General features: G+C 73.1%; 63 protein-coding genes (1 of these 63 running past the window's edge). 24 read left to right on the top strand and 39 right to left on the bottom strand.

Going from position 1 to position 115,343, the window contains the following annotated elements; all coding sequences use genetic code 11:
* The 3 genes from BM339_RS31375 to BM339_RS31365 form a co-directional block, all read right to left on the bottom strand.
* A protein-coding gene (locus BM339_RS31375) for an ABC transporter substrate-binding protein (protein ID WP_075023213.1) crosses the window boundary here: on the bottom strand, positions 1-133 show its beginning. 1,460 nt of this gene lie to the left of the window's left edge; 133 of the gene's 1,593 nt are visible here — the first part of the coding sequence; it begins with the start codon at positions 131-133; the stop codon falls past the left edge of the window.
* A gap of 118 nt (positions 134-251) precedes the next feature.
* The gene (locus BM339_RS31370) at positions 252-1,532 is read right to left on the bottom strand and encodes a serine hydroxymethyltransferase (protein WP_075023212.1); all 1,281 of its coding nucleotides are present in this window, start codon (positions 1,530-1,532) and stop codon (positions 252-254) included.
* Positions 1,529-2,302, bottom strand: a complete 774-nt coding sequence (locus BM339_RS31365) for a TetR/AcrR family transcriptional regulator (RefSeq protein ID WP_177287829.1) — start codon at positions 2,300-2,302, stop codon at positions 1,529-1,531. The genes BM339_RS31370 and BM339_RS31365 overlap by 4 nt, the downstream gene beginning before the upstream one ends.
* Before the next feature lie 356 nt (positions 2,303-2,658).
* On the opposite strand from BM339_RS31365, the gene BM339_RS31360 reads away from it, so the two are divergent.
* Together BM339_RS31360 and BM339_RS31355 are read left to right on the top strand one after the other, a co-directional pair.
* Positions 2,659-4,374, top strand: a complete 1,716-nt coding sequence (locus BM339_RS31360; protein WP_256255537.1) for an ABC transporter ATP-binding protein — start codon at positions 2,659-2,661, stop codon at positions 4,372-4,374.
* On the top strand, positions 4,371-6,113 hold the full coding sequence (locus BM339_RS31355) for an ABC transporter ATP-binding protein (RefSeq protein ID WP_021592491.1): 1,743 nt from the start codon (positions 4,371-4,373) through the stop codon (positions 6,111-6,113). The genes BM339_RS31360 and BM339_RS31355 overlap by 4 nt, the downstream gene beginning before the upstream one ends.
* Before the next feature lie 14 nt (positions 6,114-6,127).
* Here BM339_RS31355 and BM339_RS31350 read toward each other — a convergent pair whose 3' ends face one another.
* The 5 genes from BM339_RS31350 to BM339_RS31325 all read right to left on the bottom strand — a co-directional run bounded on the left by BM339_RS31350 (position 6,128) and on the right by BM339_RS31325 (position 10,884).
* Complete coding sequence (locus BM339_RS31350; RefSeq protein WP_021592490.1) at positions 6,128-6,850, bottom strand: class I SAM-dependent methyltransferase; 723 nt, start codon at positions 6,848-6,850, stop codon at positions 6,128-6,130.
* Between the two features lie 4 nt (positions 6,851-6,854).
* The gene (locus BM339_RS31345; RefSeq protein WP_021592489.1) at positions 6,855-7,838 is read right to left on the bottom strand and encodes an ABC transporter substrate-binding protein; all 984 of its coding nucleotides are present in this window, start codon (positions 7,836-7,838) and stop codon (positions 6,855-6,857) included.
* Positions 7,839-7,869: 31 nt separating this feature from the next.
* On the bottom strand, positions 7,870-8,679 hold the full coding sequence (locus BM339_RS31340) for an ABC transporter ATP-binding protein (RefSeq protein ID WP_075023317.1): 810 nt from the start codon (positions 8,677-8,679) through the stop codon (positions 7,870-7,872).
* Between the two features lie 7 nt (positions 8,680-8,686).
* Positions 8,687-9,793, bottom strand: coding sequence for a FecCD family ABC transporter permease (locus tag BM339_RS31335; RefSeq protein WP_075023210.1), 1,107 nt, complete (start codon positions 9,791-9,793; stop codon positions 8,687-8,689).
* A gap of 488 nt (positions 9,794-10,281) precedes the next feature.
* Positions 10,282-10,884: a TetR/AcrR family transcriptional regulator gene (locus BM339_RS31325; RefSeq protein ID WP_024933960.1), complete on the bottom strand. Its 603-nt coding sequence runs from the start codon at positions 10,882-10,884 to the stop codon at positions 10,282-10,284.
* Positions 10,885-11,004: 120 nt separating this feature from the next.
* Between BM339_RS31325 and BM339_RS31320 the strand changes: the two genes are divergently transcribed.
* The 3 genes from BM339_RS31320 (at position 11,005) to BM339_RS31310 (ending at position 14,378) form a co-directional block, all read left to right on the top strand.
* The gene (locus BM339_RS31320; protein ID WP_200871666.1) at positions 11,005-11,976 is read left to right on the top strand and encodes an ABC transporter ATP-binding protein; all 972 of its coding nucleotides are present in this window, start codon (positions 11,005-11,007) and stop codon (positions 11,974-11,976) included.
* The gene (locus BM339_RS31315; protein ID WP_021592484.1) at positions 11,976-12,758 is read left to right on the top strand and encodes an ABC transporter permease; all 783 of its coding nucleotides are present in this window, start codon (positions 11,976-11,978) and stop codon (positions 12,756-12,758) included. Before BM339_RS31320 ends, BM339_RS31315 begins: the two co-directional genes overlap by 1 nt.
* A gap of 237 nt (positions 12,759-12,995) precedes the next feature.
* Positions 12,996-14,378 carry a tannase/feruloyl esterase family alpha/beta hydrolase gene (locus BM339_RS31310; RefSeq protein ID WP_021592483.1) on the top strand — a complete coding sequence of 461 codons (1,383 nt, stop codon included), beginning with the start codon at positions 12,996-12,998 and terminating at the stop codon, positions 14,376-14,378.
* A 15-nt stretch (positions 14,379-14,393) separates the two neighbouring features.
* Here the strand turns inward: BM339_RS31310 and BM339_RS31305 are convergent, their stop codons facing one another.
* Positions 14,394-15,530: a Clp protease N-terminal domain-containing protein gene (locus BM339_RS31305; protein ID WP_075023208.1), complete on the bottom strand. Its 1,137-nt coding sequence runs from the start codon at positions 15,528-15,530 to the stop codon at positions 14,394-14,396.
* 257 nt (positions 15,531-15,787) lie between these two features.
* On the opposite strand from BM339_RS31305, the gene BM339_RS31300 reads away from it, so the two are divergent.
* A complete protein-coding gene (locus tag BM339_RS31300; RefSeq protein ID WP_218163810.1) occupies positions 15,788-17,098 on the top strand; it encodes a sensor histidine kinase in 1,311 nt (436 codons plus the stop codon).
* A 5-nt stretch (positions 17,099-17,103) separates the two neighbouring features.
* A complete protein-coding gene (locus BM339_RS31295; RefSeq protein WP_024933959.1) occupies positions 17,104-17,757 on the top strand; it encodes a response regulator in 654 nt (217 codons plus the stop codon).
* 7 nt (positions 17,758-17,764) lie between these two features.
* On the opposite strand, the gene BM339_RS31290 is transcribed toward BM339_RS31295, so the two are convergent.
* Together BM339_RS31290 and BM339_RS31285 are read right to left on the bottom strand one after the other, a co-directional pair.
* Positions 17,765-18,748: a sigma-70 family RNA polymerase sigma factor gene (locus BM339_RS31290; protein ID WP_021592479.1), complete on the bottom strand. Its 984-nt coding sequence runs from the start codon at positions 18,746-18,748 to the stop codon at positions 17,765-17,767.
* Positions 18,749-18,778: 30 nt separating this feature from the next.
* On the bottom strand, positions 18,779-19,672 hold the full coding sequence (locus BM339_RS31285) for an alpha/beta hydrolase (protein WP_021592478.1): 894 nt from the start codon (positions 19,670-19,672) through the stop codon (positions 18,779-18,781).
* A gap of 358 nt (positions 19,673-20,030) precedes the next feature.
* Between BM339_RS31285 and BM339_RS31280 the strand changes: the two genes are divergently transcribed.
* Positions 20,031-20,423, top strand: a complete 393-nt coding sequence (locus tag BM339_RS31280) for an STAS domain-containing protein (RefSeq protein ID WP_075023206.1) — start codon at positions 20,031-20,033, stop codon at positions 20,421-20,423.
* Between the two features lie 244 nt (positions 20,424-20,667).
* Positions 20,668-21,399, top strand: a complete 732-nt coding sequence (locus BM339_RS31275) for a GAF and ANTAR domain-containing protein (protein WP_021592476.1) — start codon at positions 20,668-20,670, stop codon at positions 21,397-21,399.
* Positions 21,400-21,407: 8 nt separating this feature from the next.
* On the opposite strand, the gene BM339_RS31270 is transcribed toward BM339_RS31275, so the two are convergent.
* From BM339_RS31270 to BM339_RS31235, 8 genes are all read right to left on the bottom strand, one after another.
* Positions 21,408-22,118, bottom strand: a complete 711-nt coding sequence (locus BM339_RS31270; RefSeq protein WP_075023205.1) for a GntR family transcriptional regulator — start codon at positions 22,116-22,118, stop codon at positions 21,408-21,410.
* 1 nt (position 22,119) lies between these two features.
* Positions 22,120-23,046, bottom strand: a complete 927-nt coding sequence (locus tag BM339_RS31265; protein ID WP_075023204.1) for an NAD(P)-dependent oxidoreductase — start codon at positions 23,044-23,046, stop codon at positions 22,120-22,122.
* A complete protein-coding gene (gene pcaC, locus BM339_RS31260; RefSeq protein ID WP_021592473.1) occupies positions 23,039-23,434 on the bottom strand; it encodes a 4-carboxymuconolactone decarboxylase in 396 nt (131 codons plus the stop codon). Before pcaC ends, BM339_RS31265 begins: the two co-directional genes overlap by 8 nt.
* A gap of 46 nt (positions 23,435-23,480) precedes the next feature.
* On the bottom strand, positions 23,481-23,876 hold the full coding sequence (locus BM339_RS31255; protein WP_021592472.1) for a cupin domain-containing protein: 396 nt from the start codon (positions 23,874-23,876) through the stop codon (positions 23,481-23,483).
* Positions 23,873-24,790 carry an NAD(P)-dependent oxidoreductase gene (locus tag BM339_RS31250; RefSeq protein ID WP_021592471.1) on the bottom strand — a complete coding sequence of 306 codons (918 nt, stop codon included), beginning with the start codon at positions 24,788-24,790 and terminating at the stop codon, positions 23,873-23,875. The genes BM339_RS31255 and BM339_RS31250 overlap by 4 nt, the downstream gene beginning before the upstream one ends.
* Before the next feature lie 64 nt (positions 24,791-24,854).
* Positions 24,855-25,673, bottom strand: coding sequence for an SDR family NAD(P)-dependent oxidoreductase (locus BM339_RS31245; protein WP_021592470.1), 819 nt, complete (start codon positions 25,671-25,673; stop codon positions 24,855-24,857).
* Between the two features lie 65 nt (positions 25,674-25,738).
* On the bottom strand, positions 25,739-26,533 hold the full coding sequence (locus BM339_RS31240) for an N-acyl homoserine lactonase family protein (protein WP_075023203.1): 795 nt from the start codon (positions 26,531-26,533) through the stop codon (positions 25,739-25,741).
* Positions 26,530-27,306, bottom strand: coding sequence for a carboxymuconolactone decarboxylase family protein (locus tag BM339_RS31235; RefSeq protein ID WP_021592468.1), 777 nt, complete (start codon positions 27,304-27,306; stop codon positions 26,530-26,532). The genes BM339_RS31240 and BM339_RS31235 overlap by 4 nt, the downstream gene beginning before the upstream one ends.
* 501 nt (positions 27,307-27,807) lie before the next feature.
* Here BM339_RS31235 and BM339_RS31230 point away from each other — a divergent pair.
* From BM339_RS31230 to BM339_RS31210, 5 genes are all read left to right on the top strand, one after another.
* Complete coding sequence (locus tag BM339_RS31230; RefSeq protein ID WP_075023202.1) at positions 27,808-29,031, top strand: ABC transporter substrate-binding protein; 1,224 nt, start codon at positions 27,808-27,810, stop codon at positions 29,029-29,031.
* Between the two features lie 98 nt (positions 29,032-29,129).
* Complete coding sequence (locus BM339_RS31225; RefSeq protein WP_021592465.1) at positions 29,130-30,002, top strand: branched-chain amino acid ABC transporter permease; 873 nt, start codon at positions 29,130-29,132, stop codon at positions 30,000-30,002.
* A complete protein-coding gene (locus BM339_RS31220; RefSeq protein ID WP_075023201.1) occupies positions 30,002-31,861 on the top strand; it encodes a branched-chain amino acid ABC transporter ATP-binding protein/permease in 1,860 nt (619 codons plus the stop codon). The genes BM339_RS31225 and BM339_RS31220 overlap by 1 nt, the downstream gene beginning before the upstream one ends.
* A complete protein-coding gene (locus BM339_RS31215) occupies positions 31,858-32,547 on the top strand; it encodes an ABC transporter ATP-binding protein (RefSeq protein ID WP_021592463.1) in 690 nt (229 codons plus the stop codon). The genes BM339_RS31220 and BM339_RS31215 overlap by 4 nt, the downstream gene beginning before the upstream one ends.
* Positions 32,548-32,592: 45 nt before the next feature.
* Complete coding sequence (locus BM339_RS31210) at positions 32,593-33,828, top strand: amidase (RefSeq protein WP_075023200.1); 1,236 nt, start codon at positions 32,593-32,595, stop codon at positions 33,826-33,828.
* 56 nt (positions 33,829-33,884) lie between these two features.
* On the opposite strand, the gene BM339_RS31205 is transcribed toward BM339_RS31210, so the two are convergent.
* Both BM339_RS31205 and BM339_RS31200 read right to left on the bottom strand, forming a co-directional pair.
* Complete coding sequence (locus BM339_RS31205; protein WP_075023199.1) at positions 33,885-34,331, bottom strand: Zn-ribbon domain-containing OB-fold protein; 447 nt, start codon at positions 34,329-34,331, stop codon at positions 33,885-33,887.
* Positions 34,328-35,467, bottom strand: a complete 1,140-nt coding sequence (locus BM339_RS31200) for a thiolase C-terminal domain-containing protein (protein WP_024933956.1) — start codon at positions 35,465-35,467, stop codon at positions 34,328-34,330. Before BM339_RS31200 ends, BM339_RS31205 begins: the two co-directional genes overlap by 4 nt.
* 274 nt (positions 35,468-35,741) lie before the next feature.
* Between BM339_RS31200 and BM339_RS31195 the strand changes: the two genes are divergently transcribed.
* The 4 genes from BM339_RS31195 to BM339_RS31180 all read left to right on the top strand — a co-directional run bounded on the left by BM339_RS31195 (position 35,742) and on the right by BM339_RS31180 (position 41,263).
* A complete protein-coding gene (locus BM339_RS31195; protein WP_021592459.1) occupies positions 35,742-36,521 on the top strand; it encodes a GntR family transcriptional regulator in 780 nt (259 codons plus the stop codon).
* A 274-nt stretch (positions 36,522-36,795) separates the two neighbouring features.
* Entirely contained in the window at positions 36,796-37,608 is an 813-nt protein-coding gene (locus BM339_RS31190; RefSeq protein WP_075023198.1) for an enoyl-CoA hydratase/isomerase family protein, read from the top strand.
* Positions 37,605-40,001 carry a CaiB/BaiF CoA-transferase family protein gene (locus BM339_RS31185; protein WP_075023197.1) on the top strand — a complete coding sequence of 799 codons (2,397 nt, stop codon included), beginning with the start codon at positions 37,605-37,607 and terminating at the stop codon, positions 39,999-40,001. Before BM339_RS31190 ends, BM339_RS31185 begins: the two co-directional genes overlap by 4 nt.
* Positions 39,998-41,263 carry a PrpF domain-containing protein gene (locus BM339_RS31180; RefSeq protein WP_075023196.1) on the top strand — a complete coding sequence of 422 codons (1,266 nt, stop codon included), beginning with the start codon at positions 39,998-40,000 and terminating at the stop codon, positions 41,261-41,263. Before BM339_RS31185 ends, BM339_RS31180 begins: the two co-directional genes overlap by 4 nt.
* Positions 41,264-41,311: 48 nt before the next feature.
* On the opposite strand, the gene msrA is transcribed toward BM339_RS31180, so the two are convergent.
* Both msrA and msrB read right to left on the bottom strand, forming a co-directional pair.
* Positions 41,312-41,818 (bottom strand): peptide-methionine (S)-S-oxide reductase MsrA, encoded by a 507-nt coding sequence (msrA, locus tag BM339_RS31175; protein WP_021592455.1) that lies wholly within the window; start codon positions 41,816-41,818, stop codon positions 41,312-41,314.
* 9 nt (positions 41,819-41,827) lie between these two features.
* On the bottom strand, positions 41,828-42,295 hold the full coding sequence (msrB, locus tag BM339_RS31170; protein WP_021592454.1) for a peptide-methionine (R)-S-oxide reductase MsrB: 468 nt from the start codon (positions 42,293-42,295) through the stop codon (positions 41,828-41,830).
* Between the two features lie 569 nt (positions 42,296-42,864).
* Between msrB and BM339_RS31165 the strand changes: the two genes are divergently transcribed.
* Both BM339_RS31165 and BM339_RS31160 read left to right on the top strand, forming a co-directional pair.
* Complete coding sequence (locus BM339_RS31165; protein WP_075023195.1) at positions 42,865-43,782, top strand: NADP-dependent oxidoreductase; 918 nt, start codon at positions 42,865-42,867, stop codon at positions 43,780-43,782.
* Positions 43,783-43,907: 125 nt separating this feature from the next.
* Positions 43,908-44,537 carry a TetR/AcrR family transcriptional regulator gene (locus BM339_RS31160; protein WP_075023316.1) on the top strand — a complete coding sequence of 210 codons (630 nt, stop codon included), beginning with the start codon at positions 43,908-43,910 and terminating at the stop codon, positions 44,535-44,537.
* A gap of 65 nt (positions 44,538-44,602) precedes the next feature.
* On the opposite strand, the gene BM339_RS31155 is transcribed toward BM339_RS31160, so the two are convergent.
* Positions 44,603-46,894, bottom strand: a complete 2,292-nt coding sequence (locus BM339_RS31155; protein ID WP_075023194.1) for an aminotransferase class I/II-fold pyridoxal phosphate-dependent enzyme — start codon at positions 46,892-46,894, stop codon at positions 44,603-44,605.
* 268 nt (positions 46,895-47,162) lie between these two features.
* On the opposite strand from BM339_RS31155, the gene BM339_RS31150 reads away from it, so the two are divergent.
* Positions 47,163-47,564 (top strand): cold-shock protein, encoded by a 402-nt coding sequence (locus tag BM339_RS31150; RefSeq protein ID WP_143118679.1) that lies wholly within the window; start codon positions 47,163-47,165, stop codon positions 47,562-47,564.
* Between the two features lie 61 nt (positions 47,565-47,625).
* Here BM339_RS31150 and BM339_RS31145 read toward each other — a convergent pair whose 3' ends face one another.
* The 11 genes from BM339_RS31145 to BM339_RS31095 form a co-directional block, all read right to left on the bottom strand.
* Complete coding sequence (locus tag BM339_RS31145; RefSeq protein ID WP_021592449.1) at positions 47,626-48,582, bottom strand: ParB/RepB/Spo0J family partition protein; 957 nt, start codon at positions 48,580-48,582, stop codon at positions 47,626-47,628.
* Between the two features lie 573 nt (positions 48,583-49,155).
* Entirely contained in the window at positions 49,156-50,373 is a 1,218-nt protein-coding gene (locus BM339_RS31140; protein WP_075023192.1) for an MFS transporter, read from the bottom strand.
* 156 nt (positions 50,374-50,529) lie between these two features.
* Positions 50,530-51,864 (bottom strand): cation:proton antiporter, encoded by a 1,335-nt coding sequence (locus BM339_RS31135; protein ID WP_075023191.1) that lies wholly within the window; start codon positions 51,862-51,864, stop codon positions 50,530-50,532.
* A 55-nt stretch (positions 51,865-51,919) separates the two neighbouring features.
* On the bottom strand, positions 51,920-53,389 hold the full coding sequence (locus BM339_RS31130) for a tryptophan 7-halogenase (protein ID WP_075023190.1): 1,470 nt from the start codon (positions 53,387-53,389) through the stop codon (positions 51,920-51,922).
* 12 nt (positions 53,390-53,401) lie between these two features.
* Complete coding sequence (locus BM339_RS31125; RefSeq protein WP_075023189.1) at positions 53,402-56,038, bottom strand: amino acid adenylation domain-containing protein; 2,637 nt, start codon at positions 56,036-56,038, stop codon at positions 53,402-53,404.
* Positions 56,035-57,111: an alpha-hydroxy acid oxidase gene (locus tag BM339_RS31120; protein WP_075023188.1), complete on the bottom strand. Its 1,077-nt coding sequence runs from the start codon at positions 57,109-57,111 to the stop codon at positions 56,035-56,037. The genes BM339_RS31125 and BM339_RS31120 overlap by 4 nt, the downstream gene beginning before the upstream one ends.
* Positions 57,112-57,125: 14 nt before the next feature.
* Positions 57,126-58,199: a 4-hydroxyphenylpyruvate dioxygenase gene (gene hppD, locus BM339_RS31115; protein ID WP_075023187.1), complete on the bottom strand. Its 1,074-nt coding sequence runs from the start codon at positions 58,197-58,199 to the stop codon at positions 57,126-57,128.
* A gap of 58 nt (positions 58,200-58,257) precedes the next feature.
* Positions 58,258-59,589: a (3,5-dihydroxyphenyl)acetyl-CoA 1,2-dioxygenase DpgC gene (gene dpgC, locus BM339_RS31110; protein WP_075023186.1), complete on the bottom strand. Its 1,332-nt coding sequence runs from the start codon at positions 59,587-59,589 to the stop codon at positions 58,258-58,260.
* Complete coding sequence (gene dpgB / locus BM339_RS31105) at positions 59,586-60,290, bottom strand: enoyl-CoA-hydratase DpgB (protein ID WP_075023185.1); 705 nt, start codon at positions 60,288-60,290, stop codon at positions 59,586-59,588. Before dpgB ends, dpgC begins: the two co-directional genes overlap by 4 nt.
* A 13-nt stretch (positions 60,291-60,303) precedes the next feature.
* A complete protein-coding gene (gene dpgA / locus BM339_RS31100; RefSeq protein WP_075023184.1) occupies positions 60,304-61,440 on the bottom strand; it encodes a 3,5-dihydroxyphenylacetyl-CoA synthase DpgA in 1,137 nt (378 codons plus the stop codon).
* A gap of 155 nt (positions 61,441-61,595) precedes the next feature.
* Positions 61,596-63,179, bottom strand: coding sequence for an MBL fold metallo-hydrolase (locus BM339_RS31095; protein ID WP_021598978.1), 1,584 nt, complete (start codon positions 63,177-63,179; stop codon positions 61,596-61,598).
* Between the two features lie 206 nt (positions 63,180-63,385).
* Here BM339_RS31095 and BM339_RS31090 point away from each other — a divergent pair, with 206 nt between their 5' ends.
* The 3 genes from BM339_RS31090 to BM339_RS31080 are packed head-to-tail and all read left to right on the top strand — an operon-like array spanning position 63,386 to position 67,225.
* Positions 63,386-64,234: an alpha/beta fold hydrolase gene (locus BM339_RS31090; RefSeq protein ID WP_024933946.1), complete on the top strand. Its 849-nt coding sequence runs from the start codon at positions 63,386-63,388 to the stop codon at positions 64,232-64,234.
* Positions 64,231-66,174 carry an ABC transporter ATP-binding protein gene (locus tag BM339_RS31085; RefSeq protein ID WP_075023183.1) on the top strand — a complete coding sequence of 648 codons (1,944 nt, stop codon included), beginning with the start codon at positions 64,231-64,233 and terminating at the stop codon, positions 66,172-66,174. The genes BM339_RS31090 and BM339_RS31085 overlap by 4 nt, the downstream gene beginning before the upstream one ends.
* A gap of 13 nt (positions 66,175-66,187) precedes the next feature.
* Positions 66,188-67,225 (top strand): hypothetical protein, encoded by a 1,038-nt coding sequence (locus BM339_RS31080; protein WP_075023182.1) that lies wholly within the window; start codon positions 66,188-66,190, stop codon positions 67,223-67,225.
* 24 nt (positions 67,226-67,249) lie between these two features.
* Here BM339_RS31080 and BM339_RS31075 read toward each other — a convergent pair whose 3' ends face one another.
* The 4 genes from BM339_RS31075 to BM339_RS31060 are packed head-to-tail and all read right to left on the bottom strand — an operon-like array spanning position 67,250 to position 115,333.
* A complete protein-coding gene (locus tag BM339_RS31075) occupies positions 67,250-68,266 on the bottom strand; it encodes a methyltransferase (RefSeq protein WP_021593731.1) in 1,017 nt (338 codons plus the stop codon).
* Positions 68,263-91,047 carry a non-ribosomal peptide synthetase gene (locus BM339_RS31070; RefSeq protein ID WP_075023181.1) on the bottom strand — a complete coding sequence of 7,595 codons (22,785 nt, stop codon included), beginning with the start codon at positions 91,045-91,047 and terminating at the stop codon, positions 68,263-68,265. The genes BM339_RS31075 and BM339_RS31070 overlap by 4 nt, the downstream gene beginning before the upstream one ends.
* Positions 91,044-110,756, bottom strand: a complete 19,713-nt coding sequence (locus tag BM339_RS31065; RefSeq protein ID WP_083598171.1) for a non-ribosomal peptide synthetase — start codon at positions 110,754-110,756, stop codon at positions 91,044-91,046. The genes BM339_RS31070 and BM339_RS31065 overlap by 4 nt, the downstream gene beginning before the upstream one ends.
* Positions 110,753-115,333 carry a non-ribosomal peptide synthetase gene (locus BM339_RS31060; protein WP_256255554.1) on the bottom strand — a complete coding sequence of 1,527 codons (4,581 nt, stop codon included), beginning with the start codon at positions 115,331-115,333 and terminating at the stop codon, positions 110,753-110,755. Before BM339_RS31060 ends, BM339_RS31065 begins: the two co-directional genes overlap by 4 nt.
* Positions 115,334-115,343: the final 10 nt, after the last annotated feature.

Raw genomic sequence — 115,343 nt, 5'->3', positions numbered from 1 at the left:
CCGGGGCGCCCCCGGAGCCGCAGGCGGCCAGGGCCGGGGCGGTGAGCGCGCCCGCTCCGGCCAGCGCGCCGGAGCGCAGCAGCGTCCGCCGTGTCAGCGCCCGCCGCGTCAGGGGGAGGCTGGTCTGGGGCATGGGGGTCCTCTCGGCTCGGTCTGCTCGGTCGGGAGGCGGGGGGCACCGGCCACGCCGGGACGCGCGGGAGGGGAAGGGACGCGGGACCCGGCCGGGAGCGGACCGGCCCGCGGAAGGCTCAGGGGTAGAGGGGGTGCGCGGCGGCGAGTTCCGCGGTGCGCCGCCGCAGCTTCGGGACGTCCGCCGCGGTGAACCCGGGGGCGAGGGTCTCGGCGATGATGTCGGCGACGGCGGCGAACGCCTCGGCCCCGAAGCCGCGGGTGGCGAGCGCGGAGGTGCCGATGCGCAGCCCGGACGGGGTCCGCGCGGGCCGCGGGTCGAACGGGACGGCGTTGCGGTTGACGGTCACGCCGGCCCGCTCCAGCCGCTCCTCGGCGGCGAGCCCGCCGGCGGGGCCGCCGGCGGCGGCGCAGTCGCGCAGGTCGAGCAGGACCAGGTGGACGTCGGTGCCGCCGGTGGCGACCCGGACGCCGGCTCCGGCCAGGTCGGGGGCCGACAGCCGGGCCGCGATGATCCGGGCGCCCTCGACGGCGCGCCGCTGCCGGTCCGCGAACCCGGGGGCGGCGGCGAGCCGCAGCCCGACCGCCTTGGCGGCGATCGCCTGGTTGAGGGCGCCGCCCTGCTGGCCGGGGAAGACGGCGGCGTCCACCGAGCGGGCGTGCTCGGCGCGGCACAGGATGAGCCCGCCGCGCGCGCCGCCGAGCGTCTTGTGGGTGGTGGCGGTGACGACGTCGGCGTGCGGGACGGGCGAGGGGTGCAGCCCGGCGGCGACGAGCCCGGCGAAGTGCGCCATGTCCACCAGGAGCCGGGCTCCGGCGGCGTCGGCGATCCGGCGGAACGCGGCGAAGTCGAGGTGCCGGGGGTAGGCCGACCATCCGGCGATGACGACGCCGGGCCGGTGCTCGCGGGCGAGCGCGGCGACCTCGTCCATGTCGACCAGGCCGGTCTCCCGGGACACGTGGTAGGCGACCGCCTCGTACAGCCTGCCGGAGAAGTTCATCCGGGTGCCGTGGGTGAGGTGGCCGCCGTGCGCCAGGTCGAGGCCGAGGATCCGGCCGCCCGGGGCGAGCAGTGCGGACAGCGCGGCGGCGTTGGCCTGGGCGCCCGAGTGGGGCTGGACGTTGGCGTGCTCGGCGCCGAAGAGGCGGCGGGCGCGGTCGATGGCGATCTGCTCGATCACGTCGACGTGCTCGCAGCCGCCGTAGTAGCGCCGCCCCGGGTAGCCCTCGGAGTACTTGTTGGTGAGCACCGACCCCTGGGCCTGCAGAACGGCGCGGGGCGCGAAGTTCTCCGAGGCGATCATCTCCAGCGTGGCGGCCTGCCGCTCCTCCTCGGCCGCGATGACGGCGTGCACGCGCGGGTCGGCCTGGTCGAGGGTCCAGGTCAGCGGGCCGCTCATCCCGCCGCCCCGCTCTGCTCGATACGGGCCTGGACGCCGTCCAGCGCCCGGTCGATGGTGTAGGCGTAGAACTGCTCGGTGAACGCCGCGCGCGCCTCGTCGCTGCTGTTCAGCCGGTCGAGCGAGCCCGCGAACAGGCACAGCCCGGTGCCGTCGCAGTCGTCCGGCCCGGGGCAGCGGTCGCCGTCGCGGACCATGAGCAGCAGGTCGCGGTCGTCGGGGTGGGCGTCCAGGCGGACCCGGTCGTCCTCCAGCGCGAGCGGCATCAGCGCGCTGTTGAACAGGACGCCGTAGGCGGCGGTGGCCTCGTCGCCGAGCCCGCCGGCGTGCAGCAGCCGGACGCCCCGGTCGATGATCGGCAGCGCGGACGGGACGGTCGGCCCGTAGAGGGCGAGCCGGCGCGCGACGCCCCGGTGGGCGGTCAGCACCGGCCGGATGCCGAGCAGCAGGTCGCGGAACCAGTCGCGCCAGTGCAGGCCGGGCGCGGGCACGGGGAACAGGGCGACGACGCGCTCCACGACCTCGTGGACGACCGCCTCGCGGCTGCCGATGTGGTGGTAGACGACCTGCGGCCAGGAGTCCAGCCGGGCGGTGAGGTCCCGGATCGTCCAGCCCTCGATCCCGGACTCGGCGGTCAGCGCGACGGCGGCGTCGACGATGGCGTCCGGGCGGATCGCCGGACGGCGGTCCGCCGAACGGCGCGGTCCCGGCCGGGCCGGGGGCCTGGCCGGCGGTCTCGGCCCGCCGGCGTGCGGAGGTGAGGTGGCCAAGGCCCGCTCCCTGGTGCTCGTGCGGGTCCGGACACCGGGCTCCCGCGGTTTTCCGATCAATGGTTCGCCCCAACCCCTGGCGGGCGAATTTAGGTAAGGCTAACCTAATTGATCAGCGTTCAACAAGGGCCGATGATCATTCCGGATCTCCGCGGGCAGCGGACGTTCCGGGGTGGCCGGCGGCGTTCGCGCCCGCCCACCGGCCCCCGAGCAGAAGGGACAGCGCCTTGGCGACGTCCACGACGGATACGGCACCCCGCACAGGGGGCCCGGACGGTACCGGCCGGGACGCTCCGGCCCAGGCCGAGGCCGGAGCGAAACGCTCGGGGCCCGGCCTCGGAGCGATCCTGGCACCCGTGCGCGGTCGTGTCACGGCCGCGGCGCTCCTCCGGGTCATCGGCGCCCTCGCCACGCTGGTGCCCTATGTCGCGGTGGCCGAAATCGGCCGCGTCCTGCTGCGGCCGGGCCCCGCCGACGAATCCGCCGTGTGGCGGTGGGTGGCCATCGCGGTCGGCGGCCTGCTGGCCGGCACGGCGTGCAGCGGAATCGCCTACACCCTCACCCACATCGCCGACGCGGACGCCGGCCTGCACCTGCGCCGCCGCGTCGCGGCCAGGCTCGGCCGGGTGCCGATGGGCTGGTTCACCGACCGGGGCTCGGGGCGGGTGAAGCGGGTCCTGCAGGACGACGTGCACGCCGTCCACCACCTGGTGGCGCACGCGCTCAACGACCTCGTCGGCGCCGTCGTCACGCCGGTCGCGATCCTCGCCTACCTGTTCTGGGTCGACTGGCGGCTCGCGCTGGTGTGCATCGCGCCACTGCTGCTGTACGTGGTCGCCTACGGCTGGATGATGCGGGACGCCGCCGCCCAGATGGCCAAGTGGAGCGAGGCGCTGAGCCGCCTCAACGCCGCCGTCGTCGAGTTCGTCGCCGGGATCGCCGTCGTCAAGACGTTCGGCCAGACCCACCGCGCCCAGGACCGCTACCGCCGCGCGGGCGACGACCTCGCCGACTTCTTCGGCCGCTGGGTGGGCCCCATGCTGCGCGTCGAGGCGGTCTCCTCGCTGATCATCGCGCCGCCGGTGATGCTGCTGGTCGCCGCCGGCGCGAGCGCCTGGTTCGTCGGCGAGGGCTGGATCGGGCCGGCGGAGGCGCTGCCGTTCCTCATGCTGGCGGTCGGCCTCGGCACCCCGGTGATGACGCTCGGCTTCGGCGCCCAGGCGATGCGCACCGCGACCGAGGCCGCCGGCCGGCTCGGCGAGCTGCTGAGCACCGCCGTCCTCACCTCCCCCGAGGAGCCGCGCGCCCCCCAGGGGTCGCGCGTGGAGTTCGACGGGGTCGGCTTCTCCTACGACGGCCGCACCACCGTGCTGGACGGCATCGACCTGGTGCTGGAACCCGGCACGGTCACCGCGCTGGTCGGGGCGTCCGGCTCGGGCAAGTCCACGCTCGCGCGGCTCCTCCCCCGCTTCTGGGACCCCGGCACCGGGCACGTGCGCATCGGCGGGGTCAACGTGCGGGACATGGCGGAGACCGACCTGTACCGGCAGGTCGGCTTCGTCTTCCAGGAGACGTCGCTGCTGCGCGCGAGCGTGCGCGACAACATCCGGCTCGCCCGTCCCGACGCCGCCGGCACCGAGGTCGAGGCCGCCGCCCGCGCCGCCCAGATCCACGACCGGATCGCCCGCCTGCCGCGCGGCTACGACGCCGTCGTCCACGAGGACGCGGAGCTGTCCGGCGGCGAGGCGCAGCGGGTCGCCATCGCCCGCGCCCTGCTCGCGGACGCGCCCGTCCTGGTGCTGGACGAGGCGACCGCCTTCGCCGACCCCGAGTGCGAGGCCGCCGTGCAGGACGCCCTGTCCGAGCTGGTCGCGGGGCGCACCCTGCTGGTCATCGCGCACCGCCTGCACACGATCACCGGCGCCGACCAGATCGTCGTCATGGACGGCGGCCGGATCGCCGAGACCGGAAGGCACGCCGATCTGCTGAGGGCCGGCGGGGTCTACACCCGGCTCTGGAACGCCCAGTCCGCCGCATCCCCCGAGACCACCGGCACCGAGGAGACCCGATGATCCGCCGACTCGCCCGCCTGATCGACCCGGCCGACCGCGGCCGCTTCCGCCGCTACCTCGCGGCCATGGCCGGATACGGCGTCCTGCAAGGCATCGCCATCATCCTGCTCGTGCCGGCGCTGCGGCCGCTGCTGCGCGGCGACGCCGGCGACGCCGTCCCGTGGCTGTGGGCGCTCGCCGGTGCCACCGCCCTCGCCTGCGCCGCGTACTACGTCCAGGCGATGATGGGCTTCACCATCGCGCTCGCGCTGCTGCGCGGCCTGCACCACCGGGTCGGCGACCACCTGGCCGCGCTGCCCCTCGGCTGGTTCTCCACCGACCGGACCGGGCGGCTCACCCACTCGCTGTCGCAGGGCACGTCCATGATCACCGGGGTGCCCGCGCACCTGCTGACGCCGCTCGTCACCGGCGTCGTCACCCCGGTCACGGTCGCGCTCGGCATGTTCTTCTTCGACTGGCGGCCCGCGCTGGCGATCCTCGCCTGCTCCCCGGCGCTGCTGGTGGTCTACCGGTGGGCCGGGACGCTCGCCGACCGGTCCGCCCACGCCGTGGACGCCTCCGCCGTCGAGTCGTCCTCGCGGGTCGTGGAGTTCGCGCGGGCCCAGCCGGTGCTGCGCGCCTTCGGCCGCACCGCCGAAGGGCACCGGCTCCTGGACGAGGCCCTGGTCTCCCAGCGCGACGCCGGACGCGCCATGATCCGTACCGGCGTGCCGGGCATCGCCGGCTTCGCCATCGCCGTCCAGGGCGTCTTCACCCTCGTCATCGCCCTCGGCGCCGCCCTCGCGCTGAGCGGGTCGCTCGCCATCGCCGAGCTGATCGCGCTGCTGGTCATGGCCACCCGGTTCACCGGCCCGCTGATCGAGGTCGCCGACCTCGGCGCCGCGCTGCGGCTCGCCGCGCACGACATCGAGCGCATCGACGACGTCCTCGCGGTCTCACCGCTCCCCGAGCCCGCGGACCCGAAGAGCACGGCCCGGGACGGCCTCGGCGTCGAGTTCGACCGGGTGACCTTCGGCTACGGCGACGAACCCGTCCTGCACGAGGTGTCCTTCACCGTGCCGCCCCGCACCATGACCGCGCTCGTCGGGCCGTCGGGCTCCGGCAAGACCACCATCGCCCGCCTGGTCGCCCGTTTCTGGGACACCGGCTCCGGAACCGTCCGCGTCGGCGGCGAGGACGTCCGCGACCTCGCCACCGACGACCTCATGGGACGCCTCTCCCTGGTGTTCCAGGACGTCTACCTGTTCGACGACACCATCGAGGCCAACATCCGCATCGGCCGCCCCGGCGCCACCCCGGACGACGTCCGCGAGGCGGCCCGGCTCGCCCGGGTCGACGAGATCGTCGACCGTCTCCCCGACGGCTGGGACACCCGCGTCGGCGAAGGCGGCGCGGTGCTGTCGGGCGGCGAGCGCCAGCGCGTCTCCATCGCCCGCGCGCTGCTCAAGAACGCGCCCGTCGTCCTGCTCGACGAGGCGACCGCCGCGCTCGACCCCGAGAACGAGGCCGCCGTCCAGGACGCCCTCACCGCCCTCACCGCCGACCGGACGCTCATCGTCATCGCCCACCGGCTCCAGACCATCACCGGAGCCGACCAGATCATCGTCCTGGAGGAAGGCCGCGTCACCCAGCGGGGACGTCACCCGGAACTCGTGGAGACCCCCGGAAGGTACGCCGACTTCTGGCACGAACGCACCCACGCCCAAGGCTGGCGCCTCACCACGACTCCTGGACACTGAGGGGAAGGAGCCGATCATGCGGTGCCGGGGTTCCGCGCGGTGATCAGGTGTTGCAGGGTGCGGCGATGGTCGGGCGCGACGCCGTGGACACCGTCGAGTTCGAAGAGTTCGGTCAGCGGTGCGACCTCGACGTCCACGAAGCCGGCGCCGGTGATGCGTTCCTGCCAGGCGGTGATGGTCTCCGCCTCGGCGAGCACCAGTGCGCGGCGGGCCTCCTCGTCGTAGGCGCGGGCCCTGGGGTCGGTGTCGGGGTGCCGCATCCCGCCGGCGTGCCAGGGGGCGTCGACGACGGCCAGCCGGCCGCCCGGTCGCAGCAGGCGGCGCCAGTTGCCCAGTGCGGTGTCGACGCCGGGCAGCGTCCACAGGAGGTAGCGGCTGACGAGCGCGTCGAAGGGGGCGCCCGGCACCGCGGGGTCGACGGCGTCGCCCTGGACGAAGGTGATGTCGAGGCCGCGGGCCCGCGCGTTGTCGCGCGCGTAGGCGACCATGGCGGGGGCGAGGTCGATCCCGGTCACCCGGGGGCCGAGGGCGGCGATGGTCAGCGCGGCGTGGCCGGTGCCGGTGCCGACGTCGAGCACGGTGGCGGTGCCGTCGGGCAGTGCGCTCCGCCAGACCCGCATCCAGGCGGCGCTGTAGTCGGGGTGCCCCAGCCGCTGCTCCTGGAATCGCTGGTAGGCGGGTGCGTGCTGGTCCCAGTACCGGGTGATCCGGTCCTGGACCGCCGGGTTGTACGGCATGGCGTCACCTCTCCTTGAGGTAGGCCGCGAGACGCTCCAGGCCGTCAAGGACCAGGGGCGTGGGCGGTTCGGTGAAATTGAACAGCTGCACGGTCATCGCGTCGTTCTTGACCGCGCGCAGATCTCCGGCGCCGGGGATGTCGAGCAGTGCCTGCTTGATCTCCTGGTCGGTGCCGTCGGTGTGCAGCAGGACGATGACGTCCGGGTCGCGTCCCAGCAGCTCCTCCATCGAGACCTCGAAGACGCGCTTGTCGACGTCGGCGAACACGTTCCGGGCGCCGAGGGTCTCCAGTTGCGGCGTGGCCATGCTCTGGCCTCCGTACGCCCCGACGGTCCCCTCGCCTCGGTAGGGCCACAGCACGGCGACCTTGCGGCTCTTCTGGGCGGGCAGGCCCGCTTCGACCGTCTCGATGCGCCGCCGGAGTTCCGTGACGGCCTGCTCGGCCTTGGCCTCGCGGCCGAAGACCTTCCCGTACAACCGCATCTGGCTGTAGATCGTCTCGTAGCCGGGGTCGCTGATCCCTTCCGGGCAGAAGCTGGGCTCCAGGAGCACCGGGATGCCCGCCGCGGCGAGCGACTCCCGCGTGACGCCCTCCGGGAGGCCGAGCAGCAGGTCGGGCTCCTCGGCGATGATCGACTCGGTGGAGATCCTCAGGTGCCCGTCCGAGCCGAGCCGGTCGGTGAGGGACGGCACCTTGCGGACCGCCGCGAGGGTCTGCTCGGAGTAGTACTCCGCCGGGAACTTCCCGGCCCGCGAGGCCAGCCGGTCCAGCACGCCGAGCGAGGACAGGTACTGCAGCGGAGCACTGTTGACGATCATGACGCGCGAGGGCGCCCTGTCCAGCGTGACGTCCACCCCGCAGTTCTCGACGGTGACGGGATGGCCGCCCGCGCTCCCCCGGCCGCCCTCCGCCGGGCCGGTCGAGCCGCATCCGGCGAGCGCGGCGGCCAGCAGGCCGGTCCCCAGCCAGGCGAGGTGGCGCTTCATCTGACGTTCGCTCCCTGTGTCGGTATGGCTTTCAGGTCGTGGTGGACGACGTGGGGGTGCTCTCTTGCGGCGGGGCCGTCGCGTCGTCGAGGGGGTGGAAGAGGAACTGGATGCCCCGGGACGTCTCCAGCCGTTCGACGCCGACGCCGTAGACGTCCTGGAGCAGCTCGGGTGTGAGCACGTCGGCGCAGGGTCCGTGCGCGACGGCCTCCCCGTCCTGGAGCACCAGGACGTCGTCGCAGTACCGGGCGGCGAGGTTGAGGTCGTGGAGCACGATGACCGTGGTGACGCCCAGTCCGCGGATCATGCCGAGCAGCTCGTGCTGGAACCGGATGTCGAGGTGGTTGGTCGGCTCGTCGAGCACCAGGTGCGAGGGCCGCTGCGCCAGCGCCCGGGCGATCATCACGCGCTGCTTCTCACCGCCCGACAGCCGGACGAAGACCCGGTCCGCCAGGTGCCGCGCGCCGACCCTGCGCAGTGCCGCCGCCGCGATCCGGTGGTCGTCCGCGCTGTCGCGGGAGAGCGTCGCCTGATGCGGGGCCCGGCCGAGCAGGACCATGTCGGCCACGGTCATCGGCAGGTCGCCCGGCGCCTCCTGCAGCACGACGGCGACCTGCCGGGCGAGCGCCCGGTGGCCGATGGAGTTCAGCGGACGCCCGTCCAGCAGGACCTGCCCGCCGGCGGGCGTCACGATCCCGGTGAGCATCCGCACGACCGTGGTCTTGCCGCTGCCGTTGGGGCCCAGGAGCCCGAGGACCCGGCCGGACTCGGCCCGCACGTCGACGCCGCGCACCACCGTCGCGGCGCCGTAGGCGTAGCTGAGCCCGCGTCCCTCGATCATGAACGCCTCACTCGCTTCCGGCGTGCAGGCGGCGGACCAGGACGAGCAGGAACGGCGCACCGACCAGCGCGGTGATGATGCCGATGGGCAGCTCCTGCGGGCTCAGCACCATGCGGGCGGCCAGGTCTGCCCACAACAGGAAGGTCGCGCCCATCAGCGCGGCGACGGGAACGACCCGGCGATGCGCGGCCCCCACGACCCGCCGGGCCAGGTGCGGAACCACCAGCCCGACGAAACCGATGCTGCCCGACGCCGACACCAGCACCCCCACCGCCAAGGACACCAGGACCAGCAGCACCAGGCGGAACCGCGCCGGCGAGATCCCCAGGGTGTGCGCGGTCTCGTCCCCGATCGCCAGCGCGTCCAGCCGGCGCCCCCACAGGGCGAGCGTCAGCGTCACCAGGGCGACGGCGACCAGGACCACGGCCAGCGGCACCGACCAGTGCGCGAGCGCCAGCGTGCCCAGCAGCCAGAACAGCACCGACCGCGAGCCCTCGGCCGAGTCCGAGGCGAAGATCAAGAAGCTGGTCAGCGCGTAGAGCGCGTACCCGACGGCCACCCCGGTCATCAGCAGCCGGGTCGAGGTGACCCGCCCCGCCGTACGCGCGATCACGAAGACCAGCAGCGAGGCGGCCAGCGCGCCCAGAAACGCGGCGATCTGCAGCGCGTGCTCACCCCACCCGGCACCGAAGCCGAACAGGATCGCCGCCGCCGCGCCCGTCGACCCGCCGGAGTTGACCCCCAGCAGGTACGGGTCGGCGAGCATGTTGCGCACCATCGCCTGCAGAGCCGTCCCGGTGACGGCGAGCCCGGCGCCGACCGCCGCACCCAGCAGCACCCGCGGCAGCCGGACCCGCCACACGATCGAGTCGTGCGCCGCCCGCCAGGTGACGTCGGCCGGGCTGCCGATCACGTGGTGGCCGACGATGTCGAAGACGGTCGTCGGCGGCACCGACACCGCGCCCATCCCCACCGCGGCGACGGCCGTCCCGCAGAACAGCGCCGAGAGCCCGGCCAGGAGCAGCAGGTACCGGCGCCGCCGGGAGGATGCCCCCAGGTCGTCGAGGTCGTGCTCCGGTCCCGCGACGGCCAGGACCACCGGTGACGAGCCCATGCATCCCCTCGGCTACTGCAACTTATATGCAACAACTAAGATCATGCAGGAGTGTCCTGTCAAGCGACAGGAAACGAGTGGAGCCGGGAGCATGCTCAAGGCCGAGATCGCCGGATGACCCCGCAACGCGTTGACACGCTGACCCGGCAACCACCGCCCCCTGATCAGCGCGCAAACGGTCCAGGTACGCGGGGGCGGCGCCCGTCAGTCTGGCGAAGGCTCGTTCTTAGACCGCGGTGCCGGACCCGGCGGCGGTGAAATGTTGGGCGGCGACATGGGTTCCGAGCCCGCCGCGCTGAAAACCGCGCAGGATCGCCTGAACTGTCGGCACGACCAGAGAGATCAGTGCGCCCAGGAGGGCCGGGCCGAGCTGCTCCGGGGGCGTGGTTCGTTTGGGGAGGCCATGGCCGCGCACCCGCCTCACCCTGCCCGAGGGCCGTCCCGGTCAACGCGGTCGGCCGGGGGGCTGCGGCTCAGGCCTCCCCGAGTCAGGTGGCGGGTTGGACGCCGAGGCTTCGCAGCACGAAGGTGGTGACGCGGTCGACGGTCTCGTCCAGGTCGCGGGTGCCCTGTCCGAGCGGGTAGCGCTCGGCCCCGAGGCACGCGTGGACCAGGTGGGCGGTGCCGGCGGGATCGCACGGGGCGAACTCGCCCGCCCTGACGCCGTCTCCGATGATCTCGGCGAGGAGCCGGCCGAGCGGGCCGACATGGGCGTGCATCTGCCGGTAGCCGTCCGGCCCGAGCAGGGTCGCGAGCTCGGGCCCGGCGGGCTGGGGGTAGGCGGCGAAGTCGGCGAGCTGCTGCCGGACGTAGACCGTGATGCGTTCGGTGGGCCCGGTCGCGTCCTGGAGCGCGCGGTTCAGCTCCCTGGTGAAACGCGTCGTCTCGTACTCGGCGTGCGCGATCAGGAGTGCGCGGACGTCGGCGAAGTAGTTGTAGACGACGCTGCGATTGACGCCTGACCTCGCGGCGACCTCGGCCATCGACAGCCTGTCCACGCCGTCGGTGGTCATGATCTCGCGGACGGCCACCAGGATGCGCTCCCGCATGGCGGCGCGGTGCTGATCGAGGGATCCGGTGATGCGGGGCACGCCCTGCATGCTAGGCGATCACCTTTCTGTCTCGTCCTGACCAGCCAGGACGAGGGCGCACTCCTGAGAACGGTCTGATACTACGTGACGTAGTACCAAATTGTCTGTATGGTGCGGTGCGTGTCGACCGAGATCAGGACGGGCCCGGTGGATCCGGCCGCCGGTGTCGAGGCGGTGTGCACGGCGAGCGGTCTCAGCCGCGGCTACCCGGACGCCGGAAGGCTCGCCGTGGACGGCGTCTCCTTCAGCGTCCGGCCCGGCGAGGTGTTCGGGGTGCTGGGCCGCAACGGCGCAGGGAAGACGACGCTCGTGCGGATGCTGGCCGGGCTGCTGCGCCCGGACGCCGGGTCCGTGCGCATCGGCGGGTCGGACGTGACCGGGCAGGCAGCGCGCGCCGCCGCGCATGTGGCCTACCTGCCGCAGAGCGAGTCGGCGCTGACCGACATGACCGTGCGCACGGCAGTGCGGACGACGGCACGGCTCCGCGGCCTCCCCCGCGCTCATGCCCGCCGCGAGTCCGCCGAACTGCTCACCGAACTCGGTCTCGAAGACCTCGCGGACGTCCGCATCGAGCGGCTCTCGGGAGGTCAGCGCAGGCTCGCGGCGGTGGCCACCGCGCTGACCGGGCAGCGACCCGTCCTGGTGCTGGACGAGCCGACCACCGGCCTCGACCTCGACGCCCGCCGGACCGTCTGGCAGGCGCTGGACCGGCGACGCGCCGGCGGGACGGCCATCGTCCTGGTCACGCACAACGTCCTCGAAGCCGAGACCCTCCTGGACCGCGTCCTGGTCCTGCACAAGGGACGAACCGTCGCCTTCGACACCCCCGGGCGGCTCAAGGACCGGTTCGGCGGCCTCGTCCGGCTTCACCTGGTCTGGCGCCATGCCCCGCCGCTCGCCCCCGGCGATCTCGGCGGCGAGATCCATGAGCGCGGGAACCGCTGGTCGGCGCGGCTTCCGGTCCGGGACGCGCAACGGGCGCTGACGCAGATCCTGTCCGGGCCCGCGTACGCGGCGCTCGACGACTTCAGCCTCGCGCCGCCCAGCCTGGAGGACGTCCTTCTCTCCTGCGACACCGGCGAGGTTTCCTGATGGCGTCCACGTCACTCCGGACCTTCGCACCCGGGACCTTCACGCCGGTGGCCGCGACCATCGCCGCCGTCCACACCGCGCAGTCCGGCCGCGCCCGCGCGGGCGGCGGCGCCGTGGTCATCGTCGCGACCGTCCAGTCGCTGGCGATCCTCGCGCTCCTGCGCGGCGTCGGCGGGTCCGCCGAGCAGGCGTCCCGCGCCGCGGTCGTGTCCGGGGCGGTCCTCACGGTCGTGGCGTTCATCGCCTGGAACCTGCTGGCCCAGCGGCTCTCGGCGCTCAAATCGGCCGGCGGCCTGGACTTCTACGGGACGCTGCCGGTCCGGCCCACCGCCGTCGTCCTCGGCTTCTGCACCTGCTACGCGACGTTCGCCGTCCCCGGAGTCGTGGTGACCGCGGTCGCGGGAACCGCCCTGTTCGGACTCCCCGTCGCCCCCCTGTGGGTGCTGCTCCCGGCCGTGCTCACCTCGGCGATCACCTTCGGCGGCCTCGGCGCGCTCAGCGGCCTCGCCCCGGCGCGTCCGGAGACCGCCACGCTCGCGGGGCAGTTCGGCCTGACCGCCGTGATGTTCGTCGGCTTGATCCCGCCGCAGTCGCTGCCGGACTGGTCGTCACCGATCCGAGCCGCCGTGCCGATCGCCTACGACATCGACGCGTTCGCGTCCGCCCTGACCCCGCACCCCGACTGGACGGCGATCGCGCTGCGCCTCACCGGTTCGGCCGTGTTCGGCGCCTGCTGCCTCGCCCTCGCCGCCCGCGCGTACCGCACCGCCATGAACCGCTGACATGGCCGGGTCGGCGGGTCAGGTGATCGGCCACATATTCAGGCTCCCGATATGAGGCGCAGCACACCGCAGGTGGGAGGTGGACCGGTCCCCGGCCCGGGATCATGAAGTGGCAACCACAGGACGGCGGTGAAGAGTGGCTCCCGCCACGTGGCCGCCCACGCCGCCGGTCGAGCAGCATGGCGTCCGCCACGGGCTTGATCGATGAGTCCGGTTTCCCACCCCCGGGAGCTGCACATGCCCATGCTTCGCAGATCATCCGTCTTCTCGGCCCTGCTGGGGCCGCTCCTCGCGACCCCTCTGGTGATGGCCGCGCCGGCCGCGCAGGCCGACGCCCGCTGCGCCCACATGAACAAGGTCCGCGTCCCCGGCGCGGTGCATCAGGTCGCCGCCTGCCTGGACGACCTGACCACCGCCGGCACCGTCGCCTCGGGCCACACCGACAAGACCGACTGGCAGGGCCTGCACTCGGTGGCCACCCGGAACCCGAGCGGAGTGCCGGGGATCCAGATCGACGGCTACTTCCGCGACGACTCCTCGTTCAACACCACCCACGGCTGGAACCACGACTCCCAGTTCGTCATCCGCCTTCCGAAGAAGTGGAACGGCGGACTGGTCGTCTCCGGGGCGCCGGGAAACCGCCGGCAGTACGCCAACGACTTCACCATCTCCGACTGGGTGCTGTCCAAGGGGTACGCCTTCGCCTCGACCGACAAGGGCAACAACACCGCGCAGTTCTACAAGGACGGCAAGCGTCCCGGCGACGCCTACCGGGAGTGGTACTTCCGGATGACCCAGGTCACCGTCGCCGCCAAGGCGACCGTCCATCGCCACTACGGCAAGGCCCCGCGCAGGACGTACGCGGCGGGCATCTCCAACGGCGGGCAACTGGTGCGCTGGGCGCTGGAGAACCACCCCGAGCTGTACGACGGCGGCATCGATTCCGAGGGGACACTGTGGCCGCGCAAGGGGCGGAACGCGCTGACCTACCTGCCGGTGGCGCTGCGCAACTACCCCAAGTACAAGGCGACCGGCGATCCCAAGGCGCACGCCGCGATGCTGAAGGCCGGCTTCGCCCCGGGCTCGGAGTTCCTGTGGGACTTCAACTACACGGCCATCTGGGACGGCACACAGCGAAGGGCCCGAGAGGAGCTCGACCCCACCTACGACGGCGACCTGGACGCGGGCATCCCGTACTGCGAGAGCGGCACACCCAACTGCGACGCCGACTACGAGTACTTCTCGCGTCCCCGCAAGGTGCACGACGCGGTGAAGCGGATCTCGCTCACCGGCCGCATCCGCAAGCCGCTGATCACAGTGCACGGGACGTTGGACAGCCTGCTGCCGATCAAGGTCCACGGCGACGTGTACGCCTCGCTGGTCCGTTCGCACGGGGCGGGCCCCCTGCACCGCTACTACCGGATCGGGGGCGCCTCGCACCTGGACATCGAATACGACATGTTCCCGGACAGAATGCGGCCGCTGCTCCCCTGCATGCGGACGGCCTTCGAGGCCCTCGAACGCTGGGTGGGTCCGGGCGGCGGTCAGGCGCCCCCGCCCAGCGCCACCATCCCGCGCCAGACCTCCGGTGACGTGGTCAACGCCTGCGCCATCGGCTGATCGGCTTTCACGGATTCAGCCGAGTGCTCGGCGGAGCTCCTCGACGTCCACGCCTACGGCGGACAGCACAGCGTGGCACGGGTCGTCGGGCTCCGCCAGCACCGCGGACAGAAGGTGCGTGGTACCGGTCGACGGGCTCTTGCGCTCATTGGCGAGCAGGCGTGCGCGGGTCACCGCCTTCTCGGCGCCACCTTCCATGTCCGGAATGAGCGACCCTGCCTGCGGCCGGTCGCCCGCCGGGATCAGCTCGGCGACGGCGCCCAGCACCGCGGACGGGGTGGCCCCTCGGGTGCGCAGCAGTTCGGCGGCGCCGTTGACCTGGGCGACCCCGTCGCGGAAGCGGTGGCCGGCGATGGCGATCTGGTCGTCCAGGACGAGGATGGAGAGCAGGAGATGCGCCGTGGTCACGCTGGAGTGTCCGAGCCGGACGGCCTGACGCTGTGCCTCCGAGCGCACCGTGGGCACGACGGGCGACCCGTGGCCACCGCTGGTGAGCCACCTGCCGATGCGGCCGCCCCATCCCCGGCTTGGAGCGTGGTCGAGCATGCCCAGGTTCCGGAGCCCGTCGAGGCTGAGCATGTTCGGCTTGCCGTTCTGGCGCACGGTCGGAAGCACGGCGAGCCTGGCGATGAGTTCGTCCCGGTCCAGCCGCCGTTCGAGCAGCGCCTCACTCGCCCGGTTGCCGGGGTCGTGCAGCAGTCCCATGAGCAGGTGGGTCTCGTTCGCCCAGGCGACGCCGAGTTCGTGAGCGGACACGAGCATCCGGCCGAGCGCGGCGGCCAGCGCGCCGGAGGGCAGCGGAGGCCGGCTCTCCGGCGCGGCCGATGTGTCGGTCGGCTTCGCCTTCCGGAAGGCGACCCACCCGGCCTCGTGCAACAGCGCGGTGACCGCGGACGCGGTCGACGGGTCGCCGCCGCCGTCGTCTTCGCTCAGCCAGACCGTCTCGTCCTTGGCCAGGATGACCCCGCGCAGTCCGCCGTTGTCGCGAGACAGCAGATCCACTGCCGCGGATTCGCCCCTGAGCAGTGCGAAGAGCAGGTGCTGGGTTCCCACGGTATCGCCGGTCTGGGCGGCTTTCCGGTACGCCTGGGCCAGCGCACCCACGACCTCCAGGGAGGCGTCGGTGGTGCGGGTCTGCGATGCGTTCATCATGCGATCTCCTTCCTTGATCATCACGAGGTAGCCTATGAACGCGCCATTTCGCGGGACATCTGCCGATCAGCCGGACTTCGTGGCCGATCGGCCATCATGAGGGAGCCGACCGGCGTAGCACGCGAGCCGCGTCCCGGACGAAGGTAAGGTGTTCGCAGATTTCTCCGCTGGTCGAACGGGCCCGCTCCCTCCGCGCGGACGTCGTCCGCGAGGCGCGGGAGGCGCGGGCCGCCGTGCGCTCCGCGCCGCGTCATGTGGTGGCCGGCGAGCTCGCGATGTCCCTGACGGCGCTCGCCCTTGGATTCCTGCCGCTCTGGGCGTCACCGCCGTCGCCGGGCCTCGTGGCCGCCACCGCGGCGAGCGCCTGCTGGGCGGCTCTCCTGGTCCCCGCGCGCAGGCGCTGGCCGGCCGCGACCCTGGTGGCCACCGCACCGGTGCTGGGCGGCACCAACGTCGGGGCGATAGCGGTCCTGCCCGTCATCGCCTACTCGACGGCACGGCGCATCCGTCCCGCCCGGCGCCTGTGGACGATGGTGCTGGTGACCGCGGGTGCCGGCCTCCCCCTCAGCGTCGCGTCGGAGATGAGCTCCTCGGTCGGGCTCGGCGAGGCGCTCGCCGGTCACGTGCTGAGCGCCGCGTTCCTCCTCCCGCTGCCGGCCTGGTCCGGGAGCCTGATGGGACAGCGCCGTCCCCTGGTCCGGTTGCTGCGCGAACGCAACGAGTACCTGGAGCGGGCGCAGGCGCTCAGCGGGGAAAAGGCGCGCATGAAGGAACGCGCGCGGATCGCCACCGAAATGCACGACATGCTCGGACACCGGCTCACCCTGATATCGATTCACACCGGGGCGCTGGAGATCACCATGGCCGAGAAGGCCCCGGAGGTGAGCGACCAGGCCGTGGTCCTGCGCACCACGGCGGCGACGGCGATGGCCGAGCTGCGCGAGATCCTCGGGGTTCTCCGCGACCCCATGGAGGGCGCCACCGAGACCGCCGGAGAACACAAGGGAACCCGCACCGATATCGCCGACCTCGTGACCGAATCCCGGCGAGCCGGAATCGACGTCGACCTGGCGTGGGCCGGCGAGGACCTCGGCGACGCGGACCCGCGGACGCGCCAAGCCGTTCACCGTGTCGTCCGCGAAGGCCTGACCAATGTGCACAAGCACGCTCCCGCCACACGCACCAGGGTCGAGGTCGCCAACGACGCCGGCCGTGTCCGCGTACGCGTGATCAACGGCCCGGTACGGGGCACGCCGCAGCGTGGCCCCGGCACCCGCCAGGGACTGGTCGGCCTGGACGAGCGGATCGCCCTGCTCCACGGAGCCCTCACCGCCGGTCCCACGCCCGAGGGCGGATTCGTGGTCGCGGCCGACCTCCCTCTGCGTCCGCCCGTCCCCATGCCCGGCGACCCCGCCATGCTGCGCGATGTACCCGAACCGCCCAAGCCGCTCGACGGCGAGGTGCTCACGATGCCCCGGGCGCTGGGCGCCGGATGCCTCGGGCTGCTGGTACTCGTCCCGGTCGTCCTCGGCACCGCCGCGCTGATCGTCGCCCGAGCCCTAGAATGACGCGCGTGATCCGGACCCTGATCGCCGAGGACGAGGCGCTCATGCGAGCCGGCATGCGCCTCATCCTCGACCACGCCGACGACATCGAGGTCTCGGCCGAGGTGACCGACGGCCCCTCCGCCGTCCATGCCTGCCGCGAGCAGCAGATCGACGTCGCCCTGCTGGACGTCAACATGCCCGGCGGCGACGGCCTCGCGGCCATCCCGGGCATCGTGCGCGAATCCCCCGAGACCAACATCGTCATGGTCACCGCCTTCAGCGACGACCACAACGTCGCCCAGGCTCTCCGGGCCGGGGCCGTGGGATTCCTCCTCAAGGACACCGGCCCCACCGAGCTGATCCAGGCCGTGCGCGTGGCCGCCACCGGGGAGTCGATCCTGGCCCCGCAGATCACTCGCCGGCTGATCGAACGCCACCTGCTCTCCGACGACGGCGCCGCGACGGCCAAACGCCGGATCGAGCGGCTCACCGACACCGAACGCGACGTCCTCCGCCTGGTCACCGCGGGCCTGTCGAACGCGGAGATCGGCCAGCGACTCCACATGGCCACGGGCACCGTGAAAGCGCATGTCAGCCGCATCCTCACCAAACTCGACTGCGCCAACCGGACCCAGGCCGCCATCCTGGCCCACGACGCCGGTCTGCCGACCGCCCAATGACCCTTCGTCAGGTCAGGGGCGGTTCCCATGCGGGCGGGAGGCCGAATCCGGCGAGCAGATCGGGGCCTCCGGAGAAGACGGTGATGCGGGCGATGCCATGGGGGGTCGTGGCCAGGACGCCGAGGCCGAACGCGCGGTGGATCCCGTCGGCGGAGCGGAGGTAGGCGGCAGCGGCGGGCTGACCGTTGGCGAGGACGGGGGTCATCCGCCAGTCGCCGGGCGATCCGCTCACCTTGGCGAGGTAGCGCAGGCAGGTCGCGATGCCGGAGAACCAGGTACGGGTGCCGACCATCTCGATGGCGGCGTCGGTGCGCAGCGCCCGTTCCAGGGCCCGGGTGTCGGCGTTCTGGAAGCCGGCGATGTACTGCTCCAGGAGCGCGCGGGCGTGTGGAGCGGTGGGTTCGGTCAGCCGCTCGCGTTCGGGAGCGGCCTCGTCGAGACGGGCACGGGCCCGCTGCAGCGCGCTCTTGACCGCCGGGACCGTGGTGTCGAGCATGGCCGCGACCTCGGCGGCGGGGAAGCCCAGCACTTCGCGCAGGAGGAGCACGGCGCGCTGCCGCGGCGGCAGGTACTGCAATCCGGCGATGAGCGCGAGCCGCAGGCTCTCGCGTGCGGCGGCGATCGCTGCGGGGTCGTCCTCCTCCGGAGTTACCAGTGCGTCCGGGATGGGCCGTAGCCAGGCCACGTCCGGGTCCGCCCCGTGTTCGGGCAGGGCGTCCGGGTCGTCGGCCGGAGCCCCCAGGCCGGACGGCAACGCCCGCCTGCCGCGGTCGCGCAGGGCGGTCAGGCACGCGTTGGTGGCGATGCGGTACAGCCAGACCCGCAGCGATGACCGTCCCTCGAAGGTGCCGTAGGAGCGCCAGGCCCGCAGGTAGGTCTCCTGGACGAGGTCTTCGGCCTCGTCCGCCGATCCGAGCATCCGGTAGCAGTGCGCCAGCAGCTCGCGCCGGAACGGCTCAGTGCCGCGGGCGAACTCGTGCTCGTCGGGCACCCGCCCCTCCCCTTCTTCGCCATGAGCCGGTCACAGCCCGAGTCTGGGACGAACCCATCCGGCCATCCTGCCGATAGCGTCGTCGGCCTCCGGAGCCCTACCCGCGGCCATCTGGAAGGTGTGCTGCATATCGGGAAAGACGTCCAGCCTCACGTCGACGCCGGCCTTGCGGGCGTGCTCGTCGAGCATGCGGGCGTCGTCCAGCAGCGTCTCGTCCCCTGCCACCTGGATGTAGACCGGTCCGAGGCCGGCCAGATCGGCGTGCAGCGGGCTCGCGAGCGGGTCCCGGGGATCGCCGCCCTCACCCAGGAAGGTGGCCGCGAGCATCCGCACGGTCTCGGGGTAGAAGAAGGGATCCTTGTCGCGGTTGGTCTCGTAGGACTTTCCTGCGGCTTCCATGTCCGTCCACGGCGAGAACGGCATCGCGGCGGCGGGCAGCGGCAGGCCCCGCTCCCGCGCCCGGAGCTGAGCGGTGATCGACAGCCCGCCTCCGGAGGAGTCGCCGGTGAAGGCGATGTGAGCGGGGTCGATCCCCTGATCGAGCAGCCATTGGTAGGCGTCGACCGCATCGTCCACCTGCGCCGGATGGGTGTGGGCGGGAGCCAGGCGGTAGTCGAAGACCAGCGCCCGCATCCCTGCCGCCTTGGCCAGATGACCGAACATCTTGCGATGCGTGTAGATCGAGCCGCTGACGAAGCCGCCGCCGTGCATGCACAACAGGACCCGGTCCTGGACGCCGTGCTTGGGCACCAGCCACATCGCGGGCATGCCGTCCGCCTCGGCCTCGGTGTAGTCCACTCCCCGCGGTTCGGCGGTGAGGTCACCCCAAGCCTCGTCGTCGGGCTGCCCGGCGTCCGGCCGGGTCATCGCCTGCCGTGCCGCCGCCCAGTGCCGCCTGACCGCTTCGGACTGCCTGCTCGTCATCCCCCCTCCTCCGTCCTGGCCGCGAGCACCTGGCGTTCGCCGGTCATGATGATCCCTCCGGTTCTCGGGACGTGCCCTTCACCCATGCAGACCACCGCCCGCCGGAAAGGAATCGCGCTCCCTTGCCGAACTTCTCGGGGCGGCCCGCCCGACAGCGGCGCAGGGCCTGTGACGTTGGTTTCAGCGTTCAGCGGGTGACAAGGGCATACGGCGGCGGGGAGCCTCCGGAGATCGTCCACCGTTTGAGCTCCGTCCACCAGGGGAGGACACTGGAACCAGATACCGGCTCCTTGGTGTCATCAGGGTCCAGAAGCGTGGCCCACCTTTACCTCGATTTCGAGTGAGGTGGCCCGTGTCCATGCCCTTCAGAACGCCGACCGGAATCACCGTCGAGCTCACCGGCCAACACGCGGTCCTGCGGTTGCCGAGCCAGGTCGATTTCGCCAATTACGACGATCTGCATACCTGCGCGCAGCGGTTGCTGGACGACGGCGTCCCCGCCATGATCTTCGATCTCACCAGCTGCGAGTACTGCGACTCCAGCGTCGTGGACGCGATCCTGCGCGCACACCGCCGCGCCGGCGAGCTGAACACGCCCCTGACCCTGCGGCTGCCGCCTTCCGGGATCGTGCGCCGTGTCTGCGCGATCACGGGCGTGACCCGCATCGTGCCCTTCGAGGAGTCCGCGGCCTCCGTCCACCGAGAATCGCGCTTCCGCCTCGGATCACCCGAACGCCGCTTCCGCCGCTGACCGCCTCCCCCGGCGCCGGCGCGCCGGTCAGCCCTCCAAGACGCTGAAGGCGGGGACGCCTGCCGCTGGTTCGGACAGGCATCCCCTTGCACCGGCGGACGCCGCGGCACTATCGCCGGGGCTGTCGATCCCCTAACCGAGATAACGAACTTCACACACGACGCACTCGCCAGGACGAGTGATCGTTAAAGTTGGGCGAGCAGGACGGATCGGTGGTGCATGGCTTCTCAGAGCGGGTGATTGCATGGGAAGGGACTTGTCCGGTGGGCGTGAACCCGAGCATCTGGCGAACGCGCTGGCGCAACTGGCGCGCAACCTGCTGAGGCAGCCGACGGTCCAGGCCACGTTGCGAGAGATCGTCTCGGCATCGATCAAGTTGGTGGACGGCTGTACCGACGCGAGTGTCATGGTGGTGCACCGCGGAGGGACGCACGTCCTGGCGGCCTCCAGTTCGCTGGCCCGTGACTGTGACGAGATGCAGGCGCGGTTGGGCGAGGGGCCGTGTTTCGCGGCCGCGCGGGACAACGTCCAGTCGGTGCGGATCACCGACATGACCCGCGCCGACGAACGCTGGCCGCGTTTCGTGCGCGGGGCGCGGGAGCTGGGGATGGGGTCGATGCTGGCGTTCCTGCTGTTCACCGACATCGATGACCCCAAGCAGCCGAACCTGGGATCGCTGAATCTGTACACGCGCGAGTCCGGCGCGCTCACCGACCGCTCCGAGCAGATCGGGTGGCTGCTGGCCTCCCACGCCGCCGTCGCGCTGGCAGGGGCCAACAGCGAGGAGAACCTGCACGCCGCCATCTCCTCGAACCGGCGCATCGGCGAGGCCACCGGCATCCTGATGGAACGCCACAGGATCACCGGCGACGACGCCTTCGCACTGCTGTCGCGCGCGTCCCAGAACCACAACATCAAGCTCCGCCACGTGGCCGAACGGCTCATCGAGACCAGGCAGCTGCCCGACGCCCGCTGACCCGGGCGTCAGGGCGCGAGGTCGCCGCTCAGAGCCTTGACGCCCCTTGCCGCCGCCTCGTGCAGGTGCGTGTCGCACAGCTTGGTCGCGCGCTCGGCGTCGCGGGACGCGATGGCCTCGACGAGAGCGCGGATCTCCGCCACGACCTGGGGTGGACGTCCCGGCTGGGAGAGCGAGGTGGCGCGCAGGAGCCGCACCCTCGCCTGCACCCGGCCGAGGATGTCCTGCAACGTGGGACTCGCGGCCCCGTCGAGAAGGACGCGGTAGAAGTCGTCCTTGGCCTGGAGCAGCGCGAGCATGTCCCCGCCCTCGGCCACCACCGCCTCCACGCCGTCGACGGTCGCCCGCAGTGCCTCCACCGTGTCCGCCGGGGCGCGTTCGATGAACCGCCTCACCGCCAGCGTTTCGAGGGACGCCCGTACCGCGTACAGGTCCTTCGCCTCCTCCGGAGAGGGGGCGTAGACCACGGCGCCCTTCTTCGGGACCACCACGACGAGCCCTTCGGCGGTGAGCTCCCGGAGCACCTCCCGGATGGTCGTCCGGGAGACGCCCATCCGCTCGATGAGCTCCCGTTCGACGAGACGCTCGCCCGGCTTGAGGTCGAAGTTCAGGATCGCGTCCCGCAGCCCGCCCAGGACCTGCTCGCGCAGCGGGGCGGCGACGCGGCCCACGTGGATTCCGCTCAGCGCGCCGGTCAGCGAGTTCTCGCCGCTCGCCATGTCATGATCCCGCGGTGGCCGGACCCCGCGAGCCGTGCTCGGCCTCCAGCCAGCGCACGATCTCGGTGTGGTCCGCGTCCGCGGGGAGGACGCCGGCGGCCCGGGACCACAGGTCGGCGGCCGCCTCCCCGAGGCGGGCCGGCCATCCGGTGGCCTCCGCGAGCCCGACGGCGATGCGCATGTCCTTGAGCATGAGGCGCAGCCCGAAGCCGGAGTCGAAGCCGCGGTCGAGCACGAAGCGCGGCCACTTGGCCTCCGTGGAGGCGCTGCGGCCGCTCGACACGTTGATCGCGTCGAGCATCACGGCGGGATCCAGCCCGAACTCCCGGCCCGCCATGATCGCCTCCGAGCTGGCCAGCAGATGGGTCGCCGACAGGAGGTTGTTGAGCGCCTTGAGGGCGTGCCCCGCGCCGACCGGCCCGACGTGCATGACCTTGCCGCCCAGGACTTCCAGCAGGCCCCGCAGCCGCGCGACCGGTTCCGGTTCCCCGCCGGACATGACCGTCAAGGTGCCCTTCCGGGCGCCCGCCACGCCGCCGGACACCGGCGCGTCCACCAGCGGGACGCCCCGGGCGGCGGTCTGCGCGGCCAGTTCCCGGGTCCGCAGCGGTTCCGAGGAGCTCATGTCGACCAGGACGGCGCCCTCCGCCATCCGGTCGAGCAGGCCGTCCCCGATGACCACCGAGTGGACGATCGCCGAGTTCGGCAGCATCGTGACGACGGCGTCGGCGCCGTCCGCCACCTCCGCCGCCTCGGTGACCGGCGCCGCGGTGGCCTCGGCGAACCTCGCGCGGACGGCGGGGTCCGCGTCGTATCCGCGCACGGCGTAGCCGGCGTCGGCGAGGCGCCCGGCCATCGGGAACCCCATGTTGCCCAGCCCGACGAAGCCCACGACGGAACCGGGACCGATGGCCCGCTGGTCAGTCATGCGAGCGCACCTCGGCCAGCACCGTGTCGGCGACGCGGAAGGCTTCCAGGGCCGCCGGGGCTCCGCAGTAGACCATCGTCTGCAGCAGCGCCTCCTGGATCTCCTCCTCCGTGCAGCCGTTGGTGATCGCGCCGCGCACGTGGACGGCGAGTTCGTGCATCCGGCCGAGCGCGGTGAGCATGGCCAGGTTCAGGAGGCTGCGCGTCTTGCGGTCGAGGCCGTCGCGCGTCCAGATCTCGCCCCAGCAGTACTCGGTGACGAGGTCCTGGGCGGGACGCGCGAAGTCGGTCGCCTTCGCCAGGGACCGGTCGACGTGCTCGGCGCCCAGAACCTTCCGCCGGACCGCCAGCCCCTCGTCGAAACGATCGGTGGCCTGGTGCTTCGTCATGCGTGTACCCCATCTCGAGTCGTGTCCGTTGCCGCGCCCGCCCGGGTCACGGCGCGTCGCCCGCGGCGCTGTACTCGTCGTCGCCGACGGGCTCCAGCCAGCTGGTCGTCCCTAGGGAGACGGCCAGGTGCAGCAGGTAGCTTCCGGGCGCGCCGCCGTGCCAGTGGACCTCGCCGGGCGGAACCCACACGGTGTCGCCGGCCTGGAGCCGCTGCGGCGCCTCGCCCCGCGTGCGGACGAGGCCGCCGCCGGCGGTGACGTGCAGGATCTGGCCGTGCTCATGGCTGTGCCAGTGCGTGCGCGCGCCCGGGGCGAAGAAGACGTTGTTGACCGTGGTGCCGTCGGTCGTGGGCAAGACGGGGTCCAGCCAGACGGTCCCGGTGAAGGTCTCCGAGCGCCGCACGGACACTCCGTCCGCCGCCCGGCCGCGAATGATCTTCATGCCGAGCCCCTTCCGCCGTCCGGGCCGTCGTGGAGCCTGACCCCGCCCGCGATGTCGCCGATCGCGTCCACCACGCGGTTGCTGATCATGTCGGCGTAGCCGGTGCTGCCGGCCAGGCCGAAACTCGCCAGCGGCCCGGGGGCGTTGAGGCTGGGGACGCCCAGCTCGTGCAGGCGGTCGACGTACAGGACGACGTCCTTCATCATCAGCGCGCCGGTGAGGCCGCCTTCGAGGTAGTCGCCCTCGACGATGCGGGGGAAGCGGTTGAGCGTCGCGAAGTTGACGCCGCTGCCGGTGTTGAACACCTTGAGCAGCGTCCGCATGTCCAGCCCCGCCTTGCGGCCGGCCACCATCACCTCGGCGGTCGCCGCGAGGGCCACCGCGTTGAGGAAGTTGTTGAGCAGCTTGGCGGTGTGGCCGGCGCCGCTGCCGCCCATCGGGAACACCTCGGAGGCGAACAGGCCGAGCAGCCACCCGATCGACTCCAGGGCGTCCGCCGGGCCGCCCACCATGATCGTCAGGGTGCCCTTCTCGGCGGCGGCGGCACCGCCGGTGATGCCCGCGTCCAGGTAGGCGACGTCGCGCTCGGCGAAGGCCGCGTGCAGCCGGGCGGTCGAGGACGGGGCGGCGGTGCTGAGGTCCACCACGACCTGGCCGGCCCGGCTCGACGCCAGGAGCCCGTCGTCGGCGAGGACCACCGCCTCGACGGCCCTGCTGTCGGGGAGCGACAGCAGGACGACATCGCCGCCGTCGGCGACCTCGGCGACGCTCGCCGCCGCGGACGCGCCCGCCGCCGCGGCGCGCGAGGCGTCCAGGTCGAACCCGAGCACGGGATGCCCGGCGTCGACGATGCGCCGCGTGATGCGGCCGCCCATGTTCCCGAGTCCGATGAACCCGATCCGCGATCCGGTCACGTTCCCGCCTCCTCTCGTCCACGCGGAAGGCACGCGCCCTCCGCCGGAAACCGCCGTTCGCCCGTCATGAGACGTCCCCGGGATCCCAGGCCCCGGCGCCCCCGGACGGCCGGACCGTGTTCACCACGGACGCGCCGCCGTCCGCGGAGACGATCTCGCCGGTGACGTAGCCGGCGTCGTCGCTCAGCAGGAAGGCGACCACCCCGGCGATCTCATCGGGCGTCCCGACGCGGCGCATCGGGGTGGTGGTGCCGCGCCGCTCCATGTCCCCGCCGCCTCCCCTGGCGTCCCCGCCCCCGGCGAACAGCCCGGTCGGGACGAGGCCGGGGGCGACCGCGTTCACCCGCACGCCGAGCGGCCCGCCGTACAGGGCGCACCCGTGGACCAGACCCCCGACACCGTGCTTGGAGGTCTGGTAGGGCAGCAGGTCGGAGCTGCCGCGCAGCCCGGCGATCGACCCGGTGACGACCACCGCGCCACCGCCGCCCTGCTCCTCGTACCGGCGGAAGGCTGCGCGCAGGCCGAGGAAGGGGCCGCGCAGATTGACCCCGATCACATGATCGAACTCCTCGACCGTGAGATCGGGGAGCCGCGTGAACGTCCCGAAGATCCCCGCGTTGAGGTGGTGCAGGTCGATCCGCCCGAAACGGTCCACCGCGGCGCCGACGTAGCGGTCGACGTCCTCCTCCCGCGACACGTCCGCCTGGACCGCGAACGCGTCACCGGACAGGGCCTCGGCGACGGCCCGCGCCGCCGCGCCGTCGATGTCCACCACGACGACCCGCGCGCCCTCGGCCGCCAGGCGCCGGGCGCTGGCCGCGCCGATCCCCCCGCCCGCGCCGGTGACGACCGCGACCTTGCCGCCGAGTCCGCTCAGAGCCATGGTCTCGCTTCCTTCGTGTCGGCCGGTGCCGCTCGCGCGGCCCGGTGCGTCGTTCTCTGGAGGGGTCAGCCGATGCGGACGGCCGTTCCCGGGTCAAAGCCGTCGTGGACGGGGAAGCGCCGCAGCACGTCCGGGTCGTGCCCTGGGACGAGGACCCGTCCCGGTGCCGCGACGATCTCGTTGAGGAGGTCGAAGCCGCGGTACATCGCCTCGACGTCGGCGACGAACGTGAACGGCCGGTCCCGCTCGATCTCCTCGTAGTAGTGGACGGAGTCGGAGGCCAGGACCGCCTGCCCGCCGGCCGTGTCCACGAGGACGATCGCCTGGCCCGGTGTGTGGCCTCCCACGGGAACCACCTCGATCCCCGGGGCCACGGTGTACGGCTCGTCGATCAGGGTCATCCGGCCCTGCCCTCGCACCTCGGCCAGGTGGGAGGTCTCCCGCTCCTCCGCCGACACCGCGAACTGCGCGCGCCGGGCGTAGGGGCCGGTCCAGAACTCGAACTCCCGGCGGGCCATGGTCACCTCGGCGGCGGGGAACCGCGCGAGGTTGCCGATGTGGTCGTAGTGCGCGTGGGTGACGATCACCTGCGGCACCGTCGCGGCGTCCACCCCGGCCCGCGCCAGCGCCTCGACGGGGTCGACCACGGTGGTGCGTCCCCTGCGGGCGCCGCCCTCCGGGCCGAAGCCGGTGTCGATCACGACGGTGCGGGCGGCGTTGCGGGCGACCCAGCAGTAGTAGTCCATGCCGAGCGGTTCGTCCGGCTCGCCATAGATGGCGTAGTTGAGGTAGATCTCGGCTTTCGTTCCGGTCCGCGTTCCGTACCGGAGCGCGGTCACCTCGTACGTGGCGCCGTTCACGCCCGCTCGCCCTGCCCGTTCTCCAGGTCCTTCATCTCCTCGACCACGATCGGCGCGGCGGACGTGGCCGCGTGGATCCCGATGACGCTGGCGATCTCCATGACCTCGAGGATCTCCTGCGCCGTCGCGCCGTGGCCCAGGGCGTTCTCGATGTGCAGCTTGAGGCCCTTGACGTACAGGTGCGTCGCGGCGGTGTCGAAGGCGATGTAGATGAGCTCCTTGACCTTCGGTTCGAGCGGGCCGGTCCGCCACGGGACCGAGGAGAACTCTGTGTAGGCCTCGAACATCTCGGGATCCAGTTCGAGCATCTCGTCCCAGAAGGAGTGCCAGTAGCCGCGCGTCCTGGTGAACTCGGCCTTCAACTCCTCCTGGCGGGCGGTCAGCGGCGCCGGGCCGTCGCGCAGGCCGCGTTCCTGGAGCACCTCCACCAGGACCGGCACGCCGATGTTCATCGCGTGGATGCCCAGCGTGGAGGTCAGTTCGAGCACCTCCATGATCTCCTGTGGGGTCGCGCCGAGCCGGAGCGCCGCCCGGACGTGCTGCCGGACGCCCGGGAGGTACATGTGCGTCGCGGCGGCGTCGACGGCGATGTAGACGAACTCCTTGACCTTGTCGTCCAGGTGGTTCTTCCGCCACGGGACGGCGGAGAAGCCGGTGTAGGCCCGCACGAACTCGGGGTCGAGTTCCAGCATGGCCTGCCAGGTGTCCCCCCAGGTACCGCGAACCCGGATGAACTCGGCCTTGATCTCTTCCTGCACAGCGCTGAGCGCCATGGGCGTCACTCCTTCGGGATCGCGGCGCCGGGACGGCGTCGGCCGCCGGCGGCGGGCCGCCCTCCGGATCCGACTCGACGTCTGACAATACGATCGTCAGACATTAGATGGCAAGAGTGCCTCCACCCTCACCGCCGGATCCCGGCCGGGAGAGGGGCTCGGCGATGGCCCGGAGATCACCCGCGGTCGCGCGGCAATACCCTGGCCAGGGTCGTGACGGGGCCGATGGCCGATCTCGTGAACCGACTATTGCCGCCGCGTTGAGCGCGGGCTACACTGCACCGTAAATTGTCAGACAAGCCGACAGTCCAACGAAACGCTCGGGGGCGACGCGGTCGTCGCGCGGTCGGGCAGGGCCGGAACCCGGTCCACCGGCCGATGGACGCCGGCGCCCTTCCCGCTCATGCCGGGCAGGACACCTCCGGTGGGGCGACGCAACAGGTCGTACCAGATCGGCAACTCCACGAACTCCCCCGTCAAACGCGCTAACAGGAGACGACCATGTCGTACGAACCCCGGGCCCGCACGTCCCGCCGCCGTTCCCCGAACCGCCCGAGGTCCCGCGCCCTGCTCGGTGCCGGTGCGACCGGCCTGGCACTCGCGCTCCTGGCGAGCGCCTGCGGCTCCGGTGGCGAGGCCGGGGCGTCCGGGTCGGACGGCCCGATCGACCTCGGCATCTCCGTTCCGCTGAGCGGCGCCGTCGGGTCGAGCTGCGCCCCGATGAACAAGGCCATGCTCGCCTGGTTCAAGCACGTGAACGACGGCGGCGGCGTCAACGGCCGGAAGATCAAGATCGACAACCGGGACGACGGCTACGACGCCGCGCGGGCGGTCACGAACACCAAGGCGTTCATCGCCAAGAAGGTCGACGCCGTCACCGGCCAGTGCGGGAGCCTCCAGCCTCCCGCCCAGGTCCCGCTGCTCGGCGCCGCCAAGATCCCCTTCCTGTTCGTGTTCGGCGCGTCCACGAAGCTGCTGGACCCGCTGAACCCCATGTACTTCAACCTGATGCCGACCTACGGCGAGCAGCTGGTCTCCGCGGTCCCGTGGGTCTTCCAGAACGACGGCACCGGCACCGTGGCGATCATGAGCACGACCACGCCCGACTCCGAGCACACGGCGGCGCAGGTGTCGGACGCGGTGAAGAAGGCGGGCGGCACCGTCGCGGGGACGTACACCGCCCCGCCGGGGACCGCCGACTTCTCCCCCTACGTGCTCAAGATGAAGGGGCTGCGCCCCGACTACATCGTGCTCAACCAGATCCCGCAGGACGCGGCGCGCTTCACCAAGGCGATGACGGCGCAGAAGCTCGCGCCGAACCGCAAGCTGCTCGGCAGCTCCGCGGTCTCGCAGGACACCTTCCTGTCCACCGTGGACCCGGCGGTCATGCCGAAGCTGGTCGTCACCTCCGACACCCTCGACCCGGCCTCGGCGAAGAACACCGAGTGCACCAAGGTCCTCCAGGCGGCGGGGCTCAAGGTGGAGGGCGTCACGCTCCGCGGCTGCGGGACGGCGCAGGTCGTCGTCGAGGCGCTCAAGCGCGTCGGGCCGAACGTGACGGGCACCGCCATCGTCTCGCAGCTGGAGTCCTGGAAGAGCGTCAAGGCGTCCGAGATCTATCCCGAGCTGACCTTCTCCAAGACCGACCACGTCGGCGTCAGCTCGCTCTACGTCCTCGGCGTCAAGAACGGCGAGTTCGAGCGGATCGGCCAGCTCGGCGGATGACCGCGCGCGGACCGCGGCGGCCGCGGCCGCCATTCTCCGCACGCGCCTCCCGCGCGTGCCGTCGGGTGTCCCCAGTCCCAAGGAATCGGTGAGTCGTCGTGCTCGCACTGTCGGTGGTCATCAGCGGAATCGCGTTCGGCCTGGTCATCGGACTGCTGTCGTTCGTCCTCGTCTTCCTTTACAAGACGACGGGTGTCGCGAATTTCGCCGCCGGAAACATCGGAATGTTCGAGACGTTCATTGTGTATCGGATCTATACCGCCCAAGGGAACGTCTACGTGGCGGCAGGGCTCGGGATCGCGCTGAGCGTGCTGTTCGGCGCCCTGCTCTACCTGGTCGTGCTGCGGCCGTTCAGCAGCGCGGGCAACGCCAACATCCTGGTCCGGACGGTGGCGCTCTACCTGCTGCTCGCGGCGATGGCGAACGTGTTCTTCGGCAAGCACCAGCCGTACACCTTCCCGACGCTGCTCCCCAAGGGCGGGACCTCGCTCGGCGGGGTGGTCGTCGCCTGGTCCGACCTGATCAGCGTCGGCCTGGTCGTGGTCATCGGCACGCTGTTCGTGGCGATGTTCCGCTTCACGAACCTCGGGCTGCAGTTCCTCGCCGTCGCGCAGCAGGCGCCGATCGCGCGGCTGCTCGGCGTCCGGGCCGGGCGGCTGTCCGCCGTCGCCTACATGATCGCCGGGCCGCTGACCCTGCTCATCGGCCTGCTCATGGCGCCCAAGCAGCTCCTGTTCTCCCAGATGATGGACCCGATCCTGCTGTACGCCTTCGCGGCGGCGGTCGTCGGCGGCTTCACCAGCCTGCTCGGCACCTTCGTCGGCGGGATCATCATCGGCGTGGTGACCAGCCTGGTCTCCACCTACGCCGGCGGCGACCTGACACTCGCCAGCGCGCTGGCGATCATGCTGCTCACCCTGGCCGTCCGGCCGAACGGCCTGTTCGGCACCCCCCAGGTTGCGAGGCTCTGATGCTGGCACGCGCACGCGAGAACGTCGGATGGCCCCTCCTGGCCATCCTGGTCCTGCTGGCCCTCACGCCCCTCGCCGTCACGGAGGTGAGCACCCGCTCCGTCCTCGTGGTGGCCATGATCTACGCGACCGGGGCGGTCGGGCTGGACGTGCTGACCGGCTACTCCGGGCAGTTCTCCTTCGGGCAGTTCGTCTACTTCGCCGTCGGCGCGTACGTGATGAGCTCGCTCCGTGAGCACGGCGGCCTGCCGTGGGCGGCCGCGCTGGTGATCGCCGTCGCCGCGGCGGGCCTGCTGGCCGCGCTGGTGGCCTCGGCCCTGGTGCGGCTGAAGTTCTTCGGCTCCGCCGTCGGCACCTTCTTCCTGGGCGCCGTGACGCTCGACCTGCTGAGCGGGAAGCGGCTGGCGGACTGGACGGGCGGTTCGAACGGGATCGTGGCGCCGCCGGTGTCGATCGGCGGCCTCGATCTGAGCTCCGGGACGGGCCTGTACTTCGGCGCGCTCACCGCGCTGGTCCTGGCCGCGCTGGTCTGCCTCCGCTACACCCGGACCCGGGCCGGCGTCGCGGCTCGGGTGATCAAGCAGAACGAGGTCGTCGCCGCGGTGATGGGGATCCGCGTCGTCCGGGAGAAGGTGCGGGCGCACGTCCTCGCCGGCTCGGTCGCGGGGCTCGGCGGCTGCATGCTCTCGATCAACCTGGGCTACCTGTCCCCCGAGACCTTCGGCGTGACCCAGTCGATCATGCTGTTCGCCATCGTCGTCGTCGGCGGGCTCGGCAGCATCGGCGGCCCCATCCTGGGCTCGGTGTTCTTCTTCGTCTCCACGTACGCGCTGTCCACAAGGTACGAGGGAGTGTCGGAGCTCTTCTTCGCGGTGATCCTGCTGGCGATCGTGGTCTTCTTCCACGGCGGGTTCTACGACCTCGGCGAGCGGCTGGCGCGCCTCCTCCGGTCCCGGTCCGGCGGCGTGCTGAGCCGTCCCGGCCGGGGCGGTTCGGGCGGGTCCGGGCCGGCGGCCCCGGTGATCGAACCGAAGCTGCCGGTGTCCACCGGTCCGCGCGCCGCGGGCACCGTCCGCGGCGGGAGCGACGACGTGCTGCTGCGGATCGAGGACCTCACCGTGCGATTCGGCGGCGTCAAGGCCCTGGACGGCGTCTCGCTCGACGTGCGCCGCGGTGAGGTGCACGCCATCATCGGGCCCAACGGGGCGGGCAAGACCACGCTGCTCAACGCCATCAGCGGGATCCAGGCGCTGTCGTCCGGGACGGTGGCCCTCAACGGCCGCGACCTCGGCGGCCTGTCGGTCTCGTCCCGGCGCAAGCTGGGCATCTCCCGCACCTTCCAGCACCCCTCGCTGGTCGGTGACCTCGACGTGCTGCGCAACGTCACGATCGGCTCGTTCGAGAGCCACGACGGCACCATCTGGACGGAGCTGGCCGGCACCGTGAGGCAGCGCCGCCGCCGGCGGCGGGCGCACGCGCGGGCCGTGGCCGCGCTGGAGACGCTGGAGTTCCCGCGAGAGCGGTGGCCGGCCCTCGCCGGCGACATCACGATGGGCGAGCAGAAGCACGTCGACATCGCCCGCGCGATGGGCGCCGAGCCGACGCTGCTGCTGCTCGACGAGCCGACGGCCGGCCTCGGGACGGAGGAGATGGCCTCGGTCGCCAAGGCGATCGAGGCGGTCCGCGACGCGGGCGTGTCCATCCTCGTGATCGCGCACCATGTCGGGTTCGTCCGGCAGGTGGCCGACCGGTGCACCGTCCTGGACTTCGGGAAGGTGCTGCTCTGCGAGACGCCCGACCAGGTGCTCCAGGATCCGCAGGTCAGGGAGGTCTTCATGGGGACGGGAGACAAGGCGTGACATCGTCGGGACTGCGCATCGAGGACCTGTACGTCAGGATCTCGGGCGCGCGCATCATCGAGGGGCTGACGCTGTCGGTGCCGGTCGGCGACATCGTCGGCCTGGCCGGCCGCAACGGCGCGGGCAAGACGACCACGCTGCGCGCCGTCTCCGGGCTGACCGGCCGCAGCGGCGGGTCCGTCCGGCTCGACGGCGCGCCGCTGCCCGGCAGGCCGGAGGCGGTCGCCCGCAGCGGCGTCGCCCACGTCCCCGAGGGCCGGGGCATCTTCGCCGACCTGACCGTGGACGAGAACATCCGGCTCGGCATGCTCGCCGGGCGCGGCCGGGACGACGGCCTCCGGCGCAGGCTGGAGGAGGCGTTCCCCGCCGTCGCCCGGCTGCGGGGCCAGAAGGCCGGACGGCTGAGCGGCGGCGAGCAGCAGATGCTGGCGCTCGTCCGCGGCCTGATCAGCCGGCCGCGGATCCTGCTGGTCGACGAGATGAGCCTCGGGCTGTCGCCGCGGGCGCTGCGCACCGCGATCGAGACGGTGGTCGCGTTCGGGCGGACGGAAGGGGTCGGCATGCTGATCGTCGACCAGAACAGCCGGATGCTGCACGAGCACTGCGACCGGATGTTCCTGCTCAAGGACGGGCGCGTCGAGCCGTGGGACGAGGCGGCCGAGTCCGCCTCGGCGTACTTCGACTGACGCGTACCTCGACGGACGCGTACATCAACTGACAGGGCGGCGCCGATGGATGACCGGGACACCTCCGATCCCGGAGGGCGGGTGACGCGGCCGGTGACCCGGTCGCTGGCGGTCGTCCGCCGCCTGGAACCGAGGGTCCGGGCGTGGACGCACCTCGACGAGCGCGCCTGCCTGGAGCGGGCCGGGCAGGCCGACCGGGAGGCCCCCGGCCCGCTGACCGGCCTGGTGGCCGGCGTGAAGGACCTGGTGGACACCGCCGGCATGCCGACCTCGTACGGGTCGGCGGTCTACGCGGACCACCGCCCTCGCGCCGACGCCGCCGTCGTCCGGCTGCTCAAGGACGCCGGGGGCTTCGTCCTCGGGAAGACGGTGACGACCGAGTTCGCGCTCATGACCCCCGGTCCCACGACGAACCCGTGGCGGGAGACGCGCACGCCCGGGGGCTCCTCCAGCGGCTCGGCCGCGGCCGTCGCGTGCGGCATGGCGGACGTGGCCGTCGGCACCCAGACCTACGGCTCGCTGATCAGGCCCGCGAGTTTCTGCGGGGTGTGGGCGTTCAAACCGTCCCGCGGGCGGGTCCCGGTCACCGGGGTCAGACCGATGGCGCCGAGCTTCGACCAGATCGGCTGGTTCGCCCGCTCGCCGGCGCTCATCGAGACCGTGCACCGCGCGGTCGCCGGCGCGGCGCCCGTCCGGCCCCTCTCCGCGCCGCCGCGCCTCGGGTTCCTGGACGTGTCGGCCTGGCTCGGGCTGGAGCCGGAGGTGCCGGCGAGCCTGGCGACGCTGCGGAAGGCGGCGGCGCGGCGCGGCGCGACCGTCGTCGAGCTGGACCTCGCGGACCTGCTCCGCCGGACGGGCGAGGCGCACCACACGGCCGCGTCCAGCGAGATCGCGGAGAGCCTGCGGCCGGAGCTGGAGCGCCACGGGGACCGGCTCTCCGCACCGCTGCGGGGCTTCGTGGCCGAGGGCGCGCGCGTCACCCCGGCGGACCGCGACGCGGCGCACGCGGTGCTGCGGGACCTCGGGGCGCGGCTGGCCGCGGCGCTGGAGACGGTCGACGCCCTGCTGCTCCCGTCCGCCGTCGGGGAGGCACCCCGCGGCCTCGCCTCGACGGGCGACCCGGTGTTCTGCTCGCCGTGGACGGCCGTCGGCTTCCCCGCGCTGAACGTTCCCGGGGCGACCGGCGCGACGGGCCTGCCGATCGGCGCGCAGCTGGTCGCCGGGCCGGAGCGGGACGACTTGCTGCTGGGATGCGCGTACTGGCTCGCCGGGGAGAGGTGACCGTGCGGGACGTGGAACGACCGCCGAACGGTCCCGTCCGGCGGTCGTGGCTCATTTCAGGTCGCCGGCTCCGGGTCGTCGACCTCCCAGCGGACGAACGTCACGTCCTCGTTCACCGGGTCGAACACGGCGCGGACCCGCCGGCCGACGCGCAGCGCGTCCGGGTCGCCCACCATCGTCCCGTACATCTTCCGGCCGGCGTCGAGCTCGATGAGGCCGACCGCATAGGGGACGTCAGCGGCGAAGGCGGGATCGAGCGCCCGGTGGTAGACGGCGAAGCTCCACAGCCTCCCCCGGGCGGGGAACTCGTGCCACGCGCGTCCGGTATGCCGGCATTCGGGGCAGACGGGCTCGGGCGGCCACTGGAGGTAGGAGCAGTGCGTGCAGCGGGGCAGGACGAGCCGCGACTCGCGGGCGGCGGCCCAGAACGGCGCCGTGAGCGGATCGTCGACGTCCGGGAGGGGTTTGGCGCTGCCGGGCAGCGGTTCGGTGGCCTCGCTCATGCGGTCTCCCTGGTGGACAGAAGGGTGGCCGCGCCCTTCCAGAAATCGTGGGTCTGCGCGTGCAGGGCCAGCTCGGGGCCGTCCAGCTGGCGGTCCCCGCACTCCCCCCGAAGCTGGCGGACGGCCTCGTACAGATGCATCCAGTTGTGGGTGTAGCTCTCCGAGAGCTGCCCGCCGTGCGTGTTGACGGGCAGGGACCCGCCGGGCCTGGTGCGTCCCTCGGCGAGGAACGGGCCGGCCTCGCCGATGCCGCAGAAGCCGTACCACTCCAGCATCTGCAGCACCCACACCGAGGTGCCGTCCTGGAGATACGCCGCGTCGATGTCGCCCGCGGTGACGCCGGCCTCGGCGTACAGCCGGCCGGCGATGTCGCCGAGCCAGGGGCGCATCAGCTTGTCCTCGTTCTGCTCGTTCCGGATGGCCGACTGCTGGGCCATCGCGAGCAGGTGCACGGGGGCGGCACGGCAATCCCTGGCCCGCTCCGCGGACGTGACGACGACCGCGGCGCCGCCGTCGGAGATGAGGGTGAGATCGGGACGCCGGAGCGGCGCCACGATGTATGGGTGCCGGAGGTAGTCGTCGATCGTCATCGGCTCGCGGAAGACCGCCAGCGGGTTCAGCCGCGCCCATTCGCGCTGCGCGACCGACACCCAGCCGAGCTGCTCCTCCGTGGTGCCGTACAGGTGCATGTGCCGCCGGACGGCCATCGCGGCGGGGCCGGCCACGTGCACCAGGCCGGCGAGGCGGAGCCAGTCGCTCGACCCGCCGATCGGGCGGGAGAAGCCGATCCGCGCGCTGCGCGCGTTGGTCCCGAAGGTGAGCAGCACGGTGGTGGCGAGCCCGGACCGGATCGCCATCGACGCCAGGTGGAGGGAGAAGGAGCCCATCCCGTAGTCGAGGGTGGTGCTGAAGGCGGGGTTGACGCCGAGCAGCGGTCCCATGGTCTCGTCGGTTCCGTGCGCCGTGAGCGGCGCCTTGCACGTGATCAGCCCGTCCACCGCCGACATGTCGAGCCCCGCGTCGGCGAGCGCGAGCACGGCCGCGCGCACGGCGATCTCCTCGGGCGACTCGCCCGGGATCTCGCCCTGCTCCGTGGCACCGACCCCCACGATCGCGCTGCGTGCGCGTTGTCCCACCCGCCGTCTCCCAACCTTTCCCGGCAGGCCGACCGGCCATGCCCACCACAAATCGTCTGACAATCAGACATTATGTGGTCCATCGTGGAGAGCGCAACAGGCGGGGTTCCGGGAGCGCCGCAGACCGCGCGTTCAAAGGTGAGACGGGCGCCTCTACGGGCCACCCGGACAGGTCCGATTCGGCTATCGTCCAGGAGTGAGTTGGTCTGGCCGTCCGACAGCGGGGACTGGAGCCCACGCGACGGCGGCCCCTTTGCTCAGGAGGAGTTCGGTCATGGCGGAGCGGAACAAGCCGGAGGGCGCGGGTTCGCCGTCCACGACCGGCATGGGGCTGCGCGCACCCATCGGCCGGGTGGCGGCACCGCTGCGCGACCAGGTGCTCCAGGTCGTCCGGGAGGCGATCCTCGACTTCCGGCTGCGGCCGGGGCAGCGGCTCATCGAGCGGGAGCTGATGGAGCAGCTCAGCGTGTCCCGCGCGACCGTGCGCGAGGTGCTCGCCCAGCTCGCGTCCGAGGGGCTGGTCACCAACATCCCCCAGCGCGGCGCCATCGTCAGCGTCCTGACGACCGACGAGGCCGCCGACATCTACGAGATGCGCGTCGCCCTGGAGTCCCTGGCCGTCCGCCGGTTCGTGGAGCGGGCCACCGAGGAGCACATGTCCCGGCTGCGCGCGGCGCTGGAGGAGCTTGAGGCGGCCAGGAAGAGCGAGGGCGCGGACCTCGCGCGGCTCATCGCGAAGGACGAGCTCTACAAGGCCCTGTTCGCGGGCGCCGACAGCCCTCCGCTGACCCAGATGCTGACCAGCCTGCAGGGCCGCCTGCGGCGCCTCCGCTGGACGTCCCTGTCCGCTCCGGGGCGGCTGGACCGGACCATCGCCGAGATGCGCACCCTGGTCGAGGCGATCGAGGAGCGGGACGTCGGCCGGGCCATGGCCGCCTCCGACCTGCACGTGCGCAATGCCGCGGCGATCGCGCTGGCGCGGATGGCGGAGGCGACCGGCGAGCCCGCCGAGGGGGCCGAGACCGGCTCCGGCGAGGCCGGGCGCGGCGCGTAGCGGCTCGCCTCCGCCGGCGAGTGTCTGACATCGGGCCGCGTTCCCCACGGGCCCGTTAACACCGCGGGCGCGCCCTGCCCTACCCCGCGTGGCCGCGACGGCCCCGCGGGGTTTCCGCATGTCCGCGGGTCACACCCCTTCTTCCCACGGCCTCGACGTGCTGTAGCGGGCACCGTCCGCCCAGCCTTGACTGGCGTGGACTCGCGAGGCAAAATGAGGCGTATCGTCTGACTGTCAGACAATAACGAAACACCGGGCATCAGAGGGGCAGCGAGTGACGGAACGAGACCAGGAAAGCTCCCCGGACGCCGCGAGCATCCTCGTCGCGGACGTCGGCGAGGGGATCGTCCGCATCACCCTCAACCGGCCCGAGAAGCGCAACGCCCTCGACGCGCAGGCGCGGCAGGCCTTCCTCGACGCGCTGGACGCGGCCAGGGGCCGCGCCAAAGTGATCATCCTGGCGGGCGCCGGCGGCACGTTCTCCGCCGGGATGGACCTCAACCAGCTCGCGGGCGGCGACACCGCCCAGGAGGACGAGCTCAACGCCTCCTGGCTGCGGGTCCAGGAGGAGATCCGCCGGCACCCCGCGATCGTCATCGCCGCGGCGTGCGGATACGCGCTGGGCGGCGGGTCCACGCTGATCAACGCGAGCGACCTCGCGGTGGTGGCGGAGGACGCGCAGATCGGCATGCCGGAGATCGGGTTCGGCTTCTACCCCGGGCTGGCCGGGCCCGCCGCCCAGCTCAGGCTGGGCCCCAAGCACGCGGCCTGGCTGGTCCTGACGGCCAAGCGCATCGACGGGCGGACGGCCGTCGACTGGGGCATGGCCAACATCGCGGTCGGCGCCGACGCGGTCGCCGGCGCGGCGCTGGACCTCGCCCGCCACATCGCCAGGTTCGACGCGGTCGCGCTGGAGTGGTCGAAGAAGGCCCTCTGGCACATCCCCATGCACGTCAACGAGTGGCGGACGGCGCTCGAGTTCGGCGCCTACACCAACTCCCAGATCCACGCGCGGACCGACGGCCACCGCCAGGCGCTGGACAACTTCACCGCGGGCCGCCCGAATCCCGGCCAGGGGGCGGCGTGACAGGGTCCGAGCCGCCGCGCCTGCGGGTCGTGGAGATCTCCGGCGGGGTGGGGGGTCCGGTCTGCGGCCGGCTCTTCGCCGGGCTGGGCCACGACGTCGTCCGGTGCGAACCGGCCGGCGGGGACCCGCTCCGCCGGCGCCCCCCGCTCAACGCCGCCGGGACCGGCCTGGAGTTCGTCGCGCTCAACGCCGACAAGGACGCCGTCCGGATCGGCTCCGGGGACGCCGGCGCCCGGGACCTCCACCGGCTGCTCGACCTGGCCGACGTCGCCGTCCTCGATCTCACCCCCGCCGCCGCCGCCGAACTCGGCCTCGGCGCCGACGGCCTGCGGGAGAGGTGGCCGCGGCTCGTCGCCGTCTGGATCCTCGGCTTCGGCCGCGACGGCGCCTACCGCGACATCCCCGGGGACAGCCTGCTCGCCGAGGCCTACGGCGGCCTCGCCACGATGATCGGCGAGCCGGACCGCCGGCCGCTTGGCCTCGGCGGCGAGCAGGCCGCCTACTGCGCCGGCGTGACGGGCTTCCTGGGCGCCATGCTGGCCCTGCGGCGGCGGGACGCCGGGCACGGGGGCGACCTCGTCGAGGTGACCATGTGCGACGTCGTGGCGTACATGGACTGGAAGAGCGACGTCGCCGAGTCCATGACCGGCCGTCCGCCCATGAGGTCCGGGGCGGACCCCGGCGACTGGCGGCTGGTCCGGGCGCGCGACGGATGGGTCGGCTTCATCTTCCAGCAGAAGCACTGGGCGCAGGTCGTCGAACTCGTCGGCGCGCCGGAGCTGGCGGACCCGCTGCTGGCGGACGAGTCCCACCGGCAGGCCAGGGCCGCCGAATGGTGGCCGGTCGTCGAGCGGTGGGCGGTGGAACGGTCCGCCGAGGACATCTACCGGCTGGCGCAGCGGCTCGGGCTGCCCTTCGGGTGGGCGGCCCGCGCGTCCGACCTCGTCCGGTCGCCCCAGCTGCGCCACCGCGGGTTCATCACGCCCGAACCGGACCCGGGCGGATCGACCCCGGCCGTGGGGACGCCCGTCCACACGGCCGGGCTGCCATGGCGGTCGGGGACGGCTCCCGAGCCCGCGGACCGGATGCCGGAGCGCTGGACGTCCCGGCCGCCGGGCACCGTCCCCGGGCCGCGCCCCCCGAGCGGCACCGCACCGCTCAGCGGGATCGTCGTGCTCGACTTCGGCACGATCACGGCCGGGGCCGCCGTCACCCGGTTGCTGGCGGACTACGGCGCGACCGTCCTGAAGATCGAATGGACGGACCGCCCCGACACCTTCCGCTCCTGGAAGATGCCCGATCCCGCCGGCGGCGCGGCCACGGCACCGACGTCGCCGTACTTTCCGTCCAACAACGCCGGGAAGCTCGGCGTCGCCGTCAACCTCAAGACGCCCGAGGGCCGGGAGGTCGTGCACCGGCTCGCCCGGCGCAGCCACATCCTCGTGGAGAACTACCGGGTCGGCGTCACGCGACGGCTGGGCATCGACGCCGACACGATCCGGGCGGTCAACCCCGACCTGCTCTACCTCTCGCTGTCCAGCCAGGGGCAGGACGGCCCGGAGGCGGGGAACAGCTCCTACGGATCCACCCTGGACCTGCTGTCCGGCCTGGCGTCGGTGACCGGGTACGAGGCGGACCGCCCGCTATGGTCGTCCTCCGACGTCAACTACCCCGACCAGCTGGTGTCCCTGTTCGGGGCCGCCTTCCTGGCCTACTGCCTCCAGCGCGGGATCGAGGGCGTCCACCTGGACGTCTCCCAGCGCGAGGTGGTCAGCTGGACGCTGGCGGCCGAGATCGCCGACCACCTGGTCAACGGGAACGACGCGGCGCCGCACGGCAACCGCCGCCCCGGCCGCACCCCGCACGACACCTATCCCTGCTCCGAGCCCGGCACGTGGATCGCCATCTCCTGCTTCACCGACCGGCACCGCGACGCCCTCGCCGCGCTCGCCGCCCCGGCGGCGCTGGCGGGCCATGACGAGGCCTGGTGGTGGTCCCACGAGGACCTCGTCGACACCGAGGTGACAGGCTGGACGCGGCGGCGGACGAGGAAGGAGGCGATCGCCGAGCTGCTCGCCGCGGGCGTCCCCGCCGTCCCGGTGCTGGACGCGGCCGGCCGACGCGACGAGCCGGGCTTCGCCTCGCGGGGGGTCACCCTGGCCACCTGCCAGGGGCCGGTCAAGGGCCTGCCGATGCGCCTGCACGGCCACGCCCCGCGCCCGCCGGTCACCGCGCCCGGCCTGGGCGCCCACACACGGGCGGTGCTCCGCGACCTGGGTCGCATGTCAGACGAAGAGATCGATGATCTGGAGGGGCGCGGTGTCATCCACTGCGGCCCTGAGGCGAGCCCCTCCCCTATCCGCGCCCCCGAGCCGAGGAGTGATCAGCCGTGACCGTCCCAGCCACTTCCAGCGGCGAGCTGCTGTCCATTCCCACCATGCTGATCCGTGGTGGCACCAGCCGGGGCGTCTACCTCCTGGAGAGCGACCTGCCCTCCGACCGCACGCTGTGGGGGCCGTTCCTCATCGCGCTGTTCGGGGCACGCGACGCCCGGCAGCTGGACGGTCTGGGCGGTGCCATGCCGACCACCAGCAAGTGCTGCATCGTCGGCCCGAGCACCCACCCCGAGGCCGATGTCGACTACACGTTCGCGCAGGTAGGGATCGGTGAGCCGAAGGTCTACTGGGACTTCAACTGCGGCAATCTGACGCCCGGCGTGGGGACGTTCGCCGTGCTGAAGGGGCTCGTCCCCGCCCGTCCGGGCACGACCAGGGTGCGGATCAACCAGACGAACACCGGGATGCTGCTCGGCGTCGACGTGCCCACGGGCGACGACGGCAGCCCCCTCATGGACGGCCCGCTGGAGATCGCCGGGGTCTCCGGGACGGGCGCGCCCGTCCTCACCGACTTCTCCGCGACGGTCGGCGCCTCCATGGCCGGCGGCGTGTTCCCGACCGGGAACCGCGCCGACACGCTTGACGTTCCCGGCATCGGGACGATCACCTGCTCGATCGTCGACCTCGCCAACATGTGCGTGTTCTTCCCGGCGGAGCAGGCCGGGATGACCGGGTACGAGACGATCGACCGCGGCCCGGACGTCGTCGGCACCTTCATCGCCGTCCGGCAGGCCGCGCAGCGGCTCCTCGGCGTCGACCCCCGCAAGACGACCCCGTGGCCGGTCGCCGTCGCGCCGCCGGCGTTCTACACCACGGTGGGCGGGCGGACACTGTCCCCGGACGCCTACGACTTCGCGGTGCGCTTCGCCGGGATCCAGCCGATGCGCGACACGATGCACGAGGCGTACCCGGGGACCGCGAGCTGCTGCACGGCGGTCGCGGCCGTCGCGGCGGGCACCGTCGTCCACGACCTCTACGCCGCGCGGGACCACAAGGACGAGGCCGTGCTCATGGGCCATCCGTCCGGAGTCATGCGCGCGGACGCGAAGGTGAAGGAGCACCCGGGCGGGTGCACCGTCGAGCACGCCGCCATCGCGCGGACCGTACGGCCGATCATGAGCGGGGAGGCGTACGTCCGCCGGTCCGACCTGGCGGCGCTGGCCGAGGAGATCGACCCCGAGGACCTCACGCGCAGCGGCCCGCCGTCCACGACACAGGTGGCCGCCCCGGCGCCGCCCGTCGCCGGGGTCAGCGGCTGAGCCCGGCGCACCGGACCCGCGGACCCGGGGTCCGCGGGTCCGGCCGTGTCAGGCCGTCGCCCGCTTCGGGAGCTTCCACCCGGGACGGGGGAAGTGGCAGGTGTAGCCGTTGGGGTACTTCTGCAGGTAGTCCTGGTGCTCGGGCTCGGCCTCCCAGAAGTCGCCCGCCGGGGCGATCTCGGTGACGACCTTGCCGGGCCACAGCCCCGAGGCGTCGACGTCGGCGATCGTGTCCTCGGCGACGCGCCTCTGCTCGTCGCCGGTGTAGAAGATCGCCGACCGGTAGCTGGTGCCGATGTCGTTGCCCTGGCGGTTCTTCGTCGTCGGGTCGTGGATCTGGAAGAAGAACTCGAGCAGCGCCCGGAAGTCGGTCTGCTCGGGGTCGTAGACGACCTCGATGGACTCCGCATGGGTGCCGTGGTTGCGGTAGGTGGCGTTGGGAACGTCACCGCCGCTGTACCCGACACGCGTGGACACGACGCCGGGCTGGTGGCGGAACAGCTCCTCCATGCCCCAGAAGCAGCCGCCCGCGAGGATCGCCTTCTCGGTGGTCACGTCGTCTCCCTACTTGTCGTCGGTGTCGCTCGTGAACAACGTCCGGTACTCGCCATACCCTTCCTTCTCCAAGTCGTCGAGGTGGATGAACCGCAACGACGCGGAGTTGATGCAGTAGCGCAGTCCGCCCTTGTCGACGGGTCCGTCGGGGAAGACGTGGCCGAGGTGGCTGTCCCCGTGGAGCGAGCGGGCCTCCGTCCGGATCATCCCGTGGCTGGAGTCCTCGCGCTCGACGATGTCCGTCCCGTCGATCGGCCTCGTGAAGCTCGGCCAGCCGGTGTCGCTGTCGTACTTGTCGGCGGACGCGAACAGCGGCTCGCCGGACACGACGTCGACGTAGATGCCGGGCTCGTGGTTGTCCCAGTAGGCGTTGGCGAACGGACGCTCGGTGCCGCCCTCCTGAGTCACGCGGTACTGCTCCGGAGCGAGCCGCGAAACCGCTTCCGGGTTCTTGTGGTACTGGGTCTGCCGGGGCACAGCTCTCCCTTCCCGGCCTTGCGGCGTGAAGCTGGAACCAGGTGAGGTCCACCTGGACGCACATGTACAGACACTCCGCGGCCTGGTTCTATTCCCGTACAACTGGACTCCACGGTCCCGAACCAGGGTGCGATCGAGAACGGGCAACCGACGCAGGCCCAGGGTGGTGGAGGGTGGTGCGCGTATGCGGCGCCAGCTTGACATACTTGGACTGTCAAGTCCATTAGCGCAGGGGTGAACCGGATCTCCCCCTTGCACACGCGGACAGATAGGCTTCAAGTTGGACTCTGACGTCCAATCAATTGCGGTCTACTGAACACGCAGGTCAAGCAGTAGAGAGTCCCCAGCGTTCGTCATCTGGCAATACGGGATCATAGCGCCTTCGATCAAGCTCGTTTGTGATCATTTAAAGTGGACTTGACCGACCAGTTCTGGGACGACTAGGTTCAGGCCATCCGGCTGCGAGCCTTCCTTGGCGACGGGCTGCGAAGTCCCCCTGCGTCCGCGGGGAACCAATGCTGGTGAAGCGAGATGGCGAACAAGCGAGGACTGGATCGAGGGAGGGCCTGATGAAGGCGATCGTGGTGACGGACGAGGCCGCGGGGACGGCCGGGATGACGCCGGCGGAGCGGCCGGAGCCGGAGGCGACGATCAACGATGTCGTCGTTCAGGTTCACGCGTCGGGATTCACCCCCGGAGAGCTGACGTGGCCCGGCACCTGGACCGATCGCCTCGGCCGTGACCGGACGCCGTCGATCCCTGGGCACGAGCTGGCCGGAGTCGTCAGCGCTCTCGGCTACGGCACGAGAGGGCTGACGGTGGGACAGCGCGTGTTCGGGCTCGCGGACTGGACCCGCGACGGCACCCTGGCGGAGTACACGGCCGTCGAGGCGCGCAACCTCGCGCCGCTGCCGGGCGACGTCGACTTCACGGTGGGCGCGAGCCTGCCGATCTCGGGCCTGACCGCGTGGCAGGGACTGTTCGTGCACGGCCGCTTCCAGGTGGGGCAGAGCGTCCTCGTGCACGGTGCGGCCGGCGGAGTCGGATCGATGGTGGCGCAGCTCGCCCACCAGGCCGGCGCCTACGTCATCGGCACCGGACGTACCGCCGACCGGCAGGCGGCGCTCGACTTCGGCGCGCGGGAGTTCGTCGACCTCGACCACGACCCGCTGGGCGACGTCGGCGCGGTCGATCTCGTCTTCGACGTCATCGGCGGCGACATCGGGAAGCGGTCCGCAGGCCTGGTCCGTGCCGGAGGAATGCTGGTGACCGTCGCGGGCCCGCCCGAGGCGCGGCCGGCCGACGGTCTCGCGGTCGACTTCGTCGTCGAGGCCGATCGCGCGCAACTGGGCGAGATCGTCCAGCGGGTACGGGACGGACGACTGCGGACGAACATCGGCAACGTGGTGCCCCTCGACGACGCCGTCGCCGCCTTCAACCCGACCGAGCGTCCCAAAGGCAAGACGATTATTCGCGTTCGTCCATAGGCGCCGCTGCCACTCCAGGGGAAAGACCCCGTTCGGCCGCCGGGCGACGATCGGGCGAACGTCACGCGAGCGAGCGGCACGTGGTCGGGCGGGCGCCGATCTTTCGGGCCGGTAGCCTTGCCTTCGTGACCGGGTCAGGGAGTGCCGGGCAAGGGCCGAGGCTGACACGTCGCGGCGCGGCGACCAGGCGGCGCATCATCGAGGCCGCGGCCGAGCTCATGTACGTGAAAGGGGTCAGCTCGACCACTCTGGACGAGGTCCGCGCCGCGAGCGGCACGAGCAAGTCCCAGCTCTACACCCACTTCGCGGACAAGGAGCGGCTGGTCCGCGCCGTGGTCCAGCTCCGCGCGGAAGAGATCATGGAGCGCGAGCACGCCGCGCTGCAGCGCCTCAGATCGTTCAACGGCCTGGTCCGGTGGAGGGACGCGATCGTCCAGCGCAACGCACTGCAGAAGGGCGCGTACGGCTGCATCCTCGGTTCGATCGCCGGAGAGGTCTCCGACAGGGACGAGGTCGCTCGCCTCGCCCTCGCGAAGACCTTCGAAGAGTGGGAGAACCTCATCGAGGCCGGTCTGCGCCGCATGCAGGACGCCCGGACCCTCACGGCCGACGCCGACCCCAGGAAGCTCGCGGTGGGGCTGATGGCGGCGCTCCAAGGGGGCTACCTGTTGGCCCAGACCGCCCATGACGTCACCCCCATGGAGATCGCCCTCGACATGGCGCTGGATCACGTGAGGATGCACCTCTCGCCCTGACGGCCGCGCCCGAGCCCGGCGCGCTCGGGCTGCGGGCGACGCGGGCTCTTTCAGCCGTTCATCGGCTAGACGTCCATCGCCTGAGACCTGGCCGCCTCGGCCTTGATGAAGGCGGCAAGGCGGGCGAGTCCCGCGTTCACGTCCGCGTGCGTGAGGTAGCTCGTCGAAAGCCTGATCGTTCGGCTGCCTCCGCCCTCGGGATGGAAGTAGGACATCGGCGTCCAGATCACTCCGAACTCCTCGACCGATCTGGCCAGTGCGGCGTTGTCGGCGACGAACGGCGTCCGGACGGTCAGGAAGAAGCCGCCGGTGGGTTCGTTCCAGCTCACCCCGAGCCGGGCCCGGAGCTCGGCCGGGAACTCCCGGGCCAGGCCGTCCAGCACGTACCGCATGGTGTCGCCATAGTGCGCGGCGGTCTCGACGTTGAGGTCGGAGACACGGCCGCCGACCGAGAGCAGGGCGCCTGCCACCGCGGCCTGGCTCAGCGCCGAGGTGTTCACGGTGACCATGCTCTTGATCTTCGCCAGCTCGTCGGCGAGCAGGCCGGTCGTCCCGTCGTCCCTCACCACCGGCTGGTCGGCGATCACGTAGCCGACGCGAGCGCCGGGAAAGACGGTCTTGGCGAAGGAGCCCAGGTGGACGACCCGGTTGTGCCGGTCGAGGGACTTCAGTGTCGGGACCTGGACCCCGGGACTGACCAGCCGGTACGGGCTGTCCTCCAGGAGGAGCACGTCGAGCCGTTCGGCCAGGTCGAGAAGTGCGTGCCGGGTCTCCAGCGGCAAAGTGACACCGGACGGGTTGGAGTGGTCCGGGATGACGTAGAGCGCGCGGGGGCGGCGGCCCCGCGCCCGCTCGGCCATGATCGCGGCCTCCACATCGGCGCACGCGAGCCCGTCCGGCCCCTCCGCCACGGCGGCCACCTCGGCCCCCAGCAGCCTGGCCGCTCCGACGATGCCCATGTAGCTGGGGCTGGAGACGAGCAGCACGTCGCCCTGACCCGACATCAGCGCGCGAAGGGCGAGGAACATCGCCTCCTGGCAGCCGACGGTGACCACGATCGAGTCGGGCGGCACGTCGATCCCCTCGTCCTGGCGGACCGCGTCGGCGATCAGGTCGCGGATCAGTCCGGCGGACGGGCCGTACTGGAAGACCGTCTCGCGAACCTTGGCGGGCGACCGCCCCTCGTCCTCCAGATAGGTCAGGTAGCGGCGCACGTAGGTGAAGATCTGCTCGGTGTCGAAGAAGCCGTCGTACGGCCTGCCCGGGGCGAAGGACACGGCGTCGGGGTTGCGCAGCGTCACCTCGTTCAGGAAGTTCATCGTGTCCATGACCGGATCCGCGACGCTGGAATGCAGGTCCGCCATGCGCAGCACGGCACCGCGGCCCGGCCGGTGGCCCGCCGCCTCGCCGCCCGCCTCGACGAGATCGGGGCCGATCTCGGCGATCGTCGCGACGCCGGCGGCCCTCATCTCGGCCCTGAGCTCCTCGACCAGGACTCTGAGCACCTGTTCCACACCTTCGGCGGCGCCGACCGTCAGGCCGTGCAGGACAGGACGGCCGACGAGGACCGCGTCGGCGCCGAGGGCGAGCGCGGCCAGCACGTCCCGGCCGCGCCGGACGCCGCCGCCGAGAAGGACCGGCACCCGTGCGTTCGCCACGGCCGCCACCCCGGGCAGGAGGCTGAGCGTGGCCGCCACGCCATCGTCCCGGTGAACGCCGTGGTTGGAGACGATGACGCCGTCGGCGCCGGTGTCGATCGCGCGCTGAGCGTCGGCGCCCGTCAGGACGCCCTTCGCCAGGATCGGCAGCGAGGTCAGTGAGCGCAGCCGTCCCAGTTCGGCCCAGTCGAGGGCGGGATCGGCGGCGGAGTCGGGACCCGCGGCGCCGACGGCGAGGACGACCGCCTCGAAGCCCGCGGTCTCCGCTCGTCCGAGGAGATCCTCGTTCACCGAACGATCACGGGCACGGCGGGTCTGGAGCCAGAGCGGGACGCCGCTCGCGGCGGCGAGGTCCTCGACCGGATGGGCGGCGGAGGCGCCGACCACGACCGGAGCCTCCGCGACGGCCTCCGTCCCGCGGATGACGCCGAGTTCCCCGGACTCGTGTCCGAGGGCCACCTGCGCCGGCGGGGCGGCACCCACCGGCGCGTCCCACACCCGGCCAAGGATCTTGGTGGTGGTGTCCGGGCGGTCGGGCGGCCCGCCCCGGGCGGGGAGACGCATCCGCACGCGCTCGAACGCGCCGAGGTTGGCCGCGAGCGCGCGCCGCTCGCGGTCATCGCCCTCGAAGACGTCCCAGGTCGCCGGAGAGGTTCGCGCCCGGGCCAACCGCATGAAGTCGTTCAGGGACCATTCCATTATTCGCCCTTTGCGGGAAAGAGTCGCGAGTCCCACGAATTGTTTCACCGCCGCCGAACGTCCACCAGGACGTACGATCGTTCATTCGAAGGCAATCTGCGACGCCGGACGGAAATCAGGTGTCCAACCGGCGCACGGCGCCGGTTGGACACCTTCGAGACGACCGCCGGCACCCCTGACCACTACCCTGTCAGGGCCGCCAGGTGCTTCGGAATTACCGGTCAGGGCGGTCATGTAGCAGCGCGATCGGTGCATGGGAGTGTTCTCTGTGACGGAGTTTGGCAGGATTCTGCAGTTCGACGCCGCTCGCGGCTACGGGTTCATCGCACCCGACCGGGGCGGCGCCGACGTCTTCGTCCATGTGAACGAATGCGAGGGCGACCAGTCGCGCTTCACCCCCGGAGCGCGGGTGAGGTTCGAGGTCATGGACGGCGACCGGGGAAAGAAGGCCTACTGCGTCGGCGTGGTGGCGGAGGCGACCTCTTCGGGTAACCCCGCCGAGCACGACGAGGACTCCGAATTCTGCGATGTCCTGACCATCGGGGAGATGCGCGCCACACTTACCGACATGCTTCTCCGGCTTTCTCCGGAACTGACCGGATCCCAGATCGTACGGCTTCGCGACGGTTTCCTGGCCCTCGCACGCGAACGCGGCTGGGTGGAGGGTTAGCTCAACGCCCGGAGCGGCCCGGCCCCCGGCCGGGGGCCGGGCCGCCCATCCTCATCGGTGCTCAGCCGACGCTTTCGCAATTCTCGGAGGAATGTGTCGTCTCCAATTGCTGCAGCTCCGCCGCGAACGACTTCAGGACGGAGGCGTAAGCGTGGCTCAGCTCGGCCATCGAGGACAGGCAGTGCGGGGGAAGGCCCTTCTTGATGGTCTCCTCGTGACGCACGACCGCCAGGCACGCCTCGAACATCCGCAGCAGCGCCCGGCCCGCCTCGGTGAACCGCAGGGAGGGATCCCTGCGGAGCCGTTCGAATCCGGTGACGAGTTCCGCGATGACCGTGATCGACGGCGCCATCGGCACGGGATCCCCGAGCTCGGCGGGCTTCCCGGTCACGGCCTCGGATTCGGCGGCCTTCGCCCTGGCGCCATGCCGCGGCAGGACCGGATCCTCGCCGCGGCGCACCCTGTCGCGCACGTCCGCGGCGGTGGCGGGAGAGATGCCGGCCTCCCGGGCGATCCGGCGGAGGGAGGCATCCGGATCGCGCGCGATCAACTTCGCCGCCCGCTCCCGGCCGGCCGACCCGTCGACCGGCCGGACCCTGCCGTCCCGGCCGATCCTGACGGCGGGCTGCGGGATGTCGCCGGCCACCTGTCTCCGCAGCCGGCCGACCTTCTTGTTCGACATGCCCACCACGATCGCGACCATGCGGTCCGACCACTCGGGATGGGTGACGAAGATGCGCTCGGCCGCGGCCATCCGGTCCCGCTGCGACAGGGGAAGGCCGTGCTGGATGTTGGCCGCGACCGAGAGCAGGAACACGTCGGCCTCGGTGCCATGGAAGAAGCGAGCGTCGATCTCCTCCTCACCGCGGAGGATGGCGGCGCGCAGGCGGTGCATGCCGTCGATGACCCGGCGCGACGGCAGGTGCACCACGATCGGGGGCAGAGCGCCGCCCGCGTCGGCGAGCACGCGCACATGCTCGGCGTCCTCGCCCTCCAGCCGCGGCGATCCCGCCGTCACCAGCGATGCTATCGGTATTCGCGCCACCGCCGAACGCTCGATGCCTTCCTGCTGAACGGAGAGATGCCTGACGAGCGCGTTCTCACTCGAGAATGTTCCACCTGCGTTTGCCTCACGTCCAGTACCGTCCACACCGACCAACCCCAACCAGGAAGATGAAGCCGCCCACACAGCAGACTCATTCACCGTTCACTGCACTGAGGCCCGCTGTTGGGAGCCCACGAGCGACCCGATGCGGAAATGGGTACTCGAAGAACAGCGTCCGGTTACTCTGATCGAACAGGCCCATGAATGGCCGACCACGTGCGGAGCCGCGTGTGGGAGCCGGACTCCCGTCCGCCCGTCCCCCGTCTTCCCTCCAGTAGATTGCGCCCCGCCGCGATCTTCACCCGACGTTACCGAGACCACCCTTACCGATGGCTAACCGAACAAGAGCCGAATGGTTAGCCGACTTCCACGGACCATCGAATGGTCGCCGGACGCGATCCGATTGTCACCGGGCGTACACGGTAACCGCATCGAGAGTGAATGCGGCCGCGCGTGCACCGGGCTGCCCCGAACGGGTGTTTATGGTCAGCGAACTGATCTGATCGGTTTGACCAGAAGTCCGCTGACCACCGCCATGACGGCCGCCAAAAGGAACAGAAGCGTGTAACCACCGAGGCCGACGCTCGCGATCGCCACGATCGGAGCGACCACGACGGCACTGCTGCCCGCCATGTTCATCGTGCCGAGGTCTCTGCCCCGGTCCTCGTCGTTGCGCAGGAGCTGGGTCACGAGCGCCTGCCCGACCGCCAGATGGGCGCCGTAGCCGGCGCCGAGCGCGGTGGCGGCGACGACGGCCACCGTCCAGGTCGGCACCGACGCCATCCCGGTCAGGGCGACGGCCATCAGCAGCGCGGCGGCGACCACGAATATCCTGCGCCGTTCCAGGCGGTCGGACAGGCGGCCGATCAGCAGGCCCACCAAGACGATGCCCGAGGTGAACAGCAGGCTGAGCACCGCCACGCCCTCGGCGGGGTCATCGACCCGGATCTCGTCCCGGAGAAAGTAGAGCAGATAGACGGTGGCCAGTGACGTCGCGAGCTGTGCCGCGAAGCGCCCGGCCCACGCCCAGGCGAATTCGGGCCCCAGGGAGCCCGGATCGGGAAGCCGCCGTTGCCGCCGCTCCGCCCGCGCCGGCGCGGGCACGTCCCGCCCGATGAACGCATAGGGGACGGCGAGCAGCACCGCCAGCCCGGCGACCAGTGGATAGGCGTCCTCGATGGAGAGGCTCGACACCAGCAGCGTCCCGGCGACCAGTCCCACCGGCTGGGCGAGGTCGACCACGGCGAACACCGTGCCCCGGCGGTTCACCTCCACGCGGTCGGCCACCACGGCGCACACCACCGCGTGGACGCCGCCCGTACCGCCGTGCACGAGCGCCCAGCACAGGCCGACGCCGAGGAGCGACGACTGCAGGGGAAGCGCGAGCAGCGCGACCGCGCACACCGCGGAGCCGCCGATGATCCAGGAGCGGCGCCGGCCGAACCGCCACCGGGTGCGGTCGGAGAGCACGCCCATGAGGGGAGCCGAGACGACGGCCGCCGAGGCGCCCGCGGCGGTCACGATTCCGAGCGCCAATTCCTTGCGCGCGGCGCCGATGACCTCGATCTGCGAAGGCAGCAGGACCTGCGCGGACGCCAGCAGTCCGAGCCACGATCCGAGGGTGACCGCGAAGAGCGCGGCGATCCACGAATATGAGAATGAAGCGAATGGTGGACTTTTCTTGGCGGGGGACGACGTTAACACAGGGGGATGACGCATTGGGAGCCTACAAACCCCGTACCCTCGACAGCATCGTATGGGCGCCGCTCGAATCTAGCACAGCCCCGGCAGGCCCATAACCCATTACCCATGAGCCGGTCAGACGCGCCCTGGCCCATTAAGGTCCGACCTCATCGCACATTACTGAGCTTCGGGAGACGGCGATTCATCACGGAAGTCGACGCGCTCCCGCAGCCGCTCTTCGGCGGTGTGCTCGACGCGGGCCATGGTCAGCCGCAGGACCGGCGGGGCCATCACCGAGGTCACGATCGCGACCAGGACGATGATGGTGTACGCCTCGGGCCCGAGCACGCCGAGCCGCAGCCCCACCATCGCGATGATCACCTCGATGACGCCGCGGGCGTTCATCCCGGCGCCGAGGGCGAGCGCCTCCCAGTGCCCGATCCGGCTGGCCCGGGCTCCCAGGTACGCACCCGCGAACTTGCCGAGGACCGCCGCGAGCAGCACGCCGAGCCCGGCCAGCAGGACGCCGGGCCTGGCGAGCGCGGTCAGGTCCATGCGCAGCCCGGCGGTCGCGAAGAACACCGGCGCCAGCACCGACAGCACCACCCCGCGCAAGGGGGCCAGCCTGGCGGGATCCAGCCCGCAGCTGCTGATCACTATCCCGCACACGAAGGCGCCGAGCACGGCCTCCAGCCCCATCGCCTGCGTGCCCGCCGCGGCCAGCAGCACCAGGGCGCTCACCAGCGCGAGCGTGACGCCGTCCCCGCTCGCCCGATCGTGGCGGTCGGAGGCCCGGAGCACGGCCCGGATCAATGGGCGGACCGCCGGCGCGCAGGCGATGGTGAGCACCACGTAGCCGATCGAGAGCGCCACATGGCCGGCCTGCACGCCGCCGGTGGCCATCGCCGCGACCACCGACAGCAGCAGCCACCCGACGATGTCGTCGATCATCACCGCGCACAGGGTCAGCTGCCCCACGTTGCGGTGCAGCAGGCGCATCTCCATCAGCGTCTTGGCGATGACGGGGATCGCGCTCACCCCCATCGCCACGCCGAGGAACAGCGCGAACGTGCCGCGGTCGGCCGTACCGGGCACCAGCGAGGCGGGCAGGACCAGCCCCACGACGACCCCGAGCCCGAGCGGGACCGCCACTCCGGCCGCGCTGACCCGGGCGGCGGTCGTCCCCCTCCGCCGGACCAGGCCGAGGTCCATGTGCGCACCGGTCAGGCCGACCAGCAGGAGGACACCGATCTGTCCCACCGCGTCGAGCAGGTGGAACTGGGCGGTGTCCTGCGGCAGGAACCAGTCGTAGAAGCCGGGCGCCAGGTTCGCCAGCACCGAGGGACCGACCAGCACGCCCGCGCACAGCTCCCCCACGATCGCCGGCAGCCCGAACCGGACCGCCACCCTGCCCAGTCCCACCGCGAGCGCGAGCAGTGACCCGACTTGCAGCAGGAAGAGCAACAGGTCATGGGGGCTGATCGGCGCCACCGGACCAACCGCGACTGGCATGGAGTTCCCTTCACCGGGACTCCGCGAGCCACCGGGCCGGTCGGACGTGTGCGGGTCAGGCGCTCGGGTGGGTCCAGTGCAGCCCGTCCGGCGTGCTGACGAGCCCGTCCGGGAAGAGCGGCGCCGGCTCCACGCCCAGCAGGACCTCCGCCTGCATGTTCGCGCTCTCGGCCATCGCGTTCGCCACCACGGGCCTGCCGTGCAGGTCGCCGGAGTCCGTGCCGCTCCGGCCGGCGGCCGCCAGTGCCTCGGTCCCGCTCACCAGCTCCTCGGAGACCGACTGCGGCGTGGCGTCGATCACGTCGCCGGAGGCCAGCCCGCCGACGAGCTCCACGAAGGCCTCCAGCTCCGAGTCGGGATAGTTCGTCACCTTCTTGGCCGCCCAGAAATAGGACCGCTCGTCCGCCTGCATCCCGTAGAAGGAGACGAGGAACTCGTAGAAGACGCCGTACTCTCGCCGGTAGCGGCGTTCGAACTCCTGGAACGCCTCCTTCTCCCCGACCGTGCCGGCCAGGCAGCTGTTCACGGAACGCGCGGCGAGCAGCCCGCTGTAGGTCGCGAGGTGCACCCCCGAGGAGAAGACCGGATCGACGAAGCAGGCGGCGTCCCCGACCAGGACCATGCCCGGCCGCCAGAACCGGGTGTTGCAGTACGAGTAGTCCTTGCGCACGCGCAGTTCCCCGTAGGGGCCCGACGTCACCCGCCGCGCGCCGGCCAGGTACTCCTTGATCAGCGGGCACGCCTCGATGAGGCGGTTCAGCGCCGCCTCCCGGTCGCCCTGCACCTTGCTCGCGGCGTCCCGGTGCACGACGGCTCCCACGCTGGTCAAGGTCGGCGAGAGCGGGATGTACCAGAACCAGCCGTCCTCGAAGGCGGCCGACAGGATGTTGCCCGAGTTGGGGGCCGGCAGGCGTTTGCCGCCCTCGAAGTAACCGAAGAGCGCGAGGTTGCGGAAGAACTCCGAGTAACGTCGCTCCCCTCCGACATGGCGGTAGGTGCGGCCGGTGTTGCCCGACGCGTCCACCACGAATGCCGACTCGACCGTGTGCTCGTTCCCGTCAGCGTCGACATAGCGGACGCCGCCGATCCTCCCCTCGTCCTCGAGCACGCCGATCACGGTGCTCTCCTCCCGCACCTCGACGCCGTGCCGGCGCGCGTTGTCCAGCAGGATCTGGTCGAACTTCATCCGTTCGACCTGGTAGGCGAACGACGTCGGGCCCGCGAGCTTCGGCGAGACCGCGAAGCTGAACGTCCACGGCTCGGGATTGGAGCCCCAGCGGAACGTCCCGCCCTTCTTCCTCGTGAACCCCGCGCTCCGCAGTTCCTCGTCCACGCCGAGCAGCCTGGCGATGCCGTGCGCCGTCGCGGGGAGCAGCGACTCGCCGATCTGGTAGCGCGGGAACGTGTCCCGTTCTAGGAGCAGGACCCGGTGCCCCTGCTTCGCGGTCAGGGTGGACACGGTCGACCCGCCGGGGCCGCCGCCGATGACCACGATGTCGAAGCTCTCCGCCGTGGATGAACTCACTTCTCCTCCAGTTCAGTCGATCGAGGCGAGCAACGCGCGCACCGCCGATCCGATCCGGGCCATCGGGGCCGCCCGGCCCATGTCGCGGTGCTCGCAGTCCACCTCGTGCTCGTGCACCTCTCCCTCGACGAACGGCTTCCACGCCGTCGCCGACAGGCCGTCCCGGTCCCCGCGGACCGCGGTGAAGAGGTGGGCGTCCCCGCTGACCCGCGGTGGGGCGTGGTCCAGCAGGATCTTGTAGTTCGCGGCGAACACGTCGACGATGCGCCCGATGGTGACCTCGTCGAGGCTCGCCAGCGCGCTGCCCTCGCGGCGGGCGAGCCACAGCACGGTCGTGCGGTCGATCGGCCCGGTCACCGCCTCATCGGACGGCAGGTCGATGAAGTGCAGGAGATCGGCCAGCAGGTCCGCCTCGGTGCCCGCGTGCCGCAACCGGGAGGGGACCCGGGGATGGGTGTCGAGCATCGCGAGGAACTCGACCCGCTCTCCCTGCTCCTGGAGCCGGGCCGCCAGCGCGTGCGCCACCAGGCCGCCGAAGGACCAGCCGAGCAGGCGGTACGGCCCGGTGCCCCGCACCGACCTGATCACCGTCAGGTAGCGGTCCACCATCTCGTCCATGCCGCGGCTCGGCGGCAGGCGGCCGGTCAGCCCGCCGGCCTGGATCCCGTACACCGGCTGCTCCGCGTCGAGATGGGGCAGCAGCCTCGCGTACGACCAGCCGATCCCGCCCGCCGGGTGCACGCAGAACAGGGGCGGCCTCGACCCGGATTCGCGGAGCGGCAGCAGGACCTCCAGCGCGCTCTCCCGCCGGTCGAGCCCGAGCAGCCGGGCGAGCCGGCCGGGGGTGCCCGCCTCCACGATCGACGCGATGGGCAGGTCGTCGCCGAGCGTGAGGCGTATCCGGCTCGCCAGCCGGGCGGCGAGCAGCGAGTCCCCGCCGAGCTCGAAGAAGTTGTCGTCGATGCCGACCGCGGGCAGCACGAGCACCTCGGCGAAGATCCTGCACAGGACCTCCTCCTGCGGCGTCCGGGGCGCGGCACGGGAGCCGCGGGGCACGAACCGGGGCGCCGGCAGCGCGCCCAGGTCGAGCTTGCCGCTGGCGGTCAGCGGGAGCGCGGGGATCGCCACCACGGCCGCCGGGACCATGTAGTCCGGGAGGGCCTCGGCCACCCTGCGGCGCAGGCCCGCCGCCGAGACGTGGCCGTCCTCGACCGGCACCGCGTAGGCGACCAGGTACGCGGTGTCCCCCATGCGCCGCAGCCGCACCCGCGCCTGCGCGACCTCGGGGTCGGTGAGGAGCACCTCCTCGATCTCGGCGGGCTCGATCCGGTATCCGCGGATCTTGATCTGGTCGTCCGCGCGGCCGTGGAAGTCGAGCATGCCGTCGGGGCGCCGGCTGGCGAGGTCGCCGGTGCGGTACATGCGGGAGCCGTCCGAGCGGAAGGGATCGGCGACGAACCGGGCGGCGGTGAGGCCCGGCCGGCGCAGGTATCCCCGCGCGAGCCCGTGCCCCGAGACGAACAGCTCCCCGACCGAGCCGACCGGCGCCGGCCGCAGGCGGTCGTCCAGCACGTACGCCCGGGTGTTGAGGATCGGCCGGCCGATGGGGGGCCTGCCCGCCCCCGGCGGCAGGCGCGCCATCGTCGCGCACACCGTGCTCTCGGTCGGCCCGTAGCCATTGATCATCAGCCGGCCGCGCGACCACCGGTCAGCGACGCCCGCGGGGCAGGCCTCCCCCGCCACGATGAGCGCGAGGTCCGGCGGCAGCCGGTCGGGCCCTTCCTGGAGGGGCAGTACCGCGGGCGGCAGCGTGGCGTGGGTGATGGACTCCCTGGTGACCACGTCGGCGAGCGCCGCCCCCGGCATCAGCCGCTCCTGCGGCGCGAGCACGAGCGTCGCGCCGTGCAGGAGCGCCATGCAGATCTCGGACACCGCGGCGTCGAAGCCCAAGGAGGCGAACTGCAGGACGCGGCTGGCCGGCCCGACGCCGAACTCCTCCGCTTGGGCCGCGGACAGGCTCGGTATCCCGCGATGGGTGACGACCACCCCCTTGGGACGACCCGTGGAGCCCGAGGTGTAGACCACGTAGGCGGGATGGCCGACGTGCAGGGGCGCGACGCGGTCCCGGTCGTCGGTGAGGTCCACCGGTGAACGGCCGGCGGCCTCGCCGTCCAGTGCCGCGAACGGCAGGACCCGGCCGTGCCGCCCGAGGTGCGGCGGGGACCCGTCCGCGGTCAGCGTCAGCGCCGGCCCGGCGTCCTTCAGCATTCCGGCGACGCGGGGTGCCGGGTGCGACAGGTCGACGGGGAGCACCGCGCCGCCGGCCTTGAGCACGGCGAGCATGGCCACGATGACGTCGATGGATCGCGGTATCGCCAGGGCGACGACCTGTTCCGGGCCGATCCGCCGGTCCACGAGGGCGCGGGCCAGCCGGTTCGCCCGCGCGTTGAGCGCGGCGTAGCCGCAGTCACGGCCCTCGAAACGGAGGGCGACGGCACGGGGGGTACGCGCCGCCTGCGCCTCGAACAGGGCCGGGAGGGTCGCCTCCGGGAGTTCCCTGTCCGTCTCGTTCCATGGGGCGAGCGGCCGCCCGCCGACGTCCCGGCCGACGGTCAGCGTATCGGGTCCGGGCGACGCGGACTGGCTCATGCACTCTCTCCCACTGGCTGGGCGGCCGCGACGGGCCGGACGGATTCGGGGCCGATGTCGGCGAGCGCGCGAAGGCCCGCGAGGGCCATGGCGTCGGTCAGCTCGCCGAGCAGGATGTCCAGCACGTCCGTCACTCCCTGGGCGGCGCCGACCGCGAGGCCGTGCAGGACCGGCCGGCCGAGGAGCACCGCGTCGGCGCCGAGCGCGAGCGCGGCGAGCACGTCCCGCCCACGGCGCACTCCCCCGTCGAGCAGGACGGGGACGCGCCCGGCCACCGCCGCCGCGATCTCCGGCAGGACGTCGAGGGTGGCGGGGACGCCGTCGAGCTGCCGGCCGCCGTGGTTGGACACGACGATGCCGTCCGCCCCGGCCTCGGCCGCCCGCACCGCGTCGGTGCCGGTGAGGATCCCCTTGAGCAGGATCGGCAGCGCGCTGACCGAGCGCAGCCAGTCCACCACCGACCAGTCGAGGTCGGGGGCGAACTCGGCCCTGGCGTGCGCGGCCGGCACGGTGAAGTCGTGGCCGTCGAGGTTGGCGGGGACGATCCCCTCGGGAAGCCGGAACCCGTTGCGCAGGTCGCGCAGCCTCCGGCCGAGGCGGGGCGCGTCGACGGTGAGGACGAGCGCCTCGAAGCCCGCGCCCTCCGCACGTTCGATGATGCGCCGCGTCATCGAGCGTTCGCGCAGGCAGTAGACCTGGAGCCAGAGGGGGCCGCCGGCGCCGGAGAGCTCCCGAAGGTCGCGTCCGGCGAAGGTGCTGATCACGACGGGCACGCGGGCGGCCGCCGCCGTCCCGCGCACGGTGGCGAGCTCGCCCAGCGGGTGGGCCAGGGTCTGGTAGGCCAGCGGGGCGATCGCCACCGGCGCGTCCCAGGCGCGGCCGAGGATCGTGGTCGCGGTCTCGGGACGGCCGGCGCCGCGCAGGACCAGCGGCCGCAGCCACCGCCGGTCGAACGCCTCGACGTTGGCGGCGAGGGTCCGTTCCTCACCGGCGCCGCCCTCGAAGAAGTCCCAGACCGCGGGGTCGAGCCGGGCCCTGGCCGATCGCGCGAAGTCGTCGAGCGTCAGTCTCATCGCCGGGGAGCTCTTCAGTCCTGGGCGATCGGGTCGCTCGCCTTCCGGCGCTCCACGGCCTCGTAGAGGGCGTGGATGTTGTTGCTGCCGAAGGTGCGGGCGCCGCGGCGGTCGATCAGTTCGTAGAAGAGGGTGCCCCTCGGGTGCCGCGACTCGGTGAAGATCTGGAGCATGACCCCCGAGTGGTCGCGGTCGGCCAGGACGTTGAGCTCGCGCAGCGCCTCCACCGGGACGTCGATCGGTCCGAGGCGGGACGGCAGCATGTCGTAGTAGCTCGGGGGCGTGGTGAGGAACCGCACGCCCCTCTCGGCGCTCTCGGCCACGGCGGTCAGGATGTCCTCGGTCAGGAACGCGATGTGCTGGACCCCGGCGCCGTCGTGGGCCGCGACGAACGCGTCGATCTGGCCCGGGTCGCGGGTGACGTCCGGCTCCAGGATCGTGAGGGTCAGGCGTTCGGAGCGGCTCTGGACGACCTTCGAGTCCATGGCCTGGGAGCCGACGACGATCCGCTCCTCGAAGATCTGGCGCAGGCCGAAGACCTCCTCGTAGCGGCGCACCGTCTCCCCGAGCGTGCCCGCGGGAACGCAGACCGCGATGTGGTCGACGTCCGTGACCAGGCCCCAGCCGGAGCGGCCGCAGCCGGTCTCCTCGATCAGCGGGGCGAAGGGGCCGCCCGGCAGGTCGCGGGAGACGAAGCGGTGCTCCACGTCGCCGAACCCGGTCACCGAGGCGAAGCAGACCCGGGCGCCCTCGGGACCGAAGGTCTCCGGCGGGGCGACGGGGGCGGCCCCGCGCTCGACCGCCTCGGCGAACGCGGCCTGCGCGTCGTCGACGCGCAGGGCGATCACGCCGACGCCGTCGCCGTGCCGCGCGACGTACTCGGCGGCACGGCTGTCCGGGCTGGTGGCCGAGGTCAGCAGCAGGGTGATGCCGTCCTGCCGCAACAGCACCGACTCACATCCGCGAAGGCCCGTGTGGGCTCCACCGCGGCCTGCCAAAGCGAAACCGAACTGGTCGCGCAGAGCGGTGGCCGCCTCCTCGGCGTCCTCGACGAATAACTCGATGTGATCTATCGAGCGGATCTCCATGTGTCACCTCCAGGTCGCGCGCCGGCCGGCTCTGGCGGCGGTGCACTGCGGATCGTGCTCATGACGGCCGCCTTCCGAAGCGGCCGGCCTTCTCCAGGACGTCCTCGCTGTAGAGCCGGAGCGCCTGCTGCAGCGCGAACTCGGCCATGTAGAGGCGGAACTCGTCCTCCGGCTCCGCCGCGAAGTTGAGCATGTGCCGGTTGGCCGCCACGGCGGGGCCGCGTGAACGCGCGAGGACGCGTTCGACGGCCTCGTCCAGCTCGTCGCTCTCGTGGACCTCGTCCACCAGCGGGCGGGCGTCGGCCTCGGTGGCCCGGATCCGCCGGCCGCCGAGGATCACCTGGCGCGCGAGCCGATGGCCCGCGGCGCGCGGGAGGCGGAGGTTCGCGGCCCCGGGGATGATGCCCTCCTGGGCGGCGGGCAGGCTGATGTAGGCGTCGGCCGCGGCCAGGACGTGGTCGAACACCAGCAGCAGCTGGGCGCCGCCGCCGATCGCGAACGTGTCCACGGCGGCGACCCACGGCTTCCCGGCGGCCGGGGAGCGCCACGCCGCCGGGCCGTCGGTGCGCACGCCGCGCACGATCTTGTGGATGTAGCCGAGCTCGCGCCCCAGGAGGAAGCCGGCCAGCGAGATGCCCCCGGCGTGCAGCGCCTTCAGGTTGATGCCGGCGCTGAACACCCGCCGCCCGCGGTGGCGGGGATGGGTCATCGTGCCGCCGCGCAGCAGGCACACCTCCACGGCCGGGTCGAGCTGCGCCAGGTCGACGGCGGTCTCCATGTCCGCGACCTGGCGCTCGTCCTCGGCGTTGAGGCAGTCGTCCCGGCACATGGTCAGCCGGGCCACGCCGTCGGCGCGCTCCAGGGTCACCGATCCGAGGTCGGCCGTTCCGGTCGCGGTGAACTCCGGCAGCAGGGCGAGAGCGCGCGGTGTCGGGCGCAGCATCGCGTCGACCAGGTGGGCGCCGGCCGATCGCGAGCGCAGCACACCGCGGAAGAAGATGCCCTGGTCGATCTCGTGGCCCTCCTTGGCCGCCTGCGGCCTGGCGCGCTCGGCCGCGAGCCGTTCCGCGCCGGGGACCAGCCCCGGAAAGGCCAGGGCGGCGGCCTCGGCGAGCTCGGCCACCCGCAGCCGGCGTGTGCGGCCGGCGGTGAGCTCGTCGTAGACGGCCTCGGCATGCCGGTCCATGAACCGGGAGCGCAGCGCGCGGGCCGACTCCAGGGCCGACGCGGCGGCCAGTCTCTGTTCCGGCGACCGCTCCCCCGGCTCGGGCAGGCCCGCCAGCAGGTCATCGACCCGGGTCGCCGCCTCCGCGAGCTCGGCGCGGGCGGCGTCCAGGCCGGACGCCTCCGCGCGAGGAGCGCTCCGCGTCCGGTGGTCGGCGGCGGTCACGACGCGGCCCCGACGGCGGCGCGGCGCAAGACCCGGTCACAGGCCGCCAGATGGGCGCCCAGCGCCTCCTCGAAACCGGTCGTGGACGCCTCCGACATCAGCTGCCGCCGGATGGCCAGCTCGGATCCCGGCACGGCCGTCACCTCCACGGCCGCCAGGGCGCCCTCCGGGTCGTCGGCCACCTCGTCCACCAGATGCAGGGCGAGCGCGTCGGCGGCGGCGACCGGGGTCCCGAAGAGCACGGCCCGGCGGATCGGCGCGGCGGCCGCGCCGCGCTGCGCGAGGCGGTAGAGCGCCATCCCCGGCCAGGTCGTCCCCGCCAGGACGGAGGGCACCAGGCGCACCGCGGGGGTGGCGATGCGGTAGTCGGTGGCCAGCAACGCGTCCAGGGCCGGCCCGCCGCAGTCGCCGTCGGCCACGGCGACCGTGACCGCGGGCAGGCGCTCCAGCCGGCGCAGCGCGCGTTCCCACTTGCTGACGAGATCCACCGTCAGCCCCGCCGGCCCGGGCCCGCCGGGCGCGCCCGACACCCGGAGGACGACCCTGCTCGCGCCGGCCCGGTCCTCCGCGGCGTCGCAGACGGCGGCCACGGAGGCCACCATCCCGGGCGTCACGGGCCCGCGCCCGTCGATGGTCAGGGGCAGGTCACCGGGCGCCCGCGCGGGCAGATCCCCGATCGTCTCGTACTGTGCGTTCGTCATACCGCCGCCCCCGTCACCACTGCACCAGTGCCGTCTCGATGGTCGATCCGGGTCCCATGGCCATCAGGACCCCGTACTCGCCGGGCCGGGTGACGCGTTCCCGGAGCAGCCGCTCGTAGGAGAACAGGAACGAGCCGCTCGACAGGTTGCCGTAGTCGCGCAGGACGCCGGTCGTGTGCCGGACGTCGTGGCGGGTGAGGCCCAGGTTCATCCGCACCGCGTCGATGACCTTCTTGCCGCCGGAGTGCACCAGCCAATGGCCGATGTCGCTGCGGCGCAGGCCGGCGCCGGACAGCAGCCGCGCGACGACGTGGCCGGCGTTCGCGCCGACCACGTACGGGATCTCCGGGGCGAGGTAGAAGCTGAACTTGCCCTGCGCGTCGTCCCAGTCGTAGCGCATCGCGCCGATCGCGTCGCCGATGAGGTGGCCGGCGAAGCCCAGGATGCGGGGACCGGCGGACGCGTGCCCGGCGGTCGTGTCCGCGCCGTCCGAGGGGCCGGCGACGAGGGCGACGGCGGCGGCACCGTCGCCGAACAGGCTGTTCACCACGGCCGTGCGCATCGTGCCGTCGATGACGTAGCCGGCCGAGCACGCCTCCGCGCACAGCATCACGGCGACCTTGCCGGGGTTGGCGGCGGCCCAGCCGGCGGTCGCGTTCAGCGCGTTGAGGCCGCCGTTGCAGCCCATCCCGACGACGTCGACGCGGACGACGCCGGGCGGGATGCCCGTGTCGCGGATGAGGTAGGCGCTCAGGCCCGGGCTGAGGAATCCCGTGGTGGTGACGCAGCACAGGTAGTCGATGTCGGCCAGGCCGAGGCCCGCGTCGTCCAGGCAGGCCCGGACCGCCTTCGCCCCCATCTCCAGGGCGTGGGCCTTGTGCTTGGCGAGCAGGTCGCCCTGGGCCTCGGTGACGCGGCCGCCGCCGGCGTCCCGCGGGGGGAGCACGAGGTGGCGCCGCTCGATCGCGCTGTTGAGGAAGACGGACCGGACCCGGGGATCGGTGATGTCGAAGATGTCGAGGATCTCGCGCTGGGAGTAGGACGTCTCCGTGGTCGCGGTGCCGATGCCCACGATCCTGGTGGCACCGGCCGATAAGGAGCGATCGGGCGCGGCGGGACCGGACGCCGGCGCCCGGACGGTGATCGTCATCGGAACGTCCACCCCCACATGCGGGGCTTGCTGCGGACGGGGACCACCGCTGTGAGCATGTCGGCGCCTGCCTTCCGGTGTGTGGTGGTTGCGGGATCGGACGCGGCGGGCGGCGCGGGGGTGCGCCGCCCGCCGATGGCATGGGGGCGCGGCCGTCACCAGCGCCATTCCTGCCGGCCGTAGAGGTGGCCGGCCGGGATCCCCCGGTCCTTGCACCAGGTCAGGAACTCGTCGATCTGCTTGATCTGGTACGTGTCCTCGTCGTAGGTGGTGGCCATGACGTGGCCGAGCCAGGGTTCCTCGCCCATGGCGTACACGTACGCCGACCCGGCGCCGAGCTCGGTCATGATGGCGGCGGCCTGCTCGGCGTTGGAGCCGGAGAGCTTGCGCGAGTCGCTCATCTTCTTGGTGACCGGGATGGTCAGCAGCGCCTGGTAGAGCCAGGTCAGCGGCGCGCCGTCGCACTCCATGCCGAGGAAGGCCATGTCGGCGACGCCCAGGTGCTGCCGCACGTGGCGGTAGAGCGACGGGGCGATGCCGGAGGAGTCGGCGCCGACGTAGATCTTCTTGCCCGCCAGCTCGACCCAGTACGTCGACTTCGCCCGGATGTCGAGGTCGCAGTGCTCTCCGAGGAACGGCGTGGCGGTGACCTTGCCGCCCGGGAAGTCGACCTCGTCGAAGTCGTCGACCTCCGTGACGGAGAACCCCAGGTGCTTGAGCATCAGGCCGAGGGACGGGTCGGACAGGTTGCCGCGGGACGCGCGCGGCACGACGACGCTGCCGACCCGGCCGCGCAGTTGCAGCAGCGTCTCGAGCACGATGTGGTCCTGGTGCCCGTGGGTGATCAGCACCAGGTCGATGCGGTCGGGGAGGTCGTCCAGGGTGTAGCGGTCCCCGGCGGAGCTGTCCGCGCTGATGAACGGATCGGTCACGATGGCGGCCTGCGGCGTCTGCAGGACCAGGCAGGCGTGCCCGAAGTAGCGCACGCGGCCGCCGGCGTCGATGTGGCGGTCGGGGGCGAGGGCGGGCCGCTCGGCGAGCATTCCGGAGAGCCGTTCGGTCTGCGCGTCGTCCAGTTCCAGCGCCTCGCGCAGGTGGCCGAGGGTCGTGGGGTGCACCCTGGCCTTGAACAGCTCCTCCAGACCGGGGTGGCGGAAGGGGATGCCGAGTTCGAGGACGTCCGGTGACGGCAGCCGCGGCGTGCTGAGGACGAACGGCCGCTCGATCCCGGTCTCGAACGACAGCTGCACCGACTGGCGCGACTCCTGGTAGAGGTCGGTGGTGTAGGCGACCGGCTCCATGAAGCGCATCTGCGCCTGGTTGTCGGTGTCGTAGGCGAGCTCGACGAGACCGCTCACCTCCGGGGGCAGCTTGTCGTACAGCGGGGTCAGGTCGAATCCGGTGGCATTGGCGCGCAGCGTTTCCTGGCCCTCGGCGACCGCCTCGGCGAACCGCAGGATATGCGCCCGGTCGCGCTTGATCCCGGCGAGCAGGTCGCGCACCTCGTCGGCGCGCTCCGCCGGGATGTTGACGAAGTAGCCGCCGCGCAGTTCCGGATTGCCGCTGGCGGCGATGTGCACCTGGGGGGACTGCAGGTACGACTCGAGGAGCGGCACCTGGAGGAACGCGAGATTCATCGCCGATTGCACCGGAGCCACCGTGTACGGCCAGGCGATAAACCGGTCCAGCAACGGCTCGACAATGACCTTCGACTTGAGGAACAGCGGCTCATCGGCCATCTGCGGCCTACCTCCGATTGAAAAGATATGGATGCAGACCGGACCATACTCTGCACTTTCCGTTCCTGGCCCGGGTGTTCAACTGCATCCGCGCGGCAGTTGAACGGGCAGGAGGGGCGGATACGGTCCATGGTATTGATCGGGTGGCCTGTGACGCCGTCACTGCCATTTTTCCGCTCCCAGACGATGGGAAATGACAGGTCTCTATGCCTTTTGTCAAGAGCAACGGAATCCGGCTCTCGTATCGGCGGTCGGGCCATGGAGAGCCAGTGCTTCTCATCATGGGGTCGTCCGCCGCGGGACATGTCTGGTCCATGCATCAGACGCCGGCGCTGAACAGGGCCGGATACGAGACGATCACGTTCGACAACCGGGGCGTCGCGCCGTCGGACGCGCCCGAGGGCGACTACACCCTCGCCGAGATGGTCGCCGACACCGCGGGACTGATCGAGGCGCTCGGCCTCGGCCCGTGCCACCTCGCCGGGGCCTCGCTGGGCGCCATGATCGCGCAGGAGCTGGCGCTCGGCCGCCCGGACCTGGTGCGCTCGGCGGTGCTGATCGCCCCCCGGGCCCGCTCCGACGCGTTCCGGCGCGCGCAGTCGGCCGCCGACCGGGAGCTGCACGCCAGCGGAGTCCGGCTGCCGCCCGGGTACCGGGCCACCCGGGCGGTGCTGGAGATGCTCTCGACCCGGACGCTGAACGACGAGGCCGCGGTCGCGACCTGGCTGGAGGTCTTCGAGGTCTCCGGGAGCGACACCGCCCATGGGCAGCTCGCCGCCGTCGAGACCCAGGGAGACCGGCGCGCCGCGCTGCGCGGGGTCACCGTGCCCTGCCGGGTCATCGCGTTCTCCGACGACCTGACCTGCCCGCCCCACCTGGCCGCCGAGGTCGCGCACGCGATCCCCGGCTGCGACCTCGTGGAGATCCCCGACGCCGGTCACATCGGGTACCTGGAACGCCCCGACGCGGTCAACGCCGCCATCATCGAGTTCCTCGGCCGCGAGAGCGGGACGGCGCCCGCGGTCAACGGCGCGGGAGTGAGGCGGGCGCCATGACGACGCCCGGCGGCTCCCGCATGGGCCCGCTCAGCCTCCGGCCGGCCCATGAGGCGGTGCCCCGCCGGCGCGTCAAGCGCGGGACGATGCGGCGGATGCTGCCGTACGCGCGGCCCTACCGGTGGCAGATCGCGCTGCTGCTGTCGACCACGGTCCTCGACGCCTGCATCGCGGCGGCCAGCCCGCTCGTCCTCAAGCTGATCATCGATCGCGGCATCGCGCGGGAGAACCTCTCCCTCGTCGTGGGGCTCAGCCTGGGGCTCGCGGGGCTCGCGCTGGTGGCCGCCGTGGCGAGCTTCGTCCAGAACCGGGCCTCGGGCCGCGTCGGCGAGGGGATCGTCTACGAACTGCGCACCGCGGTGTTCGCCCATGTGCAGCACCAGCCGCTGGCGTTCTTCACCCGCGTGCAGACGGGAAAGCTGATCAGCCGGCTCAACGCCGACGTGATGGGCGCCCGGCAGGCCCTGACGATCCTGCTGTCCCAGGCCCTGTCGGCGCTGCTGACCCTGCTCCTCGGGCTGGCCGCGATGTTCTACGTGTCCTGGCAGATCACGCTGGCGGCGCTGGCGATGATCCCGCTGTTCCTGATCCCCGGGCGGAAGATCGGGCACCGGCTGCAGCGCCTGTCCAGGGCGGTGATGGAGCAGGACGCCGAGATGAGCTCGATGATGACCGAGCGGTTCAACGTCGCGGGCGCGCTGCTGGCCAAGCTCTACGGGCGGGTTCCCGAGGAGCGGGAGCTGTTCGCCGCCAAGGCCGGCCGGCTGCGCGACGCCGGCGTCACGGCCGTGACCTGGGCGCAGTTCCTGCCGATAACCGTCATGCTGCTCACCTCCTTCACGACGGCCCTGGTGTACGGCCTCGGCGGCGCGCTGGCCATCGACGGCGCGCTCGGGGTCGGGAGCCTGGTCGCCATGGTGGCGCTGCTGCTCCGGTTGTACGGCCCCATCAACCAGCTCTCCAGCATGCAGTCGTCCGTCATGACGGCCCTGGTGAGCTTCGACCGCGTCTTCGAGGTGCTCGACCTCCGGCCGCTCGTGGCGGAACGGCCGGGCGCGCGTGCCCTGCCGGTCTCCGGGCCATCCGATGAGGAGGGCCGGCCCGGGGGCGGCGCGTCCGGCGTCGAGTTCGAGAACGTCTTCTTCCGGTACCCGGCCGCCGAGGAGGTGTCGCTGGCGTCGCTGGAGTCGGCCGCGCAGCCCGCGACCGACCGGGTCGGCGCCTCCCGCGGAGTCCTGCACGACCTGAGCTTCCACGTCCCGGCGGGCACGCTCACCGCGCTGGTCGGCCCGTCGGGCGCCGGCAAGACGACCATCACCCATCTGGTGCCGCGCCTGTACGACCCGACGTCGGGCACGGTGCGCATCGGCGGCCACGACGTCCGCGACCTGACCTTCGCGTCCCTGGGCGAGCACGTCGGCGTGGTCACCCAGGACGCGCACCTGTTCAACGACACCCTGCGCGCCAACCTGCTGTACGCGCGGCCGGACGCCGGCGAGCGGGACCTCGTCGAGGCGTGCAAGGCCGCGCTGATCTGGGACACCATCGAGAGCCTTCCCGACGGGCTCGACACCATGGCCGGCGACCGGGGCTACCGGTTCTCCGGAGGGGAGAAGCAGCGGATCGCGCTGGCCCGGCTCCTGGTCAAGGCCCCGCCCATCGTCGTGCTCGACGAGGCCACGGCCCACCTGGACTCGGAGTCCGAGGCGCGGATCCAGCGGGCGCTCACGACGGCCCTCGCCGGCCGCACCTCGCTGGTGATCGCGCACCGGCTGTCCACCGTCCGGGAGGCGGACCAGATCCTGGTCATCGACTCCGGGACGGTCCGCCAGTGCGGGACGCACGACAGCCTGCTGGCCGAGGGCGGCCTCTATGCCGACCTGTACCACCGCCAGTTCGCCGGCCAGGCCGCGCAGCCGGCGGACGCCGGAGAGCGATGAGAGGGCACAGCCGATGACCGACTATCTGCCGCAGGTGGCGACCGTTCCGTTCCGTCTGGGCCGCCCGGAGGACCTGCCGGGCGATCTGGCGGAGGTCGCCGCCGCCGGGGCCGGCACCCGGCACGCCGTCCGGCTCCTCGACGACGCCGCGTGGACCGGCTGCGACACGCTGGAAGGCGCCGCCCGCGCCGCGCGCGCGGCGCTGGCCGCCGACCACGGGCCTCGCGTCCGGGACGACCCGCGGGAGTCGGCGGCCAACCGCGACAACGACCTGGCCTTCGGGATCGAGCGCCACGGCGGCGCCGCGCTCCCGCTGATGGTCGACGCCGGGCTGGCCGCGCTGATCGGGCTTCTGGAGGCGGCCCGCCGGTGCGGCACCGGGCTGCCCGGGGACGACTGGGCCGACCTGTTCGCCGGCTTCGCGACGGTGACCTGCTGGCCGGCCGACCCCGCCGACCCTCCCGTCCGTCCGGCGCCGGGCCCACCGCGCCCGCGTGGTGAGGCACTGCCGAAGGACGCGCTCCGCAAGTGGGTCCGCGGCCACCACGTCTTCATGGTCTTCGCCCAGTGCGGCGCGGTCGCGCTGCGCTGCCTGCGCTCGGCCGCCGACGCCGGCGACACGGCCGGCGCCCGGTCGGCGGCGCGGACCGCCACGACCATGATGCGCGCTTCGCGCGGTGCCCTGCGCTTCGCGGGCGACTCCGGCAACGACGAGTACGTGGCGGAGATCCGGCCGACGCTGATGCCGCCGATCGCCCCGCCCAAGATGAGCGGGCTGCGCTGGCGGGACCACGAAGCGCTGATCGGCGCGCTCGCCGGCGCGGGCGACGCCTGGGCCGCGCTCGGCGACGACGGGCTGATCGCCGGCTTCCGCGACGCGCTGGACGGCGCGTACGCCGCGCACCGCGGCGTGTGCGAGCACTTCGTGGGCGACAGCTCCCCGAGCCTGCTGGCCACCGCCGGGTCCCGCCGGTCCGCGGTCGGGGTGCTCTCCCAGTTCCGGGACAAGCGGCTCGGCCTGCTGCCGCCCTCCGGCGGCCGGGAGGGCTGACGGATCGGACCGGGCCCGCCGCCGTCATGGGCGGCCCGCCGTCACGACCCCCATCCCGCTCGGCAGGCGCAGCGTGGACCGCGGCTCCAGCCCGGCGTCGCGCAGCAGCCGCCGGACGGCCTCGTCCCCGCGCTCGCCGCCGCCGTCGCCGCCGAACAGCGACATCAGGTAGAGGTCCATCCCGGCCGCGAACCGGGACGAGTCGTCGGTCCCGCCGTCCGGCAGCAGGTCGATGACCATGAGCGTGGCGTCCGGCGGCATCGCCGTGCGGCAGACGCGCAGGATGTCGACCGCCCGTTCGTCGTCCCAGTCGTGCAGCACGTGCGACAGCAGGTACAGGTCGCCGCCGGACGGGACCTCCGCGAAGAAGTCGCCGGCGACGAGCGAGCAGCGGCCGGCGAGCCCCCGGGCCGCGAGCCGGCCGGCCGCGCGCGCCACCGTGCCGGGCAGGTCCAGCAGCCGGCCGTGCGCCCCCGGCACCCCCTCCAGCAGGCGTGCGAGCAGTTCGCCGTCGCCACCGCCGACGTCGACGATCCGCCGGTACGGGGTGAAGTCGACGGCGCCGAAGACCTCGTCGAGCTCGACGCGCAGCCCCTCGGCCTGTGACCGGTCGAACGTCGCGTTCAGTTCCGGCTCGCCTGTCAGGTGCTCGAAGAAGCCGGTGCCGAAGGCGTCGGTGAACGCCGACCCGCCGGTGCGGGCGGTGTGGCCCAGCCGCGTCCACGCGGTGCCGACCGGACCGCCCAGCAGCAGCGCGGTCGGCCGGGCCGAGCCGGGCGCGTCCTCGCACAGCGTCGCGCCGAGCGGGGTGAGCCGGAAGGCGCCGTCGGCGTCCGCGGCGAACACGTCGAAGGCGCTGAGCGCGCGCAGCAGCCGCCGCACGGCGCCGGGATGGGCCGACACGCGGGCGGCCAGCTCCTCGGCCGTGCGCGGACCGTCGCGCAGCTCGTCGGCGAGCCCGAGCTCGGCCACGACGCACAGGGCCCGGGACACGATCTGCCCGTGCAGGAGGGCGCGCATCCGCACCGCGTGTTCGGTCATTTCGTGCTCCCCTCGTCCCGTGTGCTCAGCCACTCGGTCATCGCCTCCCCGACCAGCGGGACCATGTCGGGCCGGGTCATGTCCGAGTGGCCGCACGGCAGGCCCACGGTGGTGATCCGGCCCGCGAGATGGGACCCCCACATCGCCTCGGAGGAGAACTCCGCCGGCTTTCCGTCCTCCGCGACGAGGATCAGCGTGTCGCCGTCGAACCGGCCGTATCGATGAGCGCCCCTGACCGTCGCGTTGTTGTGGAACACGCGCGCCAGCCGCATGACCTCGTCGTCCAGCAGGCCTCCCAGCCGCTGCCTCGTCTCGGCGCGGATGCGCCGTGCCAGTCGCGCGACGGCGTCGGGCGGCACGGCGCGCGCGGGATCGCCGCCCGCGATGGCGGCGGCCGTCTCGTCGTCCTCCTCCTCGCCGGTGACCGCGGGCGCGGCGCCCCGATACGGCGGGTAGGCGTCCATGAGGATCAGCGACACGTCCTCGCCCTCGGACCTGAGCCGGACCGCGGCCTCGTGCGCCGGGGTCCCGCCGAAGGACCAGCCCACCAGGTGGTACGGACCGGACGGCTGCGCGGAGCGGATGCGCTCCACGTAGGCCGCGGCCATCTCGGCGACGGAGCCCGGCATCCCGTACTCGCCGTCGAGGCCCTGCGCCTGCAGGCCGTAGAGCGGGTGCCCCTCCGGCATGTGCCGGGCGAACGGGAGGTAGCACCAGCTCAGCCCGCCCGCGGGATGGACGAAGAAGAACGCCGGCTTCGTACCGCCGGCGCGGATCTGCAGCAGCCCGCCGAGGGCGTCCCGCATGGACGACAGGGTGAACGAGTGGATCAGCCGGCCGGGCGTCGGGTTGGCGATCACCTCGCGCAGCGCGACCGTGACGCCCTCGGCCCGCAGCCGTTCGACGAGCCTCACCGCCAGCAGCGAGTGGCCGCCGAGCGCGAAGAAGTCGTCGTCCGCGCCGACCTCGGGCACGTCGAGGACGTCGGCGAACGCCCCGCGCACGGTCGCCTCGAACATGTCGGCGGAGGCGAGGTTGCGGGACGGGGCGGAATCCGCCGCGCTCCTCGGGGCGGGCAGGGCGGCGCGGTCGACCTTGCCGCTCGGCCGCAACGGCAGGGCGTCCAGGACGACGACGGCCGAGGGCACCATGTAGTGCGGCAGCCGGGTGGCCGCGGACCTGCGCAGAGCGTCCGGCAGCGCCTCGGTGTCCGCGCCGGGATCGGCGGGCACGACGTAGCCGACCAGGCGCGCGTCGTCCTGCGCCTCGGCCCGGACGGTCACGACGGCCTGCGCGACCCGTTCGTCGGCCGACAGCACGGCCTCGATCTCCCCGAGCTCGATCCGGAACCCGCGGACCTTGACCTGGTCGTCGGTGCGCCCCGCGAAGACCAGCTCGCCGTCGGTGGTCCAGCGGGCGAGGTCACCGGTCCGGTACATCCGCTCGCCGGCCCCGAACGGGTCGGCGACGAACCGCTCGCCGGTCAGGGCGGGCCGGCCGAGGTAGCCGCGCGCCACACCGGCCCCGGCCACGTAGAGCTCCCCGGTCACCCCGGCCGGGACCGGCCGCAGGCGGGCGTCCAGCACGACGGTGCGGGTGTTCGCGATCGGCCCGCCGATCGGGACCTCCGCCGTCCCCGGGCGGCACCGCCACGCCGAGGCGTGGATGGTCGTCTCGGTCGGCCCGTACGTGTGGAACATGGCGCGTCCCGGCGACCAGCGGTCGACCAGCTCCGGCGGGCACGACTCACCGCCGACCTGCAGCACCACGTGCGGGGGTATCGCGCCCTCGCGGATTCCGGCCAGGACGGCGGGCGACATGGCGGCGTAGGTGATCTCGCGGTCGACGATGAAGCGCGACAGCTCCTCGCCCATCCGCTCCGAGTCGGGGACGACCACCAGGGTGGCGCCCGTCGACAGCGCGATCGACCACTCCAGGGAGAACCTGTCGAAGCCCGCCGACGTGGCCTGGGCGACCCTCACGGTCGGGTGCGTCCCCAGCCGGGCGCCTCCGGCCACCGCGGTGTTCACCAGCCCGGCACGGGTGACCACCACGCCCTTCGGCCGCCCCGTGGACCCCGAGGTGTAGCAGACGTACGCCGGGTGCTCGCCGCGCGGAGGCGCCGGCCGCTCGCCCGCCTCGATCGCCCGTGCGGGCAGCCCCGCCGTCTCGGCCGCGAACGCGGCGGAACCGACGTCGATGACCTGGCCCGGGAACCCCTGAACGGAGGCGGCCCCGAGCGCGTCGGCGACGACCAGCACGGGCCCGGCGTCCTCGAGGATGAAGGCGAGCCGCTCGGCGGGCTGCACGAGATCGAGCGCCAGGTAGGCGCCCCCCGCCTTCAGCACGCCCAGCAGGACGGCCGTCAGGCCGGCTCCCCGCTCCATCGCGACCGCGACCACCGACTCCGGGCCGGCCCCTCGGGCGATCAGCGCGCGGGCGAGGCGGTTCGCCCGCGCGTCCAGCTCGGCGTACGACAGCTCGGCGTCGTCGGCGAGCACGGCCGGGGCGTCCGGCGCCCGCGCCGCCTGGGCCTCGAACATCCCGGTCACCGACGTGTGCGGCACCTCCGTCGCGGTGTCGTTCCAGGCCCAGGTCAGCCGATCGCGCTCGGACTTGTCGAGCACCTCGATCGCGCCGACCCGCGCGGCCGGATCCTCTTCGAGGGCCGTCACCAGGTGGTCGACGCAGGTCTGCAGCATCCGGCAGACCACCGCCGCCTCCGCCGGCGCCACCGTGTCCACGGTCAGCTCGATCCCGTCGCCCAGGTCGTCCACCGACACGGTCATCGGGTAGTTGGTGGCCCTGCCGGTGTACATCATCTTGATGCCGGAGGGTGCCGGTGCCTGCCGCGAGGCCGACGCCGGGTCCGGGCCGTGGGAGTACCGGTAGTTGAGGATCGAGGTGAACAGCGGGCTGCCGCCGGGCACGCCGCTCGCCCGCTGGGCGAGGGCGAGCGAGGCGTGCTCGTGGACGAGCAGCTCGGCCAGCTGGCCGCGCATGCCGTTCAGCGCGTCCTCGACGCCGGTGCCGTCCATCCGGACCCGCACCGGCAGCGTGTTGAGGAACAGGCCCGCCGTCCGGTCCGCTCCCCGTCCCGCGTTCATGCGGCCGAACAGCACGGTGCCGAAGACGACGTCCTCGCGGCCGCTGAGGGTGGCCAGCACCCGCGCCCACGCCAGATGGAAGATCGTCGCCGGGCTCATCCCCAGCGTGCGCGCGACCTCCCGGGTCCGCCTGCTCACCTCCTCGTCGATGAACCGGCTCGCCGAGGTGATGCCGCTCCCGTCACGGTGGACGTCCAGCAGCCCGTACGGCGCCGTGGTCTCCTCGACGTCGCCCAGCAGATCCGCGAAGTACCGCTCGTGCTCCTCCCGCGGCACGCCCAGCCGCGCCTGCGCGACGAAGTTGCGGAACGGCAGCGGCTCGGGCAGCTCGTCCTCCCGGCCGGTCAGGATGGCGTGTATTTCGCCCAGCAGGACGTCCTGGGTGGTGTGGTCCTGGACCAGGTGGTGGATGCGCAGCAGGGCCAGCCAACGCCCGTCCACCGGCCGGTCGGAGACGTGCACGTCGATCAGCGGCGCACGCCGCAGGTCCATCCCCGCACCGGCCGCCGCCAGCAACCGCCGCACCGGCTCGGCACCGTCATCCAGCACGACCTCCCGCACCGGCAGCACCGCCCGGCGGACCACCACCTGCACCGGCTCCCGCACTCCCTCCCACACGATCGCGGTCCGGTAGATGTCGCGCCGGTCGATCACCCGCTGCAACGCGGCCAGGATGCCGTCGCGGCGTTCCCTGGAGTCGAAGCCGAGGACGTTCGGGGAGGCGTAGACGTCCCGGCCGCCGTCGGCCTGAAGCAGATGGTGGAAGAACAGACCCTCCTGCAAGGGAGCCAGCGGATAGACGTCCGCGATGTTGGCCGCGCCGCCCTCGACCGCGGCGACGACCCGCTCCACCTCATCGGCGGACAGGTCCACGAGCGTGAGCATGTCCGGCGTGATCTCGGTGGCGTCCGCCGGGATGCGGTTCTCCGGCACCGGCACCTCGGCCGGGCCCGCCGCCGCGGCGAGGCTGGCCGGGCTGGGCGACTCGAACAGCGTCCGCACCGAGACCGACACCCCGCGCTCCCGCAGCACCTCCACCAGCCGCACCGCCAGCAGCGAGTGCCCGCCCAGCGCGAAGAAGTCGTCGTCCACGCCGACGGCGTCCAGGCCGAGCACCTCGGCGAAGGACTGGCAGAGGACCTCTTCCTCCACGCCGCTCGGGGCACGCCCGCTCACGACGGCGTGGTCCGGCGCGGGCAGGGCGGCCCGGTCGAGCTTGCCGTTGCCGGTCAGCGGCAGGGCGTCGAGTGCGACGAAGGCCGAGGGCACCATGTGGCCGGGCAGCTTCGCGGCGGCGTAGCGGCGCAGCTCGGCCTCGTCCGCGTCGCCCACCGCGTAGGCGACCAGCCGTTCGTCGCGCATCACCACCGCGGCCCGCTCGACCAGCGGATGTCCGGCGAGGACGCTCTCGACCTCGCCCGGTTCCACGCGGAACCCGCGGATCTTGACCTGGTCGTCGACCCGGCCCGCGAACTCCAGCTCCCCGCCCGCCGTCCACCGCGCCAGGTCCCCGGTGCGGTACATCCGCCCGCCGAACGGGCAGGCGACGAACCGCTCCGCCGTGAGCGCCGGACGTCCCGCGTACCCGCGGGCCACCTGGGCGCCGGCCACGTACAGTTCACCTGCCACCCCGGCCGGCACCGGCTCCAGCCGGCCGTCCAGCACGTACAGCCGGGTGTTGGCGACCGGGGTGCCGATCGGCGCCCCCGGCGCCAGCCGCGCCGTGGCCACACCGATCGTGGTCTCCGTGGGTCCGTAGTGGTTGAACACCTCGCAGTCCGCGGCCAGCAGCTCCGCGACCAGGTCCGGCGGAGCCGCCTCGCCGCCGAGCACCAGTGCGCCGCCCGGCACCGCGCCGGCCCCGAGCGCGGCCAGGTGCGACGGAACGACCTTCAGGAAGTCGATCCGGTGGTCGGCCAGATACGACCGCACCGCGGCCGCGTCGGTCACCATCTCCTCGGGCGGGATGTGGAGCCGGCCGCCGGAGGTGAGGCTCGCGAACACGACCGTGTTGCCGAGGTCGGTGGCCTGGCCCTGCAGCACCGCGTACCGGCCCGTCCCGAACCCGACGCGCTCCGGCACCGTGGACACGTAGTTCGCCAGCCCGCCGTGGGTGACCACCACTCCCTTGGGGCGTCCAGTCGATCCCGACGTGTAGATCACGTACGCCGCCTGCCCCGCGGCCACGGGCACGCGCGGTGCGTCGCCGGGCATCGCCGCCAGCAGTGCCGCCGTCGGCGCGCCGTCCAGCGCCTCCACCCGATGGCGGCCCGCCGGAAGATCGTCCAGCACCTCCTCGCAGGTGAGGGTCAGCACCGCGCCGCTGTCGGACTGCATGTGGGCGATCCGCTCGGCGGGCTGCCCCGGGTCGATCGGAACGTAGGCCGCGCCCGCCTTCCACACGCCCAGGATCGCCGCGACCATCTCGGCGCCGCGCGGCAGGCACACCCCCACCACCGACTCGGCGCCGACCCCCTGGCCGCGCAGGAAGTGCGCCAGCCGGTTCGCCCGCGCCTCCAGCTCCGCGTAGGACACCTCGCCGCCGTCCTCGACGACCGCGACCGCGTCCGGGGTCCGGGCCGCCTGGGCCTCGAACAGCTCCGGCACCGGCAGGGGCCCGGTCTCGGCCGTCGTGTCGTTCCATGCGACGAGCAGCCGGTCACGCTCGGCGGGGTCCAGCACGTCCAGCGCGCTCACCCGCACCGACGGATCCTCGACCGCCGCCGAGAGGACCCGCACGAAGCGGTCCGCGATCCGCTCGACCGAGGCGGCCTCGAACAGGTCCGCCGCCCCCGCGATCTGCCCGCCGATCCCTCGCGGCGCACCGTCCGCCGCGAACTTCTCCCCCACCAGCACCGACAGGTCGAACTTCGCCGGGCCCTCGTTCATCGGCAGCGTCGTGGCACGCACTCCGGAGCGCGCGGGGCCCGGGCCGGCGTCCGGGCGCGTGCCGGTCACCGGGATGGTGTTGTGCATGGTGAGGATCACCTGGAACAGCGGCTGCCGGGCCAGCGAACGCGCCGGGGCGAGCTCCTCGACCAGCCGCTCGAAGGGCACGTCCTGGTGCTCGAACGCCGCCAGTCCCCGGCTCCGCACCCGTCCCAGCAACTCCGCGAACGTCGGGTCGCCCGACAGATCGCTGCGGATCACGAGCGTGTTGACGAAGCAGCCCACCAGATCGTCCAGCGCCTCGTCCGACCGGCCGGCCACCGCCGACCCGATCGGGATGTCGGTGCCCGCGCCGAGGCGGTTGAGCATGGTCGCCAGGGCCGCCTGGAGCACCATGAACACCGTGACGCCCTCGGCGCGCGCCACCTCGCGGACCCGCGCGTGCACCTCCGCCGGGACCTCCACCGCGGTCGCGTGCCCTCGATGCGAGGCGACGGCCGGCCGGGCGCGGTCGAACGGCAGCGCCAGCTCCTCCGGCGCGCCGGCCAGCGCCTCGCGCCAGTACGCCACCTGCCGCGACAGCGGGCTCTCCGGGTCGTCCGGCGAGCCCAGCACCTCGCGCTGCCACAGCGCGTAGTCGGCGTACTGGACCGGCAGCGGCGCCCACTCCGGTGCGCGGCCCGCGCACCGCGCCGCATAGGCCGCGTTCAGGTCACGCGCCAGCGGCTCCATCGACCAGCCGTCCACGGCGATGTGGTGCACCATCAGGGTGAGCACGTGCTCGTCCCGTCCGAGGTCGAACACCCACGCCCTGAACGGGACCTCGGCGGACAGATCGAAGGCGTACTCGCTCGCCTCCGCCACGGCGCCGGCGAGTCCCTCCGGGGCCACCTCGGCGACCGTGGGCTCCCACTCCAGCTCCTCGACGCCCAGCACGCGCTGGTACGGCTCACCATCGGCCACCGCGTACACCGTCCGCAGCACCTCGTGCCGCCCGATGACGTCCCGCAGCGCCGCCGCCAGCGCCGCCCGGTCCAACCCTCCGGACAGCCGCACCACCACGGGGCTGTTGTAGGTCGGGCTCGGCCCCTCCAGCTGGCCGATGAACCACAGCCGCCGCTGCCCGTAGGACAGCGGCACCCGCTCGGGACGGGTCCGCGCGACCAGCGCCGGCCGCCTGTGACCGGCGCCGGAGAGCCGGGCCGCCAGCCCGGCCGCCGAGCGGGCCTCGAAGACCGCCCGCAGCGGCACCTCGACGTCCAGGACCGCGCGCGCCCGGCTCACCAGCCGCATCACCAGCAGCGAATGCCCGCCGAGCGCGAAGAAGTCGTCCTCCGGGCCCACCGACGGCAGCCCCAGCACCTCGGCGAACACCTGGCACAGGATCTCCTCCCGTGCGTCGGCCGGCCCGCGGCCCCCGCCCGCGCCGGCGGCGGGCCCGGGTGCGGGCAGCGCGGCCCGGTCGAGCTTGCCGTTGCCCGTCAGCGGCAGCGCGCCGAGCATGACGACCGCCGAGGGGACCATGTACTCGGGCAGCGACTCCGCGCAGAAGGCGCGCAGCGCGGCCGGATCGGCGTCGCCGGTCGCGTACGCGACGAGCCGCCGGTCGCCGGGCCGGTCCTCGCGGACCAGCACCGCGACCTGGCCCACCGACGGATGCCGGGCCAGGACCGCCTCGATCTCGCCCGGCTCGATCCGGAACCCGCGAAGCTGCACCTGCTGGTCGGCGCGCCCCCGGTACTCCAGCGTGCCGTCGGGGAGCCAGCGGGCCAGGTCGCCGGTCCGGTACATCCGCCCGGGTCCGTGCGGGCAGGCCACGAAGCGCTCGGCGCTCAGGCCCGGCCGGTTCAGGTAGCCGCGGGCCAGCCCGGCCGCGGCCACGTACAGCTCCCCGGTGACGCCGGCCGGCACCGGGCGCAGTCTCGCGTCCAGCACGTACAGCCGCATGTCGGGCAGGCCGGTGCCGATCGTGCCGCGCCCGCCGGCCGCGGACGACCGGTCCAGCGGACCGTACGTCGTGTGCACGGTCGTCTCGGTGATCCCGTACATGTTGACGAGCACCGGCGCGTCGTCCGGATGCCGCGCGTACCACGTCTCCAGGCGCGCCGGATCCAGCGCCTCGCCCCCGAAGATCACGTACCGCAGCGCCAGCTCGCCCGGCGGCTCCACCTCCGCGAGCTGGTAGAAGGCGGACGGCGTCTGGTTGAGCACCGTGACCCGCTCGCGGGCCAGCAGGTCGAGCGCCTCCTCCGGCGACCTCGACACGGCGTGCGGCACGATGACCAGCCGGCCTCCGTACAGCAGCGCGCCCCACATCTCCCAGACGGAGAAGTCGAAGGCGTACGAGTGGAACAGCGCCCATACATCGTCGGGGCCGAAGCCGTACCACCGCTCGGTCGCCGCCAGCAGCCGCACCACGTTCCGGTGCGGGACGACCACGCCCTTCGGGCGGCCGGTCGAGCCGGAGGTGTAGATCACGTACGCCGGGTGGTCCGGGGACAGCGGCACACGCGGGGCGGTGGCCGGATACCGGGACAGCCCGGCCTGGAAGGCGTCGTCGAGCAGGATCCGCTCGCCCGATCCGGGGTGCGGCCCCTTGGCCAGCAGCAGCGCCGGGCGGGCGTCGTCCAGCACGTACGCGATGCGGTCGGCGGGGTTCGCCGGATCGATCGGCAGGTAGGCCCCGCCCGCCTTGAGCACGGCGAGGATCGCCACGATCATGTCCTCGTCGCGCGGGAGCGCCAGCGCCACCGGCCGCTCCGGGCCGACGCCCCGCTCGATCAGGTGGTGCGCGAGCCGGTTCGCGCGCTCGTCCAGCTCCCCGTACGTGAGGGTGGAGCCGCCGCTGGTGACGGCGGGCGCGTCAGGCGTGCGGCCCGCCCGTTCCTCGAAAAGCGCCGGGATCGTGATCGCGCGGCTCGCGCCGGCGGCCCCCGTGCCCCGGCTCCACTCCGACAGGGTCCGCTCCCGCTCGGCCGGGTCGAGGACGTCCAGCATGCTCAACCGGACGCCGGGGTCGTCCTGGAGCGCGTCCACCAGGTTGGCGAGGCAGGTGTGCAGCAGCCGGCACAGTGCCGTGCCGTCGACCGCGTCCACCGCGTCCACCGTCAGCCCGAACCCGGCGCCGTGGTCCTCGATCGACACCGCCACCGGATAGTTGGTGGCCTCCCGCGCCGACACGGTCCGGATCCCCTCGGCGCGCCGGTGCGGCGCGTCGCCACGGTCCGAGCCGTGCCGGTAGTTCAGGATCGAGGTGAACAGCGGCCTGCCGCCCGGCATCCCGCTGGCCTGCTGGGCGAGGCTGAGCGGGGCGTGCTCGTGCACCAGCAGCTCGGCGAGCTGGTCCCGCATCGCGTCCAGCGCGTCGCCCACGCCGGTCTCATCGAGGCGCACCCGCACCGGCAGCGTGTTGATGAACAACCCCGGCACCCGGTCCGCGCCCGCGCCCGCGTTCATCCGGCCGAACAGCACGGTGCCGAACACCACGTCGTCCCGGCCGCTCACCGTCCCGAGCACCCGGGCCCACGCCAGGTGGAAGATGGTGGCGGCGCTGACGCGCAGGCCGCGCGCCACCTCGCGGACCCGTGCGCCGAGGTCGTGGTCGACGGTCACGCGGGCCCGTTCGACGCTCCCGCCGTCGCCGTGCACGTCGACCAGGTCGTACGGCGCGGTCGTCTCCTCGACGTCGCCGAGCAGGTCCGCGAAGTAGCGCTCGTGCTCTTCCCGCGGCATCCCCAGCCGGGCCTGCGCCACGAAGTCGCGGAACGGCAGCGGCTCGGGCAGTTCGTCCTCGCGCCCCGACATGATCGCGTCCAGCTCCGCCAGCAGCACCTCCACGGTGGTGTGGTCCTGGACGAGGTGGTGCGTCCGCAGCAGCGCCAGCCACCCGCCGCCGTCCTCCGGCGCGACGTGCACATCGATCAGCGGGGCGCGCCCCGTGTCCATCGCGGTCCCCTCCGCGGCGGCGAGGTCCGCCACCTCGTGGACCGGCAGCACCGCCCGGCGCGCCACCACCTGGACCGGCTCCCGCAGTCCCTCCCACACGACCCCCGTGCGGTAGACGTCATGCCGGTCGATCACGCGCTGCAGGGCGGCCAGGAAGGCGTCCAGGCGCTCCCGCGCGTCGAACCGGAGCACCTGGGGAACGAGATAGGCGTCCCGGCCGTCGTCGGCCATCAGGTGGTGGAAGAACAGGCCCTCCTGAAGCGGAGCCAGCGGATACACGTCGGCGATGTTGGCGGCGCCGCCCTCCACCCTGTCCACGACCCGCCCGACCTCGTCGGCCGTGAGGTCGGCGAGCGGCAGCATCTCCGGGGTGAGGTGGTCGGCATCCGGCGGGATCAGGTTCGGCGGGACCTCGACCGTCTCGGCCTCGGCCCCCGCGGCCAGACCCGCCGGTGTCGGCGTCTGGAACAGCGTGCGCACCGACACAGAGACGCCCTGGTCGCGCAGCGCCTCCACCAGCCGGACCGCCAGCAGCGAATGCCCGCCCAGCCGGAAGAAGTCGTCCTCGACCCCCACGCCGTCCAGGCCGAGGACCTCCGCGAACGCGCGGCACACGATCTCTTCCCGCACGCCGGCCGGAGCCCGGCCGGCGCCCGCCGCGAACCGGGGAGCGGGCAGGGCCGCGCGGTCCAGCTTCCCGCTGGCGTTCAGCGGCAGTGCGTCCAGGCGCACGAACGCCGAAGGCACCATGTAGCCGGGCAGCCGGTCGGCCACGAACCGGTGCAAGTCCTCCTGAGCTGCCTCGCCCACCGTGTAGGCGACCAGGTGCCTGCCCCCGGGACCGTCCTCACGCGCGACCACCGCGGCCTGGCGAACTCCCGGGTGAGCGGTCGTCACCGCCTCGACCTCGCCCGGCTCGATCCGGAAGCCCCGGATCTTCACCTGGTCGTCGGCGCGGCCCGCGAACACCAGCTGCCCGCCGGGTGTCCATCGGACGAGATCCCCCGTCCGGTACATCCGCTCGCCCGACTCGAACGGGCACGCCACGAACCGCTCGCCCGTCAACCGCGCGAGCCCCAGATACCCCCGGGCCAACCCGGCTCCGGACACGTACAACTCGCCCACGACGCCCGGCGGAACAGGCCGCAGGGCGTCGTCCACCACGTACACACGGGTGTTGGGGATCGGGGTGCCGATCGGCACCGCGCCGCCGGCCACCGACTCGGGGTCGCACCGCCACACCGCCGCGTTCACCGTCGTCTCGCTGGGGCCGTAGCTGTTGAACATCACCCGCCCGTCCGAGGCCCACCGCGTCACCACCTCGGCGGGCAGTGCCTCGCCTCCCACGTCCAGCACGAATTCCGGATCCAGCGATCCCTCGGGGAGCGTGGCCACCACCGCCGGCGGGAGCGTCGCGTGCGTCACCCCCGACTCGTTCAGGAACCCCGCCAGTTCGCCCCCCAGCCGCCGCTCCGGGGGGACGATCACCAGCGCCGCCCCGCCCAGCAGCGCCAGCAGCCACTCCTCGCAGAACATGTCGAAGCCCACCGAGGCGAACTGCGCCACCCGCGACCGCCCCGGCACCAGCCCGAACCGGTCGTGGCTCACCGTCAGGTTCGCGAACCCCGCATGGGAGATCACCACGCCCTTGGGCCGGCCCGTCGACCCCGTCGTGTACACCACGTACGCCGCGTTCCCGCCCTGGACGTCCACGCGCCGATCACCGGTGTCCATCTCCGCGTCCGGCGAGGCGAGGCCGGGAGAGCCCATCTCCACGACCGGAGCCGGGGACCCGCTCACCGACGCCGCACCCGCCGCGTTCGTGATCACCAGGCACGGCCCGGCGTCGGCCAGCACGGACGACGACCGCTCGGCCGGCTGCGCCGGGTCCAGTGCCAGGTACGCGGCGCCCGCCTTCAGCACCCCCAGCAGGACCACCATCAGATCGGCGCCTCGCGGCATGGCGACGGCCACCACCGACTCCGGCCCCGCGCCCCGTCCCCGCAACCAGCGCGCCACCCGGTCCGCTCGCGCGTCGAGCTCCGCGTACGACAGCGAGATGTCACCGTCCACCAGCGCCATCGCGCCGGGAAGCCGCGCCGCCTGCTCCTCGAACATCCGCACCACCGACACGGTCGGCGCGTCCACCGCCGTCCGGTTCCACTCCACCAGCATCCGGTGCCGTTCGGCCGGGTCCAGGACCTCGACCCGGCTCACCCGCGCCGACTGGTCGAGCGCCGCCGCGGACAGCACCCGGGCCAGGGCGTCGGCGAACCGCTCGGCCGTCCGCTGATCGAAGACGTCGGCGGCCGCGGTCACCGATCCGCGCAGCCCCGCCGCCGCGCCCTCGCCGTCGAAGACCTCCTCGACGCTGACGTCCAGGTCGAACGTCGCCGTCGCGGTCCCGGACCGGGGCGCCGACGCCGGCGCGCCGCCCGCGCGGACCCCGGGGAGGTCCAGGGTCGCCTGGGCGTTGTTCTGCAACGTCACCATCACCTGGAACAGCGGGTGGCGCGCCAGCGACCGGGCCGGAGCCAGTTCCTCCACCAGACGCTCGAACGGCACGTCCTGATGGGCGTAGGCGCGCAGGCTCGTCTCGCGCACCCGGGCCAGCATCTCGGCGAACGTCGGGTCGCCGGACAGGTCACCGCGGATCACCAGCGTGTTCACGAAGAACCCGACCAGACCGTCCAGCGCCTCGTCCAGACGGCCCGCGACCGCCGAACCGATCGGGACATCGGTGCCCGCGCCCAGCCGCGACAGCGTCACCGCCAAGGCCGCCTGGAGCACCATGAACACGGTCACGCCATGTTCGCGCGCCACCTCACGGACTTGGGCGTGCACGTCGGGCGGCACCGTGAGCGGCGCCCGGTACCCACGGTTCGATGCCATCGCGGGACGCGGCCGGTCGAACGGCAGCGCCAGCTCCTCCGGGACCCCCGCCAGCGCCTCGCGCCAGTACGCGACCTGTTCCGCGAGGAGGCTCCCGGGATCGTCCTCCGACCCGAGCAGATCCCGCTGCCACAGCGTGTAGTCCGCGTACTGCACCGGCAGCGGCGCCCACTCCGGCGCGTGCCCCGCTCGCCGGGCCGCGTAGGCGGCGCTCAGGTCGCGCGCCAGCGGCGCCATCGACCAGCCGTCGGCGGCGATGTGGTGCACCACCAGCGCCAGCACGTGCTCGTCCGGTCCGAGCGTGAACAACCACGCCCGGATCGGCACCTCGGCCGACAGGTCGAACGCGTACCGGTTCGCCTCGGCCACCGCGTCCGGCAGCTCGTCCCGGGTGATCTGGTCGGCCGTCAGGGCGAAGAACGGCTCGCCGCGGTCCAGCACCCGCTGGTACGGCTGGCCGTCGGCCACCGGGAACACCGTGCGCAGCACCTCGTGCCGTTCCAGCACGTCGCGGAACGCCTCTTCCAGCGCCCGCCGGTCCAGCTCGCCGGTCAGCCGCAGGGTGGTGGAGACGTTGTAGGCCGGGCTCGGCCCCTCCAGCTGCGCGAGGAACCAGAGCCGCCGCTGCGCGTACGACAGCGGCAGCCGCTCCGGACGCCCCACCGGCGCCAAGGCGGTGCGCGCCCGCTCGGCCTCGAACAGCCGTCCGGCCAGGCCGGCGGGGGTCGGCGACTCGAACAGCGTCCGCAGCGGCACCTCGGCTCCGAGGATGGTGCGCACTCGGCCCACCAGCCGCGTCGCGAGCAGCGAATGCCCGCCGAGTGCGAAGAAGTCGTCGTCCACGCCGACGTCGTCCAACCCCAGCACCTGCGCGAACACCTGGCACAGGAGTTCCTCCCGCGCGCTCGCCGGAGCACGGCCGGCCGGGGTCGCGGTCCCGAAGGCGGGTGCGGGCAGCGCCTTGCGGTCGAGCTTGCCGTTCACGGTCAGCGGCAGCGCGTCCAGGGCGACGAACGCGGCGGGCACCATGTGCTCGGGCAGGCCCGCCACCGCCAACGCCCTCAGCTCCGCCTCCTCCACCACACCCTGCACATAGGCGACGAGCCGCTCCTCATGAACGACCACCGCGACATCGGCCACCCCCGGATGCCGCGCCAGCACCGCCTTGACCTCACCCAGCTCCACCCGGAACCCGCGCAACTGCACCTGCTCGTCGCTGCGGCCCAGATACTCCACGTCTCCACCGGCCCGCCACCGGACCACATCGCCGGTCCGGTACATCCGGGTCCCCGCCGCCCCGAACGGGTCGGCCACGAACCGCTCCGCACTCAACCCCGGACGATGCAGATAGCCCCGAGCCAGCCCCGCACCCGCCACGTACAACTCACCCGCCACCCCAGGCGGTACCGGCCGCAACCGCCGATCCAGCACATAAAGCCGCAGGTCCGCCAGACCAGAGCCGATGACGTTCGACGCGGTCCGCACCCGCTCGCGGTCCAGGGCGTAGCGGGTGGCGAACACGGTGGTCTCGGTGGGCCCGTAGACGTTCACGAGCCGCGGCGCGTCGTCCGCGTGCCGGTCGTACCAGTCCTCCAGGCGGCCCAGTTCCCACGACTCGCCGCCGATGTTCACGTGCCGCAGCGACCAGTCGTCGCGCTGTTCCGCCATGAGCTGGAAGAACGCCGAGGGCGTCTGGTTCAGCACCGTGACCCGCTCGGCCGCCAGCAGCTCCGCGAACTCGCGCGGCGACCGCGACGTCAGGTACGGCACCACCACCAGCCGGCCGCCGTACAGCAGCGGGCCCCACAGCTCGCACACCGTGAAGTCGAAGGCGTACGAGTGGAACAGCGTCCACGCGTCATCCGGTCCGAAGTCGAACCACCGCTCCAGCGAGCGCACGAATCGCACGACGTTCTGGTGGGGGACGACCACGCCCTTCGGGCGACCGGTCGACCCCGACGTGTAGATCACGTACGCCGCGTGCTCCGGTGACACCGCGACCCCGAGATCACCATCGTCATAGCCGAGGACGTCCACGTCCTCGACCCCAACGGTCACCACCGGATCGGTGTCACCCAGCACGAAATCGATCCGCTCCCGCGGATAATCCGGATCGATCGGCACATACGCCGCCCCGGACTTCAGCACCGCCAGCACCGCGACGACCAGCTCCACCGACCGCGGCAGAACCAACGCCACGAACCGCTCCGGCCCCGCACCCCGCTCCACCAGGTACCGGGCCAGCCGGTTCGCCCGCGCGTTCAACTCCGCATAACTGATCGACGAACCCTCGAACGTCACCGCCGGAGCATCCGGCGTCCGCGCCACCTGCGCCTCGAACAGCGCCGGAACCGTCGACCGCTCTTCTACGACCGCCCCGCCGCCGGCCCACTCTTCCAAGATCACCGCGCGCTCGGCCTCACCGAGGACGGCGACGTCCGGCAGCCGGCGCGCCGGCGCCTCCTCCAGCGCGTCCGCCAGGTCGGCGACGCAGGTGTGCATCAACCGGCACAGAGCCGGTCCGTCGACGGACGCCACCGCGTCGACCGTCAGCCCGAACCCGGCGCCGCGGTCCTCCACGGACATGGCCACCGGGTAGTTCATGGCCTCCCGCGTCGACACGGTGCGGATGCCCGAGACACCCGCGGGCGCGGCATCGGTCCGGCTGTGCCGGTAGTTGAGAATGGAGCTGAACAGCGCGCTGCCGCCCGGCACCGCACTCGCCTGCTGGGCGAGGCTGAGCGGGGCGTGCTCGTGCACCAGCAGCTCGGCGAGCTGGTCCCGCATCGCGTCCAGCGCGTCGCCCGCGCCCGTCTCGCCCAGGCGCACCCGCACCGGCAGCGTGTTGATGAACAACCCCGGCACCCGGTCCGCGCCCGCACCCGCGTTCATCCGGCCCAGCAGCACGGTGCCGAACACCACGTCGTCCCGGCCGCTCACCGTCCCGAGCACCCGGGCCCACGCCAGGTGGAAGATCGTGGCGGGGCTCACTCCCCGCGCACGGGCGATCGTCCGGATCCGCCGGCCCACCTCGCCGTCCACGTCCAGGCGGGCCTTCTCGGCCCCGCTCCCGTCGTGGTGGACGTCCAGCAGCCCGAACGGCGCGGTCGTCTCCTCGACGTCGCCGAGCAGGTCCGCGAAGTAGCGCTCGTGCTCCTCCCGCGCCATCCCCAGCCGGGCCTGCGCCACGAAGTCCCGGAACGGCAGCGGCTCGGGCAGCTCGTCCTCGCGCCCCGTCATGATCGCGTCCAGCTCCGCCAGCAGGACGTCCTGCGTGGTGTGGTCCTGGACGAGGTGGTGCATCCGCAGCAGCGCCAGCCACCCGCCGCCGTCCTCCGGCGCGACGTGCACATCGATCAGCGGGGCGCGCCCCACCCGCATCGGCGCCCCGTCCTGGAGCCGCCCGACCTCCCGGACCGGCAGCTCCGCCCGGCGGACCACCACCTGCACCGGCTCGGACAGCCCTTCCCACACGATCGCGGTGCGGTAGATGTCGTGCCGGTCGACCACCCGCTGCAGCGCGGCCAGGAAGGCGTCCAGGCGCTCCCGCGCGTCGAACCGCAGCACCCGCGGCACCACGTAGGCGTCCTCACCGCCATCGGCCATCAGATGATGGAAGAACAGGCCCTCCTGAAGCGGAGCCAGCGGGTACACGTCCGCGATGTTCGCCGCACCGCCCTCCACCGCGGCGACGACCCGCTCCACCTCGGCCGCGGACAGGTCCACGAGCGTGAGCATGTCCGGGGTGATCTCCGTCGCGCCCGCCGGGATCAGGTTCTCCGGCACCGCCACCTCGGCCGGACCCGCCGAGACCGCCAGCCCGGCCGGTGTCGGCGCCTCGAACAGCGCCCGCACCGAGACCGGGACCCCGCGCTCGCGCAGCACCTCCACCAGCCGGACCGCCAGCAGCGAATGCCCGCCCAGCCGGAAGAAGTCGTCATGCACACCGACGACCTCCACGCCGAGGACCTCGGCGAAGGCCTGGCACAGGATCTCCTCCTGCACGCTCCCGGGGGCGCGGCCGGCGGTGCCCGCGGCGGAGTAGTCCGGTTCGGGCAGCGCCGCGCGGTCGAGCTTCCCGTTGGCCGTGAGCGGCAGCGCGTCGAGAGCGACGAAGGCCGCGGGCACCATGAACTCGGGGAGGCTCGCCGCGGCCAGCTCCCGCAGCTCCGCCGCCCCGGCGTCGCCGGTCACGTAGGCGACGAGGCGGTCACCTCTCGCGACCACCGCGACATCGGTCACCGCTTCGTGCCGCGCCAGCACCGCCCGTACCTCGCCCGGCTCGACCCGGAACCCGCGGATCTTGACCTGCTCGTCGACGCGCCCGAGGAACTCCAGGTTCCCGTCCGCCCGCCACCGCACGAGGTCGCCGGTCCGGTACATCCGCTCGCCCGCGCCCGCGTACGGGCAGGCCACGAACCGCTCCGCGGTCAGGCCGGGCCGGCCGAGGTAGCCGCGGGCCACCAGCGTGCCCGAGACGTACAGCTCGCCCGCCACTCCGGCGGGCACCGGCCGCAGCCGCCCGTCCAGGGCGTAGAGCCGCACGCCCGCGAGCGGGCCACCGATCATGCTGCCCGGCGCGGCGGCGGCACGCGCGCGGTCCAGCGCGTAGCCGCTGACGAGCACGGTGGTCTCGGTCGGACCGTAGGTGTTCGTCACCAGCGGCGCGTCGTCCGGGTGCCGGGCGTACCAGTCCTCCAGGCGGCCGAGGTCCAGCGCCTCACCGCCCAGGAACACGTACCGCAGCGCCCAGTCGTCGCGCTGTTCGGCCATGAGCTGGTAGAGCGCGGCCGGCGTCTGGTTCATCACCGTCACGCGCTCGGCGGCCAGCAGCTCCGCGAACTCGCGCGGCGACCGCGAGATCTCGTACGGCACCACGACCAGCCGGGCGCCGTGCAGGAGCGCCCCCCACAGCTCCCACACCGTCAGGTCGAAGCCGTACGAGTGGAACAGCGTGCGCACATCGCCCGGCCCGATGTCGCACATCTCGTCCAGGGCCCGCACCATCCACACCACGTTCTGGTGGGAGACCACCACGCCCTTCGGACGTCCCGTGGACCCCGACGTGTAGATCACGTACGCCGCGTGCTCCGGCGCGATCGGCAGGCCGAGGTCGCCGTCGTCGTGGCCGGAGACGTGCACGTCCTCGGGCCGGACGACCAGCACCGGGTCGGCGTCGGCCAGCATGAACGCGATCCGGTCGTCCGGATGATCGGGGTCGATCGGCACATAGGGCGCCCCGGACTTCAGCACTGCCAGCACCGCGACGACCAGGTCGGCCGACCGGGGCAGCACCAGCGCCACCGGCCGTTCCGGCCCCGCACCCCGCTCCACCAGGTACCGGGCCAGCCGGTTCGCCCGCGCGTTCAGCTCCGCATAGCTGATCGACGAACCCTCGAACGTCACCGCCGGAGCGTCCGGCGTCCGCGCCGCCTGCGCCTCGAACAGCGCCGGGATCGTCGTGCGCTCCTCCGCGGGCATCGCGCCGCCGGCCCACTCGTCCAGGATCACCGCGCGTTCGGCCCCGTCGAGGATGTCGACCGCGCCGATCGGGGTGTCCGGCGCGGTGACGACCGCCTCGACCACGCGTTCCAGCCGGCCGGCGAACCGCGCGGCGGTTCCGGCCTCGAACACGTCGGTGGCCACGATCACCGCGCCGCGCAGCCCGGCCGGGGCTCCCTCGGCGTCGAAGGCCTCGGTGAGGCTGAACTCCAGGTCGAACTTCGCCGTCACCGGGCCGTCCGCGGGCCCGGCCGGCAGGCCGCCCGCCCGCACGCCGGGCAGGTCCAGCTCCGGCCGGGCGTTGTTCTCGAAGGTCAGCATCACCTGGAACAGCGGGTGCCGCGCCAGGGAGCGGGCGGGCGCCAGTTCCTCGACGAGGCGCTCGAACGGCACGTCCTGGTGCTCGAACGCGCCCAGCCCCGTCTCCCGCACCCGCTCCACGAGCTCGGCGAACGTCGGGTCGCCGGACAGGTCGGTGCGGATGACCAGGGTGTTGACGAAGAAGCCGACCAGGTCGTCCAGCGCCTCGTCCAGACGGCCCGCGATCCCGGATCCGATCGGGATGTCGGTGCCGCCGCCCAGCCGCGACAGGGTGACCGCCACGGCGGCCTGGAGCACCATGAACACGGTGACACCGTGTTCGCGCGCCACCTCGCGGACCCGGGCGTGCACCTCCGCGGGCAGCGCCAGCGGCACCCGGTGCCCCCGATACGAGGCCGCCGCGGGGCGCGGCCGGTCGAACGGCAGCGCCAGCTCCTCCGGGACCCCCGCCAGCGCCTCGCGCCAGTACGCGACCTGTTCCGCGAGGAGGCTCTCGGGGTCGTCCTCCGACCCCAGCAGCTCGCGCTGCCACTGCGCGTAGTCCGCGTACTGCACCGGCAGCGGCGTCCACTCCGGCGCCCGGCCCTCGCGCCGGGCCGCGTAGGCGGTGCCCAGGTCGCGCGCCAGCGGCGCCATCGACCACGCGTCTCCCGCGATGTGGTGCACCACCAGCGCCAGCACGTGCTCGTCCGGCCCGGCCTCGCACAGCCACGCCCTGATCGGGATCTCGGCGGAAAGGTCGAACGCGTGCCCGCCCGCGGCGGCCACCGCCTCGACCAGAGGCAGCTCGAACCCGGTCTCGTCCACTCGGAGGATCCGCTGGTACGGCCCGCCGTCGGCGACCGCGAACACCGTGCGCAGCACCTCGTGCCGTTCCAGCACGTCGCGGAACGCCTCTTCCAGCGCCCGCCGGTCCAGCTCGCCGGTCAGCCGCAGGGTCACCCGGATGTTGTAGGTCTCGCTGGGACCCTCCAGCTGCGCGAGGAACCAGAGCCGCCGCTGCGCGTACGAGAGCGGCATCCGCTCGGTGCGTTCCCTCGGGGCCGGCGCCGGCCTCTCCCGGCGGGCCTCGAAGAGGCGTGCGGCCAGGCCGGCGGGGGTCGGCGACTCGAACAGCGTCCGCAGCGGCACCTCGGCACCGAGCACGGCGCGTACCCGGCTCACCAGCCGCGTCGCGAGCAGCGAGTGCCCGCCGAGCGCGAAGAAGCCGTCGTCCACGCCGACGGTCTCCACGCCGAGCACCTCGGCGAACACCTGGCAGAGGAGCTCCTCCCGCACCGTGGCGGGCCGGCGGCCTCCCCCCGCCGCGAACTCGGGTGCGGGCAGCGCCTCGCGGTCGAGCTTGCCGTTCACGGTCAGCGGCAGCGCGTCGAGGGCGACGAACGCGGCGGGCACCATGTGCTCGGGCAGGCTCGCCACGGCCAGCGCCCGCAACTCCGCCGCCTCGGCGTCGCCGGTCACGTAGGCGACGAGGCGCTCCTCATGCACGACCACCGCGACGTCGGCGACGGCTTCGTGCCGCGCCAGCACCGCCTTGACCTCACCCAGCTCCACCCGGAACCCGCGAAGCTGCACCTGCTCGTCGCTCCGGCCCAGGTACTCGACATCGCCGCCGGCGCGCCACCGCACCACATCGCCGGTCCGGTACATCCGGGTCCCCACCGGCCCATACGGGTCGGCCACGAACCGCTCCGCACTCAGCCCCGGACGATTCAGATAACCCCGGGCCAACCCGGGACCCGCCACGTACAGCTCACCCGCGACGCCGATCGGCGCGGGCCGCAGCCGTTCGTCCAGCACGTAGAGGCGCAGGTCACCCACGCCGGCGCCGATGATGTTCCCCGCCGCGCTCTCGGCCCGCGCCCGGTCCAGCAGGTACCCGGAGGCGAAGAGCGTCGTCTCCGTCGGCCCGTACATGTTGGACAGCCGCGGCGCGTCGTCGGCGTGCCGGGCGTACCACTCCCCCAGGCGGCCCGGTTCCCACGACTCGCCACCGACCGTCACGTACCGCAGCGCCCAGTCGGGCCGCTCCTCGCTCACCAGCTGGAAGAAGGAGGAGGGCGTCTGGTTCAGCACCGTCACGCCCTCGGTCGCGAGCAGCTCCGCGAACTCGCGCGGCGACCGCGACGTCAGGTACGGCACCACCACGAGCCGGCCGCCGTACAGCAGGGAACCCCACAGCTCGAACACGGTCAGGTCGAACGCGTAGGAGTGGAACAGCGTCCCGACATCGTCCGGCCCGAGGTCGAACCACCGCTCCAGGGAGCGCAGCAGCCGCACCACGTTCTGGTGCGGGACGACGACCCCCTTCGGGCGTCCGGTGGACCCCGACGTGTAGATCACGTACGCCGCATGATCCGGCGACACCGCGACCCCGAGATCACCGTCCTCGTGACCCGGGACGTCCACGTCATCGGCCCGAACCGTCAGCACCGGCTCGATGTCGGACAGGATCAAATCAATCCGATCCTGCGGATAATCCGGATCGATCGGCACATACGCCGCCCCGGACTTCAGCACCGCCAGCACCGCGACGACCAGCTCCACCGACCGCGGCAGAACCAACGCCACGAACCGCTCCGGCCCCGCACCCCGCTCCACCAGGTACCGGGCCAGCCGGTTCGCCCGCGCGTTCAACTCCGCATAACTGATCGACGAACCCTCGAACGTCACCGCCGGAGCATCCGGCGTCCGCGCCACCTGCGCCTCGAACAACGCCGGAACCGTCGAACGCTCTTCTACGACCGCCCCGCCGCCGGCCCACTCGTCCAGGATCAGCGCACGCTCCCCGTCACCGAGGACGTCCACCGCGTTCACGCGCACCGACGGATCCGCGACGACCTGCGCCAGCACCTGGGCCCAGACGTGCGCGAGCCGCTCGATCGTCCGTTCCTCGAACAGGTCCGTCGCGCCCGTCACGGCGACCCGCATGCCGGCCGGCGCGCCCTCGGCGCCGAAGCTCTCGGCGGCCGTGAACTGCAGGTCGAACTTCGCCGAGGACTCACCCGCGGGGAGGCCGGAGACCGTGAGGCCCGGCAGGTCGAGCTGGGCGGACCCCGTGTTCTGCACGGTCAGCATCACCTGGAACAGCGGGTGCCGCGCCAGCGACCGCGCCGGCGCCAGCTCCTCGACGAGCCGCTCGAACGGCACGTCCTGGTGCTCGAACGCCTCCAGGCCCACCTCGCGGACCCGGGCCAGCAACTCCGCGAACGTCGGATCCCCCGCCAGGTCGACCCGCATGACCAGGGTGTTGACGAAGAACCCGATCAGGTCGTTCAACGCCCTCTCGGTACGCCCGGCGACCGCCGACCCGATCGGGACGTCCGTGCCCGCCCCGTGCCGCGACAGCAGGACCGCCAGCGCCGCCTGCAGCACCATGAACGAGGTCATGCGCCGCTCGCGCGCCACGGTCACCAGGGCCCGGTGCACGTCGGCCGGGACCTCCAGCTCGACCCGGTGCCCGCGGTACGAGGGCATCGCCGGCCGTAACCGGTCCGCCGGCAGCCGGAGCTCCTCCGGGGCTCCGGACAGGGCATCGCGCCAGTACGCCACCTGCCGGGCGAGGATGCTCTCGGCGTCGTCCTCGTCGCCGAGCAGCTCGCGCTGCCACAGGGTGTAGTCGGCGTACTGCACCGGCAGGGGCTCCCAGTCCGGTCGCCCGCCCTCCCGCCGGGCGGCGTACGCCGCGGACAGATCGCGGGCCAGCGGGCCGGTCGACCAGCCGTCCCACGCGATGTGGTGCACGACCACGACGAGCACGTGCGCGTCCGGACCCTCCCTGAACAGCCACGCCCGCAGCGGGATCTCGGCGGCCAGGTCGAACGCGTGCCGCGAGACGCGGGCGACGGCGACCGGCAGCTCCTCCGCCGCCACTTCGGAGACGGCGAGCGAGAACCCGGTCTCGCCCTCCGCGAGGACCCGCTGGTACGGCTCGCCGTCCCGCTCCGGGAAGACCGTGCGCAGCACCTCGTGCCGGGCGAGCACGTCCCGGAGCGCCGCGTCGAGCGCCTCGGCGTGGAGCTCGCCGGAGAGGCGGAGTGCGATGGGGTTGTTGTAGGCGGCGTTCGGTCCCTCCATCTGGGTGAGGAACCACAGCCGCCGCTGGGCGTACGAGAGCGGGGTCATGATGATTCCTCCTGCGCGTGCATCCGCCGTAGCGCCGGCCGGGCCGTTCGCCGGCCGGCACCGTGTTCCGCGATCCAGGCCGCGAGCCCGGCCGGGGTCGGGGTCGAGAAGACCTGCCGGATCGGCAGCTCCACCCCCAGTTCCGCCCGTACCTCGCCGACCAGCTTGGTGGCGAGCAGCGAGTGCCCGCCCAGTGCGAAGAAGTCGTCGTCCACCCCGGCACGCTCCAGCCCGAGCACCCGTCCGAAGGCCCGGCAGAGGGTCTCCTCGGCCGCGTTCGCCGGCGCTCGACCGGTCGCGGCGGTCGAGGCCGCGGCGTAGTCGGGGGCGGGGAGGGCCTTGCGGTCCAGCTTGCCGCCCCGGGTCAGGGGCAGCGCGTCGAGGGCGGCGAAGGCCGAGGGCACCATGTAGTCGGGCAGCTTCGCGGCGGCGAACCGGCGCAGCTCGTCGCCGTCCGCGTCGCCCACCACGTAGGCGACCAGGCGCTCGTCGCGCGCGACCACCGCGGCCTGCGCGACCAGCGGATGACCGGACAGGACGCCCTCCACCTCGCCCGGCTCCACCCGGAACCCGCGGACCTTGACCTGGTCGTCGACCCGGCCCAGGAACTCCAGCAGGCCGTCCCCGGCAGAGCGCACGAGGTCGCCGGTGCGGTACATCCGCCCGCCGGACGGGCATGCCACGAACCGCTCCGCGGTCAGCCCGGCACGACCGGCGTAGCCGCGCGCCAGCTGGTCGCCGGCGACGTACAGCTCCCCCGCCACACCGGCCGGCACCGCCTGCAGGAACCCGTCCAGGACGAACGTCCGCACGCCCGGCGCGGGCCGGCCGATCAGCACGCCGCCGTCGCCGCCGACCGGCACCGTCTCGCCGGGTGCCGCGGCCGAGATGACGCAGCCCACCGTCGCCTCGGTCGGCCCGTACTCGTTCACCACCGTCGCGGCGGGATTGGCGGCGCGCCACCGCTCCACCACGCCGCCCGGCAGCGCCTCGCCGCCCACGACCAGGTCGCCGGCGAATCCCCGCATCAGCCCGTCCAGCATGGCCAGGTGAGTGGGCGTCACTTTCAGGAACGTGCACGCCGGCGCGTCGCCGGCGTCGTCGGTCAGGTCGATGATCCGCACGCGGCCGCCCGCCGCCAGAGGCCCCCACAGCGAGGTCACCGCCAGGTCGAACGCCACCCCGGAGTGCAGGCCCGCCGTACCGCCGAGCCCCGGATAGGCACGAGCGGCCCAGCCGAGATAGGCCGCCGCGCTCCGCTGCGAGACCAGCACGCCCTTCGGGCGGCCCGTCGACCCGGAGGTGTAGATCACGTAGGCCGCCTGGTCCGGCGGCGCCGGTACGCGCGGTGCACGGCCGGGCATTCCGGCCAGCCGCGTCGCCGTCGGCGCGTCGTCCATCGCCACCAGGCGATGACGGCCCGCCGGAAGGTCCTCCAGCACCTCCTCGCTGGTGAGCGTGAGCACGGCGCCGCTGTCGGCCTGGACGAAAGCGATCCGCTCCGCCGGCTGGCCCGGGTCGATCGGGACGTACGCCGCCCCGGCCTTCCACGTTCCCAGCAGGGCCGTCACGAGCTCGATCCCGCGCGGCAGGCACACCCCCACCACCGACTCGGCGCCGACCCCCTGGCCGCGCAGGAAGTGCGCCAGCCGGTTCGCCCGCGCGTCCAGCTCGGCGTACGACACCTCGACACCGCCGGCGGACACCGCCACCGCGTCCGGCGTGCGCGCTGCCCAGGCCTCGACCAGCTCCGTGACCGTGGTGGCCACCGCGGGCACCGCGTCGTCGCGGTCTTCCGGCCGCTCGGCCTCGTCGAGGACCCTGACGGACGACAGCCGGTCCGCCGGGTCGTTCTCCAGGGCCGTCACCAGGTTGCGGAGGCACGCGTGCAGCATCCGGCAGATCTCCGGGCCGGCCTCGGCCGCGGCGTTCACGGTCAGCGCGAAGCCGGTGCCCAGGTCGTCCACCAGCACGGTCACGGGGTAGTTGGTGCTGCCCTCGGCGGGCGTGTACACGGTGCCGATGCCGGGAGTCCGGACGGCGTCCCGCTGGTCCGGCGCCCCCGAGCGGTGGTGATGGCGGAAGTCGAACAGCGCGGTGAACAGCGGGCTGCCGCCGGGCACGCCGCTCGCCCGCTGGGCGAGGGAGAGCGGCGCGTGCTCGTGGACGAGCAGCTCGGCGAGCTGGCCGCGCAGTGCCTCCAGCGCCTCGCCGGCGCCGGTCCCGCCGACGCGCACGCGCACCGGCAGCGTGTTGATGAACAGGCCGGGCACCCGGTCCGCGCCGGTGTTCATGCGGCCGAGGAGCACGGTGCCGAAAACGACGTCGTCACGGCCGCTGAGGGTGGCCAGCACCCGCGCCCACGCCAGATGGAAGATCGTCGCCGGACTCGTCCGCAGCGCGCGCGCCACCTCGCGGACGCGGGCGGCGATCTCCTCGTCGACGGCAAGGGAGGCCCGCTCGATGCCGCGGCCGTCGCCGTGGACGTCCAGCAGCCCGTACGGCGCCGTGGTCTCCTCGACGTCGCCCAGCAGATCCGCGAAGTACCGCTCGTGCTCCTCCCGCGGCACGCCCAGCCGCGCCTGCGCGACGAAGTCGCGGAACGGCGGCGGCTCGGGCAGCTCGTCCTCCCGGCCGGTCAGGATGGCGTGTATTTCGCCCAGCAGGACGTCCTGGGTGGTCCGATCCTGGACCAGGTGGTGGATGCGCAGCAGGGCCAGCCAACGCCCGTCCACCGGCCGGTCGGAGACGTGCACGTCGATCAGCGGCGCACGCCGCAGGTCCATCCCCGCACCGGCCGCCGCCAGCAACCGCCGCACCGGGTCCGCGCCATCGTCCAGCACGACCTCCCGCACCGGCAGCACCGCCCGGCGGACCACCACCTGCACCGGCTCCCGCACCCCCTCCCACACGATCGCGGTCCGGTAGATGTCATGCCGGTCGATCACCCGCTGCAACGCGGCCAGGATGCCGTCGCGGCGTTCCCTGGAGTCGAAGCCGAGGACGTTCGGGGAGGCGTAGACGTCCCGGCCGCCGTCGGCCTGAAGCAGATGGTGGAAGAACAGACCCTCCTGCAAGGGAGCCAGCGGATAGACGTCCGCGATGTTGGCCGCACCGCCCTCCACCGCGGCGACGACCCGCTCCACCTCATCGGCGGACAGGTCCACGAGCGTGAGCATGTCCGGCGCGATCTCCGTCGCGCCCGCCGGGATCCGGTTCGGCGGGATCTCGATCGCCTCGGGCGCCGCCACGACCGCCAGCTCGGCGGGTGTGGGCGACTCGAAGAGCGCCCGCACCGACACCGACACACCGCGCCCCCGCAACAGGTCCACCAGCCGCACCGCCAGCAGCGAGTGCCCGCCCAGCCGGAAGAAGTCGTCCTCCACCCCCACATGGTCCAGGCCCAGGATCTGGGCGAACGCGTGGCACAGGAGCTCCTCCTGCACGGTCGCCGGGGCCCGGCCCTCCCCGGCGGCGACCTCGGGCGCGGGCAACGCGGCCCGGTCGAGCTTGCCGTTGGTGGTCAGCGGCAGCTCGTCCAACGTCACGAACGCCGCGGGCACCATGTAGTCCGGCAACCGCTCGGCGGCCAGCCGCCGCAGCCGGTCCTCGTCGGCCCGCCCGACGACGTAGGCCACCAGCCGCCTGTCCCCCGCGGAGTCCTCGCGGGCGACGACCGCGACCCGCGCGACCCGCGCGTCGCCCGCCAGCACGCTCTCGATCTCGCCCAGCTCGATCCGGTGCCCGCGGATCTTGACCTGGTCGTCCGCGCGCCCCGCGAACGCCAGACGGCCGTCGGACGCCCACCGCGCCAGGTCGCCGGTGCGGTACATCCGCTCGCCCGGCCCCCCGAACGGGCACGCCACGAACCGCTCCCCGGTCAGGTCGGGACGCCCCGCGTAGCCGCGCGCCAGCCCGGCGCCCGCCACGTACAGCTCGCCGGTCACCCCCACCGGCACCGGGCGGAGCGCCTCGTCCAGCACGAACACCCGCGTGTTGGCGACCGGGGCGCCGATCGAGACCTCGCCGGCGGCCGGGTCGCACTCCCACAGGGTCGCGTCGACGGTCGTCTCGGCGGGGCCGTAGGAGTTGAACATCCGGCGCCCCGGGGCCCACCGGTCCAGCACCTCCCCCGAGGACGCCTCACCGGCCACGACCAGCACGACCCCGGGGTCGACGGCGGCCTCGTCCAGCGTCGCCAGGACGGCGGGGGGAAGCGTCACATGCGACACGCGCTCGTCGGCCAGCAGCTTCGGCAGGGCCGCGCCCAGACGCCGGTCGCGCGGGATCACCACCAGCGTGGCCCCGGTCAGAAGTGCCGACATCCACTCCCACCCGAAGGTGTCGAACGCCGCCGAGGCGAACTGGCCCACCCGCGACCCCGGGCCCACGCCCAGGTGGCGGACGTGACCGTCGAGCATGCTCGCCACACCCGCGTGCGACACCACGACGCCCTTGGGCACGCCCGTCGAGCCCGAGGTGTAGATCACGTATGCCGCGGACGCCAGAGCCGGGGCGGCACCGGCCGCGGCTTCGTCCAGTCCGCCGAGCTCCAGGATCGTGGCGGGGTCGTCCACGACCACACGCGCCACGTCGCCGGACAGCGCACCGGTCCAGTCCCCCGTGGTCACCACCGTGTGCGCGTCCGCGTCGCGGAGCATGAACGCGATGCGCTCGGCCGGGTGGTCGGCGTCCAGGAGCAGATAGGCCGCCCCCGCCTTCACCACGCCCAGCAACGCCACGGTCAGGTCGACGCCTCGTTCCATCGCGACCGCGACCACGCTCTCCGGACCGGTGCCGTGCCGCACCAGCAGGCGGGCGAGGCGGTTCGCACGCGCGTCCAGCTCCCGGTACGAGATCCGGACGCCGTCGGCGGCCACCGCGTCCGCGTCCGGAGCCCGCTCCACCTGAGCGGCGAACAGCTCGGGAATCGTCAGGGCCGGTACGTCCACCGCGGTGTCGTTCCAGACCCGCAGCAGCCGGTCGCGCTCAGCGGCGTCCAGCGCCTCGACCGCCCCCACCCGCGCCACGGGATCGGAGACCAGCGCCGCCAGCATGCGCGACCAGACGCCCGCGATCCGGGCGGCCGACTCCGCCTCGAACACATCGGCGGCGGCGAGCAGCGAGCAGCGCACGCCCGCCGGGGCGCCGCCGCCGTCGAAGACCTCGGTGGCGTTGATCTCCAGATCGAACTCGGACTTGGGCGTGGTCGCGGACGCACCGGCGACCTCGACGCCGGGCAGGGCCAGCCGGGTGCCGCCGGTGTTCTGCAGGATCAGCATCGCCTGGATCAGCGGGTGGCGCCCCAGCGAGCGGGCCGGGGCCAGCTCCTCCACCAGCCGCTCGAACGGCACGTCCTGGTGGGCGAAGGCGTCGAGGCTCGTCTCGCGGACGCGGGCCAGCAGCTCGGCGAACGTGGGGTCGCCCGACAGGTCGCTCCGGATGACGAGGGTGTTCACGAAGAACCCGACGAGGTCGTCCAGGGCGCCGTCCAGCCGGCCCGCGACCGCCGCCCCTATCGGGACGTCGGTGCCCGCGCCGAGGCGCGACAGCGTCACCGCCAGGGCGGCCTGCAGCACCATGAACACCGTGACGCCCTCCGCGCGCGCCACCTCGCGGATCCGCGCGTGCACCTCGGCCGGAACGTCGATTCCGACGGCATGCCCCCGATGGGAGGCCGCCGGAGGGCGCGGCCGGTCGAACGGCAGCGCCAGCTCCTCCGGCACACCCGCCAGCGCCTCGCGCCAGTACGCCACCTGCCGCGACAGGGGGCTGCCGGGGTCGTCGTCGGATCCCAGCAGCTCCCGCTGCCAGATGCTGTAGTCCGCGTACTGGACCGGCAGCGGCGTCCACGCCGGCTCCCGGCCCGCGCATCGGGCCGCATAGGCGGTGCTCAGGTCGCGGCCGAGCGGGCCGCGAGACCAGCCGTCCTGCGCGATGTGGTGCGTCACCAGCACGAGCACGTGCTCGTCGGGCGCCACGCCGAACAGCCACGCCTTGATCGGCACCTCGGCCGACAGGTCGAAGGCGTACTCCCCCGCCGCGGCCACCGCGCGGCGCAGATCCTCCGGCGCCGTCGCCGAGACGGACAGTTCGAACCCGGTCTCGTCCACGTCGAGGATCCGCTGGTACGGCTCGCCGTCGGCCGCCGGGAACACCGTCCGCAGCACCTCGTGCCGCTCCAGCACGTCCCGCAGCGCCGCCTCCAGCGCCCGCCGGTCCAGCTCGCCGGTCAGGCGCAGGGCCATCGGGATGTTGTAGGTCGGGCTCGGGCCCTCCAGCTGCCCGATGAACCACAGCCGGCGCTGGGCGTAGGACAGCGGCACCCGCTCGGGCCGCGTCCGCGCGGCCAGCGGCGCGCGCGCCGGCTCCGCTTCGAACAGGCGCGCCGCCAGCCCGGCCGGCGTGGGCGCCTCGAACACCGACCTCAGCGGCATCTCGGTGCCGAGGACGGCGCGCACCCGGCTCACGAGCCGCATCGCCGAGAGCGAGTGCCCGCCCAGGGTGAAGAAGTCGTCGTCCGGGCCGACGCCGTCCACGCCCAGCACATCGGCGAACACCTGGCAGAGGATCTCCTCCCGCACACCTGCCGGTTCGCGGCCCGCGCCGGTCGCGTAGCCGGGCGCGGGCAGCGCGGCCCGGTCGAGCTTGCCGTTGCCGGTCAGCGGCAGCGCCTCCAGGGTGACGACGGCCGACGGCACCATGTGGGCGGGCAGCTTCGCGGCGGCGTACTCCCGCAGGTCCGCCTCGGCCACGTCACCGGCCACGTAGGCGACGAGCCGCTCGTCGCGGACGACCACGGCGGCGTCGGTCACGCCCTCGTGCCGGGCCAGCACGCTCCGGACCTCGCCGGGCTCGACCCGGAAGCCGCGGATCTTGACCTGGTCGTCGGCCCGGCCGGCGAAGACCAGCAGCCCGTCCCCCGTCCAGCGCGCCAGGTCGCCGGTGCGGTACATCCGCTCGCCCGCGCCGGCGAACGGGCAGGCCACGAACCGCTCGCCGGTGAGCCCCGGCCGGCCCACGTAGCAGCGGGCCACCTGGACGCCGGCGACGTACAGCTCGCCGGCCACGCCGACGGGGACCGGCCGCAGCCGGTCGTCCAGCACGTAGACGCGGGTGTTCGCGACCGGGGAGCCGATCGGCACGACCCCGGCCTCCACCAGCTCCGGCGTCAGCCGCGCGGTGGCGACGCCGATCGTGGTCTCCGTCGGGCCGTAGTGGTTGAACACGGCCCGGTCTCCGGCGACCAGCTCCGCGACCAGCTCCGGCGGCGGCGCCTCGCCGCCGAGCACCAGCGACCCGCCGGGCAGCACGTCCGTGCCGAGCGCCGCCAGATGGGACGGCACCGCCTTGAGGCGGTCGATCCGATGCTCGGCCATGAAGGCCCGCACCGCCGCGGGGCTCAGCACGGTGTCCTCGTCCGGGATGTGCAGCGTGCCGCCCGAGGCGAGGCTGGCGAACACGGCCGTGTTGCCCAGATCGGTGGCCTGGCCCTGCAATACCGCGAACCTGCCCGCCGTGAAGCCGACGCGGGCGGGCACCGTGGCGACGTAGTTCGCCAGCCCCCGGTGCGTGACCGCCACGCCTTTCGGGTGCCCCGTCGACCCCGACGTGTAGATCACGTATGCCATCTGGTCGGGCGAGACCGGGACGCCGGGATCGCCGTCGGGGCCGGTGGCGTCGATGTCCTCGGTGCCGAGCACCAGCACCGGGTCGGCGTCGGCGAGCAGGAACGCGATCCGCTCCTCCGGCTGGTCCGGGTCGATCGGCAGGTACGCCGCGCCCGCCTTCCAGACGCCCACGATCGCGGTGACCATGTCGATCCCGCGCGGCAGGCGCACGCCCACCACCGACTCCGGGCGCACGCCCCGGGCCCGTAGCCGGTGCGCCAGCCGGTTCGCCCGCGCGTTCAGCTCGGCGTAGGTGACCTCCGTCCCGCCGGCGGCCACGGCCACCGCGTCGGGCGTCCGCGCCGCCTGCGCCTCGACCATCTCGACCACCGGTACCGGCGGCACCTCGACCGCGGTGGCGTTCCACTCGCCCACCAGCCGGTCCCGCTCGACCTTGCCCAGCACGTCCAGCGCGTCGAGCCGGGCCCCGGGGTCGTCCTCCAGCGCGGTCACGAGGCCGGCGAGGCAGGTGTGCAGCAGACGGCACAGCGCCGCGCCGTCCACCGCCTCCACCGCGTCCACGGTCAGCCCGAATCCGGCGCCGTGGTCCTCGACCGACATCGCGACCGGGTAGTTGGTGGCCTCCCGGATGGACTCGGTCGAGATCCCCTCCCCGCCCTGGACGGTGCGGACCGGGGAGTGCCGGTAGTTGAGGATCGAGCTGAACAGGGCGCCGCCGCCCGGGATTCCCGCGGCCTGCTGGGCGAGGCTCAGCGGCGCGTGCTCGTGCGCGAGCAGCTCGGCGAGCTGGCTCCGCAGGCCGTCCAGCGCCTCGCCGACGCCGGCGCCGCCCAGCCGCACGCGCACCGGGAGCGTGTTGATGAACAACCCCGGCACCCTCTCCGCACCCGCTCCGGCGTTCATCCGGCCGAACAGCACGGTGCCGAACACCACGTCGTCGCGCCCGCTCACGGCACCGAGCACCCGCGCCCACGCCAGGTGGAAGACCGTCGCGGGGCTGACGCCGAGGCCGCGCGCGGCCTCCCGGATCCGGCGGCTCACCTCGTCCTCGACGGGCATGTGCGCGCGCCGGACGTCGCTGCCGTCGCCGAGCACGTCGGCCAGGCCGTACGGCGCGGTCGTCTCCTCGACGTCGCCGAGCAGCTCCCCGAAGTACCGCTCGTGCTCCTCGCGCGAGACGCCGAGCCTCGCCTGCGCGACGAAGTCACGGAACGGCAGCGGTTCGGGCAGGCTGTCCTCGTGCCCGCCCACGATCGCGGACAGCTCCTCGATCAGGATGTCCTGGGCGGTGTGGTCCTGCACGAGGTGGTGCAGCCGGAGCAGTGCCCGCCATTCGCCGGAGTCGCCCGCCTCGGCGGCGATGTGCACGTCCACCAGCGGGGCGCGCCCCACGTCCATCGCCGGGACGTCCGCCGCGTCCAGGTCCGCCACCTCGTGGACCGGGAGCTCCGCCCGGCGCGCCACCACCTGCACCGGCTCCGCCAGCCCCTCCCAGACGAACGCGGTCCGGTAGATGTCGTGCCGGTCGATCACACGTTGCAGCCCGGCCAGGAAGGCGTCCAGCCGTTCGCGGGAGTCGAACCGCAGCCGCCGCGGCATCACGTACGCGTCGTTGCCGCCGTCGGCCATCACGTGGTGGAAGAACAGGCCCTCCTGGAGGGGGGCCAGCGGGTAGACGTCCGCGACGTTGGCCGCGCCGCCGTCGATCGTGGCGACGACCCGCCCGATCTCGTCGGCGGACAGGTCGACGAGCGTGAGCATGTCCGGAGTGATCTCCGTCGCGCCCGCCGGGATGCGGTTCTCCGGCACGACGACGGCGGCCGGCCCCGCCACCGCGGCGAGGCCCTCCGGCGTCGGCGACTCGAACAGCGCCCGCACCGACACCGTGACGCCGCGTTCCCGCAGGCGCTCCACCAGCCGCACGGCCAGCAGCGAGTGCCCGCCCAGCCTGAAGAAGTCGTCGCGCACCCCGACGGCGTCCAGCCCGAGGACCTCGGCGAACACCTGGCAGAGGATCTCCTCCTGCACCGTGGCCGGGCCGCGGCCCGCCACTCGCGCGTACTCGGGTTCCGGCAGCGCCGCGCGGTCGAGCTTGCCGTTCGCGGTCAGCGGCAGGGCGTCGAGGGAGACGAACGCCGACGGCACCATGTAGCCGGGAAGCCGCGCCGCGGCCAGCTCGTGCAGCTCGTCCTCGCCGGCGTCGCCGATGACGTAGGCGACCAGGCGCTCGTCGCGGACGACCACGGCCGCCCGGGCCACCTCCGGATGGGCGGCCAGCACGGCCTCGACCTCGCCGGGCTCGACGCGGAAACCGCGGATCTTGACCTGCTCGTCGGCGCGCCCGGCGAAGACCAGCTCGCCGTCCGCGGTCCAGCGGGCCAGGTCGCCGGTGCGGTACATCCGCCCGCCGAACGGGCAGGCGACGAACCGCTCCGCGGTGAGCCCGGGGCGGCCCGCGTACCCGCGGGTGATCTGAGCGCCGGCGATGTAGAGCTCACCGGCCACGCCGACCGGCACCGGCCGCAGCCGCCCGTCCAGGACGAACAGCCGGGTGTTGGCGACCGGGCGGCCCATCGGCACGACCGGCTCCGACCCGTCGACGCGACCGGTGGTCACCATCACGGTCGCCTCGGTCGGGCCGTAGGTGTTCACCAGGCGGCGGTCCCGCGACCAGGCCTGGGCCTGCGCACGGCCGATCGGCTCGGCCCCGACCAGGATGGTCGACGGCTCCGGCAGCCCGTCCGGGTCCAGCACCCCGAGGAGCGACGGCACCACGCTCGTCGTTCCCACGCCGGTCCGGCGGATCATCCGGGTCAGCAGCTCCGGGTCCGACCGCTCGGCCGCCGACGCCACCACGAGCGTGCCGCCCGCCACCAAGGTCGCGGCCACGTCCAGCACCGACGCGTCGAAGCCGAAGGACGCGAACTGCAGGACGCGCACCCCGGGCCCCGCGCCCAGCACCGGCCCGAGCGCGAGCGCCAGGTTCACCAGCCCGCCGTGGGTGGCCACCACGCCCTTCGGCCGCCCCGTGGAACCCGAGGTGTAGATCACGTACGCCGCCTGGTCCGGTGTCACCGGCACCCGCGAGGTGCGCGTCCCGGCCGCCGGGGCTTCGTCCGGGTTCAGATTCCGCACCCCGGGCAGGACCACCTCGCCGTTCCCGACGACGACCCGTGCGCCGCATTCGGCGACCATCCACTCCAGCCGGGCGACGGGATCTCCCGGGTCCAGCGGCACGTAGGCCGCTCCGGCCTTCCAGACGGCCAGGATCGCCGTGACCATCCCGATGCCGCGCGGCAGGCACAGGCCCACGACCGACTCGGCCCCGACGTCCTGGCTCCGCAGGAGACCCGCCAGCCGGTCCACCCTCGCGTCCAGCTCCGCGTACGACACCTCGGCGCCGTCGGCGACGACCGCAACGGCATCCGGGGCGCGAGCCGCCCGGGCCTCGAACAGCTCCGGCACCGACACGGCCGGGACCTCGGCCGCCGTGTCGTTCCATGCCCGCACCAGCCGATCACGCTCGGCGTCACCGAGGAGCCCGACCGCGCCCACGCGGACGTCCGGCGCGGCCACCACCTCCTCGACGACCCGCGCCAGCCAGCCCGCGAACCGTCCCGCCGTCTCCGCCTCGAACACGTCGGCCGCCACCGTCACCGCACCGCGGATTCCGGCCGCGGCACCCTCCCGGTCGAAGGCCTCGGTGAAGGTGATCTCCAGGTCGAACTTCGCGGTCACCGACTGCGACCGCTGCGAAGTCCCCGCCGACACCTGCACTCCGGGCAGGTCGAGATCGGTCGGGGCGTTGTTCTGCAGGGTCAGCATCACCTGGAACAGCGGATGCCGCGCCAGCGAACGGACCGGCGCCAATTCCTCGACGAGCCGCTCGAACGGCACGTCCTGGTGCTCGTAGGCGCCCAGGCTCGTCTCCCGCGAACGGCCCAGCACCTCGGCGAACGTGGGGTCGCCGGACAGATCCGTACGTATCACCAGCGTGTTCACGAAGAACCCGACCAGGTCGTCCAGCGCCTCGTCCAACCGGCCCGCGACCGCCGAGCCGATCGGGAGATCGGCCCCGGCGCCGAGACGGTGCAGCATGACCGCCACCGCGGCCTGCACCACCATGAACACCGTCACGCCCTCGGCACGCGCGACCTCCCGCACCCGGGCGTGCACCTCGGCCGGGAGTTCCAGGGGGACGCGGTACCCGAGATGCGACGCCATCGGCGGGCGACCCCGGTCATAGGGCAGCTCCAGCTCCTCCGGCACCCCCGCGAGCATCTCGCGCCAGTACGCCACCTGCTCCGCCAGGAGGCTGTCGGGGTCGCCCTCCGATCCGAGCAGCTCCCGCTGCCACAGCGCGTAGTCCGCGTACTGCACCGGCAGCGGCGCCCACTCCGGTGCCCGCCCCGCGCGCCGGGCCGCGTACGCGATCGACACGTCCCTCGCCAGCGGTCCCATCGACCACCCGTCGCTCGCGATGTGGTGCACCACCAGCATCAGCACGTGCTCACCGGGCCGGACGGCGAACAGCCACGCCTTGATCGGCACCTCCGCCGACAGGTCGAAGGCGTAGGCGCCCGCCTCCCTCACCGCCTCCGGCAGGTGCTCGGCGGTCACCGCCGCCGTCGCCAGGCCGAATCCGGTCTCCTCCACACCGAGGACCCGCTGGTACGGCTCGCCGTCGGCCGTGGCGAACACCGTCCGCAGCACCTCGTGCCGCCCGAGGACGTCGGCCAGAGCGGACTCCAGCGCCCGCCGGTCCAGGCCGCCGGACAACCGGACCGTCGTGGTGAGGTTGAACGTGGCGTTCGGTCCGTCCAGTTCCCCCAGGAACCACAGCCGCCGCTGCGCGAACGACAGCGGCACCCGTTCGGGCCGCGCCTCCGGCAGCAGCGGCGGCCGCGCCCGGTCGGCGTCCGCGAGGCGGGCCGCCAGGCCCGCCGCCGTCGGCGCCTCGAACACGGCGCGCAGCGGCACTTCGACGCCGAGGACCGCGCGCACCCGGCTCACCAGCCGCGTCGCCAGCAGCGAATGACCGCCCAGCTTGAAGAAATCGTCGTCGGGCCCGACATGCTCCAAGCCCAGAATGCGCGCGAACGTCTGGCAGAGGATCTCCTCCCGGGCCGTGAGCGGGCCGCGGCCCCCGGGCTTCGCCGCGGCGAAGTCGGGGGCGGGAAGCGCCGCGCGGTCCAGCTTGCCGTTCACCGTGACCGGCAGCGCGTCCAGGACCACGAAGGCCGCCGGGAGCATGGCGTCCGGCAGCCGGGTACGAGCGTGCGCGCGGAGGTCATCGCCGAGTCGTGCCGGGTCGAACCATCGCGGCGCGGTGGCGGCCGGCGGCGGGGCGGGGCGCCCGGCGGCGTCCGGACGGGCGGCGTGGACGGAGTACATCCCCGTGCCGGCCAGGTCGTCCGTCGACTCCACGCTGGTGCGAAAGCCCCGGTCGCGCAGCAGCCCGACGACGGTGTCGAGGCGGCCGTCGATGTCGTGGACCTCCGCCACGATCTGCCGGATGATCGGCCAGTGCTCGGGCTCGATGCCCCGCAGGACGTCCAGCTCGCTCTTCTCCACGTCGACCTTCAGGAGGTCGATCACCGGGATCCCGTTGTCCCGGATCACCTGCGAGAGCGTTCGCATCGGGACCTCGACCCGCTCGCCGCGCAGCCGCTCGGTCAGCAGTTCCGCCAGCGCGTGCTCGTCGAGTCCCGCCCGTGCCGCGTCAGCGCCGACGACCTGTTCCAGGACGCGGCGCTCCTCGCGCTCGTCGGCGAAGCGGCCGGACAGCAGCGACAGATCCGGGTAGTAGGTGAACGCCGCGACCCCCTCTTCGCTGCCGATGCCGCAATCGGTGACCACCGCGTCGACGTCGTGCAGCTCGGCGTTGAGCCGGAACATCCTCGCCAGCTCGGGGATCGGCTCGAACGCGTGGATCCTGCAGTCCGGCCGCCGCTCCTTGACGAACAGGGAGAACAGGCCGACATGGCCGCCGACGTCCACCACATGCGCGCCTTCGGGCAGTGCCGCCGCGGCTCGGAGGTATTCGTCCCGGACGAAGATCTCGTCGTACAGGAAGGCGGTGCTGGAGGGGTTGCGCGCGCAGACCATCATCCCGTTGGGCAGCTCGTGCATCTCCTGGCCGTCGAGACGGCCCTGCCTGCGCAGGCGGGCGATGTTCGCCGCCGGTCCGGCCGCGTCCGTGTCCGGCACCACGTAGGCGACCAGGCGCGGCCCGCCCTCGGCGGGGCGGGCGACCACCGCGGCGCGCTCGACGCCCGGATGATCGGTCAGCACCGCCTCGACCTCGCCGGGTTCGATGCGCTGCCCCCGGATCTTGACCTGGTCGTCGGCGCGGCCCAGGTACTCGATCCGCCCGTGCCGGTCCCAGCGGACGACGTCTCCGGTGCGGTACATCCGCTCCCCGGGCGCGCCGGAGGGATCGGCCACGAACCGCTCCGCCGTCATCCCAGGACGATCGCGGTATCCGCGGGCCAGCTGCGCGCCCGCCAGGAACAGCTCGCCCGGCACCCCCGGCGGGACGGGGCCGAGCCGCGCGTCCAGCACGCGGACCCGGGTGTTCCACACGGGCCGGCCGATCGTCACCGGGCCGGTGCCCGGCGGGCACGCGGCGGCGGTCACGTCGACCGCCACCTCGGTCGGCCCGTACAGGTTGTTCAGTCCGGCATCGAGAACCGAGTGGAACCGGTCGCGCAGATGGGCGGACAGCGCTTCACCACTGCAGATGACCTCCCGCAGGGTGGTGCACTCCCGGGCGGCGGGCTCCTGAACGAAGTCCTGCAGCAACGAGGGGACGAAGTGCGTCACCGTCACGCCGGCCCGCTGGATCAGCTCGGCCAGATACGCCGGATCGCGGTGGCCGTCCGGCCTCGCCACGACCAGGGCGGCGCCGGAGATGAGCGGCAGGAACAGCTCCCACACCGACACGTCGAAGCCGAGCGGGGTCTTCTGCAGGATCCGGTCGCCGGCGTTCACCGCGTAGTGGTCCCGCATCCACAGCAAGCGGTTCACGATCGCGGCGTGCTCCACCACCACGGCCTTCGGCCGCCCCGTCGACCCCGAGGTATAGAGGACGTACGCCGGGTTCGCGGGACTCGGGGCCCCGGCCGGGACCGCGTCGCCGGCGTCGTCCTCAGCGGGCACGGCCGGGTCGTCGACCAGGACGTGTGCAACGCCATCCGGGACCGGGACGTCCCGGGCGGCGACCGTGACCAGCGGACGGGCGTCGTCGTACAGCAACGCCACCCGGTCCTCGGGATAGGCCGGGTCGATCGGCAGGTACGCGGCGCCCGCCTTCAGGATCCCCAGCAGGGCCACCATCATCTCCACCGACCGCGGCACCATCACCGCGACCACGCTCTCCGGCCCCGCACCCCGCTCCGCCAGACGCCGCGCGAGCCGGTTCGCCCGCGCGTCCAGTTCCGCGTAGCCCACCGTCACGCCTTCGAAGGCCACCGCGGGAGCATCCGGCGTCCGCGCCGCCTGCGCCTCGAACAGCGCCGGGATCGTCGAACGGTCCACGGGCACCGATTCGCCGGCGGACCACTCACCGACGATCACCGCACGCTCGGCGTCACCGAGGAGCCCGACCGCGCCCACGCGGACGTCCGGCGCGGCCACCACCTCCTCGACGACCCGCGCCAGCCAGCCCGCGAACCGCCCCGCCGTCTCCGCCTCGAACACGTCCGCCGCCGCCGTCACCGCACCGCGCATCCCGGCCGCGGCACCGTCCTGATCGAAGGCCTCGGTGAAGGTGATCTCCAGGTCGAACTTCGCGGTCACCGTCCCCGACCGCTGCGCCGCGCCCGCCGACACCCGCACTCCGGGCAGGTCGAGATCGGTCGGGGCGTTGTTCTGCAGGGTCAGCATCACCTGGAACAACGGGTGCCGCGCCAGCGAACGGACCGGCGCCAGTTCCTCGACGAGCCGCTCGAACGGCGCGTCCTGGTGCTCGAACGCCGCCAGCCCCGTCTGCCGTACCCGGCCCAGCACCTCGGCGAACGTCGGGTCGCCGGACAGATCCGTACGTATCACCAGCGTGTTCACGAAGAACCCGACCAGGTCGTCCAGCGCCTCGTCCAACCGGCCCGCCACCACCGAGCCGATCGGGACGTCGGTGCCGGCGCCGAGACGGTGCAGCATGACCGCCACCGCGGCCTGCACCACCATGAACACCGTCACGCCCTCGTCGTGCGCGACCTCCCGGAGCCGGGCGTGCACCTCGGCCGGGAGCTCCAGGGGGACGCGGTACCCGAGATGCGACGCCATCGGCGGGCGACCCCGGTCGTAGGGCAGCTCCAGTTCCTCCGGAGCCCCTGCCAGTTCCTCGCGCCAGTACGCGACCTGACGCGAGAGCAGGCTGTCCGGATCGTGTTCCGACCCGAGCAGCTCCCGCTGCCACAGCGCGTAGTCCGCGTACTGCACCGGCAGCGGCGCCCACTCCGGCGCCCGCCCCGCGACCCGTGCCGCATAGGCCGCGTTCAGGTCACGCGCCAGCGGACCGCCCGACCAGCCGTCGCTGGCGATGTGGTGCACCACCAGCGTGAGCACGTGCTCGCCGGGCTCGACGGCGAACAGCCATCCCTTGACCGGCACCTCGGCCGACAGGTCGAACACGGACCGGCCCGCCTCCGCGACCGCGTCCGGCAGCGCCTCGGCCGCCACCTCCACCACCGGCAGCTCGAAGCCCGTGTCCTCCACCGCGAGAATCCGCTGGTACGGTTCGCCGTCGACCGCCGGGAACACCGTCCGCAGCACCTCGTGCCGCTCCAGCACGTCCCGCAGCGCCGCCTCCAGCGCCCGCCGGTCCAGCTCGCCCGTCAACCGCAGGGCCATCGAGATGTTGTACGTCGGGCTCGGCCCCTCCAGCTGCGCCAGGAACCACAGCCGCCGCTGGGCGTACGACAACGGCACCCGGTCCGGACGCCGCATCGGGGCCGGCGCGACACGTGCCCGCCCCGTCTCGGAGAGGCGGGCGGCCAGGCCCGCCGCCGTGGGCGCCTCGAACAGCGCGCGGAGCGGCAGCTCCGCGCCCAAGACCGTGCGCACCCGGCTCACCAGCCGCGTGGCCAGCAGCGAATGGCCGCCCAGCCGGAAGAAGTCGTCGTCCGGACCAACGCGGTCCAGGCCGAGGACCTGCGCGAACACCTGGCAGAGGATCTCCTCGCGCGCGGTGGCGGGCGCGCGGCCCGTCCCGCCGCCGGGGTACGCGGGGGCGGGCAGGGCTCCGCGGTCGAGCTTGCCGTTGGCGGTGAGCGGCAGCGCGTCCAGGGCGACGACGGCGGCGGGCACCATGTGATCGGGCAACCGGCTCGCGGCGAAGTCCCGGATCCCGGCGGGATCGGCACCGGCGCCGGCGGGCACGACGTAGCCGACCAGGCGCCGGTCACCGGGGGTGTCCTCCCGTACCACCACCGCGGCCCGGGCCACCTGGGAATGCTCCGCCAGCACGGCCCGCACCTCGCCGGGCTCGACGCGGAAGCCCCGGATCTTGACCTGCTCGTCGGCTCGTCCCGCGAACACCAGCCGACCGCCGGGCGTCCAGCGCACCAGGTCCCCGGTCCGGTACATCCGTGCGCCGGCGGCGAAGGGGCAGGCCACGAACCGCTCACCGGTCAGGCCGGGGCGTCCGACGTAGCCGCGGGCCACCTGGGCCCCGGCGATGTACAGCTCGCCGGGCACGCCCACCGGCACGGGGGCCAGGCGCTCGTCCAGGACGAAGAGGCTCACGTTCGCGACCGGCCCGCCCATCGGCACCGGTTCCGTGCCATCGACCGGCCCCGCCGTCACCATCACGGTCGCCTCGGTCGGCCCGTAGGTGTTGACGAGGTGACGGCCGTCGGACCAGGCCGCCGCCTGCGCCGAGCCGATGGGCTCGGCTCCGACCACCACGCGGGACAGGTCCGGAACATCGTCCGGGTCCAGCACCTCCAGGAGTGACGGCACGACGCTCATCGTCGATATGCGGGCCTCGCGGATGAGGCGCGCCAGCGCGCGGGTGTCCGAGCGCTCCTCCGAGGACGCGAGCACCAGGGTCCCGCCCGCCGCCAGCGTGACGGCCACGTCCAGCACCGACGCGTCGAAGCTGAACGAGGCGAACTGCAGGACGCGCGTCCCCGGTCCGGCGCCGAGCGCCGGAGCCAGGGCCGTGGCCATGTTCGCGACGCTCGCGTGTGACACGCCCACGCCCTTGGGCCGCCCGGTGGAACCCGACGTGTAGATGACGTACGCCAGTTGCCGCGGTGTCACCGGAACGTCCGGCGGGTCCTCGGACGTCTCCGTCAGCCGCGGGTCGTCCAGATCGAGCACGGTGACGCCCGCCGAGCCGGGGATGATGTCCCCGCGGCCGACCAGCAGCCTCGCACCGCTGTCGGCCAGCATGAAGGCGAGCCGGTCGGCCGGGTACTCCGGGTCCAGAGGCACGTACGCCGCCCCGGCCTTCCACACGCCCAGGATCGCGACGACCGTCGGGATGCCGCGCGGCACGCACAGCCCGACCACCGACTCCGCGCCCACGCCCTGAGCCCGCAGTCGATGTGCGAGCCGGTTCGCCCGCACGTCCAACTCGGCGTAAGTCAGCTCATCGTCGCCGTGCGCCACCGCGACCGCGTCCGGTGCGCGTGCCACCTGCGCGGCGAACATTTCCGGCACCAAGCCTTCCGGCGCCTCCAGCGCCGGGCCGTGCCCCCATGCCAGCAGCCGGTCTCGCTCGGTCCCGTCCACGAGGTCGACCGCGGCAACGGGCCTGCCCGGCTCCTGAACCACCGCCTCGACCACGCGGGCGAACCACTCGGCGATTCGTCCGGCGGTGTCCTCGTCGAACACGTCGGCGGACGCGACCAGCCGTCCGCGCATGCCCGCCGGGGCTCCCTCGGCGTCGAAGGCCTCCCGCACCGCGACGTCGAGGTCGAACCTCGTCGTCCTCTCCTCCGAGAGCGCCGCGTTCGAGATCCCGCTCACGTCCAGGCCGGGCAGCGACAGCTCCGCGGAGCCCGCGTTCTGCACCGTCAGCATGACCTGGAACAAGGGATGCCGGGCCAGCGACCGCGCCGGGGCCAGTTCCTCGACGAGGCGTTCGAACGGGACGTCCTGGTGCGCGTACGCGCCGACGCTCGCGTCCCGAACCCGCCCCAGCAGGTCCCCGAACGTCGGGTCGCCGGACAGATCGGCGCGGACGACCAGCGTGTTGACGAAGAACCCGACCAGATCGTCCAGCGACTCGTCCAGGCGGCCCGCCACCGCGGCGCCGGTCGGGATGTCCGTGCCCGCGCCCAGCCGGTGCAGCGTCACCGCCAGCGCGGCCTGCAGCACCATGAACACCGTCACGCCCTCGGCGCGGGCCACGGCCCGCACCCGTGCGTGCACGTCCGGGGGCAGGTCCAGCGCGACCCGGTGGCCCCGATGCGAGGCCGCCGCCGGCCGCACCCGGTCGTACGGCAGTGCCAGTTCCTCCGGCGCCCCGGCCAACGTCTCGCGCCAGTACGCGACCTGCCGCGACAGCACGCTCCCCGGATCGTCCTCCGCGCCCAGCAACTCGCGCTGCCACAGTGCGTAGTCCGCGTACTGCACGGGCAACGGCGTCCACTCCGGCGCCCGGCCCGCGCGCCGTGCCGTGTACGCGGCGGCCAGGTCGCGCGCGAGCGGGCGGGTCGACCAGGCATCGCCGGCGATGTGGTGTACCACCATCAGGAGGACGTGCTCGCGCGGGCCGGCCGCGAAGAGCCAGGCGCGGAACGGGATCTCCGTGCTCAGGTCGAAGGCGTACCGTGCCGACTCGGCCATCACGCCGGATCGCTCCCCCGCGGTCGTCTCCACCAGCGGCAGGTCGAAACCGGTCTCCTCCGCCGTGAGAATCCGCTGGTGCGGTTCGCCGTCGACCGCCGGGAACACCGTCCGCAGCACCTCGTGCCGCTCCAGCACGTCCCGCAGCGCCGCCTCCAGCGCAGGCCGGTCCAGGTCGCCCGTCAACCGCAGGGCCATCGGGAGGTTGTAGGAGGCACCGGGCCCCTCCAGCTCGGCCAGGAACCACAGGCGCCGCTGAGCGAACGAGAGCGGGATCATCGAATCTCCTCGTGCCGGCCCATCGGGCGTAGCTTCGGCCTGGCCTGGTCCGGCCGGTTCCCGGGATCGGAGAGCCAGGACGCCAGCGCGCCCGGCGTCGGGGTGGCGAAGAGGCGCCGGATCGGCAGCTCGACTCCGAGGACCGTCCGTACCCGGCTCACCAGCCGCGTCGCCAGCAGCGAATGGCCTCCCAGCGTGAAGAAGTCGTCGTCCACGCCGACCGCGGGGTGGCCGAGCAGCTCCGCGAAGGCGTCGCAGAGCGCCTTCTCGTACTCGGTCTCGGGACCCCGGCCCGTGCCGTTGCGGCCGGCGCCACCGGGGGCGGGCAGGGCCGCGCGGTCGAGCTTGCCGTTGGCGGTCAGCGGAAGGGCGTCGATGGCGACCACCGCCGCGGGAAGCATGTAGTGCGGCAGCCGTTCGGCGGCGAACGCCCGCACCTCGTCGGCCAGTTCGCGCGCTTCCCCGCCGTCGCGCCCGGGGTCGGCGGGGACGATGTAGCCGACCAGGCGCGCGTCTCCGGGGACGTCCTCGCGGGAGACCACGGCGGCGCCGGCGACCCGGGGGTGCGCGGTGAGGACCGCCCGCACCTCGCCCGGCTCGACCCGGAACCCGCGGATCTTGACCTGCTCGTCGGCCCGGCCGGCGTAGACCAGCCGGCCGCGGGCGTCCCGGCGCGCCAGGTCGCCGGTGCGGTACATCCGGGTGCCCGGTCCGCCGAACGGGCAGGCCACGAACCGCTCGCCGGTCGGCGCCGGCCGTCCGACGTAGCCGCGAGCCAGGCTCGGGCCGGCGACGTACAGCTCGCCCACCGCGCCGTCCGGCACCGGCCGCAGGAACGCGTCGAGCAGGTACACCCGCGTGTTCGCGATCGGCACGCCGATGGTGACCTCGTCGTCCGGCGCCAGCGGTGCCGAGATGGCGGCGCCGACCGTGGTCTCGGTGGGGCCGTACCCGTTGACGAGCCGGCGGCCCGGCGCCCAGCGCGCGACCTGTTCGGCGGTCAGCGCCTCGCCCGCCGACGCCAGCGACACCAGGGACGGCAGGTCCGCGGGCTCCAGCATCGCCAGCACCGTGGGCGACAGCGCCACGTGGGTCACGCCGTGCCTGCCCATGACGCCGGCCAGCCCCGGGCCGGGCAGCAGCTCGTCGGCGTCGGCGCACACCAGGCGCCCTCCGCAGGACAGCGGCATCAGCACCTCGCCGATCGCCGCGTCGAAGCTCAGCGGAGCGAACTGCAGCAGCCGGCTCGCCTCGTTCACCGCGAGACGCTCCACCTGGGAGGCCACCAGGCTCGCCAGGCCGGCGTGCGGCACCGCCACGCCCTTCGGCCGCCCCGTCGACCCCGACGTGTAGATCACATAGGCCAGCCGCCCCGGCGTGACCGGCGCTCGCGGCGCGTCCTCGGGCATCGCCGCCACCTGCGCCGCCACCGGCGGGTCGGCCAGGTTCAGCACCCGCACCCCGGGCTGCGCCGTCGTCATCCCGCCGTGCGTGACCAGCACGTGGGCGCCGCTGTCGGCCAGGACGAACTCCAGCCGTTCCGCCGGCTGCCCCGGGTCGATCGGCAGATACGCCGCCCCCGCCTTCCAGATCGCCAGCATCGCGGTGACCGCCTCGACGCCGCGCGGCAGGCACACCCCCGCCACGGACTCGGCACGCACGCCCTGGGCCCGCAGCCAGTGCGCCAGCCGGTTCGCCCGCGCGTCCAGCTCGCGGTAGGTGATCCGCGCGTCGCGGTGTTCCACCGCGACCGCGTCGGGGGTCCGCCGCGCCTGCGCCTCGAAGATGTGCGCCGCCGGGACCTGCGGGATGTCGGCCGCGGTGTCGTTCTCTTCCCGCACGAGCCGCTCGAACTCCGCCCTGCCGAGGATGTCGACCGCCGACAGCCGGCTCTGCGGAGCCTCGTCCAGCGCCGTCACCAGGTTGGCGACGCAGGTGTGGACCAGGCCGCAGACCTCCTCCGCGTCGATGGACGCCACCGCGTCGACGGTCACCCGGAATCCGGTCCCGGAGTCGTCGACGGAGACGCCGAGCGGGTAGTTGGTGCGTTCGCGGGAAAGGAGGAGCCGGATGCCGTCGAGTCCGGTGTCCCCGTCCCTCCCCGGGGACCGGCCGGCCACGCGGTTGTGCCTGTAGTTGAACGCCGATGTGAAGGCCGGGCCGCCGCCGGGGACGCCGCTGGCGCGCTGGGCGAGGGCGAGCGGCGCGTGCTCGTGGACGAGCAGCTCGGCGAGCTGGCCGCGCAGCGCCTCCAGCGCCTCGCCGACGCCCGTCCCGCCGACGCGCACGCGCACCGGCAGCGTGTTGATGAACGGGCCTTGGACGCGGTGCGCCCCCTCCCCTGAGTTCATGCGGCCGAACAAGACCGTGCCGAAAACGACGTCGTCGCGTCCGCTGAGGGTGGCCAGCACCCGCGCCCAGGCGAGGTGGAAGACGGTGGCGGGGCTCACCCCCCAGGCACGCGCGGCCGCTCGCAGCCGGGTGCCGACCTCGTCGTCGACGGTGAGCCGGGCCCGCTCGACATCGCCGCCGTCGCCGTGCACGTCCAGCAGCCCGTACGGCGCCGTCGTCTCGTCCACGTCGCCCAGCAGCTCCGCGAAGTACCGCTCGTGCTGCTCCCGTGGTGTCCCCAGGCGTGCCTGGGCGACGAAGTCACGGAACGGCAGCGGCTCGAGCAGCTCGTCCTCCCGTCCGGACAGGATCGCGCCCAGCTCCCTCAGCAGGGCCTCCTGGCTGGTGTGGTCGCGGACCATCTGGTGGATGCGGAGCATGGCCAGCAGGCCGGGGCCGCCGTCCGGGGCGGCGGCGACGTGCACGTCGATCAGCGGGGCGCGCCCCAGATCCATCCTCGGCCCGCTCGCCGCGAGCAGTTGCTCGATCGGGTCGGCGCCGCCTGGGTCGAGCACGACCTCGCGGACCGGCAGCTCCGCCCGGTGGGTCACGACCTGGACCGGCTCCGGCAGCCCCTCCCAGACGATCGCGGTGCGGTAGATGTCATGCCGGTCGATCACCCGTTGCAGCGCCGCCGAGAACGCCTCGAACCGTTCCCGCGAGTCGAAGCCGAACACGATCGGCAGCACGTAGGCGTCGCGGCTTTCCTGCGCCGCCATCATGTGGTGGAAGAAGATTCCTTCCTGCAGCGGCGCCAGCGGGTACACGTCGGCGATGCCGGGCGCGCCGCCGTCGACGGCCTCGGTCAGGCGTGCCAGCTCCTCGGGCGTCAGGTCGACCAGCGGGAGCATGTCCGGGGTGAGGCGGGCGGCGCCGGGCGGAATCCGGTTCTCCGGGACCTCGACCGTGTCGGGCGCGGCCGCCGCGGCCAGCCCCTCGGGGGTCGGCGTCTGGAACAGCGCCCGCACCGAGACCGCCATGCCCCGGGCACGGAGCCGCGCCACCAGCGACACCGCGAGCAGCGAGTGGCCGCCGAGGGCGAAGAAGTCGTCGTGGACGCCGACGCGGTCCACGCCGAGCACCTCGGCGAACGTCTGGCAGAGGATCTCCTCCTGCACGGAGGCGGGCGCCCGGCCCTCCCCGCCCGCCGCCATCGTGTAGTCGGGCGCGGGCAGGGCCCTGCGGTCGAGCTTGCCGTTGGCGGTCAGCGGCAGGGCGTCCAGGGCGACGACCGCCGAGGGCACCATGTGGCCGGGCAGCCGTCCGGCGGCGAACTCGCGGACCCCGCCGGTGTCCACATCGCCGGGCGCCACATAGCCGATCAGACGCCGGTCGCCCGGCACGTCCTCACGCGCCACCACCGCGGCCTGCACCACCTGCGGATGGGCCGCCAGAACGCTCTGCACCTCGCCCGGCTCCACCCGGAACCCGCGGATCTTGACCTGCTCGTCGGCCCGGCCGACGAACACCAGCTCACCGTCGTCGGTCCACCGGACCAGGTCACCCGTCCGGTACATCCGCTCCCCGGGCGAGAACGGGCAGGCCACGAATCGCCCGCCGGTCAGCCCCGGCCGCCCCACATAGCCCCGGGCGAGCTGGGCTCCGGCGACGTAGAGCTCGCCCGCCACGCCCACCGGGACCGGCTCCAGCCGATCGTCGAGGACGTACAGCCGGGTGTTCGGCACCGGCCGGCCGATCGGAACGCTCTCCGGCCCAGGGGTCAGCCGGGTGGTGGCCACGCCGATCGTCGCCTCGGTCGGACCGTAGTGGTTGAACACGCCCCGGTCACCCGCGGCCGCCAGCACATCAGCCACCAGCTCCGGCGCTGCCGCCTCACCACCCAGCACCAGCGACCTGCGCGGCAACACGCCCTGTACCCCGCCAGACGACAGCGCGGCCAGATGCGAGGGCACCGCCTTCAGATAATCGATGCGATGCTCGGCCAGGTAGGCGCACACAGCATCGGGGTCAGCGACGGTGTCCTCATCGAGGATGTGCAACTCACCACCACAGACCAGACTCGCGAACACCATCGTGTTGCCCAAGTCGGTCGCCTGCGCCTGCAACACCGCATACCGGCCACCACCCAACCCCAACCGCTCCGGCACCGCGGCCACGTAGTTCGCCAGATTTCCATGGGTCACCGCCACACCCTTGGGACGACCCGTCGACCCCGAGGTATAGATGACATACGCC

This window comes from Actinomadura madurae (genome assembly GCF_900115095.1).
GTDB lineage: Bacteria > Actinomycetota > Actinomycetes > Streptosporangiales > Streptosporangiaceae > Spirillospora > Spirillospora madurae.
Note: the sequence above shows the minus strand (reverse complement) of the source record. Positions and strands in the feature narration are given on the sequence as shown.

What these genes read in the sequence shown, in the direction of transcription:
- BM339_RS31155 (WP_075023194.1), bottom strand. Translation starts at nt 46,894, where the DNA reads ATGGAATGGTCCCTGAACGACTTCATGCGGTTGGCCCGGGCGCGAACC.
- BM339_RS31355 (WP_021592491.1), top strand. Translation starts at nt 4,371, where the DNA reads ATGATCCGCCGACTCGCCCGCCTGATCGACCCGGCCGACCGCGGCCGC.
- dpgB (WP_075023185.1), bottom strand. Translation starts at nt 60,290, where the DNA reads ATGACGAACGCACAGTACGAGACGATCGGGGATCTGCCCGCGCGGGCG.
- BM339_RS31285 (WP_021592478.1), bottom strand. Translation starts at nt 19,672, where the DNA reads ATGACGAGCAGGCAGTCCGAAGCGGTCAGGCGGCACTGGGCGGCGGCA.
- BM339_RS31065 (WP_083598171.1), bottom strand. Translation starts at nt 110,756, where the DNA reads ATGATCCCGCTCTCGTTCGCTCAGCGGCGCCTGTGGTTCCTGGCCGAG.
- dpgA (WP_075023184.1), bottom strand. Translation starts at nt 61,440, where the DNA reads ATGACGATCACCGTCCGGGCGCCGGCGTCCGGTCCCGCCGCGCCCGAT.
- BM339_RS31085 (WP_075023183.1), top strand. Translation starts at nt 64,231, where the DNA reads ATGACGACGCCCGGCGGCTCCCGCATGGGCCCGCTCAGCCTCCGGCCG.
- BM339_RS31345 (WP_021592489.1), bottom strand. Translation starts at nt 7,838, where the DNA reads ATGAAGCGCCACCTCGCCTGGCTGGGGACCGGCCTGCTGGCCGCCGCG.
- BM339_RS31350 (WP_021592490.1), bottom strand. Translation starts at nt 6,850, where the DNA reads ATGCCGTACAACCCGGCGGTCCAGGACCGGATCACCCGGTACTGGGAC.
- BM339_RS31245 (WP_021592470.1), bottom strand. Translation starts at nt 25,673, where the DNA reads ATGGCTCTGAGCGGACTCGGCGGCAAGGTCGCGGTCGTCACCGGCGCG.
- BM339_RS31135 (WP_075023191.1), bottom strand. Translation starts at nt 51,864, where the DNA reads ATGCCAGTCGCGGTTGGTCCGGTGGCGCCGATCAGCCCCCATGACCTG.
- BM339_RS31095 (WP_021598978.1), bottom strand. Translation starts at nt 63,179, where the DNA reads ATGGCCGATGAGCCGCTGTTCCTCAAGTCGAAGGTCATTGTCGAGCCG.
- BM339_RS31370 (WP_075023212.1), bottom strand. Translation starts at nt 1,532, where the DNA reads ATGAGCGGCCCGCTGACCTGGACCCTCGACCAGGCCGACCCGCGCGTG.
- BM339_RS31315 (WP_021592484.1), top strand. Translation starts at nt 11,976, where the DNA reads ATGGCGTCCACGTCACTCCGGACCTTCGCACCCGGGACCTTCACGCCG.
- BM339_RS31340 (WP_075023317.1), bottom strand. Translation starts at nt 8,679, where the DNA reads ATGATCGAGGGACGCGGGCTCAGCTACGCCTACGGCGCCGCGACGGTG.
- pcaC (WP_021592473.1), bottom strand. Translation starts at nt 23,434, where the DNA reads ATGACGAAGCACCAGGCCACCGATCGTTTCGACGAGGGGCTGGCGGTC.
- BM339_RS31220 (WP_075023201.1), top strand. Translation starts at nt 30,002, where the DNA reads ATGCTGGCACGCGCACGCGAGAACGTCGGATGGCCCCTCCTGGCCATC.
- BM339_RS31280 (WP_075023206.1), top strand. Translation starts at nt 20,031, where the DNA reads ATGCCCTTCAGAACGCCGACCGGAATCACCGTCGAGCTCACCGGCCAA.
- BM339_RS31310 (WP_021592483.1), top strand. Translation starts at nt 12,996, where the DNA reads ATGCCCATGCTTCGCAGATCATCCGTCTTCTCGGCCCTGCTGGGGCCG.
- BM339_RS31075 (WP_021593731.1), bottom strand. Translation starts at nt 68,266, where the DNA reads ATGACCGAACACGCGGTGCGGATGCGCGCCCTCCTGCACGGGCAGATC.
- BM339_RS31265 (WP_075023204.1), bottom strand. Translation starts at nt 23,046, where the DNA reads ATGACTGACCAGCGGGCCATCGGTCCCGGTTCCGTCGTGGGCTTCGTC.
- BM339_RS31270 (WP_075023205.1), bottom strand. Translation starts at nt 22,118, where the DNA reads ATGGCGAGCGGCGAGAACTCGCTGACCGGCGCGCTGAGCGGAATCCAC.
- BM339_RS31070 (WP_075023181.1), bottom strand. Translation starts at nt 91,047, where the DNA reads ATGACCCCGCTCTCGTACGCCCAGCGGCGGCTGTGGTTCCTCACCCAG.
- BM339_RS31195 (WP_021592459.1), top strand. Translation starts at nt 35,742, where the DNA reads ATGGCGGAGCGGAACAAGCCGGAGGGCGCGGGTTCGCCGTCCACGACC.
- BM339_RS31210 (WP_075023200.1), top strand. Translation starts at nt 32,593, where the DNA reads ATGGATGACCGGGACACCTCCGATCCCGGAGGGCGGGTGACGCGGCCG.
- BM339_RS31305 (WP_075023208.1), bottom strand. Translation starts at nt 15,530, where the DNA reads ATGATGAACGCATCGCAGACCCGCACCACCGACGCCTCCCTGGAGGTC.
- BM339_RS31165 (WP_075023195.1), top strand. Translation starts at nt 42,865, where the DNA reads ATGAAGGCGATCGTGGTGACGGACGAGGCCGCGGGGACGGCCGGGATG.
- BM339_RS31090 (WP_024933946.1), top strand. Translation starts at nt 63,386, where the DNA reads ATGCCTTTTGTCAAGAGCAACGGAATCCGGCTCTCGTATCGGCGGTCG.
- BM339_RS31275 (WP_021592476.1), top strand. Translation starts at nt 20,668, where the DNA reads ATGGGAAGGGACTTGTCCGGTGGGCGTGAACCCGAGCATCTGGCGAAC.
- BM339_RS31255 (WP_021592472.1), bottom strand. Translation starts at nt 23,876, where the DNA reads ATGAAGATCATTCGCGGCCGGGCGGCGGACGGAGTGTCCGTGCGGCGC.
- BM339_RS31080 (WP_075023182.1), top strand. Translation starts at nt 66,188, where the DNA reads ATGACCGACTATCTGCCGCAGGTGGCGACCGTTCCGTTCCGTCTGGGC.
- BM339_RS31235 (WP_021592468.1), bottom strand. Translation starts at nt 27,306, where the DNA reads ATGGCGCTCAGCGCTGTGCAGGAAGAGATCAAGGCCGAGTTCATCCGG.
- BM339_RS31120 (WP_075023188.1), bottom strand. Translation starts at nt 57,111, where the DNA reads ATGAGACTGACGCTCGACGACTTCGCGCGATCGGCCAGGGCCCGGCTC.
- BM339_RS31335 (WP_075023210.1), bottom strand. Translation starts at nt 9,793, where the DNA reads ATGGGCTCGTCACCGGTGGTCCTGGCCGTCGCGGGACCGGAGCACGAC.
- BM339_RS31125 (WP_075023189.1), bottom strand. Translation starts at nt 56,038, where the DNA reads ATGAGCCAGTCCGCGTCGCCCGGACCCGATACGCTGACCGTCGGCCGG.
- BM339_RS31205 (WP_075023199.1), bottom strand. Translation starts at nt 34,331, where the DNA reads ATGAGCGAGGCCACCGAACCGCTGCCCGGCAGCGCCAAACCCCTCCCG.
- hppD (WP_075023187.1), bottom strand. Translation starts at nt 58,199, where the DNA reads ATGGAGATCCGCTCGATAGATCACATCGAGTTATTCGTCGAGGACGCC.
- BM339_RS31230 (WP_075023202.1), top strand. Translation starts at nt 27,808, where the DNA reads ATGTCGTACGAACCCCGGGCCCGCACGTCCCGCCGCCGTTCCCCGAAC.